Consider the following 111,212-nt stretch of genomic DNA (forward strand, 5'->3'; position numbering starts at 1 on the left):
CGGCTGCGCGAGGGCTGGAACACGACCGACACCGGGACGTACGTCCACGGGCCGTTCCCCGGGCGGATCCTCACCGTGGAGTTCGACGGGCCCCCGGCCGACCGCACGGCCCCCATCACCGCCGAGGAACTCCAGGCCGCCCTGCGGCGGGTGGCGCAGGTGCCGGAGGTGACCATCACCAAGGTGCTCAGCGCCACCCGGTTCACGGACAACGCCCGCCAGGCCGCCGACTACCGCAAGGGCCGGGTGCTGCTCGCGGGGGACGCGGCGCACGTGCACTCGCCGTTCGGCGGGCAGGGCCTGAACCTCGGCCTCGGGGACGCGATGAACCTGGGCTGGAAGCTGGCCGCTGTCGTACGCGGGCACGCGCCCGAGTCCCTGCTGGACACCTACACCGCCGAACGGCATCCGCTCGGCACCTGGGTGCTCGACTGGACCCGGGCCCAGATCGCGGTGATGCGCCCCGACCGGCATGCCCGCGCGCTGCGCCGGGTGGTGACCGACCTGGCGCTGACCACGACGGGCACGACGTACTTCGTCACGAAGATCTCCGGCGTCTGGCAGCGCTACGACCTGCCCGGCGAGCACCCGCTGACCGGCGCGAGCGCGCCCGACCTGGAGCTGTCCGACGGCAGCCGGCTCGGCGACCATCTGCACACCGGCCGCGCCCTGCTGCTCGACCTCGCCGACGACCCCGGGGTGTGCGCGCGGGCCGAGGGCTACGGCGACCGGCTGGAGGTCCGCACCCTCGCCTGCCCGACCCGGCCCGGCCTCGGGGCACTGTTCGTACGCCCGGACGGGTTCGTGGCCTGGGCCGCCGACAAGGCGGCGGAAGCCGTGGAGACGAAGGACCTGCCGGAGGTGCTGGAACGCTGGCTGGGCGCACGGGCCGACGCCGCTTGACCTTGTCCTGTTGACCCGCACCGTGCGCTGCGGCCCGGCGACGCTGCTCGGCCGGCGCGGGGACGTCACCGTCGTACGGCTGCACGCGGACGATCCCGGCGGCCTGGTCCGGCCGCTCACACGGCCGTGAAGAGGATCTTCGAGGTGCCCGGTTCGGCCTGGGCGAGCCGCACCCGCAGCCGTTCGCCGAGCGGGAGGTGGTCGCCCTCGATGCGGCCGATGACGGCCGGGGAGATCAACTGCACGGTGCCGACGGTCGGCCGGCGCTCCTCCACGTCCACCACGCAGGCCTCGAAGACCTCGCCGATCCGGTCCTTGAGCAGGGCCGCCTCCACCAGGTCGACGCACTCCCGCTCGACCGTCCCGGCGATCCGGGCGCCGTCGGCCATCCGCCGGGGCAGCGTGTCGAGCGCGGCGAGCACCCAGTCGGGCGGGGCCTGGTCCGCGACGGCGGCGAGGCAGATCTCGGCGGCGTACCGGTCGGCGAGGCGGCGCAGCGGGGCCGTGCAGTGGGTGTACGGGGCGGCGACGGCGGCGTGCGTGGTGATCGCGGGCAGGTCGCCGCCGGTGAAGACGGTGTACCCGGCGCCGCGCAGCAGGGTCGTGCACTCCTGGAGGAAGGCCGCGTCACGCGGGTCGCCCGGGTCGAGGGAGCGGATCAGGGCCGCGTACGACACATGGTGCGGCCAGTCGATGTGCAGCGCGGTCGCGGTGCGGCGCAGCCGGGCGACGGCACCGTCCGGGGCGGCGGGCAGGGTGCGCAGTACGCCGGTGCCGTGGGCGAGCATCAGCTCGGCGGCGGCCATGCCGGTGAGCAGGGAGAGCTGGGCGTTCCAGCCGTCGGCGGGCAGCGGGGCGCGGTAGCCGAGGACGTAGGTGTGGTCCCGCGCGGTGATCTCCTGCTCGGGCACGTTGAGGGAGATGCCGCCGCGCTCCGCCTCCAGCCGTTCCCGCGCCTCGCCGATCTCCCTGAGCAGTGCGACGGGTTCCTCGGCGGTCCCGGCGTCGATCTGCCGCTGCACGCCCGCGTAGTCGAGCTTGGCGCGGCTGCGGACCAGGGCGCGGCGCACGTCGACGGCGGTGGTCCGCCCGTCCGCGTCCAGGTCGATGGTCCACAGCACGGCCGGGCGGACCTGGTGCGGCAGCAGGCTCGCGGCGCCCTCGCTCAGCACGACGGGGTGCAGCGGCACCTTCTCGTCGGGGAAGTACAGGGTGTTGACGCGCCGGTGCGCCTCCGCGTCCACCGCGCCGCCGGGTGCGACGAAGGCGGGGACGTCGGCGATGGCGTACCGGACCCGGTAGCCGCCGGCCCGCCGGGACAGGTGGGTGGCCTGGTCGAGGTCGGTGGAGGCGGGCGGGTCGAGGGTGAAGAAGGGGATGTCGGTGGCGTCGTACGACGGTACGGCGGGCGCCTTCGCCGCGCGCTCCGCCTCCTCCCGGACCGGGGGCGGGAAGTCCTCCGGAATGCCGAGTTCGGTACGCAGCGCGGCGAGCGCGGCCCGCAGCGGAGCCTCGGGGGCACCGGTCACACGGATCTTGCGGCGGGGCATACAGCGAGCGTAGGTCGCGGGCAGGGGCCCGGCACGCCGTACGCTGTCGCGGAGGTCTAGGTAAGGAGTACGTGGTGCTGGTCCTGCTGCCGCCGTCCGAGGGCAAGGCGAACTCGGGCGCGGGTGCCCCGCTGAAGCTTTCCTCGCTGTCCCTGCCGGGGCTCAGCGCCGCGCGGGAGGCGGTGCTGGGCGAGTTGGTCGAGCTGTGTGCCGCAGACCCCGACCAGAACGAGAAGGCGCGCGAGGTGCTGGGCCTGAGCGAGGGGCTGCGCGGCGAGGTCGCGAAGAACGCCGGCCTGACGACGGCGGGCGCCCGCCCGGCCGGGGAGATCTACACCGGTGTCCTCTACGACGCCCTCGGCCTGGCCACGCTGGACACGGCGGCGAAGCAGCGGGCGGCGCGCTCGCTGCTGGTCTTCTCCGGGCTGTGGGGCGCGGTGCGCGTGACCGACCGCATCCCCTCCTACCGCTGCTCGATGGGCGTGAAGCTGCCGGGGCTCGGCGCGCTGGCCGCGCACTGGCGGGCGCCGATGGCGGACGTGCTGCCGGAGGCGGCCGGGCACGGCCTGGTGCTGGACCTGCGCTCAGCGGCGTACGCGGCGGCCTGGAAGCCGAAGGGCGAGGTCGCCGGGCGGACGGCGACGGTACGGGTGCTGCACGCGCCGACCCGGAAGGTGGTCAGCCACTTCAACAAGGCGACCAAGGGCCGGATCGTGCGCAGCCTGTTGTCGGAGGGCGCCGCGCCGAAGGACCCGGCCGAGCTGGTGGAGGCGCTGCGGGACCTCGGGTACGAGGTGGAGGCGCAGGCCCCGGAGAAGGCGGGCCGGGCGTGGGCGCTCGACGTACTGGTGGAGGAGATCCACTAGCCGCACCGACTCTTATTGCAACATGCGCAACGCTCATTGCGTGTGATGCAGCGGCTGGGCACGATGAGGGCATGACCTCACCGCTGCCCGCACCCTCGCCTGCCTCCGTCCACGATCTCGTCGCGCCGGCTCCCGTCGTTCCCGTGGTCGTCGTCTCCGACGTCGCCGACGCCGTGCCGCTCGCGCGGGCGCTGGTGGCGGGCGGGCTGCCCGCGATCGAGGTGACCCTGCGGACACCGGCGGCGCCGGCCGCGATCCGCGCGATAGCCGCCGAGGTGCCCTCGGCGGTGGTCGGCGCGGGCACGGTGATCACACCCGAGCAGGTCAGCGCGTGCACGGCGGCGGGGGCGCGGTTCCTGGTCAGCCCCGGCTGGACGGACGAACTGCTGGCGGCGATGCGCGGTTCGGGGCTGCCGTTCCTGCCCGGGGTGTCGACCACCTCGGAGGTCGTCGCGCTGCTGGAGCGCGGGGTGCGGGACATGAAGTTCTTCCCGGCACAGGCGGCGGGCGGCACGGCGTATCTCAGGTCGCTGGCCGGGCCGTTGCCGCAGGCCCGGTTCTGCCCGACCGGCGGGATCGGTCCGGCGAACGCGCCGGAGTATCTCGCCCTGCCCAACGTCGGCTGTGTGGGCGGGAGTTGGATGGTCCCGGCGGACGCGGTGGCCGCCGGGGACTGGGCGCGGATCGAGGAGCTGGCGCGGGCGGCGGCCGGGCTCAGGGACGCAGGTGGGACGTGTCGTTGAAGAGCCGGACGCTGGCGTTGCCGTCGGCGTAGTACGCCACCGCCGACAGGGAGGCCGCCGACAGCTCCATGCGGAACAGGGACTCGGGCGGGGCGCCGAGGGCGAGCCGGATGAACGTCTTGATCGGGGTCACATGGCTGACCAGCAGAACCGTGCGGCCCGCGTAGGCCGCGACCAGCTTCTCCTGGGCGGCGGCGATCCGGGTGGCCGTCTCGGCGAAGCTCTCGCCGCCGCCGGTGGGATGGGCCCCGGGGTCGGCGAGCCAGGCGTTCAGGTCGTCCGGGTGACGCTCGCGGACCTCGCCGAAGGTGAGGCCCTCCCAGGCGCCGAAGTCCGTCTCGCGCAGGCCGTCCTCGATCACCACGTCCAGGCCGAGGCGCTCGGCGACGATGCCGGCGGTCTCGCGGGTGCGGGCGAGGGGCGAGGCGACGACGGCCTGGACGGTCCCACGGCGGGCGAGGGCTTCGGCGGCACGGCGGGCCTGCTCGCGACCGGCCTCGGAGAGGGACGGGTTCGTGCCGCCGCTGCCCGAGAAGCGCTTCTGGGGGGTCAGCGGGGTCTCACCGTGGCGGAGCAGCACGAAGGTGGCGGGGGCGCCGAGGTCGGGGGCGGAGCTCCAGCCGGGGGCACTGGAGAGTTGCTGCTTGTCGGTGGCTCCCCCGCTGGTACTGACAGGCTGAGGCTCGCTGGGGGCTGCCGGGCGCTGCTCGCTTGAAGGTGCGCCTTTCTCCGGGACGGGAGCCGCCCCAGCGGCACGACTGCCCGCAGCTGCGCCGGATGCACCGCTGCCCGCCACACGGCCGCCCGCCCGCGCCCTCGCCGCGCCCTCGGTCGCGTCCCCGGGCGGACCCGACGGCTCCGGGACGGCCGACGGGGTGTCCAGCTCCGCCCGGGACATGGCTGGTGACCAAGTCTCGCCCTTCGTCCCCGCGTCCATCGCCTCGTTCGCCAGCCGGTCGGCGTGTTTGTTCCGTTCGCGGGGGATCCACTCGTACGTGACCCGGTCGGGCGGGAAGACCGAGCGGGCCTGGGTCGCCAGGGGCTTCATGTCGGGGTGTTTGATCTTCCAGCGGCCCGACATCTGCTCGACGACGAGCTTGGAGTCCATGCGGACATGGACCGTGGCCGTCGGGTCGAGGGCATGGGCGGCGCGCAGGCCGGCCAGCAGGCCCCAGTACTCGGCCACGTTGTTGGTGACGACGCCGAGGAACTCGGCCTCCTCCGCCAGCGTCTCCCCCGTCGCCGCGTCGCTGACCACGGCGCCGTAGCCGGCGGGTCCCGGGTTGCCCCGTGACCCGCCGTCGGCCTCGACGATGAACTCCCGCACCCGACAAGCCCCTTGTCTACAAAGGTCTGAGGTCTACAGACCCGACTCGGCCGTGCGCACCAGGATGCGGCGGCAGTTCTCGCAGCGCACCACGGTGTCCGGCGCGGCCGCGCGGACCTCGTTCAGCTCGGTGATCGCCAACTCCTGGCGGCAGCCCTGGCAGGTGCGGGCGTACAGCTTGGCCGCGCCGATGCCGCCCTGCTGCTCGCGCAGCTTGTCGTAGAGCTTGAGGAGGTCGGCCGGGACGGACGCGGCCACGACCTCGCGCTCCTTCGTGACCGTCGCGGCCTCGCCGTCGATCTCCTCGAAGGCCGCGTCCCGGCGCCCGGTCGCGTCGTCGATCTTCGACTGGACCGACCCGACCCGCTCGGTCAGCTCGGCCACCCGCTCCTGCGCGGACTCGCGGCGCTCCATGACCTCCAGGACCACGTCCTCCAGGTCGCCCTGGCGCTTGGCGAGGGAGACGATCTCCTTCTGCAGGTTCTCCAGGTCCTTCGGCGAGGTGACCGCGCCGGAGTCCAGGCGCTGCTGGTCGCGGGTGGCGCGCTGGCGCACCTGGTCCACGTCCTGCTCGGCCTTGGTCTGCTCGCGGGCGGTGTCGCTCTCCTCGGTCTGCGCGGCGACCAGCAGGTCGCGCAGCTGCGTGAGGTCCTTGTTCAGCGAGTCGATCTCGGCGTGCTCGGGCAGCGACCTCCGCTTGTGCGCGAGCTGCTGGAGACGGACGTCGAGGGCCTGGACGTCGAGGAGACGGATCTGGTCGGCGGGCGCGGCGTTCAGTTGGGGGCTCCTGTTAGCTGTTCGAGGTGGTGGACGCCGCGTGGGCGGTCCAGGGGTCGGTGACCGTCGTGGAGACGTGGACGCGCAGGTCCCAGCCGTGGCGGTCGGAGATCTCGTCGAGCTGGCTCGCGGCCAGCTCGCACCAGGGCCACTCGGTGGCCCAGTGCGCCGCGTCGAGCAGCGCGAGGGGACTCTGGGCAACGGCCTCGCTCGCCGGGTGGTGGCGCAGGTCGGCGGTGAGGAAGGCGTCGACGCCGGCCGCGCGGACCTGGTCGAAGAGGCTGTCCCCGGAGCCGCCGCTGACGGCGACCGTGCGGACGACGGCCTCGGGGTCACCGGCCACCCGGATGCCCTGCGCGGTGGCGGGCAGCCGCTCGGCGGCGCGGGCGGCCAGCTCGCGGACCGTGAGGGGGTGGTCGAGTTCGCAGATCCGGCCGAGGCCCCGGCGGCCCGCCGGGTCGGCCGGGTCCGGGACCAGGGGGCGTACGACCCGCAGGTCCAGGGCGCCGGCGAGGGCGTCGGAGACGCCCGGGTCCGCCGTGTCGGCGTTGGTGTGGGCGACGTGCAGGGCGATGTCGTTCTTGATCAGCGTGTGCACGACGCGGCCCTTGAAGTGGGTCGCCGCCACCGTCGTCGTACCGCGCAGGTAGAGCGGGTGGTGGGTGACGAGCAGGTCGGCGCCGAGCTTCACCGCCTCGTCGACGACGTCCCGCACCGGGTCGACGGCGAACAGGACGCGGGTGACCTCCTGGCCGGGGTCGCCCACGACCGTGCCGACCGCGTCCCAGGACTCGGCCCGCTCGGCGGGCCACAGGTTGTCCAGCGCGGCGATGACTTCAGACAGACGGGGCACGGGAAAAGGCTACCTGGCCGTTCGGCGCGGCCGTACCGCATGCGCACGGTCTCGTCCCGGTCAGCACAAACGCCCCGGCTTCCTCAGCTGAATCGCTTCTGCGCCACCCGTATGTGTGAAGTGGCCACCGGTCGTCCCACGCCTGTGCGTACGAAAACTAGCTTCGTCGCCGGAGGTGACCGAACGATGACGGCCTGTGCCATCGAACCCCCGTCCACCGGCGCGGAAGCCGAGGGGAGCGGCTGCGTTCTCACGGCGGACGGGACGTACGCCGCCCGGCTCGCGCCGGCCGGGGACTGCTGGTTCCCGGAGCGCTGGACGCTGGACGGCCCGGAGCCGTACGCGGTGCCGTTGCCCGGCGACCAGCCGGAGGAGCCCGGTACCGAGGTGCAGCCGCTCGCCGACGGCCGGGTGCTGATCCACCGGCTGGTCGAGCGGCGGCACGCCTTCTCGCTGCTCTATCCGACCGGCCCCGGCACCGGTGAACTGCCGCTGGGTGCGGTGGAGTGCGCCGGGCCCGGTACCCGGCTCACGCTGCTGCCGCCCGCGCCCGGGGGCACGCGCGCGTACGCCCTCGCCGTCGGTCCGCACTCCAGCACGGTCTGGCTGGTGGCGGGCGGGGCCTTCGGTCCGGAGCGGCTCGCCGAGGTGCCGGGGCGCTGTTCGGGCGGGGTGTGGCTGGACCGCGCCGGTCGGATGCTGGCCCTGGACCGGCGGCCGGCCGGCGGCCCGGTGAAGACGGTCGTGGTGGACCTGGCGCGCGCCGAGGTCTCGCCCCTGCTCCAGATCGCGGCCGACAGCGACGACCGGCTGCTGCTCGCCGACCCCGACAGCGGACTGCTGCTGCTGTCCTCCGACGCGCCCTCGCCCGGGCAGGAACGGTTGGGCTGGGGCGTGCTCGGCAGCACGCTGCCGGTGCGCTTCCCGGAGTCCCTGCGGCTGCCCGAGTGCGCGGTGACGCCGTTCGCGATCCAGCCGGGGCAGGTCCTGACGCCGGAGAACTGCGCGGTGGCGCTGCGCATCGACGGCCCGCTCGGCAGCTGGGTGGGCGCCTGGCGGCCGGCCGGGCGGCGGGTGAACCACCTCCCGGCGCCCGAGGGCTGGCTGACCGGCACCGGGCTGTGGACGCCGGGCGGGGTGCTGCGGCTGCCGTACGCCACGCGGGAGACTCCCTGCGGCGTGGCGGAGCCGACGGTGCCCTGGGGGGAGGCGGCCGCGGGAAGCGGTACGACCGCGGCCGCCGGGGAGACGGGGGGCTCGGGGGAGGCGGGTCCGGAGGGTCCGGTCCGGGACGGCACGGCCGACGGGGTGCCCGAGGCGCCACGGCGGTCGGCGGAACCAGATCCTCCGGAACCTGCGGAGCCGGTGGCTCCGGAGCCGGTGGCGGCGCGTCCGGTGCCGTTGCAGCAGGCGCCGCTCGGACGTCTTGTAACGAACTAGTGCCGGTTGGCGTGTGCGCCTGGATTCGGCCGGTGGGGTGCCGGTTAGACTCGCCGGGCTGTACGAAAGATCATGTTGACGGGGTGAATTCTTCCGATGAGCGACACCAGCATCACCGAGCAGCTGTCTGCCGACTCTCAGGACGCGGACGGTCACGGCCGGCACCGGGGCCCGGTAGCGGCCCAGGACAATGAGGCGGCTCCGCACGGCAAGCACCGCAAGCCGACCGTGGAGACCGCCGAGGCAGCTGCCTGACGGTACGTGGCACAAGGGGCGCCCGCCCGGCGGGCGCCCCTTTTCCATGGCCTCTTGCCCTACCCCCGTTTCAGCCCCAGCACCTCCGCCGCCGCGAACGTCTCCCCCGGCGGCCGGTCCGCGTAGTGCGGGGTGAGCAGCGCGTCGAGTTCGTCGTACGTGAACGTCTCCTGCTTGCTGTCGAACGTGGCCCGCACCCGCGGCCGTTCGACGATCGCGACCATGCCGCCGTGGACGACGAGCAACTGGCCGTTGATCCCTGCGGCGGCAGGTGCGGCCAGATAGCCGACGAGCGGGGCGACGTGCTCGGGGGCCAGCGGGTCCAGGCCCTCCTCCGGTCGCTGGAAGCCCGCGAAGACGTCCTCGGTCATCCGGGTCCGGGCGCGCGGGCAGATCGCGTTGGCCGTGACGCCGTACTTGGCGAGGGCCAGAGCGGTCGAGGTGGTCAGGCCGACGATGCCGCCCTTCGCGGCCGCGTAGTTGGGCTGGCCCGCGGAGCCGGCGAGGAACGCCTCCGAGGAGGTGTTCACGATCCGGCCGTAGACCCTCTCCCCCCCGGCCGTCTTGGACCGCTCCCGCCAGTGCGCGGCGGCGAAGTGCGTGGTGTTGAAGTGGCCCTTGAGGTGGACCCGGATCACCGAGTCCCACTCGTCCTCGGTCATGGAGAAGACCATGCGGTCGCGCAGGATGCCCGCGTTGTTGACGAGGATGTCGAGCTTGCCGTACGCGCCGATCGCCGACTCGACCAGTTCCGCGGCCTGCCGGAAGTCGGCGACGTCCCCGGTGTGGGCGAGCGCCGTGCCGCCGGCCGCGCGGATCTCCCGCGCCACCTCTTCGGCGGGCCCGGCCGACGCCTGCCCCGAACCGTCCCGGCCGGGCTGCCCGTAGTCGTTGACCACGACGGCCGCGCCGAGCCGGGCGAGTTCGAGGGCCTCGGCCCGGCCGAGGCCGCGCCCGGCGCCGGTGACGATCGCGGACATCCCCTCCAGTGGCTGTGTCATGGCGGGTGCCCTCAGATCTCGATGCACGTACGCAGGGCGGCCCCGGTACGCATCTGGTCCAGTGCCTCGTTGATCTCGGCCAGTGGCACCCGGTGGGTGATCAGGCCCGCCAGGTCGATCCGGCCGGCCCGCCACAGGGCGATCGCGCGCTCGTAGGAGCGCAGCACGTCCCCTCCGCCGTACATGGACGGCAGGATGCGCTTCTCGTCGAAGAACAGCTCGAACATGTTGAGCTGGAGGAAGTCGTCCATGGCGCCCGCCCCGACCACGACGAGGGTGCCGCCGCGCCGGGTGTTCTCGTAGGCGGTGCGGGCGGTGGCGGAGCGGCCGACGACCTCGAAGACGTAGTCGAAGCCCTCGCCGCCGGTGACCTGCTGCTTGGCGTCGGCCAGTCCGTCGGGCGGGACGGCCTTCGTGGCGCCGAACCCGAGGGCGGCCTCGCGGCGGGAGGCGACCGGGTCCACGGCGACGATCTCGGCCGCGCCCTTCAGCCGCGCGCCCTGCACCGCCGAGATGCCGACGCCTCCGCAGCCGATGACGGCGACCGACGAACCGGCCCGCACGTCGGCGGTGTTGAGGGCGGCGCCGAGTCCGGTGGTGACCCCGCAGCCGATCAGGGCGGCGATGTCGAAGGGCACGTCCTCGGGGAGGGGCACGGCGCAGCCCGCGTCGACCACGACCTCCTCGGCGAAGGTGCCGGTGCCCGCGAAGCCGAAGACGTCGGAGGAAGTGCCGCCGGTGCGCCGGAAGTTGGGGGTGCCGGCGTTCATGAACCCGGCCAGGCACAGCTGGGTCTGCCCGCGTTTGCAGGCGGCGCAGGCGCCGCAGGCGGGCAGCCAGCAGAGCACGACCCGGTCGCCGGGTTTCACGTTCCGTACGTTCTCGCCGACTTCGAGGATCTCGCCCGCGCCCTCGTGGCCGGGCACGAACGGCGCGGGCTGCGGCAGCACCCCGCTCATCGCGGACAGGTCCGAGTGGCACAGCCCGGTGGCGCGCACCCGGACCCTGACCTTGCCGGGCCCGAAGCCCACGGCCTCGACGTCGTCGACGACGTCGAGCTTTTCCTGGCCGATCTCGTGCAGTACGGCTGCGCGCATGTGCGGCTCTCCCCTCAACTACGGCCTGTGTCAGGAGTGTTGGACGATGGTGTCGGCGAGGACGGGCGCGTCGTCGCGCTCGACGGCGCTCACGGCCACCCGGACGGCGCTTCCCTCCCCCTGCCACATGCGGATGCGCAGGGTCTCGCCCGGGTACACGACTCCGGCGAACCGGGTGCTGTACGACCGCACCCGGCCCACGTCCCCGCCGAGCAGCGTGTCGACGACCGCCTTGAGCGTGATGCCGTAGGTGCACAGTCCGTGCAGGATGGGCCGGTCGAAGCCGGCGCGCTTGGCGAAGTCGGGGTCGGCGTGCAGCGGGTTCCAGTCGCCGCTGAGTCGGTAGAGCAGCGCCTGGTCCTCGCGGACGGCCCGTTCGACGGTGCGGTCGGGCTCTCCCAAGGGCGGGGCGAGGCGAGTGCTCGGGCCGCGGTCGCCGCCCCATCCGCCTTCTCCCCGTACGAAGATCTGGGCGTCGTTGGTCCACAGCGGACCGTCGGCGTCGGCGACCTCGGTGCGCAGGACGAGGACGGCCGCCTTGCCCTTGTCGTAGACCGCGGCGATGCGGGAGGTGGCGGTGGCGGCGCCCCGGACGGGGAGCGGGCGGTGGATGTCCAGGCGCTGCCCGCCGTGCAGCACCCTGGCGAGGTCGACCTCCACGCCCGGCATGGACAGACCGCTGATCACGCCGGGCGAGCCGGCGCCCGCGACGGTGGCGAAGCTGGGCAGGACGTGCAGCCGGGACTCCAGGGTGTAGCGCAGCTCGTCGGGATCGGTGGCGGGGAGGCCGGCGCCGATGCCGAGGTGGTAGAGCTGGACGTCCTTGTGGTCCCAGGTGATCTCGCCGGTCCGGGGTTCGGCGGCGAGGGCCACCGCTTCGTCGATAGGCATTCGGCTCCTGACGTGGGCTGCGCGGTGAAAGACCCCGGCACGGCCGTCCGCACCGTCGGCCGCACCGAGGTCGCTACGGGCCGATCTAGAACGCGTTCCAGTCCGGCGCCCCTTGTATAGCCGAGCACTCCGCACTTGTGAAGGCTCCTGACGATGTGTCAGATGTCGTCGGCAGTGACATTTGTACTGCCCGAGTCCGTACATGCGCATCTGTCGCGCCCCACGGCCGGGCCCGTAGCGTCGTGGCCATGACGCAACGGGGACGACGGGAACAACGGGGCCGGCCGGGACCGCGAGGAGGCGCCGTCTCCTTCACGGGGGCGGTCAAGACGTACGGCGAGATCCGCGCCGTGGACGGCGTCGACCTGGACATCGCGCCCGGCGAGACCGTGGCCCTGCTGGGCCGCAACGGCGCCGGCAAGTCGACCACGATCGGACTGCTGCTCGGGCTGTACGAGCCCGACGCGGGCACTGTGGAGCTGTTCGGGGCGCCGCCCGAGCGGTCGGTGCGCGCGGGCCGGGTGGGCGCGATGCTCCAGGAGGCGCGGCCGGTGCCCCGGGTCACGGTCGGCGAGCTGGTCGCGTTCGTCGCCTCCCTCCCCCACGCTCGGCTCCGCTCGCGCGGGGGGACCCCCACCCCGGCGCCGATGCCGGTGGCCCGGGCGCTGGAGCTGGCCGGCATCGCCGACCTGGCCGGGCGGCGGGTGGACCGGCTGTCCGGCGGGCAGGTGCAGCGGGTGCGGTTCGCGGTCGCGCTGGCCGGGGACCCGGCGCTGCTGGTGCTGGACGAGCCGACGGCGGCGCTCGACGTGGAGGCCCGGCGCGCCTTCTGGGCTCCATGCGCGATTACGCCCGGCTCGGCCACACCGTGCTGTTCTCCACGCACTACCTGGAGGAGGCCGACGACCACGCGGACCGGATCCTGATCATCGACCGGGGCCGGATCGTCGCCGACGGCACCGGCGAGGAACTGCGCCGCGCGGCGGGCGGCAACCTGGTCTCGCTCGACCTGGCGGGCCGCGACCCGGAGGGACTGGCCCTGCTGCCCGGGGTCCGCTCGGTGGAGGTACGGGGCGAGCGGGCGCGGCTGCGCACGGACGACTCGGACGCCACGGTGATCGCACTGGCGGAACTGGGGGCGATACGGGGGCTGGAGGTGGCGCCGGCGTCCCTGGACGACGCCTTCCTGACGCTGACCGGCCCCCGGACCGTCCCCGACTCCCACGACCTGGAGCCCCGCTGATGCTCGCCTACGTCCGTCTGGAAACCCGCCGCACGCTCCGCGACCCCGGCTTCGTCATCGGCGGCATCGCCATGCCGGTGCTGATGTACCTGCTGTTCACGAACATCGGCCAGTACGACGGGGGTTGGAAGGCGGCGTCGATGGTCGGCATGGCCGCCTACGGCGCCGTCGGTTCGGCCCTCAACACCGGAAGCGCCGTCGCCGAGGACCGCGCCGTCGGCTGGCTGCGGCAGCTGCGCGTGACCCCGATGACCCCGCGCGAGGTGGTGACCGGGCGGACCCTGACCGGCACGGTGACGGTGCTGCCCGCGATCCTCGCCGTGCTGGCGGCGGGCGGGCTGGTCAACGGGGTGCGGCTGGCCCCGTGGCAGTGGGCGGCGACCGCGCTGCTGCTGTGGCTCGGCTCGCTGCCGTTCACCCTGCTCGGCCTCGGCAACGGCTACCGGCTGACCGGGCCCGCCACGGGGGTGACGAACATGCTGTGCGGCCTGGGGCTCTCGGTGCTCGGCGGGCTGTGGTTCCCCGTCAGTCTCTTTCCCGGCTGGCTGCGTGCCGTGTCGGCGTACACCCCCACCCACCGGTTCGCCCAGCTGGGCGCCGCCGTCACGGAGGGGCGCGCGCCGGGAACCGGTGCCATCATCGTGCTGACGGCGTGGCTGGGACTTTTCGGTTCGTACGCTGTGCTGTCGTACCGCCGCGGGGCGGGCACGGTCTGACGGGGGGAACCGATATGTCGTGGAAGTCTTGGATGTCGTTGATACGGGGAATTCAATGCCGGGCACGCTCCTGGCAGGCGACGCGGCTCGAATGGAGGGCGGAGCGCGACCGCTGGAAGGCCGACCACAAGCGCTTCACCGCCGCGGCGCGCGCCGCCAGGAAGACGGGCAAGTCCCCGGCCGCCGACCACCCGGGCCCGCCGCCCACCGGCTACGCACTGCTGCCCTGGCTGCTGATGGGGATGGGCTCCTTCTCCAACCTCCTCCAGGGCAAGACCCCGAACCCGCTGATCGGCGGCCTGGGCCTGCTGCTCTTCAACTCGCTGTACGTCTACGTCACCTTCCGCTCCTTCCACCGTGAGAAGCGCGAGGCGGTCTCCACCCGCGTGGCGCTGGCGATCATGGCCCTGCTGACCACGGGCCTGGCCCTCGGCTACGGCGGCAACTGGCTGCTGTTCTTCCCCCTGCTGGGCCTTGCGACGGGGGCGACGCTGCGCGGCCCGTGGCTGGGCCGGACGGGCATCCTGCTGGCCGCGTACGCGGGCGCGATCTCCGGCGTCCACGAGGGCTCGGACGCGGTCAACATCGCCTACGCCACGTTCCTCTCCAGCATGGTGACCGCCGCGATCCTCGGCCTGTCCGAGGCGGTACGGGAACTGCGGGCCGCGCGCGAGGAGCTGGCGCGGCGCGCGGTGGAGAAGGAGCGGATGCGGTTCTCGCGGGATCTGCACGATCTGCTCGGGCACACGCTGTCGGTGATCGTGGTGAAGTCGGAGGCGGCCCGGCGGCTGGCCCCGCGCGACATGGACGCCGCGCTGGGCCAGATCGCGGACATCGAGTCGGTGGGCCGGCAGGCGCTCACCGAGATCCGCGAGGCGGTGACCGGCTACCGCGAGGGAAGCCTGGCCACCGAGCTGACCCGGGCCCGCTCGGCGCTCTCGGCGGCGAGCATCGAGCCGCGGGTCCGCCAGTCCGGGGTGCCGCTCGCCCCGCAGACCGAGGCGCTGCTCGGCTGGGTGGTGCGCGAGGCGGTGACCAACGTGGTCCGGCACAGCGACGCGAGCCGCTGCGAGATCGCCGTCGAGAGCGGCGCCGAACAGGCCCGGCTCACCGTCACCGACAACGGCACGGGCAGGCCGGTCAGCAGGCCCCAGCAGGGCATCGGCGGTACGGGTCTGACGGGGCTGACCGAGCGCCTCGCGGCGGCGGGCGGCTCCCTCACGGCCGGCCCGTCGCCGCGCGGCGGCTTCACGGTCACCGCCGAACTCCCGGTGGAGTCAGCGGAGTCGGCCGAGTCGTCGGACTTCGTGGTTACGGCGCCCAGGGCGTACTGACGGCCCAGCTCACGTCGTCGGTCCAGGACGTGCTGCTGTCGAAGGCGTTGGACCCGCCGTCGCTCGCTATGTAGAGGTTGTAGTCGTAGTGGCGCAGGTATCTCGTGGGGTAGTTGTACGAGGCGAACGAGGTGCCGGTGCCGCTCTTGCCGGTCTGCGGGCAGAAGGTGGCGTCCTGCCGGAACTGGGCGGTGCCGTCCATCGGTTGCCGGTAGAGCTTGAAGTCGGAGTGGCGCAGGAAGTCGCCGGGGTAGTTGCGCGACTCGAAGGAGACGCAGGAGCTGTCGGCGAGGCCCTTGCGCACGATCCAGGTGGCGTCGTTCTTGTCGAGGGCGGAGCTGGACGAGGTGACGGACGACAGCACGCCCGCGTTGTTCTGGTGCCGGACGTAGTCGCTGGTGCAGCAGGACGTGGTCGCGCGCAGGGAGATCTCGGAGCCGGCGTTCAGCGTGCCGGCGGCGCCGGTCGCGCCGCCGTAGCCGACGGAGACGATGTTCGACTGCACGGAGTTGTCGGCGGCGTCCGTCGGGATGCCGGAGGTCATCACGCCCTCGAAGAAGGACCCGATGGAGCCGTTGCTGTTGTCACCACCGGTGCCGAGGACGATCGCGCCCTCCTGGTGCATCGGGGAGTACCCGCTCGTGGTCGGCTCACCGCCTGAATAGGTGGTCGTGAGCCCGCCCGATTGCGCATTCCCCCATTTGAGCGCGAAATGGTCCTGCCCGTTGTTCTTGAGGAGTGCGGTCACGAACGGCAGCGCGCCGGTGCCGGTGTCGGAGGAGTTCTTGCTGTATCCGGCGTCGGACTGGAACAGCCCGTTCTCCAGGTCGGCCTGCACCCAGGGTCCGGAGCCGTAGCACGGCGAGAACCAGCACTCGGTGCCGAAGTTGATGGCGTCCATGTGCCCGTTGCCGGTGTCCTTGTTGTTGGTCTCGGCGTTGCCGTAGTCGAAGCAGCAGGAGCCGTTGACGTGGGTGCCGGAGGTCACCATGTACATCCCCTCGGCGGCGCCGTTGGTGGCGACGCCCGAGGTGGCGTCGTTGCGGTAGCCCATGCCGGCGGAGATCTCCAGGCCGTAGACCTGGTGGCCGCCGACGGTCACCGGCAGCGCGTCCGCGGGCGCCCCGACATCGGCCTTGCCGGCCCCGCCCGCGCCCTCGACCGTGAGGTCGTTGTGGCGGGCGGACTGGTCGTAGATCCGGGTGACGATGCAGGTCGTGCCCGAGCAGAAGGAGTCCTGGGCGGCGGCGTCGGCGTAGCCGCCGGCGGACAGCAGCCCGATGTTCCTCGTGGCGCCGTCCGAGGCGCGCTGCACCTGGTACAGCGAGCCGTTGTACGACGAGTACAGCGCCCGGACCATGCTGTGCGCGGCGACACAGGGGGTGCCCGCGGCGGCGTAGACGTCACAGGGCAGCGAACCCGCGGCGGCCGCCTGGGGCGCGCCGGTGCCGAGGAGCAGCGCGGCGACGGTGGCACAGACGGCGAGCGCGGAGAGGACGGCGCTTCTCAGACGCCCTGGGCGGGAGGTTCCGGGGAGCAAGGTGCACCTCAGTTCGTGTGGGGCAGCGGTGCGTTCGTAATCTCGGACAACGTTCGACCGAAATACCGAACCTATTCCACTGCTGAATTACCGGGGATTTCTTGAAATGCAGGGGCGATTGTTTGGGCGCCGCCGAAGGCCGTCAAGACCCGCCGCACCGGAACATGCGATTTCTTTAATCGGCGGCTACTGCCCGCGCCGCGAGCAACGGCTGGAAGAAACCCGTCTCTTCGGGCATCAGCCAGACGATGTCCGCGAATCCCTCGGCGGCGGCGAATCCGGCGAGCCGCTCCCGCTTGATCGCCCAGTAGCTCGCCGACCGGACCCGCACGCGCCACTCCCCCCGGCCCTGCCCCTCCCCCTCCCCCTGCGCCAGCAGCAGCTGGAAGTGCTCCAGGTCGTAGCGCTCACCGTCCTCGCGCCAGTGCCACAGCTGGAAGCTGACGGCCCGCCCGGTGCCGTCGGCGGACGCGTGCACCTGCGGGAGCGTCGAGGCCGGACGCTCCCGCCGCAGGTCGTCGTAGGCACGGGTACTGACGAGCAGCCGCCCGCCCGGACGCAGCACCCGGCGCATCTCGGCGAGCGCGGCCCGCACGTCCCGCTCGGTGAGCAGGTGGGGCAGCGCGTTGTCGGCACAGACGACCGCGTCGAACCGGCCTCCGGCGAAGGGCAGTTGCCGCATGTCGGCCACCGCGGCGGCCAGCCCCGCCCCCAGCCGCCCGGCCTCCCTCCCGGCCCGCGCGACAGCCCGGGCGCTGACGTCGGTCCCGACGACCCGGTGCCCGCGCAGGGCGAGCCCGAGCGCCTGCGTCCCGATCCCGCAGGCACAGTCCAGCACGGCCGCACGCTCCCGCCCGATCAGGGCGTCGAGCGCGGCACCCTGGCGGCGGAGGGACGCCTCCCAGTCCGCGTAGATCAGGTGGTAGTCGTCGGCCAGCTCGTCGTAGAAGCGGGACGTCGACGCGGCGTCGGGCATGGCGGCACACTACGACAGGCCCGCGACGCCGGGATGGTCCAAGCGACACCCCCTGGCGCTCGGCGGATGCGGCCGGGCCCGTGGCCGTACGCTGAGCCCATGAACGAGATGCCCCGGGACGGCAGGCCCGCCACGTGCATCCGGGTTCTGCTCGCCGAGGACCAGGGGATGATGCGCGGGGCGCTCGCGCTGCTGCTCGGGATGGAGGACGACATCGAGGTCGTCGCCCAGGTCGCCCGGGGTGACGCGATCGTCGGGGAGGCGCTGCTGCACCGGCCGGACGTGGCCCTGCTGGACATCGAACTCCCGGGCGCGAGCGGGCTGGACGCGGCGGCGGAGCTGCGCGAGCAGGCGCCCGACTGCCGCGTGCTGATCCTCACCACCTTCGGCCGGCCCGGCTACCTGCGCCGGGCCATGGAGGCCGGAGCGGCCGGGTTCCTCGTCAAGGACGGTCCCGTGGAGGACCTGGCCGCGGCCATCCGTCGGGTGCTCACCGGCGAGACCGTGGTCGACCCCGCGCTGGCCGCCGCCGCGCTCAGCGCCGGGCCGAGCCCGCTGACGGCCCGGGAGCGCGACGTGCTGAAGGCGTCGGTGGACGGCGCGACGGTCGCCGACATCGCCGGCCGGCTGCATCTGTCCGAGTCCACCGTCCGCAACTATCTGTCCTCGGCGATCGGCAAGACGGCCACCCGGAACCGGGCGGAGGCGGTACGGGAGGCCCGGCAGCAGGGATGGCTCTGACCGCCTACGCCGCCCGCAGCACCGTCACCACCGCCGCGCCGCCCAGCCCGATGTTGTGCGCGAGCCCCACCCGCGCCCCGGGCACCTGCCGCTCGTCCGCCCGGCCGCGCAACTGCCAGACCAGTTCGGCCGTCTGGGCCAGGCCGGTCGCGCCCAGCGGATGGCCCTTGGAGATCAGCCCCCCGGAGGGGTTCACCACCCAGCGGCCGCCGTACGTCGTCGCGCCCGACTCGACGAGCTTCCCGGACTCCCCCGCCTCGCACATGCCGAGCGCCTCGTACGTCAGCAGCTCGTTGACGGAGAAGCAGTCGTGCAGCTCGATCACGTCGACGTCCTCGATGCCGAGCCCGGACAGCTCGTACGCCCGGCGCGCCGCCTCGCGCGACACCGGCTGCCCGACGACGTCGATGCAGGAACCGGAGGCGAAGGACTCCTCGGTGTCCGTGGCCATGGCCTGTCCGGCGATCTCCACGAGCCCGGTGAGCCCGCGCGCGTCCGCGAACCGCCGCGACACCACCACCGCGGCCGCCGCGCCGTCCGAGGTCGGCGAGCACTGGAGTTTGGTCAGCGGCCGGTGCACCATCCGGGCGGACAGGATGTCGGCCACCTCGTACACGTCCCGGAACTGCGCGTAGGGGTTGTGGGCGGAGTGCCGGTGGTTCTTGGCGGCGACGGCGGCGAGCTGCGCCTGTGTCGTGCCGTACCGCTCCATGTGCTCGCGGGCCGCGTCGCCGAAGATCTGCGCGGTCGGCGGGGCCTGCTCCAAGCCGTGCCGGGCGGCCATGACGCCGTAGTGCCGGGCCACGGGAGACGTCGAGAAGTCTCCGCCGTCCGCCCCACCGCCCAGCGCGCCCTTCTTCATCTTCTCGAAGCCCAGGGCCAGGACGCAGTCGGCCGCGCCGCCCTCGACGAGTTGCCGGGCGAGCATCAGGGCGGTCGAGCCGGTGGCGCAGTTGTTGTTGACGTTGTAGACGGGGACGCCGGTGAGACCCAGCTCATACACGGCGCGCTGACCGGCGGTGGAGGGCTGGAAGCAGTAGCCGACGGGAACCTGTTCCACATCCGCGTAGGCGATCCCGGCGTCGGCGAGGGCCGCCTCGCCCGCTTCCCGCACCATGTCCCAGTACTGCCATGAACGGGTCTCGGGCTTCTCGAACCTGGTCATCCCGACCCCGGCGACATAGGCCTTCATGGCGCGCAAGACTAGAACGCGTTCCATCAACCCACAAGAATTGATGCACCGTCAGAATCCCATGGGTGGGTCAAGGATCCGTTAGAAGCCCGAAGCAACGGAATAGTTGCCTGTGCATACGAGGTTTACCGGGCACTTATGTTCACGGGAGGCCTCACCCAATGACCCACACGACGACCGACCAGCCGCCGCCGAAGCAGGCGAGCGGGGCCGTGGTCCCGGTGCTCGCCTTCGCGGGCATCGTCGTCGCGGTGATGCAGACGCTGCTCGTGCCGGTCATCAAGGACCTGCCGCAGCTGCTGAGCACCGCGCCCAGCAACGCCACCTGGGTCCTGACCTCGACCCTGCTCTCCGGTGCCGTCGCCACCCCGATCATGGGCCGCCTCGGCGACCTGTACGGCAAGCGCAGGATGCTGATCGTCAGCCTCGCCGTCATGGTGGTCGGCGCCCTGGTCAGCGCGCTCACCAGCCAACTGCTCACCATGATCGCCGGCCGCACGCTCCAGGGCTTCGCCATGGGCGCGATCCCGCTCGGCATCGGCCTGATGCGCGACATGCTGCCGCGCGAGAAGCTCGGCTCGGCCATGGCCCTGATGAGCTCCTCCATAGGCGTGGGCGGCGGCCTCGCGCTGCCCGCCGCCGCCCTGGTCGCTCAGCACACGAACTGGCACGCCCTCTTCTACGGCGCCGCCGGCCTCGGCGTACTCGCCATCCTCCTCACCCTCCTCACCGTGCCCGAGTCCCCGATGCGCGCCGAGGGCTCCTTCGACCTGCTCGGCGCGCTCGGTCTGTCCGCCGGTCTGGTACTGCTCCTGCTGCCCATCACCAAGGGCAGCGACTGGGGCTGGTCCTCCGGCACCACGCTCGGCCTGTTCGGCGCGTCCGTCGTCGTCCTCCTCCTGTGGGGCCTGTTCGAACTGCGCGCCAAGGCGCCCCTGGTCGACCTGCGCACCACCGCACGCCCCGCCGTGCTCTTCACCAACCTCGCGTCGATCATGGTCGGCGTCGCGTTCTACGTCGTCTCGCTCGTCCTGCCCCAGCTGCTCCAGCTGCCGAAGGCCACCGGCTACGGCCTCGGCCAGTCCATGGTCGTCGCGGGCCTGTGCGTGGCCCCGCTGGGCCTGACGATGATGTTCACCGCGCCGGTGTACGCCCGCCTGTCCGCGCGCTACGGCCCGAAGACCACCCTCATCCTCGGCCTGCTGATCATCGCGATCGGCTACGGCGGCGGCCTCGGCCTGATGGACGCGGCCTGGCAGACCATCGTCACGTCCGTCATCCTCGGCGCGGGCATCGGCCTCGCCTACTCGTCCCTGCCGGCGCTGATCGTGGGCGCCGTGCCCGCCTCGGAGACCGGCGCGGCCAACGGCCTGAACACGCTGATGCGTTCCATCGGTACGTCGGTGTCGAGCGCCGTCGTCGGCATGGTGCTGGCCAACACGGCGAAGAACGTGGGCGGGATCGCGATTCCCACCATGCACGGCTTCCGGGTCTCCTTCCTCATCGCCACGGCCGCCGTCGCCGTGGGCCTGCTGCTCGCCCTGTTCCTGCCGAAGACCAACCGGCCGGCCCCGCAGCAGCACACGCAACTGCGGGCCAGCAGCGAGGAGGACGAGGTGCTGGAGCGGGCCGAGGAGGTGCTGCGCGGCTTCCGCGGGCGCGTCCTCGACGCCACCGGCGTTCCGGTCGCCCGGGCCAAGGTCACGCTGATCGACCGGCGCGGGCGGCAGGCGGGGACGACGGTGTCCGGCTCCGACGGCACGTATGCACTGGCCGTGCCGGAGCAGGGGGCGTATGTGCTGGCGGCGAAGGCCTCGGGCCATGGGCCGCGTGCTTCGTCCGCCACGCACTCCGGTGAGGAGTTGGCTGTCGATCTGGATCTCTCGTTGCCGGGGGAGGTTGTGAACGCCTAGGAGCTCGGGGGGATCTGTTCGGTTCGCGGCTGCGGCATCGTCGCGGTTGATCGCGCCCACGCGGCGGAGCCGCAAATCGTTACAGCCCCGCGCCCCTTGATTCCCGCACCCCCTGTCACACAGTGGCCGGGGGTGCGGCAGCATGGGCGGTCATACGGATGTACGAAACGGAAGGCACCCATGTCCGCCACGCCTGCACCCACCCCCGCCCCCGAGATCCTCGCCGCGTTCGATGCGGCCAAGGGGTTCATGCCCGTGGACGAGGGGCTGGCGTTGTATGCCGCGGCCGTGGCGGCCGGGCGGGCGGGGCTGCCGTTGCTGGAGGTCGGGACGTACTGCGGGCGGTCCACCGTGCTGCTCGCCGACGCGGCCCGCTCGGCCGGGGTCGCCGCGCTGACCGTCGACCATCACCGGGGCAGTGAGGAGCAGCAGCCCGGCTGGGACTACCACGACCCGGAGACCGTCGACCCCGAGATCGGGCTGATGGACACGCTGCCGGCCTTCCGCCGCACGCTGTTCCGGGCCGGGCTGGAGGAGCACGTGGTCGCCCTGGTCGGCCGTTCCCCGCAGATCGCGGCGGTCTGGAACTCACCGCTCGGCCTCGTCTTCATCGACGGGGGCCATACGGACGAACACGCGAGCGCCGACTACGAGGGCTGGGCGCCGCACGTCGCCGAGGGCGGCCTGCTCGTCATCCACGACGTCTTCCCGGAGCCCGAGGACGAGTTCACCGGGCAGGCGCCGTACCGCGTGTACCTGCGGGCTCTCGCGTCCGGGGCGTTCGAGGAGATCTCCGTCACCGGTTCGCTCCGTGTCCTGCGGCGAACGCGCGCGGGGATCTGAGGCCCCGGTTAGAGTCGCAGACGTGTCGTACACAGGCCCGGAATTCGAAACCCCGCAGCCGCGTCGGCCCCGGCGCGGTCCCCTGACCGTGGCGCTCGCCGCACTGGTGCCCGGTGCGCTGCTCGGCTGGGTGGTGTACGAGGCCGTGGGAGGCGGCGGCTCGGACCACGCCGCTTCCGCCGCGTCGGCCTCCGGCGCCTCCGCCGCACCCTCGTCCCACTCGTCCCCCTCGACCGACTCCGCCGCGCCGCCCGGCTCCGGCGGCGCGTCCGCCGGTGACGGCAAGGACACGGCCGGCGGGTCCGGTCCGCTCGCGGGGAAGGTCGTCGTCATCGACCCCGGGCACAACCAGGGCAACTTCGAGCACGCCACCGAGATCAACCAGCAGGTCGACATCGGGACGAACCGGAAGGAATGCGACACCACCGGGACGTCCACCGACGCCGGCTACACCGAGGCCCGCTTCACCCTCGACGTCGCCCACCGGCTGCGCGCCCTGCTGGAGAAGCAGGGCGCCACGGTGAAGATGACCCGCGACGGGGACAGCCCCGCCTGGGGACCCTGCGTGGACCAGCGGGCCCGGTTCGGGAACACCGCCCGTGCCGACGCGGCGATCTCCATCCACGCCGACGGTGCCGCCCAGGGCGACCGCGGCTTCCACGTGATCCTGCCGGGGTCCGTGCACGCCGGTGCCGCCGACACCCGGAAGATCGTCGGCCCCTCCCGCGACCTGGGCACCCGCATCGCGGGCGACTTCCTGCGCGACACCGGCGAGCCGCCGTCCAACTACGTCGGCAAGGGCACCGGCCTCGTCACGCGCACGGACCTGGGTGGTCTCAATCTGTCAACAGTTCCCAAGGTGTTCATCGAGTGCGGCAACATGCGCGATAGCAAGGACTCGGCACTGCTGACCAGCGGAGCCTGGCGGCAGAAGGCGGCGCAAGGGATGTCTGACGGAATCGTGAGTTTCCTGCGCGAGTCGTGACCGGCGGGCGGATACGGCCGGACGGCCGGATCTTGCGGACGGTAGTGTCTACCGACGACGAGAGACGACCTACGAAGGACCTGAAGTGAATATCCGCTCCCTCACTAGAGGCGACGGCGTGGTGATCGGAGCAGCGGTGGTGCTGTTGATCGCGTCGTTCCTCGACAACTACTCCGTCAACGGAGTGCCGGACAGCGTTTCCATGCCCAGCCTGTGGGCAAGCGGACCGGTTCTGCTCAGCGTCGTGTTCGCGGGGATCATCGGCGCCGCGCTCGTCGTCGTCAACCGCTGCCTGCCTCAGCCGCCCAAGGTCGTGGGCCTGGACCTCGGCCAGTTCGGCGCCGCCTTCGCGGTGTTCGCCGCGTGGAGCGCCCTCGGCAACGTCATCGACCCGGCCGGCGGCCTGAACAACGTCGGCAGTTCCAACGACGGTCCGAGCGCCGGCACCGGCCTGATCATCGCTCTCATCGCCACGCTGGTCATGGCGGGCGCCGCCATCGCCACCCCCCTCGTGCCCGCCCTCCAGGCCGCCCTGGTCCCGGCGCCGAAGCCGGTCGCCCCGCAGCCCTACGGTGCCCAGCCGCCGAGCGGTTACGGCTACCCGGGCGCCCCGGCCCCGCAGCAGCCGTACGGTGCGCAGCCGCAGCCCGGTCAGCCGTTCGGGCAGCAGCAGCCGCCCGCCGCGGCCCAGCCGCAGGCTGCCGCTCCGGCGGCGGCGCAGCCGGCCCCGGCGGACTTCTCGCCGTTCTGGTTCGCCGTGCCGGTGACCCGGCCGCTGTTCGGTGAGGACGGCGCGCCGACCCCGATCGCCGAACTGGCGCCGGGCACCTGGTATTTGGCCGTCGAGCAGCGCGGTGCCACGCTCGTCGCGCAGACCCAGGACGGCCGTCGCGGCGTCCTCCAGGACACCTCCGGCATCCAGCGCGGCTGAGCCCCGCGCGCCAGGACGTACGGCCCCTCGCCCTTCCGGGCGGGGGGCCGTTGTCGTACTCTCGGCTTCCGGCAGGGAAACTGACGGACTGTCAGAAGATAGGTGGCGGCGCATGCGGCTCGGCCTCGCACTCGGGTACTGGGGACGCGGTCCGGACGCCGGGCACGTGCCGCTGGCCGTCGAGGCGGAGCGGCTCGGGTACGACTCGGTGTGGACCGCGGAGTCGTGGGGATCCGATGCCTTCACACCGCTTGCCTGGATCGCGGCGCGGACCTCGACGATCAGGCTGGGTACGGGAGTTGCCCAGATGGCCGCCCGCACACCGGCCGCCACCGCCATGCACGCCCTCACCCTGGACCACCTCTCCGGCGGGCGGATGATGCTCGGGCTCGGACTGTCGGGGCCGCAGGTGGTGGAGGGGTGGTACGGCCGTCCGTTCCCGGCCTCGCCGCTGACCGCGACCCGGGAGTACGTGGACGTCGTACGGCAAGTCCTGCGCAGGGAAGGGCCGGTGGCGGTGGACGGGCGGTTCCATCCCCTGCCGTACCGGGGCCCGGACGGCACCGGGCTCGGCCGGCCGCTGAAGTCCATCACGCATCCGCTCCGGTCCGACCTGCCCGTCCTGCTCGGTGCCGAGGGGCCGAGGAACGTCGCCCAGACGATCCGGATCGCCGACGGGTGGCTGCCGCTGTACTGGGCGCCGAGCCGGCCCGAGGCGTACGGGGAGGCGGTGCGGAAGCTGCCCGAGGGGTTCATGGTGGCGCCGCTGACCCAGGTGCGGGTCTGCGACGACGTGGCCGAGGGGCTGCTGCCCGTCAAGGCCATGCTCGGCTTCTACATCGGCGGGATGGGCCACGCGGCCCGTAACTTCCACGCCGACCTGATGGCCCGCATGGGATACGAGGAGCAGGCCCGGCGGATCCAGGAGCTGTTCCTGGCCGGGCGGCGCGAGGAGGCCGTACGCGCCGTGCCGGACGCCTTCGCCGACGAGATCTCGCTGGTCGGCCCGCGTGAGCGGATCGCCGAGCGGCTGGCGGCGTGGCGGGCGGGCCCGGTGACGGACCTGCTGGCCGTGTCACCGGACCCGCACACGCTCAGGGTGCTGGCGGAGCTGAACTCCTGACCGCCTCCTAGCCCTTGCTGAGCTGCGCGGCCGAGGGCACCTTGTTCTGGACCGGGGCACCGGCACTCGCGCCCGCGCCCTTGACCTTGTTGATCGTGTCGTTGAAGGAGCTGACCGCGCCGGTGTCACCGTTCTTGAGCTTGGCCGGCAGGTTCTTCAGCGCGTCGATGCCCGAGGAGAGCGGCGCGAGCGCCTTGGCGAGCGCCGGGTCGCCCTGGGCGTTGCGCTTGGCGGCCTGGAGGCGGTTGTAGGTGAAGGTACCGGCCAGTGCGGCCTTCACCAGGGCCGACTTGCGCCCGTGGGCGCCCTTCTTGAACTTGCCCGCCTTCCAGGGCTTCACGATCCACTGGTAGGTCGCGCCGGCCGCGAGGCCCGCGTTCGCCACGAACCTGGTCTTGGCGAACTTCTGGCGCTCCGCCGAGGTGGTCGGGCTGGGTTTGGCGGCGGGGACGGCCCGGACCGCCGAGGTGTCCTTCGTGTCCTTCGTGCTGGTCATCTCGCCGGTGCCGCAGGCCGCGGTACCGGCCAGCAGGGCGGTGGAGAGCGTGAGCGCCACGACGTGGCGTCGGATCGGTACGCGCACGGGGTCCTCCGGACGTCTTCCCCGAGTCTTCTGGTTCCCCTGGCAGGGTGGCGCGGCTGGCCGGAGTACGCCACTCGGGGGGCTTCCGGTTGCGATTTCCTGCGGGTGCCGGGCTCAGGTGCAGCAGTCCGGGTCCAGGCCCCTCGGCAGCTGCTCGCCCCCGAACACCGCGCACGTCGCCTCGTGGCCGCCCAGGGCCGCCACCGCGAGCAGCAGGGAGCCCGCCGTCCAGCTGGTCAGCTCGCGCGGCCAGATCGCGTCGTCGTCGAAGACGTAACCGGTCCAGTACAGGCCGCTGTCGGGGTCGCGCAGGTGCTGGATGGACTGGAGGACGGTCAGGGCGCGGTCCGACTCCCCCACCGCCCACAGGGCGAGGGCGAGCTCGCAGGACTCGCCGCCAGTCACCCACGGGTTGGGGACCACGCAGCGCACGCCGGTGTCCGGTACGACGAAGCGGTCCCAGGACCCGGCGATGCGGGCCCGGGCCTCCTCGCCGGTGAGGGCGCCGCCGAGGACCGGGTAGTACCAGTCCATCGAGTAGCGGTCCTTGTCGAGGAAGCGCTCCGGGTGGCGGCGGATCGCGTGGCGCAGCGCGCCGACCGCCAACTCCCAGTCCGGCTGCGGCTCTTCACGCTGCTCGGCGATCGCGAGGGCGCAGCGCAGCGCCTGGTGGATGGAGGAGCTGCCGGTGAGCAGCGCGTCCGTGGCGGGCGTGCCGTCGCCGTCCTGCCGCCAGCCGATCTGGCCGCCGGGCCGCTGGAGCCGCAGGACCCATTCCACCGCCGCGTAGACGCTGGGCCACATGCGGTCCAGGAAGGTGTCGTCGCCGGTGGAGAGGTAGTGGTGCCAGACGCCGACGGCTATGTAGGCGACGAAGTTCGACTCGCGGCCGCGGTCGGTGACGTCGTCGTGGGCGCCGTCGGCGTAGGCGGCGTACCAGGAGCCGTCCTCGTTCTGGTGCCGGGCCAGCCAGGTGTACGCCCGCTCGGCGGCCGCGTGCTCGCCGGCCGCGTCCAGGGCCATCGCGGCCTCGGTGTGGTCCCAGGGGTCCAGGTGATGCCCGCGGAACCACGGGATCGCGCCGTCCTCCCGCTGTACGGCGAGGATGCCGCGGACGGTCGCGGCAGCCTGCTCGGCGGTGAGGACCCCGGGCAGGACGAGGTGTTCTGTCCGGGGGGTGGTCACTTGGCGGCCACCCCTTCCGTCCCGTCCGCGATGCACGGCAGGTGCGGCTTGGTGGCGTAGACCACGAAGCTCTTGCCGATCACCGGGTTGAGCGCCTGCTCGGCGACCCGGGTGGCCAGCGGCTTCTTCATGATGTCCCAGACCAGCAGCTTGTGGTACGCCCGCACCGGCAGCGCCTTGTCGTTGTCGACGCCGAACGCGCACTTCAGCCACCAGTACGGCGAGTGCAGCGCGTGCGCGTGATGGCTGCCGTACGGCCTGAGGCCGGCCTCGCGGACCTTCGCCGTCAGTTCGTCGGCCTTGTAGATGCGGATGTGGCCGCCCTCGACCTCGTGGTAGGCGTCGGACAGCGCCCAGCAGACCTTCTCGGGGCCGTAGCGGGGCACGGTGATGGCGATGCGGCCGCCCGGCCTGAGGACGCGGACCATCTCGGCGAGCACGCCCTTGTCGTCGGGGATGTGCTCCATCACCTCGGAGATGATGACGACGTCGAAGGACTCGTCGGGGAAGGGGAGGGCGAGGGCGTCGCCCTCCATGGCGGTGGCGGTGGCCCCCTCGGGCGCCTCGCCGGCCTCCTTCATCGCCGCGAACCACTTGGCGACCTCGCGGATCTCCTCGCCGTTCTGGTCCAGGGCCACGACCTGGGCGCCGCGCCGGTAGCACTCGAAGGCGTGCCGGCCGGCCCCGCAGCCGAGGTCCAGGACACGGTCGCCCGGGGCGAGCGGGAACCGGGAGAAGTCGACGGTCAGCACGTGGCCCTGCTTTCGGTGTAGACGCCTGTTGCTGCGGCCGCGGGGCGGCCCTCGGGGAGCGGCTGGGGGTGCGGGCCGCCCGCGCTGTCGATGGCCTCGCGGTAGCGGGTGACGGTCCCCTCGGCGGCCCGGGCCCAGGTGAAGCGGGCGAGCACCCGCTCCCGGCCGGCCCGGCCGAGCCGGGCGCGCAGCTCCGGGTCGCCGAGCAGCCGTACGAGCCCGGCGGCGAGCGCGCCCGCGTCGCCGGTCGGCACGGCCAGACAGGTCTCGCCGTCGCGGCCGGCGACCTCGGGGATCGCGCCGCCGGTCGTGGCGAGCAGCGGGGTGCCGGTGGCCATGGCCTCGGCGGCGGGCAGCGAGAAGCCCTCGTAGAGCGAGGGCACGCAGGCGACCTCGGCGGAGCGGATCAGGTCGACGAGTTCGGCGTCGGAGATGCCCTTGACGAACTCGACGGCCCCGGCGAGGCCGTAGCGCTCGATGGCCGCCGCCACCGGCCCCTCCTCGGGGCGCTTGCCGACGACGACGAGGTGGGCGGCCGGGTGCTCGGTGCGCGCCTTGGCGAGCGCCTCCACGAGGAAGACCAGGCCCTTCAGCGGCACGTCGGCGCTGGAGGTGGTGACGATCCGGCCCGGTACCTCGGGCACGGCCGGATTCGGCGAGAACAGGTCGGTGTCGGCACCGATGTGGACCACGTGGATGCGGTCGTCGCGCACGCCGAGGTGGTCCACGATCTCCTGGCGGGAGGTGCCGGAGACGGTGAGGACGGAGGGCAGCCGGCGCGCGACGCGCTTCTGCATCCGGGTGAAGGCGTACCAGCGCCGGACCGAGTAGCGGCGCTGCCAGCCCTCGGCCGCGTCCAGCTCCAGCTGCCGGTCGACGGTGATGGGGTGGTGGATGGTGGTGACGAGGGGCGCGCCGATGTCGCCCAACAGGCCGTATCCCAGGGTCTGGTTGTCGTGGACGACGTCGAACTCGCCGCGCCGGGCCAGCAGATGGCGCCGGGCGCGCAGGGAGAACGTCAGCGGCTCGGGGAACCCGCCGGTCCACATGGTCGCGACCTCGAGACCGTCGATCCAGTCCCGGTACTCGCCCCGGCCGGGGGTGCGGAAGGGGTCGGGCTGGCGGTACAGGTCGAGGCTCGGCAGCTCGGTGAGGGTGAGTCCGGGGTACCCCTCGTCGAGGACCGGGTACGGCTGCGAGCCGATCACCTCGACACGGTGTCCGAGGCGGGCCAGCTCGCGCGAGAGATGCCGCACGTAGACACCCTGGCCGCCACAGAACGGGTTCCCTTTATAGGTGAGGAGCGCAATGTCGAGCGGTCGCTCGCCGTCGGCCGCAGGATCCTCCCGGACACCCGCGGCACGGGCCTCAGCGGTCACTCCGTGCCCCCTTCTGCCTGCGCTGTCCCGCGAGACTACGCCGGGACGCTAATCTAGAACAAGTTTCAGACTTGATCGTTCAAGAGCCTCTGAATCTACCGGCAGGTAAGGGAGCTGTGAGCGGTGGATCAGGTGATTCACGCCACGGCGGACCGCTCTGCCATGCTGTTTGATCACGTGCCCTACAGACGCCCTCACCGACTGTCACGGAGCGGGACCCATGCCTGCGGAATCCAAGCCGGAAGCCAGTACGGTCCGGCCCTCGTCGTCGGCCTTGTCGGCCTTGTCGTCCTCGGCTCCGCTCACCGAGCGGCAGGAGGCCCGCCGGCGCAGGATCCTGCACGCCAGCGCCCAGCTGGCCAGCCGGGGCGGGTTCGACGCCGTCCAGATGCGCGAGGTCGCCGAGTCCTCCCAGGTCGCCCTCGGCACCCTGTACCGCTACTTCCCCTCCAAGGTGCACCTGCTGGTCGCCACCATGCAGGACCAGCTGGAGCACATGCACGGCACGCTGCGCAAGAAGCCCCCGGCGGGCGACACGGCCGCCGAGCGCGTCGCGGAGACCCTGATGCGCGCCTTCCGCGCCCTGCAGCGCGAGCCGCACCTGGCCGACGCGATGGTCCGGGCCCTCACCTTCGCCGACCGCAGCGTCTCCCCCGAGGTCGACCAGGTCTCCCGCCAGACGACGGTGATCATCCTGGACGCGATGGGCCTGGAGCACCCCACCCCCGAGCAGCTCTCGGCGGTGCGCGTCATCGAGCACACCTGGCACTCGGCGCTCATCACCTGGCTCTCGGGCCGCGCCTCCATCGCCCAAGTGAAGATCGACATCGAGACGGTGTGCCGCCTGATCGACCTGACGGAGCCGGGCGCGCACCGGTGACCGCGGTCGCCGGCGACCGTCGTCGCGGGTGCGCGCCGCTCCTCACTCCTCCGGCGGAAACACCGCCTCCCCGCCCTCCGCCAGCGTGATCAGGATCGCCTCCACCGGGCAGCCCTCGGCCGCCTCCAGGATGTGTTCGGCGGCGTCGCTGTCCGGAGCCACCGGGTGGGACTGGCGGGCGGAGTCGAGGCGGAAGGCGTCGGGGGCGTGGTGGAGGCACTGGGCCGAGCCGATGCACAGCGAGCGGTCGACCTCGACGTGCCAGCGGTCGCCCATGTTCACGCCCCCGCCGGCAGGTGGATCATCTTGTGTTCGAGGTACGCGCCGTAGCCCTCCGGGCCGAACTCCCGTCCCAGACCGGAGTTCTTGTAGCCGCCGAACGGGCCGAGCATGTCCAGGCTGAAGGTGTTGACCGAGTAGGTGCCGGTGCGGACCCGCCGGGCGACCTCGATGCCGTGCTCGGCGTCGGCCGTCCACACGCTGCCGGACAGGCCGTAGTCGGAGTCGTTGGCGATCTCCACCGCTTCGGACTCGTCGCCGTACGGGAGGAGGCAGATGACCGGGCCGAAGATCTCCTCGCGGGCGATCCGCATGGAGTTGTGGACGTCGCCGAAGAGGGTCGGCTCGACGTACCAGCCGCGCTCCAGGCCCGCCGGGCGGCCGCCGCCGGTGAGGATCTTGGCGCCCTCCTCCTGGCCGATCCGGATGTAGTCGAGGTTGCGCTGCTGCTGGCGGCGGGCGACCAGCGGACCGACCTGGGTCGCCGGGTCCAGCGGGTCGCCGACCCGGAGCGCGCTCGCCGCGGCCGCGAAGGCGTCGGCGTACTCGTCGTAGCGGGTGCGCGGGACGAGGATGCGGGTCTGGGCGACGCACGCCTGCCCGTTGTTCATCCAGGCGGCCGGGACGATGCCGGCGACCGCCGTCGCCACGTCCGCGTCGGGCAGTACGACCGCCGCCGACTTTCCGCCCAACTCCAGTGTGACCCGGGTCAGATGGCGGGCGGCGACCTCCATCACGCGCTTGCCGGCCGCGACCGAGCCGGTGAAGGAGACCTTGTCGATGCCGGGGTGCCCGACCAGGTACTCGCTGACCTCCCGGTCGGCGGGGAGGATCGAGAGCACACCCTCGGGGAGGCCGGCGTCCCGGGCGATCTCGGCCAGCACGTACGCGTCCAGCGGCGACTCCGGGGACGGCTTCAGTACGACCGTGCAGCCGGCCAGCAGCGCGGGCGCGAGCTTGGCGGCGGCCACGAACTGCGGGACGTTCCACGGGACCACGGCCGCGACCACCCCGACCGGCTCCCGCCGGACGAGGATCGGCCCGAGGACGCCGTCGCGCCGCTCCTCGTACGTGTACCCCTGCGCGACCCTGATCGCCGCGTCCCACACCATCATCGCGCCGAGCGCCTGGGCGAGGACGCTCCAGGAGTACGGCGAGCCGTTCTCCGAGGAGATGACCCGGGCGATCTCCTCGTGCCGGGCGGCGATGCCGTCCTTGATGCGGGTGACGACCTCGATCCGTTCCTCCTGGGTCGCCCGCGGCCAGGGCCCCTCGTCGAAGGCCCGGCGCGCCACGGCCACCGCCCGGTCGACGTCCGCCCGCGCGGCGTGCGGCACCCGGCCGATGACCTCCTCGGTGTGCGGCGAGATCACCTCGATGACGTCCCTGCCCGCGGGGTCGGTCAACTCCCCGCCGATGAACAGCTGTCCGTGTTCGATGAGCTCGGTCATGACCGCCGCCACCTTTCTGACACTGTTTCAGAACTGATATCAGTTCTAGTTACAGTGGGCAATGGCGGTGGGGCGGAGGACAGATGGCGACGACGTTCGATCACGGCGGGGGCGTACGGTCCGTGGCGGTGCCGATCCCGGACAACCCCCTCGGCCACACTCTCGTCCACGTGGTGGAGACCGACCGGGGGCCGGTGCTGGTCGACACCGGCTGGGACGATCCCGGCTCCTGGGACACCCTCGTGGCGGGGCTCGCGGCGTGCCGTACGACGGTGGGCGAGGTCTACGGCGTCGTCGTCACCCACCATCACCCGGACCACCACGGGCTGTCCGCGCGGGTGCGCGAGGCCTCCGGCGCCTGGGTGGCGCTGCACCCGGCCGACGCGGCGATCGTGCGCAGGACGCGGGAGACGCGGCCCGAGCGGTGGTACACGTACATGGCGGCCAAGCTGACGGCGGCCGGGGCGCCCGAGGAGCATGTGGCTCCCCTGCGCACCCCGCGCCCCCGCTCCCTGCCCGGCCTCTCCCCCGCCCTCCCGGACCGGGAGATCGTCCCGGGCGAACTCCTCGACCTGCCGGGCCGCCGACTGCGCGCGATCTGGACGCCGGGGCACACGCCCGGGCATGTGTGCCTGCACCTGGAGGAGGAGCATCCGGCCCGACTCGCCGGTCACGGGCGGCTGTTCAGCGGCGATCACCTGCTGCCGGGGATCACCCCGCACATCGGCCTGTACGAGGACCCCGACGACACGACCGTCACCGACCCCCTCGGCGACTACCTCGACTCCCTGGAGCGGATCGGCCGGCTCGTCCCCGCCGAGGTCCTCCCCGCGCACCAGCACGCCTTCACCGACGCGCCGGGCCGGGTACGGGAGTTGCTCGCCCACCACGAGGAACGGCTGGCCGGCCTGCTCGCCCTGCTCGCCGAGCCGCTCACTCCCTGGCAGGTGGCCGAGCGGATGGAGTGGAACCGCCCGTGGGGGCAGATCCCGTACGGATCGAGGAACATCGCCGTCTCGGAGGCGGAGGCCCATCTGCGCCGGCTCGTGAAGCAGGGGCGGGCGGAGGCGGTGACGGGGAGCGAGCCGGTGGCGTACGTGGCGGTGTGAGCGGCAATCGGCTCGCCTCGAGCGCAGCTGCCCTGTAGGACAGCCTCATGGATCCCCTGGAGCTTCTGCTCGCCGAGCGCGCCTGCGAGCGCCTGATCACCGACTTCGTCCACCGCCTCGACCTCGGCGAACCGGCCGGCGTGGCCGGGCTGTTCACCGAGGACGGCGTCTGGGAATGGCCCCCGCCGGGGGACGGACGGCGGGTGGCGGGGCGGCAGGCGCTGGGCGAGTACTTCGCCTCCCGCCCCGCCGACCGGCTCTCGCGCCGGTTCATGTCCAACGTCCTCGTCACCGTGACCGGGCCGGACACCGCCACCGCCGTCTCGTACTTCGCGACCTACCGCGTCGACGGGCACGACGGCGGCACGGTGCCCGCCGGACCGCCCGTCCAGATCGGGACCTACGAGGACTCGTTCCGCCGGGCCGACAGCCGCTGGCTGCTGGACCACAGGGTGCTGCGGCTGCCCTTCGGAGGGCCGACTCCCCGGGCCGAGAAGGCTAGTTGAGACCTGCCGCGGTGCGTTCCGAGTCGGTCAGGGGTGGGCCGGGGAGGGGGCCCTTGCGGGGGCCGAGGGCGATGTTCCAGAGCATGTCGGGGGCGAGCAGCCGGGATGCCGGGGCCTTCAGGCTCATCACGTCCAGGAGGCCGTGCAGGGCGCGCGGGTTCTCCGCGCCCGCGGCCACGGCCCGGTCGACGTACCGGCTGAGCAGACGCTCCACGAGGGTGGGCGGCTCGGGCGTGGCGCCGGGGTAGGAGGCGTCCTGGCCGACCGCGAGGTTCCAGGCGTTGCCGACCGGGCGGGCGACCGCGCGCTGGACGCGGCGGGCGGTGCCGGGGGCCGTGGGGCCGTACCGGTCGAGGACCCGGCCGAGGGCGAGCGCGCTCTGCGCGGCGACGGACAGTCCGTGGCCGTAGACCGGGTTGTACCCGGCGACGGCGTCGCCGAGGACGGCGAAGCCCTCCGGCCAGGTCGGGGCGTTCTCGTAGTAGCGGCGGCGGTTGGCGGTGCTGCGGGTGGTCACCGGGTCGGTCAGCGGCTTCGCCCGCGCGAGGAGGCGGCCGATGACCGGGTCCGTCAGGCCGGTGAGCGCGAAGTGCTCGAACGCCTCCGGGTCGGCGGTGGGCTGCCCGCCCCGGGTGCCGGAGAGGGTGACCAGCCAGCGATCCCCCTCGATCGGTACGACGACCCCGCCGCGGCCGGGTGCCCGGCGCGGGTCGGCCTGGACGTTGACCACCGGGTAGCGGCGGCCGAGGGTGCCGTCGGGGGCGGCGTACAGCCGGCTGGCGTAGGCGACGCCCGCGTCCACCACGCGCTCCTCGACGGGGCCGTGGCCCAGTCGCCCGAGCCATGCGGAGGCCTGCGAGCCGCGGCCGCTCGCGTCGATCACCAGGTCGGCCGCCAGCGTGCTCTCCCGGCCGTCGGGACCGGTGGGCACGCGGACGCCGGTGACACGGTCGCGCCGCCCGGCCAGGCCCGCCGCGCGGGTGCCGTCGAGCAGGGTGATCCCGGGGCGGGCGAGGACGTGGGCCCGGATCACCGCGTCCAGCAGGTCCCGGCTGCACACGATCATGTGGTGCCGGGAGTCGGTGAAGCGCCGGAACCACTGCCCGGAGGGCGCCTTGCTGACCAGGTCGCTCATCACGCCGATGAGTCCGGCGCCCTGGCCGGTCACCTCCCCGGTGATGCCCGGCAGCAGCTCCTCCAGGGCGCTCACCCCGCCGGACCACAGCAGATGGGCGTGGCGGGCCTGGGGCAGGCCCTTGCGGGGCTCGGCGCCCGCCGGCAGCCGGTCGGCCTCCACGACGGTCACCTCGTGGAAGCGGGTGGCGAGTACGGACGCGGCGAGCATGCCGGTCGTACTGCCGCCGATGACGACCGCTCTGCGGCGGGCGGTGCGTATGTCAGCGGCTGTGTCAGGCATGTGCGGTGAGACCTTCCGTGGCGGCCGCCTGCCGGCGGAACCTTTCGATGACCGGCGCGTGGAGTCGCAGCGCGTGCGCGATGGACTCCAGCTCGCTGTCGGACAGGACCGCCGCGGCACCGGGCCGGCTCGCGTCGTCCGCCTGGCCGTCGTCGTCGGCCCGGCCCGGCCCGGCCGCCCGATCCGCCGCGTCCGGCCGAGCCGACTCGACCGCCCGCCCCGCCGCGTCCGAGCGGGCCGCAGGATCCGGCCGGCCCGCGTGGTCCGCGTGTTCCTCGGGGGCCGCGGCGGGCGGTTCGGCCCTGTCGGCAGGGGCGTGCAGCACGTCGGCCGCGACCAGGATGTCCACCGCGCCGGCGATGCCCCGCGCCTCGGCGTCCGGGTGGCCGGCGGACAGGGCCGCCGTACGGGCCCGTTCGCGGCGGGTACGGCTGAGGTGCGGGGCCAGTTTGAGCAGGCCGTCGTTGATGGCGGCCCGGCGCAGTTCGAGGCGGAGGGCGGCGCCGCTGACCCGGCCTGTCGCCGGGGCCGCCGGCGCGGCGACCGTCAGCATGGTCTGCCACAGCGGCCGCAGCAGCCGGTGCGTGCGCACCAGCCGGCGGCGCTCCTCGACCACCGGGCCGGCCTGCCCGGCGATGAACCCCGTGGCGACCAGCAGCGCCTCGGCGATGGCGAACGGCGGGGCGACGTACGTCGACAGCCAGTCCCAGTCACGGCCGCTCCAACGGGCGCTGACGGCGGCGAGCTTGGCGACGTCGAAGACGAGCCCGAGGGCGTAGGCGACCTGGAGGAAGATGACGGCCCGGCGCAGCCAGGTGTCCTCGACCTCCTTGTACCAGGCCCACAGCATGCCGGCCGCGACCAGCGCGGACACCAGGTGCGCGACCAGGTACAGCATCCCGAACTCGCGCATCCAGGGCGTGTTGGCGTAGTAGGTGTCGAGGTCGCGCAGCCGCTCCACGTGGTGGTCGCCGAGCGAGAACGTCGTCCACAGGCCCGCGATGATGGCCGTGTACGCCATCCACACCAGCCGGGTGCGCCGGCGGCGGACGGCGGAGGGGGGTTCGCGCCAGGTGATGATGAGCCACAGGCAGGCGCCGCAGTAGGCGGTGAGGAGCGAATACACCCACACGCCCGCGAAGTTGGGGATGCCGGTGAACGCGTTGAGGCGGTGCAGGTTGGCCGGCGGCAGCGAGGCGAAGACGATCGCGCCGATGCCGAGCAGCAGCGCGGTGGCCCGCAGGATGGGGTCCTGCCAGGCGCGGCGCAGCAGCGGGAGCTTGATGACGAACGCCACGGCGAGCAGGGCGCCGGGGACCGCGTAGGCGGCGACGGTGCCGGAGACGTCCCAGCGCATCAGGGTCCGCCGATGTTGCCCAGGGAGGACGACAGGCGGCCGGTGAGGGTGTCCTGCGTGGTGCGGCCGGCGGCCGCGCCGGGCCCGACGACCTTGGGGAACTTCGCGGCGAGGCGCAGCCCGCACTCCTCGGCCTCCCACTCGGCCGCGGCGGCGGCAGCCGCGGCGGCCGGGGAGCGGGTGGCCATGGCGACGACCTGCCCCCAGGGCACGTCGTCCCGGGACAGCAGGCGGCGCGCGGCGGCGGGCGGTCCGGCCGGGTAGTGCACGTCGAGGGTGCCGTAGTGGATGTGGCCGATCTCGTGCCCGGCGATGACGAACTTGTGCGGGTCGGGGGCGCGGTTCTCGACCGCGACGATGTACTGCTCGTCCATCGCCAGCGTGATCCCGGAGACGTCCAGTCCGGGCGGGAAGGCGACGAACTTCAGCCGGACGGGGCGGTCCAGCTGCGGGCTGAGCGTGGCGCACAGCGCGTGCAGGAAGTCCTCGGCGCCGGTCGGCGCGGTGAGGGTACGGGCCGTGTCGCGCACCAGCCGGTCGAGGAACCGCTTCGGTGACCTGGAGGGCTTCACCGGCTCGCGTCCCCCGCGGGTTCCGAGGACGCCCGCTCCGAGGAGATGATCATCTCGGCGAGGTCGGCGAGCGTGGCGAGCTGGCGGGCGTTCATCTGCGGGGCCCGCGCGGCGAGCCGGACCAGGCCGCTCTCGCGCAGCCGCAGCAGCGGGTCCGCCTCGGCCTCCAGCCCCTGGAGCACCGGCTGCAACGCCTCGTGCAGCGCCTCCGGTTCGTCGGCCGTGAAGAAGCCGGCCGGCAGCCCGAAGAACCGGCGCAGCCGGTCGGTGTGCTCCAGGCTCGGCAGCCCGCTCTTGCGCCACTCGCTCAGCCACTGCCGGCTGGTGCCGGCGATCCTGGCCAGCTCGTCCAGCGAGTACCGCTTGCCGTCGGGCCGGCGCCGGGTCTCGCGGATGAAGTCCAGCCGCTGGCGCACGCGTTGGGCGAGACCGGCCTCGGGCGCCCGGCCGCCGCCGAGCAGCTCCACGACGGTGCCGACGGGGATGCCGGTGCGATGGGAGAGGTCGGCCACGTCGACGGCCTCCGGAAGCCGGCCGGACCGGCCGGTCAACTCCCCGATTCTGGCCAGCACTTCGGCCAGCGAGGTGTAGGCGTCACTCACCGAGGCCCCCCTGAGCATGTGTCGTCCGTCCCTCGACCGGGCGACGGGACGAGAGGTGAGGCTACCCGGTCGTCCGTGCGCCGACCAGAGCTGACAAGACTCCCTGCCCAATGAGGCAGCAATAGTTGACAGTTGAGCGTGCGGTGGGTGAGGATCACGACACAGAGAGCAAGATTTCGACCCGCCCCGGGTGCCGCACACGGGGGAAGCGGCACCCGGGGTGTTCCGCTGCCCGCCCGACCGTCCCGCCTTGCCGTCCCGCCTTGCCGCTGTCCTGCTTCTCCCGCAAAGGTGATGCGCCGATGCCGCAGCCCGTCCTCCTGCTCGGGGCCGGCCCCGTCGCGTACGGGATCCCGCTGGAGCGGATCGCGCAGGCCCGCCCCGTGATCCTGGTCGACAGCGCCGTACCCCGCTGGGCGCGGCCCTTCCTGTCCGGCCATCTCCCGGCCGACCCCGCGCACGAGGCACAGACGGCCGGGGCGATCGCGCGGTACGCGGACGGGCAGCCGGTCGCGGGCGTGCTGACCTGGACCCGGGCGCATCTGCGCACCGCCGCGCGGATCACCGGGTATCTGGGGCTGCCGGGCCTGTCGTACGAGACGGCCGGGGCCTGCACCGACCCCGTGGCGTCGAAGGCACTGCTCGCCCGGCACCGCCTGGCCCCGGACGAGCCCGCTGACCTCGACGGCCCGCTGGTGTCCGCGGAGACGGTCGTCCTGGACGACGAGGTCCGCATCGCCGCGCTCACCCGGACGACACCGGGGGCGTCGGGGGGCCTGCCGCTGCGGCACTCGGTGCACGCGCACGACGGCCTGCTGCACAACCGCTTCCTGCGGCAGACGGTCGAGCGGGCGGTCCGGGCGCTGGGGCTCACGCACACCGTGGCGCACGTGGGGCTGCGGCTGACCGGCCGGGGCCCGCGGGTGACCGGGGTCGCGCCGTTCCTCCCGGGCGACCTGATTCCCTGGCTGGTGGAGCGGGCGACAGGGGTCGATCTGGCACGGGTGGCGCTGGCGATGGCGTGCGGGACGGTGGTGGACGCCACGCCGAGCCGCCAGCGGGCCGCCGCGATCCGCTTCGCGGAGTCGGCGGACGGGCGGTCCTACTGGATGGTGGAGGGCGAGGACACGGAGGAGTGCGATCGGGCGTTGGGAGCCGCGTAGGTGCGTCGCGGTCGTTCGCGCCCACGCGGCGGAGCCGCAGATCGACACAGCCCCGCGCCCCTCAGGGAAGTGACCCGACCCGTCGTACCAAGTCCTCGGCGTTCTGCAGTAGTTGCACTTCTGCGTGTGTCATCGTCGGGTTGGCCGCCCGCCGGCTGAGCGCCTCCGCCAAAGCCTCCTCCGTCAGTTCCGGCGGGTCGGCGAGGAGGGCCTCCAGCATCGTGCGGGCCCCGGGCGCGAGGGGGGTGTCCGACACGGCCACCTGGGCCAGGATCACCGAGGACATGGACCAGTCCAGGGCCGGAGCGCCGTCCTCGGTGTTGGACCAGTCGATGACCCGTGGACCGGCCGGGGTCAGCATCACGTTGTCGGGATGCAGGTCGAGGTGGAGGACGCGGGAGCCGGGGACGGCCGGATCGCGGCCCGGCACGGCGTGCAGGCGGCGCAGCAGGGAGGCGATCAGGGCGCCCGCCTCCGCCGCGGCCACCCGGCCCTCGGTGAGCGCGGTCAGCAGGGTCGGGCCCGAGAGGCGTTCCATGACGAGGTCGGTGGGCGAGGTGGCGGGGCGGACCCGGGGCACCGGGTAGCCGTGCCGGCGCACATACGTCATCGTGGCGGACTCGGTGGGCGCGGTGCCCCAGCCGGAGCGGTCCCGGCGCAGCACCCACGCCTCGTCGATCTCGTACACGTCCGCCGAGCGGCCCGAGCCGAGCAGTTTCCCCGTCGTCATGTCCGTGACCCTAGTCACCGCCGCCCTGTGCCCACGGCCACCCCCCGGCGCGCGCGGGCCTGCCGGTAAGGTGGCGGGGTCGTCATCACACCCGTACAGGGGGAAGCCGGTGCAATTCCGGCGCTGAACCCGCAACTGTGAGCCGTTCGTCACCGGACGGTGAGCCGGACTGCCCCGGACGGGACGTTGACCGGCTCACGTGCGTCGGCGACCCGCCGCGCACGGCACCGTCGAGGTCTACGGAGCCGAGCCGCCCGGGGTGTTCCCGCGCGCTGCCCGGCTCCCCGCAGGAGAGGCAGTCGCCGACCATGAACGTCCGCCGCAGCGCAGCGGCTCTCGCCGCCGTAGGCGTGCTGGCCGCCGCCGCGCCCGCCACGGCCGCCGGGGCGTCCCCGGCCCCGTCGCCGTCTGCGAAACTCACGCTCCCGGCCGGGCTGTACGGCACGGCCGACCCGACCTACGACGGCGTGTGGCGCCAGTCGCTGACGCTGGTCGCGCAGCGCACGCTCGGCTACCGGCCCGCCGCGCCGGCCGTCGACTGGCTCGTCGGCCAGCAGTGCGCGAACGGCGCGTTCGCCGCGTTCCGCGCCGCCCCGGACAGGGCGTGCGACAGCAAGGTCGTGGTGGACACCAACAGCACGGCCGCCGCCGTCCAGGCCCTGAAGGCGACCGGCGGGCACGACGACGCGGTCGGCAGGGCGGTCGCCTGGCTGAAGTCCGTGCAGAACACCGACGGCGGCTGGGGCTTCGCCCCGGGCGGCGCCAGCGACACCAACTCCACGTCCGTCGTCATCGGCGCCCTGGCCGCGACCGGCGCGGACCCGGCGAAGACCACGAGGGCGGGCAGGTCCCCCTACGACCTTCTCGCCGCCATGTCCGTGCCCTGCAAGCAGTCCGGCGGTGGCGGCCTCGCCTTCCAGCCGGACAAGAAGGGCGCCCTGGCGGCCAACGCGGACGCGACGGCGGCGGGCGTACTCGGCGCCCTCGGCAAGGGGTTCGTCACGACGGCCGGCAAGGCGCCCGGCAGCAGCGCGTGCGTCACCGGCGCACACCTCACCCCGGCGCAGATCGCGGACAACGCGGCTGCGAACCTCGCGTCGGCCGTCGCGAAGACCGGCCACCTGACGTCCGCGCTGCCCGGCGCCACGGACCAGCCGGACTACGGCAACACGGCGGACACGGTCGTCGCGCTCGCCGCCGCCGGGCGAACCGAGCAGGCCTCGCGGTCGTACACCTGGCTGGAGCACAACGCCACGCGCTGGGCCGAGCAGAGCGGCCCGGCGGCGTACGCCCAGCTGATCCTCGCCGCGCACGCGGTGGGCGCGCAGCCGGGCGACTTCGGCGGCACCAGCCTGGTCCGCTCGCTCGACGCGCAGGGCCCGGCGCCGAGCATGGACGCCGCCGGGCACGCGTCCAAGAGCCCCGAGAAGTCCACGAAGTCCGACGGCGGCTCGCCGTTCGGGCTCTGGTGGTTCGTCGGTGTCTGCCTCGTCGCGGGCATCGGCGTCGGCTTCCTGCTCAGCGGCCGGAAGAAGCAGCAGCCGTGACCGGGGTCCGCCGTGCGGCGACCCTGGCGCTGGCCGCGTTCGTCGTCCTCGCCGCCGCGGTGACCCAGGCGCAGGCCGCCGGTTACCGCTACTGGTCCTTCTGGGAGCGCACCGGCGACCGGTGGACGTACGCCACGCAGGGCCCGGCGAGCGCCCGTCCCGACGACGGCGCGGTGGCGGGTTTCCGCTTCGCGGTCAGCGCGGACGCGGCCGACGCGAGCCGGCCGCGCGGCACGGCGGACTTCCGGACGATCTGCGCGGCCACGCCGGCCAAGGCCGGCATGAAGCGGGTGGCGCTGGTCCTCGACTTCGGCACCCCTGCGGACGCGCCGGCCGGTGAGACCCCGCCGGCCGGCCGTACGGCCTGCGCCCGGGTGTCCGGCGACGCGACGACCGCCGACGCCCTGGCCGCCGTCGCGCCTCCGCTGCGCTACGACACCAACGCCCTGCTGTGCGCGATCGCCGGGTATCCGCACCGGGGGTGCGGCGAGCAGGTGTCGGACACGCGCACACCGCGCCGCGGCACGGGGCACGGCGCTGAGCGGAGCCCCTCGGACGGGCCCGCGCTGGGCCTGCCGATCGGCGTGGGCGCGGTCGTCGTGCTGGCGGGCGCGGCCGTGTGGCAGGCGCGACGGCGACGGAATGACTAGCACCGGGCACCGGGGCGCCGTTCACCCCGGTGCCTGGTGGCTGTGGGCCCTGAGCCTCGGGACCGCCGCCACCCGCACCACCAATCCCCTCCTCCTCGCCCTCCTCATATCCGCGTCGGCGTACGTCGTCGCGACACACCGCGCCCCCACCCCCCTCGCGCGCTCCTACGCCGCCTTCGCCAGACTCGCCCTCGCCGTCCTCCTCGTCCGCCTGCTCTTCGCGGTGGCGCTCGGCTCCCCGATCCCCGGCACCCACACCCTGTTCACGCTCCCCGAAGTCCCGCTCCCCCACTGGGCGCAGGGCATCCGGCTGGGCGGGAAGGTGACCGCCGAGGCGCTGGTCTTCGCGGCGTACGACGGCCTGAAGCTGGCGACGCTGCTGATCTGCGTCGGCGCGGCGAACGCCCTCGCCGCGCCGGGCCGCCTCCTCAAGTCCCTGCCCGGCGCGCTGTACGAGACCGGCGTGGCCGTCGTCGTCGCCCTCACCTTCGCGCCGCACCTCGTCGCCGACGTCCAGCGGCTGCGCGCCGCCCGTCGGCTGCGCGGCCGCCCGGACCGGGGCCTGCGCGGCCTGCTCCAGGTCGGACTGCCGGTCCTGGAGGGCGCGTTGGAACGCTCGGTCGCGCTGGCGGCCGCCATGGAGGCCCGGGGGTACGGCCGCGCCGCCGAGGTCCCCGCCCGGGTCCGCCGTACGACGGCCGCGCTCACCCTCGGCGGCCTGCTCGGCGTGTGCGCGGGGACGTACGGGCTGCTCACCGCGGAGGGCGGCACCTACGGGCTGCCGGTGCTGCTCGCCGGGGTCGCCGCCGCGCTCGCGGGGCTGAGGCTGGGCGGCCGGCGCTCGCTGCGCACCCGGTACCGCCCGGACCCGTGGGACGCGCGCGCCTGGCTGGTGGCCGGCTCGGGCGCCGCCGTCGCCGCGCTCCTCACCCTCGCCGCCGACCGCGACCCGGAGGCGCTGCACCCGGGGGTCGTCCCCCTGGTCGCCCCGGCCCTGCCCCTGTGGCCCGCCGCGGCGGTCCTCCTCTCCCTCCTGCCCGCCCTCGCCGTACCCAAGGACCCCGAGGAGCCGTCGTGATCCGCTTCGAGGACGTCGCCGTGGTGTATGACGGCGCGGCCGAACCCTGCGTCCAGGGCGTCGGCTTCGAGGTGCCGGAGGGTGAACTGGTGCTGCTCGTCGGCCCGTCCGGGGTCGGCAAGTCCACCGTGCTCGGCGCGGTGAGCGGGCTGGTGCCGCACTTCACCGGCGGCACCCTGCGCGGCCGTGTCACCGTCGCCGGCCGCGACACCCGCACCCACAAGCCGCGCGAACTCGCCGACGTGGTCGGCACGGTGGGCCAGGATCCGCTCGCCCACTTCGTCACGGACACCGTGGAGGACGAACTCGCCTACGGGATGGAGTCGTTGGGCCTCGCCCCCGAGGTGATGCGGCGCCGGGTCGAGGAGACCCTCGACCTGCTGGGCCTCGCCGGGCTCCGCGACCGCCCGATCGCCACCCTCTCGGGCGGCCAGCGCCAGCGCGTCGCGATCGGCTCGGTCCTCACCCCGCACCCCCGGGTCCTGGTCCTGGACGAGCCGACCTCCGCCCTGGACCCGGCCGCGGCGGAGGAGGTGCTGGCGGTGCTCCAGCGTCTGGTGTACGACCTCGGCACGACGATCCTGATGGCCGAACACCGCCTGGAACGCGTCGTCCACTACGCGGACCGGGTCGTCCTGCTCCCGGCCCCCGGCGAGGCCGCGATCGTCGGCACCCCGGCCGAGGTCATGGCGGTCTCCCCGGTGTACCCGCCGGTGGTCGCCCTGGGCCGGCTGGCCGGCTGGACCCCCCTTCCCCTGACGGTCCGTGACGCCCGCCGCAGAGCGGGTGACCTGCGGGAGCGCCTGGCGGCCGGGGCCGCGAACAGCGATACCGCCGTGGCCGCGGAGCTCCCGCGGCGGCAGCCGCACCTCGGCCGCGGTCCCGCGCCCCGCCGCTCCCTCTTCCGCCGCCGGTCCTCGACCACTCCCCAGCCCCTTCCCCGGACGGTCGCCGAGATCCAGACCCTCTCCGTCCGCCGCGACCGCGTCACCGCCCTGCGCCACGTCGACCTCACCGTCGCCCCCGGCGAGACCGTCGCCCTCATGGGCCGCAACGGCGCCGGGAAGTCCACCCTGCTGGGCTCCCTCGTCGGGCTCCTGGCCCCCACCACGGGCAGCGTGACCGTCTGCGGGGTCACCCCCCATCGCACCGCACCGCCCGACCTCGTACGCCGCGTCGGCCTGGTCCCGCAGGAGCCGCGTGACCTGCTGTACGCCGACACGGTCGGCGACGAGTGCGCGGCGGCGGACCGGGACGCCCGGGCCGAGCCGGGGACCTGCCGGGCGCTGGTGTCGGAGCTGCTGCCGGGCATCACGGACGACACGCACCCGCGCGACCTGTCCGAGGGGCAGTGCCTGGCGCTCGCGCTGGCCGTCGTGCTGACCGGCCGGCCGCCCCTGCTGCTGCTCGACGAGCCGACGCGCGGTCTGGACTACGCGGCCAAGGCCCGGCTGGTGACCGTGTTGCGCGGGCTCGCCGCCGAGGGGCACGCGATCGTGCTGGCCACGCACGACGTGGAGCTGGCGGCGGAGATCGCGCACCGGGTGGTGCTGCTCGCCGAGGGGGAGGTGATCGCCGACGGGCCGACCGCCCAGATCGTCGTCTCGTCGCCGTCCTTCGCCCCGCAGGTGACGAAGATCCTCGCCCCGCAGCGGTGGCTGACGGTGTCCGAGGTGCGCGAGGCCCTGGCATGAGCGCCCCGCCCGCGAGGACCCGCCTGCACGCCGTCCGCGTCCGCCCCCGCTCCCTCGCCGCGCTCGTGCTGGTCGGCGCGGTGGGCGTCGTCGCCTTCGGCTGGCCCTTCCTCGCCCCGCCCGCCTCGCAGCTGAGCGCCCACGCCCAGGACGCCCCCTGGCTCTTCGCGGGCCTGCTCGTCCTGCTGGTCGCGGTCGTGGCGGCGACGATCTCGGAGTCGGACCTCGGGCCGAAGGCCGTGGCCATGCTGGGCGTGCTGGCCGCGACCGGGGCGGCGCTGCGCCCGATCGGCGCGGGGACGGCCGGGATCGAGCCGATGTTCTTCCTCATGGTGCTCAGCGGCCGGGTCCTCGGTCCCGGTTTCGGGTTCACCCTGGGCTCGGTGACGATGTTCGCGTCGGCCCTGCTCACCGGCGGGGTCGGGCCATGGCTGCCGTTCCAGATGCTGTCGATGGGGTGGTTCACGATGGGGGCCGGGCTGCTGCCGGGGGCGGTGCGCCTGCGGGGCAGGGGGGAGCTGTTCCTCCTCGCCGGCTACGGCTTCCTCGCCTCCCTGGCCTACGGCACCGTCATGAATCTCGCCGGCTGGCCCTTCCTCTCCACCGCGGCCTCGGACATCTCCTTCGACGCGCACGCCTCCGTCCCCGCCAACCTGGCCCGTTTCATGGCGTACTGCCTGGCCACCTCGCTCGGCTGGGACCTGGGCCGGGCCGTGTGCACGGTGGTGCTGACCCTGTTCCTCGGCCCGGCGGTGCTGCGCGCGCTGCGCCGGGCCACCCGGCGGGCCGCCTTCGAGACCGCGGTCACATTCGACGCCCGGGATCCCTCACCAGACGAGTACGGCACCTCACCCAGCGGCACCGCGGCGGTGAAGCACCCCACATGACCCGGATCACCTACGATCCGGGGCCGTAGGACCAAATGTCCGTCAAAACCCTTGCGACACCCCTCCCGACCTGCGCATTGAGGGCCACGTCACAGAGCGGATGTTTCACCTCGATCCGGCCACCACTAGTAAAAGGGGTCATTGCGGGCGGGGTCGGGGCCTGTTTCTCTGGACGACGTCGCCAGGCGCCACGAGCCCACCCGGGCCGCGGCGCCGACGTACGCAGACGGACGCGGCCGACGCGAGAGCGGCGGTGCACGGCCTGCCGGCGGCCCCCTGTCCCCGACGCAAGAGGTTCTCCGTGACCGTCTCCTTCATCCGCCGCATCGCTTCCCCGAAGAAGGCCCTCACGACCGCCGCCGTGGCCGCCGCCACCGCCGGTCTGGCTCTGACCGCGGCGCCCGCCCAGGCCGCCACGCCCGCCACGGCCTCCTCCGCCCAGGCGATCGCGCACAAGATGATCCCGGACGCCGCGCAGTTCAACGCGTTCAGCAAGATCGTCTCGCACGAGAGCGGCTGGAACCCGTCCGCGACCAACGCCTCGTCCGGCGCCTACGGCCTGGTCCAGGCCCTGCCCGGTTCGAAGATGGCCTCCGCGGGCGGCGACTGGAAGACCAACCCGGCCACACAGATCAAGTGGGGCCTGGACTACATGAACTCCCGCTACGGCAGCCCGGTCAAGGCCTGGAGCTTCTGGCAGGCGAACGGCTGGTACTGAGCCGGCCCGCACCGCACCACCGCCGAAGGCGGCGGCCCCGACCAGGGGCCGCCGCCTTCGGCGTTCTCCCGCCCCGGCGTGGTCCACTGGGGCGATGAGTCCAGCGGAGGAAGCACCCGCACCGAAGACCCACGACCCCGAGGCGCGCGGAATGCGGCTCGTGCTCGTGCTGCTGACGCTGACCGTGGTCAGCGGGCTCATCGACGCCGTCAGTTATCTGGGGCTGGGCCACGTCTTCACGGCGAACATGACCGGCAACGTCGTCGTCCTCGGCTTCGCGGCGGCCGGGGCGCCCGGCTTCTCCGTCCCGCACACGGCCACCTCGCTGGGCTGCTTCCTGCTGGGCGCGGTGACCGGCGGCCGGCTGGCGGCCCGCGTCGGCAGGGGCCGGCGCCGCCGCTGGACCCGGCTGACTCTCGTCGGCGAGGCGGCCCTGGTCGGCGTGTCCGCGGCGGTCGCGTTCGCCTGGCCGCATTCCACCGGCACCGTCTACGCCCTGATCGCCCTGACCGGGTACGCCATGGGCCTGCGCAACGCCACGGTCCGCAAGCTGGGCGTCGCCGACCTGACCACCACGGTGCTGACGATGACCCTGACCGGCCTCGCCTCCGAGTCCCGGCTCGGCGACGGCACCGGCCACCGCTCCCCGCGCCGTACGGCCTCGGTGATCGCCATGCTCGCCGGGGCCTGCCTGGGCGCGTGGCTGGTCCTCCACCACGGCCTCGGCCTCCCGCTCGCGATCGCGGCGGCCGCCTCGGCCGTGCTGGCGGTGGTGGCATCCGGCCGGGAGTGAGCCGTGGGCAGCGGAGTGAGCGGGCGCGAACGACGGTGGATCAGCCGGTGGTGACCTGGAGTTCCTTGACCCCGTTGATCCAGGCCGAGCGCAGCCGCCGGGGCTCGTCGGCCAGCCGCAGGCCGGGCATGGCGTCGGCGACGGCGTTGAAGATCAGGTCGATCTCCAGGACGGCGAGGGACTTGCCGAGGCAGAAGTGGGGACCGCCGCCGCCGAAGCCCAGATGCGGGTTGGGGTCGCGGGTGATGTCGAAGGCGTCGGGGTCGGCGAAGACCTCGGGGTCGCGGTTGGCCGAGGCGTAGAAGAGCCCGACCCGGTCCCCCTCCTTGATCAGCACCCCGCCCAGCTCGGTGTCCTGGGTGGCCGTCCGCTGGAAGGCGTTGACGGGGGTCGCCCAGCGCACGATCTCCTCGGCGGTCGTCCCCGGCCGCTCCCGCCGGAACAGGTCCCACTGCTCGGGATGGGTCAGGAACGCGTGCATCCCATGAGTGATCGCGTTCCGGGTCGTCTCGTTGCCGGCCACGGCCAGCATCAGCACGAAGAAGCCGAACTCGTCGGAGTTCAGGTTGCCTTCGTCCTCCGCCGCCACCAGGGTCGTCACGATGTCGTGGGCCGGGCACTGCTTGCGCTCGGCGGCCATGTTCATGGCGTAGGCGATGATCTCGGCGGCCGACTGGGCGCCGACCTCCTCCGTGATGGCGTACTCGGGGTCGTCGTAGGCGATCATCTTGTTGGACCAGTCGAAGATCTTGGACCGGTCCTCCTGGGGTACGCCGATCAGCTCGGCGATGGCCTGGAGCGGCAGTTCGCAGGCGACCTCGGTGACGAAGTCGAAGGGCCCGGAGCGGGCGCGGGCGGCCGAGACGATGGACTCGGCGCGGGCCCGCAGCCGCTCCTCCAGGGCGCGGATGGAACGTGGCGTGAAGCCCCGCTGCACGATCTGCCTCACGCGCGTATGTTCCGGAGGATCCATGTTGAGCAGGATGAGGCGTTGTGCGTCGATCGCGTCGCGCTGGATGTGCTCGTTGAAGCGGATGATCGCGGTGTTGAGGGTGGAGGAGAAGAGTTCGGGGTGCGTGGAGACGTACCTGACGTCCGCGTGCCGGGTCACGGCCCAGTAGCCGGCGTCGGCGAAGCCCGCGACGCCGTGCGGCTGCGGGATCCAGCGGACCGGCTCGGTGCGGCGCAGCTCGGCGAACTCCGGGAGGGGCACGCGGTGGTGGAGCAGATCGGGGTCGGTGAGGTCCAACCCGGCGGGCAGCGCGGGACAGGGCATCGGTGGCTCCCGTCGTCAAGTCCTGACGGTCCATCAGTGAATGCTGAATGCCGTGACCGTAGTAACGGGTTCTACAACTCACAAGAGCCATGACACCCCCAATCCGCCCCCATCCGCTGCAAGACCCTTGCGGTGATGGACATCACGTCAGCAAACTGCCCTGAGAACTAGAACGCGTACTAGTTCCGCATGTTCCGGAGGAGAGCCCGCAGAGCCCTCGGAGAGCCCTCGGAGAGGACCCGCACCCATGGCCGCCGAACCCGTGATCGTCGAAGCCGTCCGCACCCCGATCGGCAAGCGCGGCGGCGCGCTCGCCAACCTGCACCCCGCCTATCTCCTGGGCGAGACCTACCGTGAACTCCTCGGCCGGACCGGCATCCCCGCCGACGCGGTCGAGCAGATCGTCGGCGGCACGGTCACCCACGCCGGCGAACAGTCCATGAACCCCGCGCGCACGGCCTGGCTGACCATGGGCCTGCCCTACGAGACGGCCGCGACGACCGTCGACTGCCAGTGCGGCTCCTCGCAGCAGGCCTCCCACATGGTGGCCAACATGGTCGCCGGCGGTGTGATCGACGTGGGCATCAGCTGCGGCGTGGAGGCCATGTCCCGGGTCCCGCTGGGCTCCGGCTCCAAGCACGGCCCGGGGAAGCCGTTCCCGGACGAATGGAACGTCGACCTCCCGAACCAGTTCGAGGCGGCGGAGCGGATCGCCCGGCACCGGGGGTTGACGCGGGAGGACGTCGACGCGCTGGGGCTGAGGTCCCAGGAGCGGGCGGCTCTGGCGTGGGCCGAGGAGCGCTTCAAGCGCGAGACGTTCGCCGTGCAGGTGCCGACGACCGAGGAGGAGCAGTACGCCGGTCAGGGCATGTGGCGCCTGGTCGACAAGGACGAGGGCCTGCGGGACACGTCGTTGGAGGCACTGGCGAGGTTGAAGCCGGTGATGCCGACGGCGGTCCACACGGCGGGCAACTCGTCGCAGATCTCGGACGGGGCGGCGGCGATCATGTGGGCGTCGAAGCGGATGGCTCGCGCCCTGAAACTGAGGCCGAGGGCACGGATCGTCGCCCAGGCACTGGTCGGCGCCGACCCGCACTTCCACCTCGACGGCCCGATCGACGCGACGCGCGCGGTGCTGGGCAAGGCGGGGATGACGTTGAAGGACATCGACCTGGTCGAGATCAACGAGGCCTTCGCGTCAGTGGTGTTGAGCTGGGCCCAGGTCTTCGAGCAGGACCTGGAGAAGGTCAACGTGAACGGCGGCGGGATCGCGCTGGGGCACCCGGTGGGCGCGACGGGGGCCCGTCTCATCACCACCGCCCTGCACGAACTGGAGCGCACGGACAAGGAGTTCGCGCTCATCACGATGTGCGCGGGCGGCGGCTTGGCGACCGGGACGATCATTCAGCGGCTGTAGCCGACGCCGACGCCCAGGTGGTGAAGGCAGCGGGGTCGAGGAGTGACCGTCGGCTCCAGCACGTGGAAGAAGCGAGCGAGCGGCGCAACGGTCACGTGCTGCCGACGGGCACCCTCTGTGCCTCCTGGGCGTCTGCCACCGCCGTGACCGTCTTCGGTCTCGGCCCCTGGAGCAGGTACGACAGCCCGAAGCCGGCGCCGACGACCGCCGCGCCGCCGACCGCGTCCAGCACCCAGTGGTTGCCGGTCGCGACGATGGCCGAGACGGTGAGGAGGGGGTGCAGCAGGCCGAGGGCCTTCATCCACCACTTCGGGGCGACGATCGCGATGACCACGCCGCACCACAGGGCCCAGCCGAAGTGCAGCGAGGGCATCGCCGCGTACTGGTTGGTGAGCGCGGTCAGCGCGCCGTAGTTCGGCTTGGAGAAGTCCTGCGCGCCGTGGACGGTGTCGATGATGCCGAGGTGCGGCATCAGGCGCGGCGGAGCCAGCGGGAAGAACCAGAAGCCGATCAGGGCGAGGAAGGTGGCGAAGCCGAGGGAGGCGCGGGCCCAGCGGTAGTCGACCGGGCGGCGCCAGTAGAGGATGCCGAGGACCGTCAGCGGGAGGACGAAGTGGAAGGACTCGTAGTAGAAGCTGAAGAACTCCCGCAGCCACTCGATCTTCGCCACGGTGTGGTTGACCCAGTGCTCGATGTCGATGTGCAGGAACCGCTCGATGCCGAGCACGATGTGCCCGTGGTGCTCGGCGCGTGCCCGGCCGCCGGAGACGGTGCCGCCGGTCGCGGCGAGGCGGACCTGGGAGTAGGCGGCGTAGACGACCCGGATGAGGAGCAGTTCCAGCAGGAGGTTCGGGCGGGTCAGGACGCGGCGCAGGAAGGGGAGGAGGGGGACGCGTCGAAAGCGGGCCGGGACCGGCGGGGCGTACTCCGTGCGGATCGGGGACCGGTAGTGGGGGGAGGTGCGGGAGAGGAAGGGGACGGCCGTCGCGGCGGCCAGGGCCGCGAGCAGCACCAGGTTGTCGCGCAGCGGGTACAGCGTCGGCGTGTTCGGCAGCATCATCGTCGCCGGAAGCGTCGTGACGAGGACGACGGCCACCGGCCAGACGTAGCGGTCGGAGGCCTTCTTGCCGACCCGGCCGACCACCGCGAGCAGCACCCACAGCAGCTGGTACTGCCAGGCGGTGGGCGAGACGGCGACGACGGCGCAGCCGGTGATGCCGACGGAGAGCAGCAGCTGCCCGTCGGCGGCGTAGCGCACGGCGCGGCGCATGGCGACGGCCGCGACGGCGGAGGCCAGCAGCAGGAAGACGGCGATCTCCGGCCACCCGGACACACCGAGCCGCAGCAGCGCGCCGTGCAGCGACTGGTTGCCGAGGGCGTCGGCCTTGCCGCCGAGGCCCGCCCCGGCCATGTGGTGCACCCAGTACGCGTACGAGTCGTGGGGCAGCGCGGCCCAGGCGAGCGCGGTCAGGGCGGCGAAGGTGCCGGCCGTGCCGAGCGCGGCCCGGCGGCGGCCGGTGAACCACACCAGCGGGGCGAACAGCAGCAGGGTCGGCTGGAACGCGGCGGCGAGCCCTATGCACAGACCGCTGGCCCGCTCCCCGCGGACCGCGAACAGACCGAGCAGGACGAGCAGCACCGGCAGGATGCTGGCCTGGCCGAGCCACAGGGCGTTGCGGACCGGCAGCGACAGCATCAGCAGGCTGATCGCGACCGGCGCGGCCAGCAGCGAGGTGCGGCGGCTGACCGGCTGGGGCAGCGCGCGGGCGACGACCAGGCCGAGGACGACGACGAGCAGCAGCGTGCCGAAGGTCCAGCCCCAGCCGAGCGCGGCCTCGGCGGAGCGGGTCAGCGGCTTGAGCACCAGCCCGCCGAAGGGGGTGCCGGTGAAGCGGGTCGAGTCGTAGATCGAGCCGTCCACGTGCAGGACGCCGTGCGGGCCGACCCAGGTCTCCAGGTCGGTCAGCCGCTCCCCCCTCGGGGTGCTGAGCACGGCGGCCACCTGCCGTACGGCGAGGATCGCCGCCACCGCCCACAGCCCCAGCCGGGCCGCGCGCAGCCGCGCTTCGGGGGAAGCCTGCCCGAAGGTGTCCGCCGGTCGTCCGCTGTGCTCCACGTTCGCCACGCCTCGTCGGCCTCCCGCCCCGTATTTCTCAGAACCCTATGAGATTCCCACCGCCTCTGGACAGAGACGCGGCAACCCCCTCTTCACCTGACGTCCGCCCGGCTTTCTTCCGTCTTTCGTCCGGATGACGATAGAGCGCACCCTGTGCGGTTGCGGGGCCGGGGCGCGAGAAGGGTCACAACGGGAGCTGCGCGGAGCGCGGCCGAAGCGCGCGGACCTGCCTGGACAGCCCCCCTTTGACCGCGCTGTGCGGTCACTCGGCTACGTCACGCGAGGGGCCGAAAGTCTCCTATGGTCACCTTTTGTCCCGTCCCCGTCGAAAGGTAGGCGAGCCCCGTTTTGGCCGTCGCCCCAGCCGTCACCCCGCATCCGAAGACCCAGCGGGCCGCACAGGCCCCCACCGACGTCACCGTCGTCGACCCCGCGCTCGTCAGGCGTGCCGTGAAGGCGGCGGCGCTCGGCAACGCGATGGAGTGGTTCGACTTCGGCGTCTACAGCTACATCGCGGTCACCCTGGGCAAGGTCTTCTTCCCCTCCGGCAGCCCGACCGCGCAGTTGCTGTCGACGTTCGGCGCCTTCGCCGCGGCGTTCCTGGTCCGTCCGCTGGGCGGCATGGTCTTCGGTCCGCTGGGCGACCGGGTGGGCCGCCAGAAGGTCCTCGCCGTCACGATGATCATGATGGCGGCGGGCACGTTCGCCATCGGCCTGATCCCGTCGTACGGGTCGATCGGCGTGGGCGCGCCGCTGCTGTTGCTGGCCGCCCGTCTGGTGCAGGGCTTCTCGACGGGCGGCGAGTACGCGGGCGCGTCGACCTTCATCGCCGAGTACGCGCCCGACAAGCGGCGTGGCTTCTTCGGCAGCTGGCTGGAGTTCGGCACGCTGGCGGGCTACATCGGCGGCGCGGGCCTGGTGACGCTGATGACGGCACTGCTGTCGTCCGCCGACCTGCTGTCCTGGGGCTGGCGCATCCCGTTCCTGATCGCGGGTCCGATGGGCGTCATCGGCCTGTACCTGCGGATGCGGCTGGAGGAGACCCCGGCGTTCGCGGCCGAGGTCGAGAAGGCGGAGGCGCAGCGCCCGAAGGTGCCGCTGCGCGAGATGGTCGCGGGCCAGTGGAGGGCCCTGCTGCTGTGCGTGGGTCTGGTGCTGGTCTTCAACGTCACCGACTACATGCTGTTGTCGTACATGCCGAGCTATCTGACGAGCGAGCTGAAGTACGACGAGACGCACGGGCTGCTGGTCGTGCTGGGCGTGATGGCCCTGATGATGATCGTCCAGCCGTTCGCGGGCGCGCTGAGCGACCGAGTGGGCCGCCGCCCGGTGATCGCGGCCGGTTGTGCGGGCTTCCTGCTCCTCTCCGTCCCCGCCCTGCTGCTGATCCGCCAGGGCAGCCTGCTCGCCGTCGCACTGGGCATGGGCGCCCTGGGCCTGCTCCTGGTCTGCTTCACGGCGGCCATGCCGGCCGCGCTGCCCGCGCTCTTCCCGACCCGGGTGCGCTACGGCTCCCTGTCGATCGGCTTCAACGTGTCGGTGTCCCTGTTCGGCGGCACGACTCCGCTGGTGGTGACCGCGCTGATCGGGGCGACGGGGAACATGATGATGCCCGCGTACTACATGATGGCCGCGGCCGTCGTGGGCGGGTTCGCGGTGTGGCGGATGTCGGAGTCGGCGGGCCGGCCGCTTCCGGGATCGGCGCCGGCGGTGGCGGGCCGGGAAGCGCCGACGATCTCCCGCTCGGCGCCTCTGTGCTGAGACGATGACCCCGCAGGGGAAGCGCAGACACTCGGGAAAGGCAGCAGAGCATGACCGGCTCGCAGCTCTGGGACGACGTCGACGACTACTTCATCAGCCAGCTCGCGCCCGACGACGAGGCGCTTCAGGCGGCCTTGCGGGAGAACGAGGCGGCCGGGCTGCCGGACATCGCCGTCACGGCCGCGCAGGCCAAGTTCCTCCAGCTCCTCGCGCAGTTGCAGGGCGCGCGCACCGTGCTGGAGATCGGCACGCTCGGCGGGTACAGCACGATCTGGCTGGCCCGGGCGCTGCCCGAGGACGGCCGGCTGGTCTCCCTGGAGTACAGCGCCAGGCACGCCGAGGTCGCCGTGCGGAACATCGCCCGGGCGGGCCTGGACCGGGTCGCGGAGGTGCGGGTCGGCCCGGCCCTGGAGTCGCTGCCCAAGCTGGCCGACGAGAACCCGCCCCCGTTCGACCTGGTCTTCATCGACGCCGACAAGGCCAACAACGCGCACTACGTGGAGTGGGCGCTGAAGCTCACCCGTGCGGGCAGCGTGATCGTGATCGACAACGTGGTGCGCGGCGGCCGGGTCGCCGACCCGGACAGCACCGATCCGGACGTGCTCGGCACCCGCGCCGCGATCGACCTGATCGCCACCCACCCCAGGCTGAGCGGTACGGCGGTCCAGACGGTCGGACGCAAGGGCTACGACGGGTTCGCGCTGGCCCGGGTGCTCGCCTGAGCCGCGCCCGGTGCCCGGCTCATGCCTCGTGGTAGAAGCCGACGTTGACGCTGCGCGGCGCGGTGCGGTCCTGGACGACGATCTCGCCGGACCCGCCGTGCGGCAGCCGTACCGTCGCGCCGTAGCCGAGGGGCTGGCTGAACTCCCCCGACATCAGGCGCACTTCGGCGGACGGCTCGGCCTGTGAGCCGCGCAGCCAGGTCAGTTGCCAGCCGCCGTCCGGGGCACACACGAATTCCAGGTGCACGCGGGAGACGAACAGCCAGTCGTCGGGCGTGACCAGCGTGCACACCGCCGCGTCCCGGCCGACCCGGAGCGCGGCACCCGGCTCGCTCGGCGCCTCGGCCATCGTCATACCGGCCGTGGCGCCGGAGTCGGCCTCGGAGACGGTGGCCATGGTGAGTTCGAGCACGTGCGTTCCCCCTGTGGTGTCCGTGCACGTCCGTGCACCATCCGTGCACGTCCACGCGACGAGGCCGGATCGGCCTGCCGCCGCATGATAGAACGCCCCGCCGGGGCGCGTCCGGCACAATGGAGTCATGACCGAGCGAAAGCCACCGGGTGTGCCGTTCGACTCGTTTGTCGACAAGCAGATCCGTGACGCGCAGGGGCGCGGCGCGTTCGAGCGACTGCCGGGGGCGGGCGAGCCGCTGCCGAGCGAGGTCGACTCCACGTACGACGAACTGTGGTGGATCAAGCGGAAGTTGGCGCGTGAGGGCTTGTCCGTCCTGCCGCCCGCGCTCGCCCTCCGCAAGGAGGCCGAGGACGCCCTCGACGCGGCCTACGCGGCCCCTTCGGAGCGGATCGCCCGGAAGATCGTCGAGGACGTCAACGTCAAGATCAAGGACATGATGTTCAAGCCCCCGCCCGGCCCCCCGCTGGGCAGGAAGCAGTACGACGTCGAGGAGGTCGTACGGGAGTGGCACCGGCGGAGAGCGGGCCGCCAGGGGGTGCGGTTCCGCTAGTCCGCGAAGCGGCGCAGGCCGGTGACCGACCAGACGGTCGCGATCCGTCCGTCCGTCACCTCCAGCAGGTCGATCCCGCTCTTTCGGAGACCGTCCGCCCCGGTCACGTGCCAGCAGCAGGCGACCCGGCCCAGCCCGGTGTCGACCAGCGGCGTGCCGTCCACGGCGTACACCAGGTCGGGCCGCTGCGCACGGAAGCCGGAGATCAGACCGACGATCCCGGCCGGGCCGTGGACCGCGTCGGTCGCCGCGCCCCGCTCGGGTTCGTTGGCGAAACGGATCCGGAAACCGGGCGCGAGGAAGGCCTCCGGGTCGCTGAAGTCGCCGTTCCACAGGGCGGTCCAGCGCTCGAAGAGGGCGATGCCGGTGGCGGGGGTGGGGGCGGCGGTCCGCCGCGTCGTTGTCGTCATGGGCATCAGCCTCCGCCCCGTCCGCGACACCCCCCTGTCGGTGATTGCCGTCACATCCGTCAGAGCACGGTGGCCGCGTCGAGGGGGACGACGTCCGAGCCGAGGGTGTCGAGGGCGGTGAGGTCCACGGCGCGGTGCGGGGCTCGCTCGTCCAGCGCCGTCGCGGCACGCACCCGGTCCAGCCGGAACCCGCGCGGCGCGTTCCGCAGCCGGCACCAGCCGGCCAGGTACCAGTGCTCCGTGCCGCCGAGGAACCCGAGCGGTTCGACGTCCCGCGCGGTGCGCCGGCCTGCCGCGTCGGCGTAGTCCAGCCGCAGCACCCGGCCCGCCGTCAGCGCCTCCCGCAGGGCGCGGGGCACCACCGGCCCGGCGGGAGGCGCCGGCCGGGTCGCCGGCACCAACAGCCGTACCCGCTCGGCCAGTTCGCCCGCCGCGCGACGCTCCCGCTCCGGCATGACGGCCAGCACCTTGTGCAGCGCGCTGCGCGCGTCCACCGCGAACGGCGTGCCGTCCAGGGCGTGCAGTGCGACGGCCAGGGCGGTCGCCTCGGCCGGGGTGATGGTCAGCGGGGGCAGTGTGCGCTCCCGGTCCAGGACGTAGCCGCCGGTGCGGCCCGGTTCGGCGTGGATCGGCAGCCCGGACTGCTGCAGCGCGGCCAGGTCCCGCTCGATCGTACGGACACTGACCTCGAAGTGCCGGGCGAGCGCGCGGGCACTGCGGGGACGCGGGGCGGCGGCACGCAGCTCCTCGACGAGGGCGTAGAGACGGTCGGTGCGGTTCACGGCAGACAGTGTGCGGTCCCCGTGCGGGAAAACCGGGCGGCGGGTGCGGCCGGCACCGCCCACAATGACCGGCATGACGTGGACCATCGCCCCCGAACCGTACGACTCGCCCGTCGCCGCCGCCCTGTGGCGGGCGTACTACACCGAGGTCAGCGACCGCTGGTACCTGCTGCACGCGGGGCACCGCACCGACCCCGGCGAGCTGGAGCGGGAGATCGCGGCCGAGGCGGGGGCCGAACTCGCGGCGCCCACCGGCCAGTTGCTGGTCGGCTGGTGCGCGGGCGAGGCGGGCGGTTCGGCGGGGGTACGGCTGATCGACGCGGACACGGCCGAACTCACCCGGGTGTTCGTGCGCGAGCCACTGCGTGGCAGAGGCGGCGCCCCGCTGCTCGTGGCCGCCGCCGAGGACGCCGCCCGCGCCCTCGGGGCCCGGCGGATCGTCCTCGACACCCGCGACGACCTGGTCGAGGCCCGCGCCCTGTACGCCCGCCTCGGCTACGCCGAGACCGCCCCGCACAACGACGACGCGTACGCCGAGCACTGGTTCCGCAAGGAGCTGGCCGTCAGCTGAACCCGGCCGCCGGCCGGCCCTGCGGTTGTTCGCGGGGCTGTTCGCGCGCGGAGCCGCACAGCTCGCCGGTGAGTTCCCTCACCAGCTCCGTCAGGTCGGTCGAGCGGTCCGGCTGCCACCAGTCGCCGAGGAGTTCGGCCAGGGACTCCTCGCGGGCCGCGGCCAGCCGGTCGGCGACCTGACGGCCGGTGTCGGTCAGGTACAGCTCCAGCCCCTCGCGCCCGGCGAGGCGCCGTTCCTCGACCTGGCGGGCGGCGGCGAGGACGACCTCCAGCGGGACGGGGCCGTGCTCGGCGAGCACGCAGGGTTCGACCGAGCCGTACCTGCGCGTGCGCAGCAGCAGCCAGCTCGCGGCGGGCAGCAGGTCGTAGCCGGCCCGTGCGGTGATCTTCTCGTAGATCTCCCGGCGGCCCTCGCGGGTACCGAGCACGGACAGGGCGCGGCAGCACTCGTCGTAGGAGGAACGCTCGACCGGGTTGGGCGCGAGGGTCTCGGAGACGTCCGGTGCGGTGACCGAGCCGCGCAGCGGATCCTCCTTCAGGAACCACGCCAGCAGGAAGCCGAGCAGGGCGACCGGGGCGGCGTAGAGGAAGACGTCCGTGATGGCGGAGGCGTACGCGTGCAGCGCGCCGGGGCGCAGTGCCGGTGGCAGTGCGGCGATGCCCCGCGGGTCGGACTTCAGGGCGTTCGCACTGGTGCCGGGTGGCAGCGGGACTCCCCGGAAGGCGGCGGTGAGTTTGTCGCCGAGGCGGCTCGCGAAGATCGTGCCGAAGATGGCCACGCCGAAGGAGGCGCCGATGGAGCGGAAGAAGGTAGCGCCGGAGGTGGCCACGCCCAGGTCCTCGTACGAGACCGCGTTCTGCACGATGAGGATCAGCACCTGCATGACCAGGCCGAGGCCGAGACCGAAGACGAAGAAGTAGACGCTCATCACGGCGGTCGAGCTGTGCTCGGTGAGCCGGTGCAGCAGGAGCAGGCCGAGGGCGGTGACGGCGGTGCCGGTGACCGGGAACACCTTCCAGCGCCCGGTGCGGCTGACGATCTGTCCGGACACGGTCGAGGACAGCAGCAGGCCGAGCACCATCGGCAGCATGTACACCCCGGACACGGTCGGCGAGACGCCGTGCACGACCTGGAGGAAGGTCGGCAGATAGGTCATCGCGCCGAACATGGCGAAGCCGACGATGAAGCTGATCACGGCGGCGAGCGTGAAGGTGCGGATGCCGAACAGCTTGAGCGGCAGCACGGGTTCGGCGGCCCGGCGCTCGACGGCCACGAAGGCCACGGCCAGCACCACGCCCAGCGCGGCGAGCCCGATGATCTGCGCCGAGGCCCAGGGCCAGGTCGTACCGCCGAGGGAGGCGACGAGGACCAGGCAGGTGGCGACGGCGGCGATCAGGAAGGTGCCGGCGTAGTCGATGACGTGGCGTTCGCCGCGGCGCGGCAGGCGCAGCGCGGTGGCGATCGCGGCGAGCGCGACGACACCCACGGGGAGGTTGACGTAGAACACCCAGCGCCAGCTCAGATGCTCGGTGAGCAGCCCGCCGAGCAGCGGCCCGAGCACGCTGGTCGCGCCGAAGACGGCCCCGAACAGCCCCTGGTAGCGGCCGCGTTCGCGCGGCGGTACGAGGTCGCCGACGATCGCCATCGACAGCACCATCAGCCCGCCGCCGCCGAGGCCCTGGAGCGCGCGGAACCCGATCAGCTCGCCCATGTTCTGCGCCATGCCGCACAGCGCCGAGCCGATGAGAAAGATCACGATTGCCGTCTGGAACAACCGTTTCCGGCCGTACTGGTCGCCGAGCTTGCCCCACAGCGGGGTCGCGGCGGTCGAGGCCAGCAGATAGGCGGTGACCACCCAGGACAGGTGCTCCAGGCCGCCGAGATCGCTCACGATCGTCGGCAGCGCGGTCGAGACGATGGTCTGGTCGAGCGCGGCGAGCAGCAGTCCGAGCAGCAGGGCGCCGATCGGGACGAACACATTGCCGGGGACGTGTTCGCCGCCCTTCACGTCCATCGTCGTGCCGTGCGTGTCGAGGGTCATGGAGACCTCCCGGAAGGCTCGGAATGCACCTTCTCCATCGTCGTCGGTGTGACCGGTTATGGCCTGTCGAGTCCCGCGTTTCAGACGGCGGATGCGGACAAGCTCCGCATAGTCTCGGAAGCTCGCAAGGGGAGGACGAACACATGAGTGATTCCGCGAGTCCCGGGGGTCCGGAGGGTCCCGGGAGTCCCGAGGGCCGTACGTGCCCGCGGTGCGGGGCGCCGAGGGGCCTGGACCTGAGCCCGTCGTGCGACTGCACCGAGCGGGCGGCCGAGGCCCTGCGGGAGACGCGGACGGCCGAGGCGGCAGCGGCGGAGGACTTCGACCCGTTGCGCATCCGCCCGTACGTCGAGGTGGACGAGCCCGCGCAGACCGGCGCGGTGCCTCCGGTCGAGGCCACGCTGCCGCTGCGCCCGTTACCGGGGCCGAGCACGACGGACCTGCGGATGTTCGAGGAGGGCGGGGCGGACGGCTCGGCCGCGGGGCGGCTCGCGCCGGGCGGGGCGCCACGGCGGCGGGCCCGGCGCACCGTCCTGCTGTCGGCCGCCGGCGCGGGCGTGGCGGTCGTGGCGGCGGCCGGCTTCGCGAGCGGGCTGTTCTCGTACGACACCCCGTCGTCCCGGGACCGTGCCGGCGCCCAGGAGGTCAGGGAGAGCGTCCCGGACGTGAGCACGCCGGCCTCGTCGTCCCCGCCGCCGGCGGATTCCCCGCCCGTGTCCCGCTCGCTGGTGCGTCCGTCCTCGGCCCCGCCGGCCCCGGCCCGATCGGCCACGCCGTCCGCGTCGCCGACCTCCAGGACCCCGTCCCCCACGGCGTCCCGCTCGCCCTCCCCCTCCGTGACGGCCTCCGTGAGCGCGCAGACCACGCCCGCCGCCGCACCGGTGCTACGCCTTGGCGACAGGGGCCCGCAGGTCGCCGAACTCCAGGAGCGGCTGGGCCGGTTGAACCTGTACGACGACGGGGTCGACGGCGTCTTCACCCGTCCCGTGGAGGACGCGGTGCACACCTACCAGCTGGCCCGGGGCATCACCGGCGACCCCTACGGGGAGTACGGCCCGGCGACCCGGCAGCGCCTGGAGTCGGAGACGTCACAGCCGCAGCAGTCGTCGCAGCCGTGAGGGCGGGCCGGGGGGCGTCGTCGGGACCAGGCCGGCCGTGGCGGTGGGGGGACGGCGCCTGCGGGCCGACCCCGAGCGGGGCCCGGCGCCTGCGGCCGCGAGGCGCAGGAGGGAGTCGACGACCGGCGACAGCGCGGCCGGGGCGCCGCCGGGGAAGGGCGGGCCAGACCCCACGAGCCGGGATGTTCCAAGCGGCACCCTCTGGGGCCCGTCGGCTCCGGCCCGCCCGCGTCAGCCGATGTGCAGTCGGACGGTCCCGTCGGCGCCCGCCGCGACGCGTACGTGCGTGAGGTCGGGCACGGCCACGTCGGGCTCGTGCAGACCGGCCCGGGGGCCGATGCCCACCACGGTCATCCCCGCGGCCCGCCCCGCCGCGATCCCGGCCCCGGAGTCCTCGAAGACCACGCAGTCGGCCGCGGCCACGCCCAGTTCGGCGGCGCCCTTCAGGAAACCCTCGGGGTCGGGCTTGCTCGCGCCCACCGACTCGGCGGTGATCCGGACCTGCGGCAGCGGCAGCCCGGCGGCGTCCATGCGCGCGGTGGACAGCGCGACGTCCGCGGAGGTCACCAGGGCGTGCGGCAGACCGCGCAGGGCGGCCAGGAAGGCGCTCGCGCCGGGGATCTCGACCACGCCGTCCGTGTCGGCGGTCTCCTCGGCGAGCATGCGCGCGTTGTCGGCGAGGTTCTGCTCGACGGGCCGGTCGGGCAGCAGGACGGCCATGGAGGCGTGCCCCTGGCGGCCGTGGACGACCTTCATCACCTCGTCACCGGCCAGCCCGTGCCGCTCGGCCCAGCGCCGCCAGATGCGCTCGACCACGGCGTCCGAGTTGACGAGGGTGCCGTCCATGTCGAGCAGGAGGGCGCGGGCGGTGAGGACGGTGGGCGTGGCGGTGGCCGTCATCGGCAGCTCCAGGAACGAAGAGGATCCCCGTGGGGGAAGGGACCGGGAGGGACAAGCCCCGAAGGGACAAAGGAGCCCCGTCCGCCGGTCAGGGAAAACGGACGGGAGCCACTTTGTTCCTCCACGGTACAAAATAGCTCCCGATCCCGCCAGCGGCTCCGTCCAGGGTTCACCCGCCGTTCAGCTCAGCCGGCGATCGCCTCGTACAGGCTCCACACACCCAGCCCGAGCATCAGCAGCGCCGCGATCTGCGTGATCAGCCGCAGCGGCACCTTCTTCATCAGGGCCTTTCCGCCGACGATGCCGAGTCCGGCGACGGCCCACAGGCCGAGCGTCGCACCGAGGCCGACGGAGATCGGGTCGTTGTAACGGGCGGCGAGGTTGGCGGTCATGATCTGGGTCAGGTCGCCGAACTCGGCGACGAGGATGAGCATGAAGCCCGTGCCCGCGACCTTCCAGAAGGACTGGTCGGCCGGCTTCCTGATCTCCTCTTCGTCCTCGTGCTTCTGGAGCAGCAGCATGGCCGCGCCGCCGAGGAAGAGGACACCGGTGATCGCGTGCACGATCTGCTGCGGCAGCAGGGTCAGCACACTGCCGGCCGCGACGGCCAGCACGACGTGCAGCAGGAAGGCGGCGGCCACGCCCGCGAAGACGTGGCTCGCCCGGTAGCGGGTGCCGAGGACCAGACCGGCGAGCGCGGTCTTGTCCGGCAGTTCGGCGAGGAAGATGACGCCGAAGACGAGCGCCGTCACGGTGATGCTGATCAAGGTCCCTCAATCGGTCGGGCCGCCCCGCCGAGAGTGTGGTATGTCACGCGATGACACCTCGGCACGGCAGCACACTCGGCGCCCGTGTCACGGGACACGGGCGTGCACTGCTTGCCGAAGGTCTCGCTGGCGGACCCCGACACGACTCGGCGGTCCGCCTCCGGGCGCCGGCTCAGGCTCGCTGAGCAGTATGTCGACGTTCCGGCGAAGAGCTACTCCCCTTCTGCGCGACCCATCGTACGGGATGTGACAGTTCGGCCGTGAACCAGCCGAAGCCCTGCTGTGTCATGAACGCGTCACCAATTTCTTACCGAACGCTCACCTCGCGGCAACGCCACCTCGCGAGCATTTCCCCGCCCGCGCCCCAACACCCCTACCTCGCAAGGGAGTTCACATGGCCCGCGCCGCGAAGATCTACGCGCGTCGACGACTGAGCATACTCGTGGCTCTTACCGGCCTCACAGCCTCCGCCGCCCTGTTCGACTCGCCCGCCGCCTCCGCCGCCCTCCCCGCCCCGGTCAGCGGCGCCACCGCCCGCGGCTACCTCTCCCAGCTCACCGTCGCCACCGAGGACCGCACCGGCTACGACCGCGACCTGTTCCCGACCTGGATCACCGTCTCCGGCACCTGCAACACCCGTGAGTGGATCCTCAAGCGGGACGGTACGAACGTCGTCACCGACTCCGCCTGCACCGCGACCAGCGGCAGCTGGTACTCCCCGTACGACGGCGCGACCTGGACCGCCGCCTCCGACCTCGACATCGACCATCTCGTCCCGCTGGCCGAGGCCTGGGACTCCGGCGCGAGCAAGTGGACCACCGCCCAGCGGCAGGCCTTCGCCAACGACGTCACCCGCCCGCAGCTCCTCGCCGTCACCGACAACGTGAACCGGTCCAAGGGCGACCAGGACCCGTCGACCTGGGTCCCGTCCCGGTCCGCCTACCTCTGCACCTACGTCCGCGCCTGGGTGCAGGTGAAGTACTACTACGACCTCTCGGTCGACACCGCCGAGAAGAACGCCCTGACCAAGGACCTGGCGAACTGCTGACGTCCGCGACCGCCGGCGGACGGTGAGCGGCCGATGCGCGCCGCAGACGCACGCTGCCGGCATGCCGGACCTCGGCCCTCGTACCGGACGTACGCGGGCCGGGACCCGGTGCTGCGCGTGGGCACACCTCGCGGCCGGAGGCCGGAGGGAGTTCGGCGACAGGGGCCGGGTCAGGCGGCCGGGCGGCGGCGCATCACGTAGCCCGCGACCGCGCCCGCGCCGAACAGGGCCGCCACCGAGACACCCGTGGCGAGCCAGGTCGCGCCGAGCCACTGGGCGCCGTAGTAGCCGAGGGCGACGCTGTACACCGCCCAGGACAGACCCGCCAGCGCCGACCACGGGACGAAGTCGCGGGCGCGGCGATGGGCGGCGCCGGCGCAGAAGGAGACGACCGAACGCCCGGCGGGGGCGAAGCGGGCCAGCACGACGAGGGCGCCGCCGCCCCGGGCCAGCGCGTCGCCGAGCCGTTCCTGCGCGCTGGTCAGCCGGCGGGAGCGGGCTATGGCCCGGTCCAGCCGCTCCCCGCCCCGCCAGGCCAGACGGTAGGCCACGAGATCGCCGAGGACCGAGGCGGTCGCCGCACAGATGACCAGGACGAGCAGGTCCGGCACGCCGTGCGGGACCTGGCCGGTGGCCGCGCCGGAGCCCGCCGCCGCGGCCGTGCCCGCCGCGATGACGAGCACACCGCTCGGCAGCACCGGCACGAACACGTCGAGCAGTACGGACAGGGCCACCACCGCGTAGATCCACGGCCCGTCGGCCAGTGACCCCACACTCTCGAACACCACGACTCCCGTTGCTCCCCCGTTGACAGCCGTACAGCGTACGCCGGGGGTGTGACAGCCGGGGCCAGGGGGGCCGATGGGGCGATTCCGGACGTCGGTTCACTCTTCTGGCGCCCCCCGTGCGGCGGAGCGGTCCCGGGTCCCGTAGCAACGTAGAGAGGCCTGTCCTCGGACAGAAGGCATACGTAGTAACGAAACGGCGCATTAGCGCAGGAAAAGGTGCACTCATGGTGGCAGCCGTATACACGGGCGCCCTCGCCGCAGCCCTGTTCGCGACCGGAACCGCAAGCACGCCCGGCTTCACGCTGGACGCCTCCGGCGTGTTCAGCCCGCCGACCGCGACCGTCGCGTCGAAGGCCGTGACGTACGATCAGAAACTCGTCCCGGCAGGCGCCTTGATCAACGTCCGGCAACAGACCGGGCCGGGCGGCGCCACGACGGTCGAGCTGCGGGTGGCGGGCCTCAAGGCCGGCCACCAGTACGGGGCCCACATCCACCAGAAGGCCTGCGGGGCCAAGCCCGACGCCGCCGGCAAGCACTACCAGGACAAGGCCGGCACGGACGCCGCCCACGTCAACAACAAGAACGAGGCCTGGCTGGACTTCAAGGCCGACGCGAACGGCATCGGCCATGCGACCGCGCGGCACGGCTGGGCCTTCCGCAAGGGGCAGGCCGGCTCGGTGGTGATCCACAGCGAGCCCGGTACGAAGGGAGCCCGGGCCGCCTGCTTCACCGTGCCGTTCGGCGGCACGTCGTGAGCGACGGCCGGTGGACGTCGTCGGCGACGGTGACGTGACAGCGGCAGCGGCAGCGACAGCGACAGCCTGACGGTACAGGGCGGCGCCCTCCCCCCTCGTGGCGGGAAGGGCGCCGTCCCGTGCGCCGGGCGCGCGGGGCACTCAGGCGCGCGTCAGGCGGCCATCGGGGCCCGCTCGGCGACCGGCTCGCCGTCCGCGGCCGCGCCCTTGCCGAAGAGCCGGTCGAGGCCGAAGGCGCCCGAGCCGGTGAAGACCAGCAGGAAGAACGCCCAGCAGAACAGGACGGACAGCTCGCCGCCGTTCTGGATGGGCCACAGCGCGGCCTGCTGGTGGACGTCGAAGTAGGCGTACGCCATCGAGCCCGAGGCGATCAGCGCGGCACCACGGGTGCCGAGGCCGAGGAACACCAGGGCGCCGGCGGCCAGTTGGATCACGGCCGCGTACCAGCCGGGCCAGGTGCCGGACGGGATCGTGCCGCCATGGGTGCCCACGGCGCCGCCGAGCACGCCGAAGAGGGAGGCGGCGCCGTGCACGGCGAAGAGCAGGCCGACGACGACGCGGAAGAGCCCGATGACGTACGGCTGGGCGGAGTTGAGGCGTGCGGACATGTGGGGGTTCTCCTCTTCGGTGCCGGCCGGGGGCATGGCCGGTCATGGGGGTGTACCGAACGGGAGATCCAGGTTAGGCGAACCTTATTGGTACTTGCAAGTTCAAACATTAGGGGTCCGCCCTCTCACCTCCAGCCCGTCGAGCAGTTCCGCCGTCGCCTCCGCCACCGCGGCCACCGCCCGTTCGAAGACCTCACGGTTGTGGGCGGCGGGGGCGCGGAAGCCGGAGACCTTGCGTACGTACTGCAGCGCGGCGGCGTGGATGTCGTCGTCCGTGGCCTCGCCGGGCAGGACGGGCGGGCGCAGCGTCTTGATGCTTCGGCACATGCCCCAAGTCTCCCGCTCGCCGCCCGCCCCTGCGATGATCACGACGGAGGCGGCCACCGATCCCCGGGGCCGACCATCGAAAGGAACAGCGTCATGGCCACCGAGCACACCGAGCGGAGTGGATCCGTCGAGCACAGCGGGCCCGCCGGGACGAGCGGGAGCGGCGGGGGCGGCCCGCGGAGCACCGTGGCCGTCCTCGGCCCCGGCGGCACGGGCGGGCTGCTCGCCGCCCTGCTCTCCCGCGCCGGCCACCGCGTCGTCTGCCTCGCGCAGGACGGCACGGCCGACACCCTGCGCCGCACCGGAATCGCCGTCCGCAGCGCGCAGTTCGGCGCGTTCACCGCGTCCGTCGAGGCGGACACCGAACTGCGCGAACCGGTGGACGCCTGCCTGATCGCCGTCAAGCACACCGCGCTCGACGCCGCCCTGACCCGCATCCCGCCGGCCGCGCTGGGCGACGCCCTGGTCGTCCCGCTGCTGAACGGCGTCGAGCACCCCGCCGCGCTGCGCGGCCGGTACCGCCCCGACCGGGTCGCGCCGGCGGTGATCCGCGTGGAGTCCACCCGCGTCTCCCCCGGCGTGATCGAGCACGGCAGCCCGTTCACGGAGATCGACCTGGCCGGGGACGGTGTGCCGCGCGCCCGGCTGGACGCCCTCGCCACCGTGCTCGCCGACGCCGGTACGGCCGCCCGCGTGGTCGAGGACGAAACGGCGGCACTGTGGGCCAAGATGGCGTTCCTGGCCCCGTTCGCCCTCCTCACCACGCGATACGGCCTCCCGCTCGGCGAGGTCCGCACCCGGCACCGCGAGGAGTTGGAGTCCCTCGTCGCCGAGACGGCCGCGGTCAGCCGCGCCTGCGGCGCCCCCGCCGACCCGGCGAGCGCCCTCGCCCGCTACGACGCCTTCCCGCCCGCGGCCAAGTCGTCCATGCAGCGTGACGCCGAGGCGGGCCGACCGCTGGAACTGGACGCCATCGGCGGGGCGCTGCTGCGCGCGGCCGGCCGGCACGGCGTGCCTGTACCGGTGACGTCCCGCCTGGTGGAGGAGTTGCGGACCGCCGGCCACTGACCCGCTGCCGGGCGACGTCCACCGACCCGGGACGGCGGGCCGGCCCGTCGCCCCGCATCCCCCCGGCCACCCGTTCGGCTGAACCTCCCACGGACCCCACGAACGAGCTCGCACCTCAAAATCGAACAGGCGTAGCATTGCCGCGTGGCTACGCCCTACGAATTCCCCAGTGACCTCCTGGCCGGTCAGGAGGAGCTGCATCAGGTCAGGGCCGAGCTGTCGGCCCTGCTCAAGCGGTTGCCCTGGTCGGTGGCGCCGATGGACGGATTCAGTGACGACACCGGCTGGCGCAAGGTGGAGCGGCCCGCGTCCCCCGGCTGGACCGAGGACGAGCAGGCCGAGGTGGAGAAGCTGCGCCGGCGCGAGCACGAGCTGGCCGTGTTCGTCAGCACGCACCGCTTCTGGGCCGAGGTCGCGGCGCCGGACCGGGTGGAGACACGCACCCGGCTGAAGCACGCCCCCGAGCGGACAGAGGAGTAGACAGGAGGAGCCCCCGGCCGTGCGGCCGGGGGCTCCTCGTCGGTGGGCGCGGACGGTTTCGAACCGCCGACATCCTGCTTGTAAGGCAGGCGCTCTACCCCTGAGCTACGCACCCCGAACACCCGGACGAGTGCCCAGGTCGAGTCGACAGCCTACCTTGCCGGGACCCGTGTACCGCAAACCCGTTGCGGCGGGCGATCAGGGTGTCGCCCGGTGATGCGGTCAGGGTTTTCCGGGGGTTATCCCCAGCCCGGGTCCGGGAGGTTCCCTGATTCCCGGTCCCAGCGTGATCACTTACGGTCGTGGCAGAGACCGACAAGTCCGGCCGCCGTACCCGGCGGACCGGTTCAGGGGGAGATGTCGCATGGCCCGTTCCGTTGCCGTCCGCACCGCCGTCATGGCCGTGGTCACCGGGGTGCTCGTCGCAGGACTGAGCGCGTGCGGCGCCTCCGCCGGGAACGACAGACACCCCGACCACACGTCCTTCGCGCTGCACGGCCGCACCCTCACCGTCGACTCCGACGACGCGGCACTGGACATCGTCGCCGCACAGGGCGCCAAGGCGGGCACGGTCCAGGTCACCCGCTGGTTCCAGGGGAAGGTCATCGTCGGCGGCAGCCCCAGGGTGAGCTGGTCGTTCCAGGACGACCGGCTCGAGCTGCGCCTGCACTGCTCCGGATTCATCGCGGACTGCTCGGCCAAGTACCGCATCGAGGTGCCGCGCGGGATCGCCCTGACGGTGACCGACGGCAACGGAGACGTGCACGCGCAGGGCTTCGCGAACCCGGTCGGCATCCACAGCAGCAACGGCGGGGTGCGTGTCACCGACTCCAGCGGACCGCTCGAACTGCACTCGAGCAACGGCACGGTCAGCGCCGAGGCCTCCTCCCGGCAGGTCCGGGCCCAGACGAGCAACGGCGCGGTGCACCTCGACCTGAGCGCCATACCCGACAGCGTGGACGCCCGCAGCAGCAACGGCGCCGTGACGATCACCGTGCCCCACGCCGACTACCGCGTCCGGACCAGCTCCAGCAACGGCAGGGTCACGGTGTCCGTGCCGCGCTCCGACAGCAGCGCGCACACGGTGACGGCCGGCACCTCCAACGGCGGGATAACGGTCCGTACGGCGAACTGACGGCCCGCCGTACGGCAACTGACCGGCCCGTGTGTTCGTCTTCCACGGGTGGGAGAATGACTCCACCCAGGGCGGACCACAGCACGGGAGAGGGATGTGACGGCGAGGAGAGGGCCCACGGCTCTCAGATCCACGGCTCTGCGCGACACCCTCACTCTCATCGGCCTGCCGGTGCTGGCCGCGCTCGCGCTGCCCGCCGCGTTCGCCGGCGGCGGCACCCGGCGCTGGTTCGGCGGCCGGGCGGAGGGCCAGCGGGCCGAGGCACAGGCGGCGAAGGACGCGGCGGCGGCCGCGTTCTACGAACTCGACACCGCCCAGCGGGACCTGCGGATCTCCGTCGAGACCATCACGGCGGTGGACGACACCCCGGCCGCCCGGCGCGCCGCGAGCGACTTCGCGGCGCTCGGCGGCCGGATCGACGAGGTCAGCCAACGCTACATCCAGGCGGTCGACGCCCACGATCTCGACCGGGACGACCTGGAGGCCTCCGCCGCGTCCCGCGCGCGCTCGGAGCTGACCGCCGCCAAGGACGAGCTGCTGCGCGTCAAGCAGGAGCTGGACCGGTTCGGCAGCTCGCTCGCGCCGCTGCTGGGCAAGGCCGAGACCCAGCTGGCCCGGGTGGCTCCCGCCGTGGAGCGGGCCCGGCAGGCGCTGCTGGGCGCGAGCAACGCGCTGGACGCCGTGCGGGCGCGGGCCCTGCGGGCCGACGACCTCGCGGGCCGGCTCGCCGCGCTGTCCCCGGAGCTGACGAAGCTGAACCAGGGGGCCGGGCAGCACGGCGTGCAGCAGACGCTGGAGCGCGCCGAGCGGGTGCAGCGGGAGGCCGGGGCGATCCGGGCCGAGGCCGAGCGGCTGCCGGAGCTGGCGGCCGAGATCGACCACCGGCTGGTCTCGCTGCGCACGCGCGCGCAGGCGCTGACCACGCGGGCCGGGCAGGTGGACCCGGTCCTCAGCGAGCTGCGGCGACGGTTCGCCGCGGCCTGCTGGCAGGATCTCCAGCACGTGCCCGAGCAGGCCGCGGAGAACGTACGGCAGGCCGAGCTGAAGCTGCGCGAGGCGCAGTCGGCCCGGGAGGCCCAGCGCTGGCCGGACGCCACGTCGCTGCTGTCGACGGTCCGGGCGCTGCTGAACACCACCGACGAGGCCGTGTCGGCCGCCGGTGACCGGCTGACCAGGCTGAACGCCGTGCAGAAGGATCCGCAGGCCGAGATCGAGCGCACCCGGTTCGCGATCCGGGACGCGCAGCGGCTGGCGATGAGCGGGCGGTCGACGCCGGATCCGCGTCATGCGCGGCCGCTGGACGAGGCGGTGGGACGGCTGGAGAGGGCCGCGGCGTCGCTGGAGGGGCGGCACCCGGACTACTGGCACTTCCTGACCGAGACGGACGCCGTGCGGCAGGCCGCGGCCGGGGTGGTCGCGCGGATTCGTGAGGAGCGCGGCGGGCACTGAGCGGCGGGCACTGCTGTTGCCCCACCCGGTGAGGTGGGCGGATATTGGGTGGACGGATGGCCTCCGCTATACGCCCGAGGGAGGCGGACATGGCCACACACGCAGCGCACCCGCAACAGCGGCAGCGGATCCGGTTCGATCAGCATCTGCCCGTCGACCACCGGCTGAACACGGTCTACCGGATCGGCGCGGGCCTAATCGGCGCGTTCCTCGTCGCCTTCGGCATCCTGGGTCTGTTCCACAACATCGGCTTCTTCAGCACCGGCGGTGCCGAGGTCGTCGGGCTGAACACCAACGACACGCTGAGCGTGCTGTCGATCGCCGTCGGGGCGATCCTGCTGGCCGGCATGGTGATCGGCGGGAACGTGGCGTCCACGCTGAACATGGTGTTCGGGGTGCTGTTCCTGCTGGCCGGCTTCCTGTTCCTCGGCCTGCTGGACACACCGCAGAACTTCCTGGCGTTCAAGATCCAGAACGTGTTCTTCAGCTTCGTCGTGGGCCTGCTGCTGATGACCTTCGGCATGTACGGCAGGGTCGGCTCGACCCTGCCGCACGACAACCCGTACTGGCGGGCCCGCCATCCCTCGACGGACGGGCCCGAGCAGCGGGCGGACGATCAGGTGCGGTAGGCGTAGAAGTACGCGCCCGGGTACGACGCGGCGAGGCTCGCCACCGACCGGTTGTAGGTGTTCGTCGAGTGGTACGTCACGTACGGCACGCCGTAGCGGTCGCGGTAGGTGACGATCATCGAGTGGTCCTTGGACCCGTCCCGGTTGAAGTCCATCTGGATCACGTCGCCGAGGTCCGCCTGGTAGACGTCGGCGAGCGGCGTGACGCGCTTGGAGGACAGGGCGAACCAGGAGAACTCGTTGACGCCGACGAACGAGTCGGACTGGATCTCGGAGTTGCCGAACCACTTGTGGAAGTCCGTGCCGTCGCCGGGGACGTGCTTCCAGCCGCCCGCCTTCAGGGACTGGCTGACGAAGTTGGTGCAGTCACCGCCGTCGGCCTCGCCGTTGAAGTCCGGGTAGTCCGGGTTGTAGTGGCTCCAGTACTTCTGCGCGTACGCCACCATGGCCTGGTAGTCGTAGGTGCCGCCGGTGAGCTTCTTCGGGTTGGCCGGTGCGGGCCAGGTGGTGGCGGCGCGGGGCGCGTCCGGCGGACCGTCGTCGGCGGGCGTGGTCTTCGCCTTGGCGACCGACGGCGTGACGACCTGGTTCACGGCGAGGTAGCCGTCGTCGGTGTCCTTGATGCCGCTCAGCTGCCAGTCGCCGTGGCGGTCGGCCTTGAAGGTCAGCTCGTGGTGCGCCTGGAAGCCGGTGGTCTTCGGTCCGTTGGCCGACGGCTTCTCGTAGGTCAGGGTCGTGGTCTCGGTGACGGCGACCTTGGCGCTGCGGCCGTGCACCTCGGTCGCGTCGAGCGTGACCTGCGTGCTGCCGGCGCGGTACTTCTCGCCGAGCTTGGCCAGCAGACTCCTGCGGGCGGTCAGCGTCCGCACGGCGGACGACTCCTGGTGGCTCTGCCCACCGGACAGGCGCACGGAGCCGGAGAAGCCCGCCGTGTGCCGCGTGCCCTTGCTGCCGACGCCGTCCACGAGGGCCTGGGTGCGGTCGGTGAAGACCGCGTCGGCCAGCTTCTGGAAGGTCGCCTTGGTGGCCGCGTTCACCGTCGGGTCGTCCACGACGGCGGCGCCCGCGGTCCAGTTGGGCAGCAGGGCCACGCCGGCGACCAGCGAGGCGGCCGCGGCGCCCACTATGGTGGCGCGGCGGCGCTTACGGCTCAGTTTTCTCGATCTCAATGATGTTCCCCTCTATGCCGGTAGGCCTACCGAGCGGTACGCATCCTTACACGGATCGTGTGACTGGTGTGAAGAGAGCTGCACAAGCGGAACTACTGTTACTCGCTTGTCACTTGAGGACGTTCACCGCACGACCGTCGACCAGTCCGGCGACTGGGCCGGGTCGAGGGCGCGCAGCGCCGCGAGGGTCTGCGGCTTCTGGACGTCGAGCCAGTCGGCGAGCTCCTTGAAGGACACGCACTTGACGCCCTTCTTGGTGCAGATCTTCGGGACGATCTGGTCGACGGCCTTCATGTAGATGCCGCCGTTCCAGTTCTCGAAGTGGTTGCCGATGAACAGCGGTGCGCGGCTGCCGTAGTACACGCGGTTGAAGCCGTCCATGTAGGACTGGACGGTCTGCTGCTCCCACTGCGGGTACTTGGCCGGGTCGCCGTGCACCTCGCCGTTGGACTGGTTGTAGAGGAAGTTGAAGTCCATCGACAGGCCCTGGAAGTCCTTGCCCGCGTACGGGAGCATTTCGAGCGGGAAGTCCCAGACGCCGTTCTTCTTCGTCGGCCAGATCTGGAAGTCGCCCGGCGAGCTGGCGTCGTAGCGCCAGCCGTAGCCGTACTTCTGCAGGGCCTTCAGCAGGTTCGGCTGGCCCTCCAGGCAGGGCGCGCGGCCGCCGGCGACCTCCTGCTTGAAGTCGAAGGGCAGGGCGGGGATGTCCTTGAAGCCGGTGTTGGTCTTCCAGTTCTCCACGAACGAGTAGAACTGGTCGATCTCGCTCTTCCACTGCTCGACGCTCCAGTCGCCGCCGCCCTTGGCGCCGCAGAAGTGGCCGTTGAAGTGCGTGCCGATCTCGTTGCCCTCCCCGTAGGCGAGGCGCAGCTGCTCCAGCGTGGTGCGGATGTGCTCGTCGGTGGCGTAGTCGATCGCGGCGTCACCGGGACTGTGCATCGGGCCCTGGTACAGCGACTTCTTGCTCTTGGGCAGCAGGTAGATGCCGGTGAGGAAGAAGGTCATGTGGGCGTCGTACTCCTTGGCCATCTCCCGGTAGTGCGAGAAGAGATGGTCGTCGCCCTCCAGCGCGCCGTCCCAGGAGAAGACCACGAACTGCGGCGGCTTCTCGCCGGGTTTGAGCGGCACCGGCTTGAGCGTGCCCTTCTGCGGGCCGGTGTAGGAGGTGGAGCCGTCTCCGAGGATCTTGGTCTTGCCGTCCCAGGAGGGGGTCGGGCTGGGCTTGGCGCCGGTCTTCGGCTGGGGCCCGGAGGCGGCCGCCGGGGCGGTGCGGTCCGTGCGGGTCAGGGCCAGGTACCCGGCCACGAGCGAGGCGACGACGAGAAAGGCGGCCAGTGTCAGGATCTGCGGCCGGCGTATGAGGGCCGGTGCGGGTGCCTGCTTGCGGCGCGGCGACTTCTTGCGGGGCATGCGCGGCTCAATCTGCGAGGAGGACGGCGGGTGCGGGTGCGGGCCCGGGGGTCAGCCCAGGCCCATGGCTGCCGACCAGAGTCGGTACGGCACGCTGTCGGCGGACGTTCCGGCCAGCCCCTGGAGTGGCAGCGGCTCCAGGGACTTGGCCAGGTCCATCCGGTAGACGACCACCGCCGTGGAGACGGAGTCGTCGCTGCCGGCGTACCAGGCTGCGGTGTCGTTGGCGGTGGTGCCGGCCTTCCCGGCCAGGTGCGGCTGCAGCGCGGCCGTGGACGGGTGGGCGGCGCGGAAGGAGTCGGTGAGCGCGTCGGTGACGTCCTGGGCCACCTCGGTGCCGACCGCGCGCTGTGGCTGCGGTGTGTTCAGGGAGACCGGCGCGCCGTTGCGGGTGATCCGGCGCACCGAGTACGGCTCGGTGTGGGTGCCGGCCGCGGCGAACGTGGCGTAGCCGCTCGCCATCCGGATCGCGCTCGGCGTGGAGTTGCCGAGCGACAGCGCGGGCACCTGCGGGCCGATGGTGTCGGACAGCAGCCCGGCGGCCTCGGCGGTCCGGCGCACCGTGTCCAGACCGGTGTCCATGCCGAGTTGCATGAACGGGGTGTTCACCGACCGGGCGAGCGCCTGGCGCAGGGTGATCTTCCCGTACGACGTGTTGCCGTCGTTGTGCGCGGTGACCTTCTTTCCGCTGCGGTCCCAGTAGGGCCCCTCGGGGGTCGTGACGGGGATGTTGTCGTCGCCGTCGTAGACGCTGTCCGGGGTGACGGGGGTGGCGGGCCCGCCGCGCGTCTTGTGGACACCGTGCTCCAGCCCGGCGGCGTAGACGAACGGCAGGAAGGCCGAACCGGCCGGGACGGTGGCCGCGTTGGACTCGTTGTAGCCCTGCGTACGGTGGTCCGGGCCGCCGTACACGGCGAGGATCCGCCCGTCGGCGGTGACGGAGGCGGCGCCGTAGTGGGCGTCCTTCGCCGGGCCCGGGTCGTTCCGCTTCGCCTGCTTGCGGGCCTTGGTGACGGCGTCGGTGAGCGCCTGCTCCCGTTTGCGGTCGAAGGTCGTGTAGATCTGGTAGCCGCCCAGGTCGAACTGCTGGTCGGTCAGGCGGCCGGCCTTCTTGGCGTACTGCGAGGCCAGTTCGACCAGGTAGTCGCTCTGCGCACCGGTGTTGTAGAGCGGGTTGGTCTTCAGCGGCTCGGGAAACGTCGTGTACGTGGCGCGCTGCTGCGGGGTCAGCCGGTGGATCTTGACCATGCGGTCCAGGATCCACTTCCAGCGCTCCAGGGCCCGCTGGTGGTTGGCCGCGCTGAGCGTCGGGTCGTACAGACCGGCGCCCTTGAGCAGTCCGGCGAGCATGGCCGCCTCGGAGACGTTGAGCTTGCTGACGTCCTTGCCGTAGTACGCCTGGGCGGCGCGCTGGATGCCGTAGCTGCCGCGGCCGAACCAGCTGGTGTTGAGGTAGCCCTCCAGGATCTGGTCCTTGCTCATCTTGTTGTCGAGCTTGAGGGCGATCATCGCCTCGGTGAACTTGCGGCTGATCGTCCGGTTCTGGTTCAGATAGACGTTTTTGACGTACTGCTGGGTGATGGTGGACCCGCCCGCGGTGTCCCCCTCGCCCACTGTCTGCCACAGGCCGCGGGTGATGCCCCGCACGGATATGCCGGGGTCGGAGTAGAAGGTCTCGTTCTCCGCCGCCAGCACCGCCCAGCGGACGTCCTGGGGGATGTCCTTGAGCGGCATCGCCTGCCGCTGCACCCAGCCCGTACGGGCCATGGGGGTGCCGTCGGACCAGAAGAAGACGTTGTCCTGCTGGGTGGCGTACGAGTTCAGGTTGCTCGGAATGTCCGTCATCGCGTACGCCGTGACGAGGAAGGCGCCGAGCAGGCCGAACGACGTGAGGACACCGCCGATCCACTGCCGCCACGAGGGCATCCAGCGGCGCCAGCCGGTCCGGCCGGGGCGCGGGTAGACGGGCTTGAGCCGGCGGGCGTAGGGCGCGAGCCGGCGGGCGTACGGCGCCAGGGGCGCGAGCAGCGCGAGCAGTCGCCGGGCGGTCGCCTCCGCGCGCTGGCGCGCCGAGAGGCGGGCGCTGCGCCGGCGCTCGGCCCGGCCGCCCCCGGTCGGCTCCGGCGACTCCGGCGGTGCGGGCACCCGCAACTGCATGGTCTCGTCCGCCGGGGCGGCATTGACCCTTATGTGCAGGGTTGCCTCACTGTCGGGCAACTCCACACCATCATCTCCCCCTTGGGGACGATCCTGTCCCCGCGACGCGTCAGTCACGACGGCGTCTCCCCTCCGCACTCGCTCGTGCTCGCGCGGTGAGCTGAGCGTTCTCGCAACGGCGCAAACAAGCTATCAGCGTATTTTCGAAACCCTCACACATGTGTCTGTGAAGAAGCCGGTTCGATATGGATCACACCTGGATCACAAGAGCCCGAACCGGGCCCCGGCGGCTACCCTGGGCCCATGCCTCGCTATGAGTACCGCTGCCGGACCTGCGGCGACACGTTCGAACTGAGCCGACCGATGGCGGAGTCGGCCGCACCCGCCTCGTGCCCGGGCGGCCATGACGACACGGTGAAGTTGCTGTCCACCGTGGCGGTCGGGGGTACGGCGGCGCCCGCCCCCGCGGCCGGTGGCGGCGGGGGCGGCTGCTGCGGCGGAGGGTGCTGCGGCTAAGTCTGCCGGGCGGACTTCAAGAATTCCCTGAGAATTCGCTCCCCCGCGAGGACCCCCCGCTCCGGCAGCGCGGTGATCCCCGGTGCCGTCCACCCCGTGTCGGCCAGCTCGCCGTGGCCGGGACGCCAGCCCCGGTCGGCGGCGAGCAGGAGGTCTGCGTCCAGCAGGGAGTCACCGGCGGACAGCGTGAGGTCCGCGCCCGTGCGGCGGGCCACCTCGCGGACCGCGGCGCTCTTGGTGAGCGGCTGCGGGACGGCGTAGAGCTTGCGGCCCTGGAGCGAGACCGTCCAGCCCCGCCCCTCCGCCCAGGCCGCCAGCTCCTTCACCCACTCCTCGGGCAGCAGCTCGCGCTCCACCACCAGGTAGGTGAACAGCTCCTCGGCGACCCGGTGCTTGCGCAGCCACGCCGGGTCGGCCGTCCGCGCCAGATGATCGTGCACCTCCGCCAGCGGCGCGCACTCGTCCGCGAGGCGCGCCTGCACGCGCGCGTGCCAGTCGGCGTCGGTGACCCCGTCGACCAGCAGATGGCCGCCGTTGGCACAGATCGCGTACGTGGGGGGCGGTCCCGGCAGATTGATCCGCTGGTACTGCTTGCGGGTCCGCGTGGTCGTCGGCACGAAGACGGCCGCGTCCCCGAGGTCGGTCAGCAGCTGGGCGGCCGTCTCCGTCAGATACGACAGCGGCCTCGCCTCGTGCACCTCCACGCACAGCAGCCGGGGCGCCCGGGCGTCCGGCATGGTCAGCGCGAGGGCCGCCGAGGAGTAGATCAGCGTACGGTCGAGGTCGCTCGCCACCAGCACCGGCATCAGACGTTCACCGCCCTGCCGTCGGCGCCCGTGGCGCCGCGGGTGTACCTGGGGTGGATCAGCCCGACGCAGGTGTACGGCAGCTCGCCGACCTCCTCGACGGGTACGCCCCGCTGCTCGGCGAGCAGGCGTACGTGGTCGAGGTCGGCGCCCGCGCCCGCACGGGCCAGGATCTTCCAGGGCACCCGGCGCAGCAGCACCCGGGTGGTCTCGCCGACGCCGGGCTTGACGAGGTTGACGTCGTGGATGCCGTACTCCTCGCTGATCCGCTCGACGGCCCGCCAGCCCGCCCAGGTCGGGGTGCGGTCCTCGGCCATCAGTTCCTTGGCGGCGGTCCCGGCCGCGTCGGCGACCTCCGGGAAGCGGGCGGCGACGGCGTCGAGGAAGGCCACGGAGACGTCGGAGCCGGCGAGTTCACGGTAGAACTTGGCGCCGTGGAAGTCGTCCGGACCCACCAGGTCGGCGCGCAGCACCGTACGGGAGATCAGGCCGGAGACCGTGGAGTTGAGGCAGGCCGAGGGGATGAGGAAGTCCTCCCGGGTGCCGTAGGTGCGCACGCAGGAGCCCGGGTCGGCGAGGACGGCGATCTCCGGGTCGAAGCCGCCGGCGCCTTCCGCCCGCTCGAACTCCTCGACGGCCAGGGCGAGTTCCCGGGTGATCGCGCCCTTGCCGGTCCAGCCGTCCACGAAGACGACGTCCCGCGGGTCGTGGTGCGCGGCCAGCCAGCGCAGCGCGGTGGCGTCGATGCCCCGGCCGCGCACGATGGAGACGGCGTAGTGCGGCAGGTCGAGCCCGTGCCGGAACCGCGCCCAGCGGCGCATGAGGACGCCGACCGGGGTGCCGGCCCGCGCCAGCGACACCAGCACCGGCCGCGGCGACCTCTGGGCGAGCACCGTCTCCGTCACCACCCCGACGGCCTGCGCGATCCGGGCGGCGGAGGCGTCGAGGGCGGCCTGGAACAGCTCCTGGTACTGCTCGCTGGGCTGGTACTCCACCGGCAGCGACTCGGCGTAGTGCGCCCCGCCGCTCTGGATGGCCTCCTCCCGCTCCTCCGTCGGCGCCTCCAGGGTCACGTCGGAGAGGTCCTGGAGGAGCCAGCCGACGTCGTCGGGCGCGTACGAGGAGAATGCGGGGCCGCGGAGGGGCTCGGGCAGCATGGCCGGCCTTTCGGGAGCGTGCTGGGGCTCGGGGACGTAGGACGGGACGACCGCGAGCAGGACGTGCGGGACGTGCGCCGCGAGCTGGGCCGCCAGCCCGTCGGGCGCATGCAGGGCCGGGGTGTCGGCGACGGAGTCGACCACGGCGACGACGGCGTCGAACCCCGCGCCGGCGACGTTGTAGGCGTACCGCTCGCCGGGCCCGTCGGCCGGGTCGTCGTGGGCGGGGAAGACCAGGCGGGTGCGGATGGCGTAGCCGGGGTCGTCCAGCGCGAGCACGGGCGACCGGGTGGTGGTGGAGAACCGCACCTCGGCCTCCGTGATCCGCTCCAGCTCCCGGGCGAGCCGCAGCGGGGCGTACATCAGCTCCTCGAAGCCGAGGACGAGGACGCGGCGGGCGGCGGGCAGGGCGTCGGCGAGCCGGGCGGCCATCCCGGGAAGGGCGGCTTCGAGGCGGGCGCGATGGGCGGGGGTGAACCCGTGCCGCCCGCCGTCGGGGAGGCGGTGCGGCCAGTGGAGTTCTATTCGGCCGTACGGGGGCGTCCGGTCGGCCGCGGCGGGCGCGCACCCGGCGTCCTCGTGGCGGGAAACCAGCTGCCGCCCCTTCTCCAGGACGTCCGGCGGCAGCCGCACCGTCCCGGACGCGGCGGCGACCAGGTCCACCCGCGCCCCTATCTCCGTGGCGAACCGTTTCATCCGGTCGACGTCCTGCGCCGACCGCATGTCGACCAGCGCGACCACCACATACCGCTCCCGCGGATACCGGTCATGCAGATCACGCACCGTGTTCAGCACGGTGTTGCCGGTCGAGAACTCGTCGTCGACCAGCACCAGCGGACCGTCACCGGCCAGCAGCGCGGGATCCTCCGGCAGCAGCAGATGCGAGGTGGCGTGCGAGTGCGACTCCTCGAAGCCGCCCGCGCGGGCGACCCCGGCGACCGGCCGCCGCGTGGAGTGCAGGTACGGCGCCGTACCGAGCCCGTCGGCGACGGCGTGGCCCAGCCCGGTCGCCGTCTCCGCGTACCCGAGGACGACCGCTCGGGCCGCCTGCGCCCCGCCGAGCAGACCGGCCACCCGGCGGCCCAGCCGGACCCCGTGCCCGTAGACCACGGAGGGCGACTGCGGCACGTGCTTGCCGAGGACGTTCGACACCAGCAGATGGGCCCGCTTGGGGTTGCGCCGCAGCGCGAGCCCCAGCAGGGACCGCAGCCCGTCGTCCCCCACGAGCTCGACCCCGAGCCGCTGCGCGACCCAACCGCCGGACCAGACCCCGTCGTTCACTGCGTTCCTCATACGTCCCTTATCCCGGCGGCGAGCAGCTCCACGAAGCCGACGTCCTCGTGGGCCACGCCGAACGCCTCGGCGCGCAGCAGGGTCCGCTCGGCCCAGGCGCGATGCGGCTTCACTTCGTTCATCTTGTTCGTGTAGGCCGACCTGAGGACTCCTCCGCCGCCGCGTTCCGGCCTCAGGATGTCCTGGGCGTCGCTGTACTCCTCGTGGCTGACCACGGACAGCGCGTGCACGGGCAGCACATGGGAGGGGTGGATGCAGGTCTTGCCGAGCAGGCCGTTGGCGTGGTCGAGGGAGATCTCCCGCAGCAGTCCGTCCATGGCGTGCTCGATCAGCTTCTCGCGCAGCTCGACGGCCTGCACCTCCAGGAAGGGGCTCTGCCGCAGCTGGGGCTTGAACATGCGCTCGGAGAGGCGGAAGTACTCCCACACGGGCCCGGTCACGGTGAATCCGGTGCCGTCGGCCCGGCCCAGCATGTTCACGACGTCGGCGATCACCGAGGCGACGATCTGCACGTCGTAGGCGGTCATGTCGGGGGCGCGGCGCAGGCCGTAGGAGGAGCAGAAGTCGGTGACGCCGAGGCGCAGCGCGAGCACCCGGTCGCGGAACTTGTCGACCGCGCGGAAGACGCCCTCCAGGGTGTCCACCCGGGACTCGCGGTAGAGCAGCTCGGGGGATTCCAGGACGGGCATGGCGAACAGCCGGCGGCCGCTCTCGGCCTCGGCGGCCGTCAGGGCCTCCAGGAACGGGATGCCGCGCTCCTCGGTGAACTTGGGCAGCACGAATCCGGACAGCAGCCGGACGGACGCGCCGAGCCGTCGTACGAGGTCGGGTATCTGCTCGGGGGCGCGCACCCGGATGAAGAGCAGCGGCGGCTCGCAGCCGGGCCGGGCGGCGAGGTCGGCGAACTGGCGGACGAGGTTCTCCTCGCCGGCCACGACGTCCGCGTCGTCGATGGAGTCCTCCAGGCACAGCACCATCGAGATCACGCCGTTCCCGGCCTGTTTGACGATGTCGTCGGCGAGCCGCGGCCGGGTGGCCGGGCTGTACAGGGTGGCGCCGAGGGCTGCGGCGAGCAGCCGGGCCGGGGAGTCGGCGGTGAACGCGGCCGGCTCCCGGTGGAAAAGGCGCTGCCGCACCTCGGGGGCGATGTGCCCGAAATGACGCATAGGACTCCCCCATGGGCGCGAGCCCGAGTCTGTGGGTTCGGTAAAAGGTGGCTGGTAATAGTACGTAGGGACCCATGTCCTGGGTTCCCTGCGGTCATGAACTTCCGGTAACCCGCTTGTGTCGGCGGCCGTCCGCGGCCCTGCCCCGCTTGCCCCCCGCATTGTCGTGACCAGGACCGAGAGGGCAGGATGACCGCATGACGCACGCCATGCTGAAGGGGTCGAACGTCCCGCTGGAGGCCACCACGGTCCGCGCCGTGCTGCGCTGGACGCCCGGGCAGGGGGTCCCGGACGTGGACGCCTCGGCCCTGCTGCTGGGCCCCGACGGCCGCGTGCGCTCGGACGAGGACTTCGTCTTCTACAACCAGCCCCGGCACCCGTCCGGAAAGGTGTGGCGGCTCGGCAAGAAGCGGGTCACCGAGGGGCTGACGGACACGATCCAGTCAGACCTTTCCGGTGTCGAGCCGAGCGTCGGGCGGATCGTGCTCGTCGCCTCCGCGGACGGCGTCACGTTCGACCAGGTGCCGGCGCTGTGCATCCTGCTGTACGACGCGGGCGCCGACGGGGAGCCGCTGGCCACCTTCGAGATCAAGCCGGAGACCGGCGCGGAGACGGCGATGATCTGCGGTGAGCTGTACCGGCGCGGGGAGGGCTGGAAGTTCCGCGCGCTGGGCGAGGGGTACCAGGACGGGCTGAAGGGCCTCGCGACGGACTTCGGCATCTCGGTGGACGAGTCGGAGGGGGCCGAGCCGGAGCCGGAGCTCACGGCCTCCCAGCCGCTGCCGCCCGAGCAGCCGACCTCGGTCGTGCCGCAGCAGCCGCCCGCGTACGGCTATCCGCAGCCGACGTCGGCCGCGCCGGCGTACGGCTACCCCCAGCCGCAGCCCGTGCCGGTGCCCGCCGGGCCGCTGGACCCGAACTTCCGGCTGCCGCCGCAGGGGCCCCAGTTCATCGGGCGGTGAGGGGACCCGCCCTCACCGGTCCGCCGTCTTGTAGCCCCGGCCCCACTGCAGACCCCACCCGTACAGCCGGTCCAGCTCGCCCTGGAAGCCGTACACGAACTTCACCTCGCGGCGCACGAGCAGTTCGTCCTTCACGTTCTCGATCATCACGACGGCGCACGAGCGCGCCTGCGGATGGCGCTCGTCGAGGCCGATCTCTATGCGCGGGCCGTTGCTGGGGTAGAGCGTGACGATGGCGTGGGTACGGTCGAAGGCCGGGGTCTGGTCGTAGATGTAGACGAAGACCAGCAGGCGTTTGATCTGGTCGCGGTGGTCGAGGTTGACGTACATCGTCTCGCCCGACGCCGAGCCGAACCGGTCGTCGCCGCTGAGTTTGATGTACGGCGGGGCGTTGACGTCGCCGAGGAGGTTGCCGAGCGGCTGGACGACGCCCTTCGTGCCGTCGGCCAGCTCGTACAGGCAGCCGAGGTCGAGGTCGACGTTGACCATGCTCTGGCCGTGCCCGAGCACCTCCGGCGGTTTGAGCGCCCTGAAGGGGTGCCGGAAGAGGCCGGCACGCGGGGCGGTGTCGAAGTCGTCGGACGTGCGCATCCGCCAGGTCAGGTTGACCCGCAGGTTGCCCGTGGCCGCGCCCTGTTTGGTGAGGGACACCGTGTGGTGCCGGACGGACATCTGGATGGAGCCGGTCGCGGCCTCACCCGAGTCGAAGTTGGCGGCGCTGGCGCCCCGCAGTCCGTCGAAGAAACCCATTCCCGCCCCCAGGTCACGTGGCTGTACACCGGTACGTCGTCGCCCCCGCACGCCGACGGGGCGGCCGGCCCGCGCCGGCCGCCCCGTTCAGAGCGTTCCTCACCCGCGGGGGCGTCACACCCCTGAGGACACCTCGGCCGGGGCGTCACTGCCCTCGCCGGCTGCCTCGAGCGCGCGGTTGCGGCGGACGGAGGACCAGAAGGACAGGGCGATCAGGACGACACCGACGAGACCGGTGATGACCTCGTTGATCTCGTGCTGGATGGTGACCATGAGGATCACGGCCAGGGCGCCGATGGCGTAGTGGGCGCCGTGCTCCAGGTAGACGTAGTCGTCGAGGGTGCCCTGGCGGACCAGGTAGACCGTGAGCGAGCGGACGTACATCGCGCCGATGCCGAGGCCGAGGGCCATCATCACGATGTCGTTGGTGATGGCGAAGGCGCCGATCACACCGTCGAAGGAGAAGGACGCGTCCAGGACCTCCAGGTAGAGGAACATGAAGAACGCGGCCTGGCCGGCCAGCAGCACCGCCGACTTCTTCTTGCCGGTGCGGGCGGCCTCTTCCTCCTCCTCGTGCTCGCGCTCCTCCTCTTCCTCCAGCCGGTCCTCGAAGTAGCCGGACAGACCGCCGACGATCATGTACGTGATCAGGCCGGCGATGCCGGAGATCAGGACCGTCTGGGCCTTGTCGACGTGGGCGCCGCCGTGCTGGTGGGCGTGCGTGGCGAAGGTGAAGGAGGTGATCAGCAGGACGATCAGGGCGATGCAGACCGACAGCATGTCGACCTTGCCGAGCTTGGCCAGGGGCCGCTCGATCCATTGCAGCCACTGGATGTCCCGGTCCTCGAAGATGAAGTCGAGGAAGATCATCAGCAGGAACATCCCGCCGAAGGCGGCGATCGCCGGGTGGGCGTCGGTGACCAGCTGCTGGTACTGGTCCTTGTCCGTGAGCGCCAGGTGGACGGCGTCGTAGGGGTTGAGCTTCGCCGTGATGGCCACGATGACGACGGGGAAGACCAGCCGCATGCCGAACACGGCGATCAGGACGCCGACCGTGAGGAAGATCTTCTGCCAGAAGGCGTTCATCTTCTTCAGGATTCCGGCGTTGACCACGGCGTTGTCGAAGGACAGGGAGATCTCGAGAACAGCGAGGATCGCCACGACCCCGAAGGCCTCCCAGCCTCCGTAGAAGACTGCGGCGACGAGGCCGAGCGCGGTGACCGCGAACGACCAGCCGAAGGTTTTCAGAAGCACTGGCTACCCAATCATCTTTGGGGGCACCGCCCAGACGAAGTCTGGGGGCGGGTCTCCCCCGCGCCGTACTCGGCTTTGCGAAACGTTGACCCGAGTCTAGAGGTGCACCCTACCGGCGGTACCAACCGCTACGAAACGTTCACCCCGAAGTCGAGGGCGATGCCGCGCAGTCCGGACGCGTAGCCCTGGCCGACGGCGCGGAACTTCCATTCGCCCTGGTAGCGGTAGAGCTCGCCGAAGATCATGGCGGTCTCGGTGGAGGCGTCCTCGCTCAGGTCGTAGCGCGCCAGCTCCTGGCCGTCGGCCTGGTTGACCACGCGGATGAACGCGTTGGAGACCTGGCCGAAGGTCTGACCGCGCTCGTCCGCCATGTGGATCGAGACGGGGAAGGCGATCTTCTCGCACTGCGGCGGGACCTTGGCGAGGTCGACCAGAATCGATTCGTCGTCGCCCTCGCCCTCACCGGTGAGGTTGTCACCGGTGTGCTCGACGGAGCCGTCGGGGCTCTTGAGCTGGTTGTAGAAGACGAACCACTCGTCGCCCAGCACCCGGTTGCCGGCGCCGCACAGCAGCGCGCTGGCGTCCAGGTCGAAGGGGGCGCCGGTGGTGGACCGCGCGTCCCAGCCGAGCCCGATCATGACGTTCGTGAGGTTGGGTGCGGCTTTGGAGAGGGAGACGTTGCCTCCCTTGGCGAGCGTGACGCCCATGATGGTGGTCCTCCCCTAGTGGTGCTTCTCTGGTTGTCCTGCGCGTCCGGCGCCGCCCCTAAACGGTGCGGCGCCGGACGGTTGCGGGGTCGGACGCCGGTCGTCAGACGTTGACGCCGAAGTCCTGGGCGATGCCGCGCAGCCCGGACGCGTAGCCCTGGCCGATGGCGCGGAACTTCCACTCCGCGCCGTTCCGGTACAGCTCGCCGAAGACCATCGCGGTCTCGGTGGAGGCGTCCTCGCTCAGGTCGTAGCGGGCGATCTCCTGGCCGCCGGCCTGGTTCAGCACCCGGATGTAGGCGTTGCGGACCTGGCCGAAGGACTGCTGGCGGTTCTCCGCGTCGTAGATCGACACCGGAAAGACGATCTTCTCGATGTCGGCCGGGACGCCGGCCAGGTTGACCTTGATGGCCTCGTCGTCGCCCTCGCCCTCACCGGTGAGGTTGTCACCGGTGTGCTCGACGGAGCCGTCGGGGCTCTTGAGGTTGTTGAAGAAGACGAAGTGCTGGTCGCTCGCGACCTTGCCGGCGTTGTTCAGCAGCAGCGCGCTGGCGTCGAGGTCGAAGTCGCTGCCGGTCGTGGTGCGGGCGTCCCAGCCCAGACCGACGAGGACCGCGGTCAGGCCCGGGGCCTCCTTCGTCAGCGATACGTTGCCGCCCTTGCTGAGGCTGACTCCCACGAGTCCTCCATGTGGTGTCCAGGGGCGGGGAGCCCCGTCGTGCTTCGGATACGGGATCAACGTGCCGATCCTAGTGACGGGTTCCCGCCCCCCGCAGACCCTGGACCCGACGACGCACAGGTGTCGGCCCACGGTCGGCCTACAGGGTGTCGAGCGCCTTCACGTACTCGTCCAGGTCACGCGCGTCCGGCAGACCGTTGACCACGGTCCAGCGCACGACGCCCTCCTTGTCGATGATGAAGGTGCCCCGCACGGCGCAACCCTTGTCCTCGTCGAAGACGCCGTACGCGCGCGAGACGTTGCCGTGCGGCCAGAAGTCGCTCAGCAGCGGGTACTCCAGGCTCTCCTGCTCGGCGAAGACACGCAGGGTGTGGATGGAGTCGTTGGAGACGGCGAGCACCTGGGTGTCGCGGTCGGCGAACTTCGGCAGGTTGTCGCGCAGCTCGCACAGCTCGCCGGTGCACACACCGGTGAAGGCGAAGGGGTAGAAGAGCAGGACGACCTTCTTCTCGCCGCGGAAGTCCGAGAGCTTCACGGTGGCGCCGTGGTTGTCCTTGAGCTCGAAATCAGGGGCCTTGTCGCCGACCTGGATCGCCATCGGGATGTTTCCCTTTCGGTGGGCTGTTCGGAGGAGAACAGCCTACGGCGACGGGGGCGGCGGTCACCCGGAGGGACCGCCGCCCCCGCCTCGTTCACCTGCGGGAGACCGTCAGCGCTTGGCGCCCTTCGGGGACAGCAGCTTGGTGCCGTTCCAGTCCTTGCCCGCGCTGATGCTCTTGGTCTGCGACAGGCCGGCCGTCTGCGTCGCCTCGTTGATGTCGCTGGGTTCGACGTACCCGTCCCGGCCGGTCTTCGGCGTCAGCAGGACGATGTGGCCGTCCTCTTCGAGGAACCCGATGGCATCGACCAGCGCGTCCGTCAGGTCGCCGTCCTCGTCACGGAACCACAGCAACACGGCATCGGCCACGTCGTCGTAGTCCTCGTCCACCAGCTCGGTGCCGGTGACCTGCTCGATGGACTCACGGAGTTCCTGGTCGACGTCTTCGTCGTAGCCGATCTCCTGGACCACCTGGTCGGGCTGGAACCCCAGCCTGACGGCCAGGCTCGTCTCCGCGTGGTCCGCGGTCGCGCTCACGGTCTGCCTCCTGATCATGTCTTTGGGAACAACTCAGCCACGCGCGTGCGCGTGATGCTTGGCCGTAGTCCACACGTGCGGGGCGGATCGCGCAAGTACCCGGCCCTCCGGACCGCCGAAACGGTGACGATCCCGACCTTGTCACCGCAACTTCTGGCACCACGCCCCGATCCAGAGTGACCCAAATCACACGCATTTGCCTGTTTTGCGGGTCCCCTCTCCCGGCACTCCCCTCTCGGCTCTCCTCGGCTTCCCTCGACTTCGCTCGACGGAAATCACTGGCGGAGATGACGTACGCGGCCCCGAGGTAGACGATGGGGAACGGTGTAGGCAGGTGCGGACAAGCAGAGAACAGCAGAAAACAGCAGAAAAACGGCCCTCTGACAGGTAAGGAACAGCGTGGCTTCCGGATCCGATCGCAACCCGATCATCATTGGCGGCCTTCCGAGTCAGGTTCCTGACTTCGATCCCGAAGAGACCCAGGAGTGGCTCGACTCCCTCGACGCCGCCGTGGACGAGCGCGGCCGGGAGCGGGCCCGCTATCTCATGCTCCGCCTGATCGAGCGGGCCCGCGAGAAGCGCGTGGCCGTACCCGAGATGCGCAGCACGGACTACGTCAACACGATCCCGACCAAGAGCGAGCCGTTCTTCCCGGGCAACGAGGAGATCGAGCGCAGGATCCTCAACGCGACCCGGTGGAACGCGGCCGTGATGGTCTCGCGCGCCCAGCGCCCCGGCATCGGCGTCGGCGGCCACATCGCCACCTTCGCCTCGTCCGCCTCGCTGTACGACGTCGGCTTCAACCACTTCTTCCGCGGCAAGGACGACGGCAAGGGCGGCGACCAGGTCTTCTTCCAGGGCCACGCCTCCCCCGGCATCTACGCGCGCGCGTACCTGCTCGACCGGCTCACCGAGGAGCAGCTCGACGGCTTCCGCCAGGAGAAGTCGAAGTACCCGAACGGCCTGTCCAGCTACCCGCACCCGCGCTCGATGCCGGACTTCTGGGAGTTCCCGACGGTCTCCATGGGCCTCGGCCCGCTCGGCGCGATCTTCCAGGCCCGGATGAACCGCTACATGGAGGCGCGCGGCATCGCCGACACCTCCGGCTCCCATGTGTGGGCGTTCCTCGGCGACGGCGAGATGGACGAGCCGGAGTCGCTCGGCCAGCTGTCCATCGCGGCCCGCGAGGGCCTGGACAACCTGACCTTCGTGGTCAACTGCAACCTGCAGCGGCTGGACGGCCCGGTACGCGGCAACGGCAAGATCATCCAGGAGCTGGAGTCGATCTTCCGGGGCGCCGGCTGGAACGTGATCAAGCTGATCTGGGACCGCACCTGGGACCCGCTGCTCGCGCAGGACCGGGACGGCATCCTCGTCAACAAGATGAACAACACCCCGGACGGCCAGTTCCAGACGTACGCCACGGAGTCGGGCGCCTACATCCGGGACCACTTCTTCGGCGACGACCACCGGCTGCGCGCCATGGTCGAGAACATGACCGACGACCAGATCCTGCACCTGGGCCGCGGCGGTCACGACCACCGCAAGATCTACGCGGCGTTCACGGCGGCCAAGGAGCACAAGGGCCAGCCGACGGTCATCCTGGCCAAGACGATCAAGGGCTGGACGCTGGGACCCAACTTCGAGGGCCGCAACGCCACGCACCAGATGAAGAAGCTGACGGTCGACGACCTCAAACGCTTCCGCGACCGGCTGCACCTGCCGATCACCGACCAGCAGCTGGAGTCGGGCCCGCCGCCGTACTACCACCCGGGCCGGGACACCGACGAGATCCAGTACATGCACGACATGCGCAAGCAGTGCGGCGGGTACGTCCCGACGCGCGTCGTGCGCTCCCAGCCGCTGCCGCTGCCGGACGACAAGACGTACGCGACGGTGAAGAAGGGCACGGGACAGCAGTCCATCGCGACGACGATGGCGTTCGTCCGGCTCCTCAAGGACCTCATGCGGGACAAGGAGATCGGCCGGCGCTTCGTGCTGATCGCGCCGGACGAGTACCGCACGTTCGGCATGGATTCCTTCTTCCCGAGCGCGAAGATCTACAACCCGCTGGGCCAGCAGTACGAGTCGGTGGACCGCGAACTGCTGCTCGCCTACAAGGAGTCGCCGACCGGCCAGATGCTGCACGACGGCATCTCCGAGGCGGGCTGCACGGCGTCCCTGATCGCGGCGGGCTCGGCCTACGCCACGCACGGCGAGCCGCTGATCCCGGTGTACGTCTTCTACTCGATGTTCGGTTTCCAGCGCACGGGCGACCAGTTCTGGCAGATGGCCGACCAGCTGGCGCGCGGTTTCGTGCTGGGCGCGACCGCCGGCCGTACGACCCTGACCGGTGAGGGCCTCCAGCACGCCGACGGCCACTCGCAGTTGCTCGCCTCGACCAACCCGGCGTGCGTGGCCTACGACCCGGCGTACGCGTACGAGATCGCGCACATCGTGCAGGACGGCCTGCGCCGGATGTACGGCGGCGACGCCGAACACCCGCACGGCGAGGACGTCTTCTACTACCTGACCGTCTACAACGAGCCCATCCGGCACCCGGCCGAGCCGACGGACGTGGACGTCGAGGGCATCCTCAAGGGCGTCCACCGGATCGGTCCGGGCACGGCGGGTTCGATCCCGGCGCAGATCATGGCGTCGGGCGTGGCGGTGCCGTGGGCGCTGGAGGCGCAGCGGATCCTCGCCGAGGACTGGAACGTACGCGCCGACGTCTGGTCGGCCACCTCCTGGAACGAGCTGCGCCGCGAGGCGGTGGCGTGCGAGGAGCACAACCTGCTCCACCCGGAGGAGGAGCAGCGCGTACCGTACGTGACACGCAAACTCGGCGGCGCCGAGGGGCCGTTCGTGGCCGTGTCCGACTGGATGCGCTCGGTTCCGGACCAGATCGCGCGGTGGGTGCCGGGCACGTACCAGTCGCTGGGCGCGGACGGCTTCGGCTTCGCCGACACCCGGGGCGCGGCGCGGCGGTTCTTCCACATCGACGCGCAGTCGATCGTGGTGGCGGTCCTGACCGAGCTGGCCCGGGAGGGCAAGGTCGACCGGTCCGTGCTGAAGCAGGCCGTCGACCGGTACCAATTGCTGGATGTCACCGCCGCGCATCCGGGTGCGGCGGGCGGCGACGCGTAACGCTGCGCTTCGCTTCGGCCGACGGCGACCGGGGAGGGCCTGCGGGCTCGTGGTCGGGTGCGGGTGACTGCGTGGCCGGTCGCGCGGTTCCCCGCGCCCCTCGGGGAGTTGCGGCTCCGTCGGCCAAGCGCGCACTGCCCCCTCCGCAGCGCGCGCCGTGGCCCGGCCGTCCTCCCATGCCCTGCGGAGGACTTGACCCACTGTGACCTGCGGCGCGCGCCCGGTGCGAGGGATCTTGAGCGGCGTCACCCTGATAGGTGAACTCCGCCCGGATCGGCGTCAGATGTGACCCACGCCCGCGCCCGCCTCGGCGTTCGCGCCCCGCTTGGTGAGCAGCGCGACGAGGACGGCGACCGCCGCCACGCCCGCCGCGACCAGGGAGGCGAGGCTCATCCCGGAGATGAACGTGTGGTGCGCGACCTCGGTGATCTTCGCGGCGACCGGCTCCGGCGTGCCCTTGGGCAGCGGCGCCACACCGACCTGGACCGCCTCGGAGGCCTGGCCCAGCTGGGCCGGGGTCAGCTTCGGCAGCCCCGCCCCCGTCCAGTTGCCCGCCAGATCGCTGTCCACCTTGGAGGCCATCACGGCGCCGAGCACGGCCGTACCGAGGCTGCCGCCGATCTGCATGGCCGCCTGCTGGAGGCCGCCCGCGACACCGGACAGCTCCATGGGGGCGTTGCCGACGATGACCTCGGTGGCGCCGACCATGACCGGCGCGAGGCCGAGGCCGAGCAGCGCGAACCAGATCGACATGACAGCGCTGCCGGTGTCGGCCTTGAGCGTCGACATGCCGTACATCGCGACGGCGGTCGCGGCCATGCCGCCGGCCAGCGGGATGCGCGGGCCGAGCTTGGTGATCGCGGCGCCGGCCAGCGGCGAGCCGACGATCATCATGCCGGTGAGCGGCAGCAGGTGCAGACCGGCCTTGATCGGGGTCAGCCCGTGCACGTTCTGGAGGTAGAACGTCACGAAGAACAGGCCGCCCATGAAGGCGATGGCCATCAGGACCATCAGGACCACACCCGCCGAGAGCGGGACCGAGCGGAACAGCCCGAGGGGGATCAGCGGTTCGGCGACCTTCGTCTCCCAGACCGAGAAGAGCACGAAGAGCAGGACCGAGGCGGCGACGAACGCCCAGGTCCTCCCGTCGCCCCAGCCCCACGACGGGGCCTTGATGAGCGCCCAGACCAGGCAGAACATGGCGCCGGAGAGCAGTGCGATGCCAAGGACGTCGAAGGAGCGCGGGACGTTCTCTGCGCGGTGGTCGAGCAGGATCAGCAGGCCGAGGACCAGGGCGACGGCGCCGACCGGCACGTTGATGAAGAACACGGACTGCCAGCTGACGCGCTCGACGAGGACGCCGCCGAGGATCGGGCCGCCCGCGGTGGAGGCGCCGATCACCATGCCCCAGATGCCGATCGCCATGTTGAGCTTCTCGGCCGGGAAGGTGGCCCGCAGCAGGCCGAGCGCGGCCGGCATCAGCAGGGCGCCGAACAGGCCCTGGAAGACGCGGAAGGTGACGACGACGGCGATGCTGTCGGACAGCCCGATGGCGCCGGAGGCGGCGGCGAAGCCGGTCACGCCGATCAGGAAGGTCTGGCGGTGCCCGAAGCGGTCGCCGAGCTTGCCCGCGGTGATCAGGGAGACCGCGAGGGCGAGGAAGTATCCGTTGGTGATCCACTGGACGTCGGCGAAGCTCGCGTCGAGGTCCTTCTGGATCGCGGGGTTCGCGATGGCCACGATGGTGCCGTCGAGGGCCACCATCATGACCCCTACGGCGACCGTGATGAGGGTGAACCACGGATGGCCGCGCAGCCCTGTGGAAGGGGGCGCCTCGAGCGGGGCCGCCGGCGCCCCGTCCCCCGCCCCCGAGGCGTCGAGAGTGGTCTGACTAGTCATACGTTCGAGGCTAGTGACAGCCACTGACAGTTGACAAACAATTTCACATGTCAGTAACTGACACGTGTGAAAACTCTGCGCGAACGCAAGAAACAGCGCACCCGGGAGTCGCTGCTGCGAGCCGCCCTCGAACTGTTCACCACCCAGGGGTACGAGCACACCACCGTCGACGAGATCGCCGAGGCCGCCGACGTCTCGCAGCGCACCTTCTTCCGGTACTTCGCCGGCAAGGAGGACGCGGCGTTCGCGGTGCAGGACATGACCGAACAGCACTTCCTGGCGTGCGTACGGACGCGGCCCGCGCACGAGTCCCCGATGGAGGCGCTGCGCCAGGCGGTGCTGGAGGGCTGGGACGCGATCCGCGAGACGGTCGAGTCGGCGGTGCCGGTCGAGCTGTATCTGCGCATGTACCGCACGATCGAGTCGACGCCGGCGCTGCTCGCCGCGCATCTGCGCCGCTCGGCCGCGACCGAGGAGACGATCGCGCGGCTGCTGGCCGAGCGCGAGGGCGTCGACCCTGACACCGACCCCCGGCCGAGGCTGGCGGTGGCCGTGTTCGGCGGCGTGATAAGGGTCACCGAGCGGCAGTGGTGCACGGGCGAGGACTTCAGCCTGGAGTCGATCCGTCAACTCACCGCGTCCCACCTCGATCTGGTGGGTCCGGCGCTCACCGGCAACTGGCGTGCGAGCGGGGCCGGTAGGCCGGACTGACAGGGCGTTCGATCTTCGACGAAACGTGATACCTGTCACTCGGTTACCGCGAGACCGTCTCGTTCTCCTAGTGTGTCCTCCCAGTGACTTCCTTCGACACCTCCCCGCAACTGAACGTCTGGCGCGCACTCCTGGCGCTGGCCGTGGTGTTCGTGATGCTCGCGACCACCGGCTGGACCGCCCTGCGCAGCCACCGGGAGTCGACGGCCCTTCAGGCCTCGCTCTCCGCGTGGGGGCACGGCCGGCTGCACGGCCACCACCTGCCGGACCCCGAGACCGACCCGGCGCGGCTCACCCGTTTCTTCGCGTCGCTCTCCCCCGCGGACCAGAGCCGCCTCGCCCACCGCTATCCGCTCGCGGTCGGCAACATCAACGGCGCCCCGGTCACCTTGCGCTACAGCGCCAACCGCATCGCGATGGAGCAGGCCCGCAAGGTCGAGCAGGAGCGCATGCACGACAGCCGGCTCAGCGCGGCCGGGCACCAGGACGCGGGCCGGCGCATGCACCGCTACGACTCCCTGCTCACGCCCGGCCGGCAGATCCTCTCCTTCGACCCCGAGGGCACGGGCCGGATCGCCGAGGTGTTCGGAAACCTGGACGCGGCCCGGCGGATCTCGGTCGTCGTCCCCGGCGTCGACACCGACCTGCTCACGTTCCAGAAGACCAACCGCCCGTACACCGCCCCGGTCGGCATGGCCGAGGCGCTGTACGCGCAGGAGCGCGAGGCGAGCCCCGGCACCCGTACGGCCGTGATCGCCTGGGCCGACTACACCGCGCCCGACGGGCTCGGCGTGGACGCGGCCACCGGTCTGCGCGCGGCGGAGGGGGCCCTGCGGCTGAACGCCCTGCTGGACGCCCTGCCCGGCACGGCGCCGGTGACGACGATCTGCCACAGCTACGGCTCGGTGCTCTGCGGCGTCGCCGCGCACGACATGCCCCGCCGGGTGTCCGACATAGCGGTGGCCGCGAGCCCCGGCATGCGGGTCTCCGAGGCCTCGCATCTGCGCACCGGCGCCCGGGTGTGGGCGATGCGGGACGCCACCGACTGGATCCAGGACGTGCCGTACCTGGAGCTGGGCGGGCTCGGGCACGGTGCCGACCCGGTGTCCTCGGCGTTCGGCGCGCGCGTGCTGTCGGCCCGGGACGCCCAGGGCCACGCCGGCTACTTCCAGCCGGGCACGGACAGCCTGCGCAACCTCGCCGCCGTCGGCGTCGGCGCGTACGACGCGGTGACGTGTGCCCGGGACAACGACGCGTGCCGGGCCGGTGCGCCCGGCACGGCTACGGCCGGACGCGCGTAGAAACAGCAGGAAGTGCGGTCTGCGCGGGTGGCGACGGAGGAGGACGTGCCGCATACGATGAGCCGCATGGGTGACGTACTGGCGGGATTTCATGCCGTCTGGGAGTTCGAGTCCGACTCCGTGCTCATCCGTTACGAACGGGGGATTCGGACACCGAAGCTGTTCCAGGCGCTCGGCGAGCGGCGTATCCCGCTGTCGGCTGTCGAGGACGTGAGCCTCGCCCCGGGCAAGCGCGGCACCGTCGTCCTGCGGCTGCTGCCGCGCGCCGGCGCCGATCCGCTGCTGGAGGCGGCCGACGGGCAGCTCAAGGACGGCTCCGATCCGTACCGGCTGGTGCTGCCGGCCGAGCGGGAGATGCTCGCCGAGTACTACGTGGACGAGCTGAAGGGGCTGCTGACCGGGTCCGGGCCGGTCGACCGTCACCTGGTGGCCGCGCCCGAGGTGCCGCTGCACTTCAAGGCCTACGACGGGAAGGCCTCCTTCGACGGGACCGCCGTGCAGTTCCGCTGGTCCTGGACGGGCGCGTCCTCGGCGAAGTGGAAGGCGGGCGACCAGAGCTTCGCGGTCGCCGACCTCAGCGGGGTGCAGTGGCGCTCGCCGGAGGTCTTCGAGGGTCATCTGCGGCTGATCAGGCGCTCGGCAGACTCGGCGGCGGCGCCGCAGGCCGACCAGGACCCGGCGGCCGTGGTCTTCGGGCTGGGGTACGGCCCGGTGCACGAGTCGCTGCCGTTCGCCGCGGCCGTCCTGGCGGCCGTACGCACGAGGGGGCCGGTACCGGTGGTACCGGCCCCGGCGCGGCGGGACCCCGCCGACATCGCCGAGCGGATCCGGCATCTCGGGGAGCTGCACCAGGCCGGACTGGTCACCGACGAGGAATTCTCCTCCAAGAAGGCCGAGTTGCTGGCCGAGCTGTAGCGGTTCGGGGGATCCGGGTCAGGGGCTCGGGATCACTTCCCCGCCGCGTAGAAGCTGATCTTGTGGTCCAGGACGGACAGGGTGTCGTGCAGTTCCGCGATACGGGTCAGGACGTCCCTGCGGGTCGACTCCAGCAGTTCCTGGCGCTCGGCGTACGTGCTCTCGCCCTCCCGCACCAGCTCCGCGTACCGCACCATGTCCGCCACCGGCATGCCCGTCAGCCGCAGCTTGGTCACGAAGTCCAGCCAGTCCAGGTCGCGGTTGCTGTAGCGGCGCTGGCCGGTGTGGGAGCGGTCGACGTGCGGCATCAGCCCGATCCGCTCGTACCAGCGCAGGGTGTGCGCGGTCAGGCCGGTGAACGCGACGACCTCGCTGATCGTGTAGCGGTCCTGGCCGTCGGGGCGGGGATGGCGTCGGGGTGGGGCGGAGCAGATGTCTGCGGGGGCCGTGCGCGCGGTGTCCGCCGGCTTGGTCTGCATCACCGTCATGGCCCCACGCTATGACCTTCGAGTGCACTCCAGGCAAGCGGAACCCGGTAAGAAATACGAGGGACGTACGCCGGGGCGGTTGGTTAGCGTGCGCCGCATGAGTCTTGTACGCCGGGCCCTGCCCGAGGACGCCGTGGAAGTGCTGCGGCTGCGCCAGGTCATGCTGGACGCGCTGCCGATCGCGGGACCTGACGGATCGACCGACTGGCACACGGCGTCCCTGCCGACACTGCGCGCGCGGCTGGCCGAGGACGACGGGGACTTCGCGGCCTTCGTCGTGGACCACCCCGACCGGCCGGGGTCGCTGGCCGCGCTGGTGGCCGGGACGCTGGAGTACCGCATCGGCAAGGCCGGCAACCCGCACGGCCGCGTCGGGTACGTCTTCAGCGTGGCGACCGACCCGGACGCCCGGCGGCGCGGGTACGCGCGCGCGTGCATGGAGGAGTTGCTGGCCTGGTTCCGCGCGCGGGGCGCCGGGCACGTGCTGCTCAACGCCTCCCCGGAGGCCGAACCGCTGTACGCCTCCCTCGGCTTCACCCGTGACCCCGACCCGTCGATGCGGCTGCGGCTGTGAGCCGCATAGGCTCGCCCCCATGTCGTTCCCCATGTCGCTGAAGAGCCTCGCGTCGATCGAGAACTGGCCCGTACCCACCGCGGCGGCGGGTGTCGTACGGGCCGACGGGACCGTCCTCGGCACGCACGGACCCGTCGAGCACCGCTTTCCGCTCGCCTCGGTCACCAAGCCGCTGGCGGCGTACGCGGCGCTCGTGGCGTACGAGGAGGGCGCGATCGAGCTGGACGAGCCGGCCGGTCCGCCCGGTGCGACCGTGCGGCACCTGCTCGCGCACACCTCCGGGCTGGCCTTCGACGAGCACCGGGTGACGGCGCCGGCCGGGGAGCGGCGGCTGTACTCCAACGCCGGCTTCGAGCAGCTCGGCGACCACATCGCCGAGGCCACGGACATTCCGTTCGCCGAGTATCTGCGGCAGGCGGTGCTGGAGCCGCTGGGGATGACGTCGACGTCGCTGGCGGGCTCTCCCGCCAAGGACGGGGTGTCCACGGTCGCGGACCTGCTGCGGTTCGCGGCGGAGGTGCAGGCGCCCCGGCTGCTGGATCCGCGGACGGTAGCGCAGGCGATGACGGTGCAGTACCCGGGGACGAAGGGCGTCCTGCCGGGCTACGGCCACCAGAACCCGAACGACTGGGGGCTGGGCTTCGAGATCCGCGACGCCAAGTCACCGCACTGGACGGGGAGTTCGTCGTCCCCGCGGACCTTCGGCCACTTCGGTCAGGCGGGTACGTTCCTGTGGGTCGACCCGGACGCGGGCGTGGCGGGGGTCGCCCTGGCGGACCGCGCGTTCGGGCCCTGGGCGATCGAGGCGTGGCCGGTGTTCACGGACGCGGTGCTGGCGGAAGTGCGCGGCTGAACCGGCCGTCACCCCGCCATCTCCCACATCAGCAGCTCCGCCTCCGTGGCCCCCAGCGCCGCCAGGTCCTTCGCCCCGGTGATCCGGGCCGAGTCGCCCGCCGCCAGCTCCTCCTGCGCCAGCCGGACCGTGCCCCGGATCACATGGACGTAGACGTACGCCCCGTCCGGGACCGCCGTCCGCTCCCCCGGGGCCAGGCGGCGGACGTGGAGCATGGCGCCGGCCGCCGGGAGGGCGTAGGGCGTGGAGTCGGCGATGCCCGGGACGATGGCGTACGACGGGTCGCCGCCCGGCTCCGTCGGCGCCAGCCACATCTGGAGGAAGACCAGCGGGACCGCGCCGTCGTTGCGTTCCACGTGGCGGACGCCCGCCGCGGCGCCGAGGTGCTGCACGTCGCCGGGGCGGACCGTCGTCTCGTGGCCCGCGGAGTCGCGGTGGGTCAGCTCGCCCTCGATCACCCAGGTGACGATCTCGGTGTGGCTGTGCGGGTGTTCGTCGAAGCCGGCGCCGGGCGCGAGGTGCTCCTCGTTGCAGGCGATCACGGCGCCGAAGCGCAGGTTGCCGGGGTCGTAGTGCGGACCGAAGGAGAAGGCGTGCCAGGTGTCGATCCCGGCCTCCGGGTCCCCTCCGCGATAGCGCTCGGCGGCGCGCCGTACCTCGATCACGGGCACCACGGTAGCCCCGCCGCACCTCCCCCTCTCCCCTGCCTCCCACCCTGCGGCGCACGGGGTCGTCCGGATAAGGCAGTCTTGTCCCCGTGCCCGAACCCGAATCCCGCAGCAGCGATCCCCACGCGGATTCCCGCGCCGATCACCGCGCACACGACGTCCACCAGCACTCCGCGACCCTGAAGCGGCTGGAGAAGTCCTCCGGATCACTCGCCGCGCAGGCCATCGCGCGGATGGACGAGACGCTGCCGTGGTACCGGGCGATGCCACCGGAGAACCGTTCCTGGATCGGGCTCGTGGCCCAGGCGGGCATCGCCGCGTTCACCGAGTGGTTCCGGCACCCGGACGCCCCGCAGGCGATCTCCACCGACGTCTTCGGGACCGCGCCGCGCGAGCTGACCCGGGCCATCACGCTGCGCCAGACCGTGGAGATGGTGCGGACCACCATCGAGGTCATGGAGAGCGCCATCGACGAGGTGGCCGCTCCCGGCGACGAGCGAGTGCTGCGCGAGGCTCTGCTCGTGTACGCCCGCGAGATCGCCTTCGCCACCGCCCAGGTGTACGCCCAGGCCGCCGAGGCACGCGGTGCCTGGGACGCGCGGCTGGAGTCGCTGGTCGTGAACGCCGTGCTCAGCGGGGAGGCCGACGAGGGGGCCGTCAGCCGGGCGGCCGCGCTCGGCTGGAACTCGCCCGAGCATGTGTGCGTGGTCCTCGGGACCGCGCCCGACGGGGACAGCGAGCTGACCGTGGAGGCCATCCGGCGGGCCGCCCGGCACGCCAAGCTCCAGGTGCTCACCGGGGTCCTCGGGGACCGGCTCGTCGTCATCGCGGGCGGGAGCGACAATCCGCTCGCCGTCGCCAAGTCGCTGATCGGCCCGTTCGCCGCCGGTCCGGTCGTCGCCGGGCCCGTCGTACCGGACCTGCTGGCCGCCACCCGGTCCGCGCAGGCCGCCGCCGCCGGGCTGAAGGCCTGTTCCGCCTGGCAGGACGCGCCGCGGCCGGTGCTGGCGGACGATCTCCTGCCGGAGCGCGCCATCGCGGGCGATCCGGGCGCCCGCGAGCAGCTGGTGGAGGAGATCTACAGACCGTTGGAGGAAGCGGGCTCGGCGCTCCTGGAAACGTTGAGTGTCTACCTGGAGCAGGCGAGCAGTCTGGAGGGCGCGGCCCGCATGCTCTTCGTTCACCCGAACACCGTGCGCTACCGGCTTCGACGTGTGACTGACGTCACCGGCTGGTCACCCTCGGATGTACGATCCGCCTTCACGCTGCGGATCGCGCTCATCCTGGGGCGTCTGGTCGACGGCGAACCTCAGACATAGGGTTTTGTCGGGGGTCCACAAAACGCCCCCGTGTTCTTCGTCCCTGTCCCCACGGGCGGCTCCGGCCGTCCCCAAGAGAGAGTGTGAGAGTGCTCGTACTCGTCGCTCCCGGCCAGGGCGCCCAGACGCCCGGCTTCCTGACCCCCTGGCTCGAACTGCCCGGCGCCAAGGACCGCGTCGCCGCCTGGTCGGACGCCATCGACCTGGACCTGGTCCACTACGGCACCGCGGCCGACGCCGACGCCATCCGTGACACGGCCGTGGCCCAGCCGCTGCTGGTCGCCGCCGGCCTGCTGTCCGCCGCGGCACTCGGTGACATCGCCGACGTCGCGCCGGGCGCGGTCGCGGGCCACAGCGTCGGTGAGATCACCGCGGCCGCCTTCGCCGGGATCCTGGGCGACACCGACGCGCTGCGTCTGGTCCGCCGGCGGGGTCTGGCGATGGCCGACGCCGCCGCGATCACCGAGACCGGCATGGCGGCGCTGCTCGGCGGCGACCCCGAGGTGACCGTCCCGCACCTGGAGAAGCTGGGCCTGACCCCGGCGAACATCAACGGCGCGGGCCAGATCGTCGCGGCGGGCACGCTGGCGGAGCTGGCCGCGCTGGCCGAGGACAAGCCCGAGGGCGTCCGCAAGGTCGTCGCGCTGAAGGTCGCCGGCGCCTTCCACACCCGTCACATGGCCCCGGCCGTCGAGACGCTGGAGAAGGCCATCGCGGAGCTGACGCCCGCCGACCCGCAGGTCACCTACGTCTCCAACAGGGACGGCAAGGCCGTCGCGACCGGCGCCGAGGTCCTGGAGCGGCTGGCCGGCCAGGTCGCCAACCCCGTGCGCTGGGACCTGTGCATGGAGACCTTCAAGGAGCTGGGCGTCACCGCGGTGCTGGAGGTGTGCCCGGGCGGCACGCTGACCGGCCTGGCCAAGCGCGCCCTGCCCGGCGTCAAGACGCTCGCCCTGAAGACCCCCGACGATCTCGAAGCGGCCCGCGCGCTCATCGCAGAGCACGCCGGCGCCGGCGCCTAAGGAGCCGTAGATGGCGAAGATCAAGCCCAGCAAGGGCGCCCCGTATGCGCGCATCCTCGGCGTCGGCGGCTACCGCCCGACCCGGGTGGTGCCCAACGAGGTGATCCTGGAGAAGATCGACTCGTCCGACGAGTGGATCCGCTCGCGCTCCGGCATCGAGACGCGGCACTGGGCCGGTCCCGAGGAGACCGTGGCCGCGATGTCGATCGAGGCCGCCGGCAAGGCGATCGCGGACGCCGGTATCTCCGCCGAGCAGATCGGTGCCGTGGTCGTCTCGACCGTCTCGCACTTCAAGCAGACCCCGGCCGTCGCCACCGAGATCGCCGACAAGCTGGGCACGGACAAGGCCGCCGCCTTCGACATCTCGGCCGGCTGCGCGGGCTTCGGCTACGGCCTCACCCTCGCCAAGGGCATGATCGTGGAGGGCTCCGCCGAGTACGTGCTCGTCATCGGCGTGGAGCGGCTCAGCGACCTGACCGACCTGGAGGACCGGGCCACGGCCTTCCTGTTCGGCGACGGCGCCGGCGCGGTCGTGGTCGGCCCCTCGAAGGAGCCGGCCATCGGTCCGACGGTGTGGGGCTCCGAGGGCGACAAGTCGGAGACCATCAAGCAGACCGTGGCCTGGGACCGCTTCCGGATCGGCGACGTCTCCGAGCTGCCGCTGGACAGCGAGGGCAACGTCAAGTTCCCCGCGATCACGCAGGAGGGCCAGGCGGTGTTCCGCTGGGCCGTGTTCGAGATGGCGAAGGTCGCCCAGCAGGCGCTGGACGCGGCCGGGATCGCCCCGGACGACCTGGACGTCTTCATCCCGCACCAGGCCAACGAGCGGATCATCGACTCGATGGTGAAGACCCTCAAACTGCCGGAGCACGTCACGGTCGCCCGTGACGTCCGCACCACCGGCAACACCTCGGCCGCCTCGATCCCGCTCGCGATGGAGCGGCTCCTGGCGACCGGGGAGGCGAAGAGCGGCGACACCGCGCTTCTCATCGGCTTCGGGGCGGGTCTCGTCTTCGCCGCCACGGTCGTTACCCTCCCCTAGGCACTCCGTGCCGGATCACCCGGTCCGGCAGGGGGACAACTGCCACAAACCGTCTGAACACCGAAGAAGGAGCGCCAACATGGCCGCCACTCAGGAAGAGATCGTCGCCGGTCTCGCCGACATCGTGAACGAGATCGCCGGCATCCCGGTTGAGGACGTCCAGCTGGACAAGTCCTTCACCGACGACCTGGACGTCGACTCGCTGTCCATGGTCGAGGTCGTCGTCGCCGCCGAGGAGCGCTTCGACGTGAAGATCCCCGACGAGGACGTCAAGAACCTCAAGACCGTCGGCGACGCGACCGACTACATCCTCAAGCACCAGGCCTGAGCCACCCCTCAGTCCCGCTGCTAGGCCCCGCCACCCGGCGGTGTTTCGCCGTAGAATCCCCATCCGCTTGGAGAAAGAATTCCCGTGAGCCCGACCAATCGCACCGTGGTCGTCACCGGTATCGGCGCAACCACACCGCTGGGTGGCACCGCGGCGTCGTTCTGGGACGCCCTCGTCGCCGGCACGTCCGGCGTCAGCCTGCTGGAGCAGGAGTGGGCGGCCGAGCTGCCGGTCAAGATCGCCGCGCAGATCGCCGTCGAGCCGGGCGAGATCATCCCCCGGCCGCAGGCCCGCAAGCTGGACCGGTCCGCGCAGTTCGCGCTGATCGCGGCACAGGAGGCCTGGAAGGACGCCGGTTTCACCGCCAAGGCCGGTGAGGACGCGTCCGTGAACCCCGACCGTCTCGGTGCGGTCATCGCCTCCGGCATCGGCGGCGTGACGACGCTCCTGGACCAGTACGACATCCTCAAGGAGAAGGGCGTACGCCGCGTCTCCCCGCACACCGTGCCGATGCTGATGCCCAACTCCCCGGCGGCCAACGTCGGTATCGAGCTGGGTGCCCGCGCCGGTGTGCACACCCCGGTCTCGGCCTGCGCCTCGGGCGCGGAGGCCATCGGGTACGCGATCGAGATGATCCGCACCGGGCGCGCGGACGTGGTCGTGGCCGGTGGTACCGAGGCCGCCATCCACCCGCTGCCCATCGCCGCGTTCGGCAACATGATGGCGATGAGCAAGAACAACGACGACCCGCAGGGCGCCTCGCGTCCCTACGACGCCGACCGCAACGGCTTCGTGCTCGGCGAGGGCGCCGGTGCGATCGTCCTGGAGTCCGAGGAGCACGCGAAGGCCCGCGGCGCCCGGATCTACGTCGAGGCGGTCGGCCAGGGCATCTCCGCCGACGCCCACCACATCACGCAGCCCGAGCCGTCCGGCGACGGCATCGCGCACGCGCTGCAGAACCTGCTGGACAACACCGACCTGAAGCCGGCCGAGATCGTGCACGTGAACGCGCACGCCACCTCGACGCCGCAGGGCGACGTGGCCGAGATCAAGGCGCTGCGCAAGGTGTTCGGCGACGACGTCGACCACATGGCGATCTCCGCGACCAAGTCGATGACCGGTCACCTGCTCGGTGGCGCGGGCGGCATCGAGACCGTCGCGTCGATCCTGGCGCTCGTGAACCGCACGGCGCCGCCGACGATCAACCTCGACAACCTCGACCCCGAGGTCAACGCGGACATCGTCCGCGGCGAGGCCCGCCCGCTGCCCGAGGGCCGTATCGCCGTGCTGAACGACTCGTTCGGCTTCGGCGGCCACAACGTGGTGCTGGCCTTCAGGACCGTCTGAGTCACCTCGACGAAGGGCCCCTGCCGACGACCGGCAGGGGCCCTTTCGCGTCCCCGGGCAGGAGCGGGCGACCGCTCACACCACCTGGTGCAGCCAGCGCACCGGCGCGCCCTCGCCCGCGTACCGGAACGGCTCCAGTTCGTCGTCCCACGGCTTGCCCAGCAGCCTGGACAGTTCGGCCTCCAGGTCGGTCTCGCCGCGCTGGCTGCGCTGGAGGGCGGCGCGCAGCCGGTCCTCGGGGATGAGGATGTCGCCGTGGATGCCGGTGACGGCGTGGAAGATGCCGAGGTCGGGGGTGCAGCTGTAGCGCTCGCCCTCGGCGGTGGGGCAGGGCTCGGCGGTGACCTCGAAGCGGAGCAGGTGCCAGCCGCGCAGGGCCGAGGCGAGCTTGGACGCCGTACCGGCCTCGCCCTGCCAGGAGAACTCCGAGCGCCAGGTGCCGGGGGCCGCGGGCTGCCGGATCCAGTCGAGGTTGACGCGCGTGCCGAGTACCCCGGCGACGGCCCACTCGACGTGCGGGCACAGCGCGCGCGGCGCGGAGTGCACGTACAGAACTCCACGTGTCGTCACCGGAACCTCCGGACAGAGCGGGACATCTTGCGGACTGGCTGGCGGCAGTGGGGCGACGGCCGCGTTGATGGCGAGGCTACCCTGCGGCGGCGCAAGGAGTGTGACGTACCGTCGCTCCCGGTGCCAGGAAACCCCCGCCATTCACCCAGGGGGACGCTTGTACGGGGGTGCGCCGTTCCAGGACGCCCGGCCCGGGAACCCTCGCACGTTGTGAGGGGAGGAAGCACCTACGACGACCGGAGTGGCACCGGGCGCCGACGACGAGGGGATCAGCAGGGGATGGGCAAGCCGAGCAGCCGTACGCGAGCCGCTCTCGCCGTCGTGGCGGTGACCGCGCTGGGAGTCGCCGGATGCGACGCCGGCGGCGGCAGAGCGCCCGCGCCGGACGGCACCAGGGCGCGCGCCGCCAGGTCCGCCCCGGAGTGGAACAGCAGCCCGGACTCGGTCGCCGCGGTCGGCGACTCCATCACCCGCGGCTTCGACGCGTGCGCGGTGCTGTCGGACTGCCCCGAGGTGTCGTGGGCGACGGGCAGCGACACGCAGGTGGACAGCCTGGCGGTGCGGCTGCTCGGCGCGGCGGGCGCGGCCCGGCACAGCTGGAACTACGCGGTGACCGGCGCCCGGATGGCGGACCTGCCGGGGCAGATGACCCAGGCGGCGGCGCACAGCCCCGGGTTGGTCACGGTGATGGCGGGCGCGAACGACGCCTGCCGCGACTCGGCGTCGGCGATGACCCCGGTGGCCGAGTTCCGCGCGGACTTCGAGGACGCGCTGCGCACGCTGCGCAAGGAGGCGCCGAAGACACAGGTGTACGTGGCGAGTGTGCCGAACCTGAAGCGGCTGTGGGCCGAGGGCCGGACCAATCCGCTGGGCAAGGAGGTGTGGAAGCTCGGCATCTGCCCGTCGATGCTGTCCGACGCGGACGACCTGACGAAGGGGGCCGGCCTGCGCCGGGACCAGGTGCAGCAGCGGGTGGTGGAGTACAACAAGGTGCTGAAGGACGTGTGCGCCCGGGACCGCCGCTGCCGCTTCGACGGGGGCGCGGTCTACGCCTACGACTTCGACACCGACCAGCTCAGCCACTGGGACTGGTTCCACCCCGGCCGGGACGGCCAGGCCCGGCTGGCCGAGATCGCCTACCGCACGGTGACGGCGAAACAGCCCTGACCTAGGGTTCCTGCATGAACGAACTTTTCGGCACACTTTCCGACGGCACAGATGTCCATCGCTGGACCCTGGAGCGTGCCGGGACGCGCGTCGAGGTCCTGACGTACGGCGGCATCGTGCGCTCGCTGGAGGTGCCGGACCGCGAGGGCCTGCGGGCGAACGTCGTCCTCGGCTTCGGCTCCCTGGACGGCTATCTCGCCCACCCTGAGCCGTACTTCGGCGCCCTGGTCGGCCGGTACGCCAACCGGATCGCGGGCGCCCGCTTCCCGCTGGACGGCGCGCTCTACGCCCTGGAGCAGAACGACGGCACCAACTCCCTGCACGGCGGCGCCCGCGGTTTCGACCGGCGGGTGTGGGACGCCGAGCCGGTCGAGCACGGCCTGCGGCTGAGCCGGGTCAGCCCGCACGGCGAGGAGGGCTTCCCGGGCCGGCTGGCGGTGTCGGTCACGTACACGCTGGACGCGTCCGGCGCCCTGCACCTCGCCTACGAGGCGACGACGGACGCGCCGACGGTCCTCAACCTCACGAGCCACGGCTACGTCAACCTGGCAGGCCGGGACGCCGGCCACGCGGGCGGCCACGAACTGCGCATCGCCGCCTCCCGCTTCACCCCGGTCGACGCGGACCTGATCCCGACGGGTGCCCTGGAAGACGTGACGGGCACCCGCTTCGACTTCCGCGAGGCCCGCAAGAGCGGCTCGGGCTACGACCACAACTTCGTCCTGGACAAGGGCCTGACCGCTACCGCGGAGGAGGTCGCCGAACTGCACGACCCCGCCTCCGGCCGCACCCTGACCCTCTCGACGACCGAACCGGGCCTCCAGCTCTACACCGCCGACCACCTGCCCGAGCCGTTCGCCCCGGGGGCCGGGATCGCCCTGGAGACCCAGCACTTCCCGGACTCCCCGAACCACCCGGAGTTCCCGAGCACGGTGCTGCGGCCGGGCGAGGTGTTCCGGTCGGAGACGGTGTACGCCTTCTCCGTCCGCTAGGACGGGCCTAGGGCGGGCCCTGGACACGGTCGTGTCAGACCGGTTCGCCCCTCATCCGCTTCGTCGCCCTGCCCAGCAGGGACATGGCGCCGCCGCAGATGAGCAGGGCCACCGCACCGCCCCCGATCTGCGGGACGTCGTGGCCCTTGATGCCCTCGACCGTCACGGTCGTGGCCAGCGCGAAGAGGATCGAGTACAGGCTCCGGCCGACCCTGGCACCGGCCGGAATCACCTGGATCAGCTGCGGGATGGTGCTCGCGGCCGCCAGCGCCATCCCGAAGGGCAGCGCGGCGGCGGTCACCAGCGCGCCGAAGCCGAAGGAGTTGCCGTACGCGCCCCAGCCGACGCCCTTGTAGAGCAGATAGCCGGCGGCGGCGAGGGACAGCAGCGCCAGCACGCCGTTGAGATAGGCGGCCCGGGTCGCGGCCTTGCGGGCGCCGGGCAGGTGCGCGGCCGGGGAGCGCCAGGCGTCCGCCGTGACGAGCCGCAGCTGCCGCTTGAGGGCCTGCATCTGCAGCAGCGAGTAGACGCCGAAGGCCAGCAGGCCCAGTCCGACGAGCGCGGCGACGAATCCGAGGGGCTGCCGTGTGATGCCGTAGTGGACGCCGCCGAAGGTGAGCGGCAGGCCGAGGATCATGCCGTAGGCCATCGGCTTGGACTTCGCCTGGATCTTCTCCGTGAGCTCGCGCTGGGCGGGCGTGAGGTGGGGATCCAGCCGCATGCGCCCCTCCCCGGCCTCGTGGCCGTGCGCCGGGGCCGGCTGCTGCGGCGGGTAGGGCTGCTGGGGCGGGTACGGCTGCTGCGGGGCGTAGGGCTGCTGGTACTGCGGCTGCTGCGGGTACGGGTACTGCGGCTGCTGATACTGCTGCGGCTGTCCGTACGGCCCGGCGAGCGGCTGTTGCGCGTACGGCCCCGCCGGCGGTTGCTGGCCGTAGGGCCCCGGTTGCTGCTGGCCTGGATACACGTCGTCTCTCCCCCGTACCCGGTGTGTCCGGTGCTTCTCGCGGGCCGGGAGTCTGCCACACCCGCCCGCACGCTACGAGCCCCGGTCCAGGGGTCAGGTCCCGGACCGGGGCTGCATGTGGGGGACTTGTCCCGGATCAGACGTTAATCGGCGCGGCGAGCCGGCGGTCCACGATCGAGCGTCCGGCGGTGATCTCGTACGAACCCTTCACAAACGCCCACGCCTTCGCCTTCTCGTCCCACACCTCGAAGGCACGGCGCGGGAGCGTGAGCGTCACCTCGGTGCTCTCGCCGGGCCCGGCCAGGGCGGAGGCGAAGCCGGCGAGCACGCGGGCCGGGCGCTCGGGGCCGGGCCCGGCCGGGGCGACGTAGACCTGGACGACCTCGCGGCCGGGCCGCCCGCCGGTGTTGCGCAGCCCGACGCGGACCGTGACGGTGCCGTCGGCCCGTGGGGCGGCCGCCAGCGACTCGTAGGCCCAGTCGGTGTAGCCGAGGCCGTGCCCGAAGGGGTACGCCGGGGTGCGGCCGGCCCGCTCCCAGGCGCGGTAGCCGATGAACAGGCCCTCGGTGTAAGGCAGTTGACCGTCGGCCGGGACGACCCGGGTGACCGGGGCGTCGGCGAGGGAGCCCCAGGTGGTGGGGAGCCGGCCGCCGGGCTCGTGGGCACCGGTGAGGACGTCGGCCAGGGCGGCGCCGCCCTCCTGGCCGGGGAACCAGGTCAGCAGGACGGCGGCCACGTCCTCGCGCCAGGGCAGCTCCACCGGGGAGCCGGAGTTGACGACCACGACGGTGTTCGGGTTGGCGGCGGCGACCGCGCGGACCAGGTCGTCCTGGCGGCCGGGCAGGCGCAGGTCGGTGCGGTCGAAGCCCTCGGACTCGACACGGTCGGTGGTGGCGACCATGACGACGGCGGTGTCGGCGCCGCGCGCCGTCCGGGCGGCCTCGGCGATCAGCTCGTCGGCGTCGCGCTGCGGCTCGGCGTGCGCGAGGGCGAAGGTGACGACGCGCATCGGGAGGTCGTCGGGGAGCTGGACGACGTGGGTGAGGGAGACCTCGACCGGCTCGCCCGCGGTGAGTTCGGCCTCGGCGCGGGGTACCGGGGCGGCGAAGAAGGCCCCGAAGGGGTCGTCCTCGCCGGGACGCTGGACGTCGTCGAAGTACGTCGTGCCGTCGACGGTGAGCGTGAAGGCGCCCATGCCCTTGATGCCGAAGGCGTGCGGGCCGGACTCGCGGGGCGTGAAGGTGCCGGTCAGTTCGACGGTGTGGAGGTTCTCGTGCGTGACGCCCTCGGGGAGGTCGGTCCCCATCCACTGGATCAGCCCGCCCGGGGCGGACCGGGCGCCGATGACGGTGCCGGCACCGTCCCTGCACACGGCCCGGAGCGTGAACCCCGGCCCGGCGACGGCGAGTTCGGTGGCCGGGTCGGCGCCGACCGCGTAGCTGAGCGTGCCCTCGGGGAGGGCGGCGGTGAGGCCGTCGAGCGGGGAGACGATCCGGGCCGGGAAGACGGTGGCGGAACCGCCGCCGAGGACGCGGGCGTCGCGGGCGGCGGCACCGATGAGGGCCACGGTGCCGCCCTCCTGCAGCGGCAGGGCGCCGCGCTCGTTGCGCACGAGGACGAAGGAGCGGCGGGCGATCTCGCGGGCCAGTTCACCGCCGTCGACGCTCGTAGGCGGTTCGGCGACGACGGATTCGGCGCCGTCGAGGATCCCGACGCGGGCGGCGAGCCGCAGCACGCGCCGTACAGCGGCGTCGACGCCGGCCTCGGCGACCCGGCCCTCCCGGACGGCGCGGGCGAGGGCGGCGCCGTAGACGGTGCGGGGGCCCGGCATGGCGACGTCGAGACCGCCCTCGATGTCGCCGACGGTGTCCCGGGCGGCCATCCAGTCGGAGACGTTGATGCCGTCGAAGCCCCATTCGCCGCGCAGGACTTCGTTGACCAGGTGGTGGTGCTCGGTCATGGTCGTGCCGTTGACCGCGTTGTAGGCGGTCATGACGCCCCAGGGGCGGGCGCCGGTGACGATCGCCTCGAAGGGGGCCAGGTACAGCTCGCGCAGGGCGCGTTCGGGGACCAGGTTGTCCACGGTGAAGCGGTCGGTCTCGGCGTCGTTGGCGACGAAGTGCTTGACGGTGGTGCCGACGCCGCCGGACTGGACGCCGGTGACGTATCCGGTGCCGATCGCGCCGGTCAGGCAGGGGTCCTCGCTGTAGGCCTCGAAGTGGCGGCCGCCGAGCGGGGAGCGGTGGAGGTTGACGGTGGGGGCGAGCAGCACGTGGACGCCCTTGCGGCGTGCCTCCTGGGCGAGCAGCACGCCTGCGCGGCGGGCGAGGGCGGGGTCCCAGGTGGCGGCGAGCGCGGTCGGGGAGGGCAGGGCGACGGAGGGGTCGTCGGCGCTCCAGCGCACGCCGCGCACGCCGATGGGTCCGTCGGACATGACGAGCGAGCGCAGGCCGATCTCGGGGAGGGCGGGCAGGGTCCACACGTCCTGCCCGGCCAGCAGCCGCGCCTTGGCGTCGAGGCCGAGGCGCCGCAGCGCGGCGTCCACGACCGCTTCGCGCGCCGCGTCCGCGCCCGCTCCGTCCGCGCGTGCCCCGTCGGTGCGTGCCTTGTCCGTCTCCGTCACGGCGGTGCCTCCTCGTCGAGTCCCGGTGTGCCTCCCGGTGCCCTCCTCATCCTGCATCCGTTGCCTGTAGAGCGGTAGGTTTCGTTATCCTGCCGTTATTTTGAGCCCGCTCGCATGCCGTACGGTGACGGCATGAACGCGAGGGTCAGGAGCGAGGAGCGGCGCGCGGAGATCGTCGGGGCGGCACTGGAGGTCATCGCCGAGCGCGGTTACCGGGGGGCGAGCGTGGCCGCGGTGGCCGAGCGGGTGGGGCTGACCCAGCAGGGGCTGCTGCACTACTTCCCCACCAAGGACGCTCTGCTGGTGGCGGTGCTCCAGGAGCGGGACCGGTGGGACGCGGTGCCGGACAGCCGGTGGCGGATGGATCTGCTGGCCTCCCTGGTCGAGTACAACGCGATGCGCCCGGCGATCATCCAGACCTTCTCGGCGCTGCTCGGCGAGAGCGTGACGGAGGAACATCCGGCACGGGCGTTCTTCACCGAGCGGTACGCGCGCGTGCGGGCGTCCATGGCGACGGTGCTGCGCGCCGAGTACGGCGACCTCCTGCCGAACGGCCTCACCCCGGAGCGCACCGCGCCGCTGCTGGTCGCCGTGATGGACGGGTTGCAGTTCCAGTGGCTGCTGGACCCGGAGTCGGTGGACATGCCGGGCGCGTTCCGGGACTTCCTGCGGCTGCTGGGCGAGCCTGCGGACTGAGGAACCGGGATGGCCCCCGCCCCGGGAGGCCGGCAGGGCACCGCCGTCGGCCTGTTCGACACGGGCCGGCGCGGGTGACGTTCACCGGTGGCCCTCCCGTGTCCGGGCGACCGCCTGGGCGAGGTCGGCGGGGGAGGCGCGGGGTCGCCGGCGAAGAGCGCACCGCCCGCGAACGCCCGGCCGGCCGCCAGTCGCGGATCAGGAGGTGACGTCCTGCGAGCGCGACCGCCCGTCGGCCGCGGAGCCCCCGGTGCCCTCCGTCCCGTCCTCCTCGGCCTCCTCCCCCAGGAGCTCCCGGGCCAGCAGCGTCGCCCCCGCCACCGCGCCCGGCATCAGGAAGACCGCGACGAAGGGGACCAGGAAGGCCAGGCCGAGCGGGGTGCCGAAGCCCCAGACCAGGGTCTTGCGGGAGCGCAGCAGGGCGAGCCGGGCACGCAGTTCCACGCCACGGCGCTGGAGGGCCACGGCGGCCAGTTCCTCGGTGAGGAAGAAGCCGGTGACGAAGAAGCCGAGCACGGGCACCACGGTCTGGCCGACGAACGGCAGGAGGCCCAGGGCGAAGAGCAGGACGCCCCAGAGCCCGGCCCGCACCAGCACGCGCAGGCTGTCGCGGCCCGAGATCCACAGCTCGCGCCAGAGCGGGAGGTCCGAGCGCGGGGCGGTGCCGTCGGGCGAGACGTCCGCGTCGACCTTCTCCGACAGGCTCTCGTAGAAGGGCTGGCCGACCAGCAGGGACACGGCCGTGAAGGTGAGCACGGCCAGCAGCAGGCCGAGCGCGAACAGGACGGCGGTGAGCAAGCCGCGGAACAGGCCCTGCCAGGGGCTGGACCAGTGGTCCGCGAACGGCGTCGCCCAGGTGACCGCGTCCTCGCCCCACACGGCGAGCGCGACCAGCGCCGCCGCGTACAGGACCAGAGTGATCAGCCCGGGCAGCAGCCCGAAGCCGTACTGCCTGCCGTGCCGGCCGACCCAGCGCTGGCCCTTGAGCAGACAGCCGAAGCCCACCCCGAGATCACGCATGGCCGAAACCCTACCCGCGGGATCCCGCCCCGGGCATCAGTCGCCCAGCATCCGCCGCAGCAGATCGCGCAGCGAGCGGCGCTCGTCCTCGGAGAGGCCGGCGAGGGGTTCGCGGGCGAAGCGCAGGCCCTCGCGCAGGTCCCTGGCCATGCGCAGCCCCTCGTCGGTGGCGGCGGCCAGCTTCACCCGGCGGTCGGCGGGGTCGGGGCGCCGCTCGACCAGCCCCCGGGACTCCAGGCGGTCCACGATCCCGGTCACGTTGGACGGCTCGCACTTCAGCTTCTGCGCGAGTTTGCGCATCGGCAACGGCTCCAGCGAGAGCAGGCTGAGCAGCCGGGCCTGCGGGCCTGTCAGCGTGTGCTCGCCCGCCGCCTTCTCGTAGTCCGCGTAGAAGCGGGCCACGACGTCGCCGATCAGCTCGACGACCTCCAGGGTCAGGGCGTCGGGGCGGCGGGTCCGCGAAGGACCGGACGGGGCAGACGGGGTGGACGACGGAGTGGACATGCGCTCCAGGATACTCCGTTACTTGACATCATGAAATATTCAGGAGCATGGTTGTTTCAGGTACTGAAGTATTTGCAGCAATCAGTAGCCCCGTCAGCCTCCCGAAGAAAGGCCCGTCATGATCAACCGCGAGTGGCACCTGCTCAGCCGTCCCGTCGGCTGGCCGAAGCCCGAGGACTTCGCCCTGGTCGAGACCGAGGTCCCGACTCCGCGCGAGGGCCAGGTACTGGTGCGGAACACGTACCTCTCCGTGGACCCGTACATGCGCGGCCGGATGAGTGCCGCGAAGTCGTACGCCGCCCCGTTCGAGCTGGGCAAGGTCATGCAGGGCGGCGCGGTCGGCGAGGTGATCGAGTCCAAGGCCGAGGGCATCGAGGTCGGCGACCACGTCCTGCACTTCTTCGGCTGGCGCGAGTACGCGGCCGTGGACGCGAAGAACGCCGTCAAGGTGGGCCCGACGGCCGTACCGGCCGTGAAGGTGGAGACGCAGGACGTGCCGCTGTCGGCGTACCTCGGTGTGCTCGGCATGACCGGCCTGACCGCCTACGCGGGCCTGCTGCGCACCGCCTCCTTCAAGGAGGGCGACATCGTCTTCGTCTCCGGCGCCGCGGGTGCCGTGGGCAGCGAGGTCGGCCAGCTCGCCAAGCTGCTCGGCGCCTCGCGCGTGATCGGCTCGGCCGGCTCCGACGGGAAGGTGAAGCTGCTGGTCGAGGAGTACGGCTTCGACGCGGCGTTCAACTACAAGAACGGCCCGGTCGCCGAGCAGCTGCGCGAGGCCGCGCCCGACGGCATCGACGTCTACTTCGACAACGTCGGCGGCGACCACCTGGAGGCGGCCATCGGCTCGCTCCGCGAGGGCGGCCGGATCGCGGTCTGCGGCATGATCTCGGTCTACAACAACACCGAGCCCGCGCCCGGCCCGAAGAACCTCGCCCGGCTGATCCAGACCCGGGGCCGCATCGAGGGCTTCCTGGTCGGCGACCACTACGACCTGCAGCCCGAGTTCGTCCAGAAGGTCGCGCCGTGGGTCGCCTCGGGCGAGCTGAAGTACCGCGAGACGGTCGTCGAGGGCATCGAGAACAACCTGGAGGCGTTCCTCGGGGTCCTGCGCGGCGACAACATCGGCAAGATGATCGTCAAGCTCTGAGGTCCGGCGGACCCCGGCAGCCCTTCCCTGTCGATTTCGGCATGCGGTAACTTCTTTCCGAAATCTGCCGTCGATCGTGGGCGCGAGTCGCGGCGGACCGAGGAGGAAGACAACCGCATGCCCATCACGCAGAACGACGTCCGCTACACCGCCGTCGCCACCGCCGAGAACGGTCGCGACGGCCGGGTCGCGACCGACGACGGCAGGCTCGACGTCGTCGTGAACCCGCCCAAGGAGATGGGCGGCAGCGGGGCCGGGACCAACCCGGAGCAGCTGTTCGCCGCCGGTTACAGCGCCTGCTTCCAGGGCGCGCTGGCCGTGGTCGCCCGGCAGGAGGGCGCCGACGTCTCCGGCTCGACCGTCACCGCGAAGGTCGGCATCGGCAAGAACGACGACGGGTTCGGGATCATCGTGGAGATCTCCGCGAACATCCCGAACGTGTCCGCCGAGGCGGCCCGGGACCTGGTCGAGAAGGCGCACCAGGTGTGCCCGTACTCGAAGGCGACCCGGGGCGACGTCACCGTGACGCTGGTCTGACCACCGTCGTTCTCACGACGGCAGCCGCATCCCTGGACGTGGGGTGCGGCTGCCGTGTCGCTCACCGGGCCAGTGCCGCGCCGTGCACCGCTCTCACGAAGCCCTCGTTCTCCGGGGCCGCGCCGCCCGGGAAGGCCGTCCTGCGCCGCGTGTAGCCGTACGCCAGACCGCTGCGGGGGTCGGCGAAGGCCTGGGAGCCGCCCGCGCCGCTGTGCCCGAAGGTGCCCGCGCCCAGGACCGGGTGCCACATGTCGGCCGTCGCCTGGAAGCCGAGCCCGTACGCCTTGTGGGCGCGGGCCACCAGGTCGTACCCGACGGAGTGGACCTGGCCCACCTCGGCGATCGTGTCCGGCTTCAGCAGCGGCGGGCGGTCCGCCAGCTCGCTGATCGCCGCCGCGTACATCGTCGCGAGCCCGCGCGCGGAGGCGACCCCGCCCGCCGACGCCGGCCCCTTGGCCCGTACGAGGCGGGAGTTGACGTAGTCCTCCAGCGTCCCCGGATCCGGCACG

At 72.4% G+C, this 111,212-nt stretch carries 109 protein-coding genes, 1 tRNA gene, 1 pseudogene and 1 riboswitch (2 of these 112 running past the window's edge); of the genes and pseudogenes, 56 read left to right on the top strand and 55 right to left on the bottom strand.

Annotated elements, in window-relative coordinates; all coding sequences use genetic code 11:
- Positions 1-903, top strand: partial view of an FAD-dependent oxidoreductase gene (locus BIV23_RS21680; protein WP_071382575.1) — the 3' portion only. The gene continues 645 nt to the left of window position 1, outside the view; 903 of the gene's 1,548 nt are visible here — the last part of the coding sequence; its start codon lies off the left edge, out of view; the stop codon is at positions 901-903.
- Between the two features lie 116 nt (positions 904-1,019).
- On the opposite strand, the gene BIV23_RS21685 is transcribed toward BIV23_RS21680, so the two are convergent.
- Entirely contained in the window at positions 1,020-2,453 is a 1,434-nt protein-coding gene (locus BIV23_RS21685) for an RNB domain-containing ribonuclease (protein ID WP_071382576.1), read from the bottom strand.
- A gap of 74 nt (positions 2,454-2,527) precedes the next feature.
- On the opposite strand from BIV23_RS21685, the gene yaaA reads away from it, so the two are divergent.
- Positions 2,528-3,319: a peroxide stress protein YaaA gene (gene yaaA, locus BIV23_RS21690; protein WP_071382577.1), complete on the top strand. Its 792-nt coding sequence runs from the start codon at positions 2,528-2,530 to the stop codon at positions 3,317-3,319.
- A 71-nt stretch (positions 3,320-3,390) separates the two neighbouring features.
- Positions 3,391-4,062, top strand: a complete 672-nt coding sequence (gene eda / locus BIV23_RS21695) for a bifunctional 4-hydroxy-2-oxoglutarate aldolase/2-dehydro-3-deoxy-phosphogluconate aldolase (protein ID WP_071382578.1) — start codon at positions 3,391-3,393, stop codon at positions 4,060-4,062.
- Here the strand turns inward: eda and BIV23_RS21700 are convergent.
- Genes BIV23_RS21700 through BIV23_RS21710 form a run of 3 tightly spaced genes read right to left on the bottom strand, consistent with a single transcriptional unit; the run spans position 4,034 to position 7,019 of the window.
- A complete protein-coding gene (locus tag BIV23_RS21700; protein WP_071382579.1) occupies positions 4,034-5,389 on the bottom strand; it encodes a bifunctional RNase H/acid phosphatase in 1,356 nt (451 codons plus the stop codon). The genes eda and BIV23_RS21700 overlap by 29 nt on opposite strands.
- 33 nt (positions 5,390-5,422) lie before the next feature.
- Positions 5,423-6,166, bottom strand: a complete 744-nt coding sequence (locus tag BIV23_RS21705) for a CT398-like coiled coil hairpin domain-containing protein (protein WP_079173291.1) — start codon at positions 6,164-6,166, stop codon at positions 5,423-5,425.
- Between the two features lie 13 nt (positions 6,167-6,179).
- Complete coding sequence (locus BIV23_RS21710) at positions 6,180-7,019, bottom strand: Nif3-like dinuclear metal center hexameric protein (protein ID WP_071382580.1); 840 nt, start codon at positions 7,017-7,019, stop codon at positions 6,180-6,182.
- A gap of 186 nt (positions 7,020-7,205) precedes the next feature.
- On the opposite strand from BIV23_RS21710, the gene BIV23_RS21715 reads away from it, so the two are divergent.
- Both BIV23_RS21715 and BIV23_RS50435 read left to right on the top strand, forming a co-directional pair.
- Positions 7,206-8,459 carry a hypothetical protein gene (locus BIV23_RS21715; RefSeq protein WP_071382581.1) on the top strand — a complete coding sequence of 418 codons (1,254 nt, stop codon included), beginning with the start codon at positions 7,206-7,208 and terminating at the stop codon, positions 8,457-8,459.
- 96 nt (positions 8,460-8,555) lie between these two features.
- Positions 8,556-8,714: a hypothetical protein gene (locus BIV23_RS50435; protein ID WP_177239987.1), complete on the top strand. Its 159-nt coding sequence runs from the start codon at positions 8,556-8,558 to the stop codon at positions 8,712-8,714.
- A gap of 59 nt (positions 8,715-8,773) precedes the next feature.
- Here BIV23_RS50435 and BIV23_RS21720 read toward each other — a convergent pair whose 3' ends face one another.
- Genes BIV23_RS21720 through BIV23_RS21730 form a run of 3 tightly spaced genes read right to left on the bottom strand, consistent with a single transcriptional unit; the run spans position 8,774 to position 11,703 of the window.
- Positions 8,774-9,715, bottom strand: a complete 942-nt coding sequence (locus tag BIV23_RS21720; protein ID WP_071382582.1) for a 3-oxoacyl-ACP reductase — start codon at positions 9,713-9,715, stop codon at positions 8,774-8,776.
- 11 nt (positions 9,716-9,726) lie between these two features.
- The gene (locus BIV23_RS21725; RefSeq protein ID WP_071382583.1) at positions 9,727-10,812 is read right to left on the bottom strand and encodes a Zn-dependent alcohol dehydrogenase; all 1,086 of its coding nucleotides are present in this window, start codon (positions 10,810-10,812) and stop codon (positions 9,727-9,729) included.
- 30 nt (positions 10,813-10,842) lie between these two features.
- A complete protein-coding gene (locus tag BIV23_RS21730; protein WP_071382584.1) occupies positions 10,843-11,703 on the bottom strand; it encodes a MaoC/PaaZ C-terminal domain-containing protein in 861 nt (286 codons plus the stop codon).
- Between the two features lie 248 nt (positions 11,704-11,951).
- On the opposite strand from BIV23_RS21730, the pseudogene BIV23_RS21735 reads away from it, so the two are divergent.
- The 3 genes and pseudogenes from BIV23_RS21735 to BIV23_RS21745 all read left to right on the top strand — a co-directional run bounded on the left by BIV23_RS21735 (position 11,952) and on the right by BIV23_RS21745 (position 14,996).
- Positions 11,952-12,946: pseudogene (locus tag BIV23_RS21735) on the top strand (ABC transporter ATP-binding protein).
- Entirely contained in the window at positions 12,946-13,662 is a 717-nt protein-coding gene (locus tag BIV23_RS21740; RefSeq protein WP_071382585.1) for an ABC transporter permease, read from the top strand. Before BIV23_RS21735 ends, BIV23_RS21740 begins: the two are co-directional and overlap by 1 nt.
- 32 nt (positions 13,663-13,694) lie before the next feature.
- Positions 13,695-14,996, top strand: a complete 1,302-nt coding sequence (locus BIV23_RS21745; RefSeq protein ID WP_071382586.1) for a sensor histidine kinase — start codon at positions 13,695-13,697, stop codon at positions 14,994-14,996.
- Here BIV23_RS21745 and BIV23_RS21750 read toward each other — a convergent pair.
- Positions 14,974-16,536, bottom strand: a complete 1,563-nt coding sequence (locus BIV23_RS21750; RefSeq protein ID WP_107471222.1) for an alpha-L-arabinofuranosidase B — start codon at positions 16,534-16,536, stop codon at positions 14,974-14,976. The two genes, BIV23_RS21745 and BIV23_RS21750, sit on opposite strands and share 23 nt — an antisense overlap.
- A gap of 175 nt (positions 16,537-16,711) precedes the next feature.
- Positions 16,712-17,512: a class I SAM-dependent methyltransferase gene (locus BIV23_RS21755; protein ID WP_071382588.1), complete on the bottom strand. Its 801-nt coding sequence runs from the start codon at positions 17,510-17,512 to the stop codon at positions 16,712-16,714.
- 99 nt (positions 17,513-17,611) lie between these two features.
- On the opposite strand from BIV23_RS21755, the gene BIV23_RS21760 reads away from it, so the two are divergent.
- Positions 17,612-18,253 (top strand): response regulator transcription factor, encoded by a 642-nt coding sequence (locus tag BIV23_RS21760; protein WP_177239988.1) that lies wholly within the window; start codon positions 17,612-17,614, stop codon positions 18,251-18,253.
- Positions 18,254-18,257: 4 nt separating this feature from the next.
- Here BIV23_RS21760 and BIV23_RS21765 read toward each other — a convergent pair whose 3' ends face one another.
- Positions 18,258-19,445, bottom strand: a complete 1,188-nt coding sequence (locus BIV23_RS21765) for a lipid-transfer protein (protein WP_071382589.1) — start codon at positions 19,443-19,445, stop codon at positions 18,258-18,260.
- Positions 19,446-19,606: 161 nt separating this feature from the next.
- Between BIV23_RS21765 and BIV23_RS21770 the strand changes: the two genes are divergently transcribed.
- The 5 genes from BIV23_RS21770 to BIV23_RS21790 all read left to right on the top strand — a co-directional run bounded on the left by BIV23_RS21770 (position 19,607) and on the right by BIV23_RS21790 (position 25,240).
- Complete coding sequence (locus BIV23_RS21770) at positions 19,607-21,358, top strand: MFS transporter (RefSeq protein ID WP_071382590.1); 1,752 nt, start codon at positions 19,607-19,609, stop codon at positions 21,356-21,358.
- Between the two features lie 180 nt (positions 21,359-21,538).
- Positions 21,539-22,201 (top strand): class I SAM-dependent methyltransferase, encoded by a 663-nt coding sequence (locus BIV23_RS21775; RefSeq protein ID WP_071382591.1) that lies wholly within the window; start codon positions 21,539-21,541, stop codon positions 22,199-22,201.
- Between the two features lie 22 nt (positions 22,202-22,223).
- Complete coding sequence (locus BIV23_RS21780; RefSeq protein WP_177239989.1) at positions 22,224-23,186, top strand: N-acetylmuramoyl-L-alanine amidase; 963 nt, start codon at positions 22,224-22,226, stop codon at positions 23,184-23,186.
- 85 nt (positions 23,187-23,271) lie between these two features.
- Positions 23,272-24,117, top strand: a complete 846-nt coding sequence (locus BIV23_RS21785) for a DUF5336 domain-containing protein (protein ID WP_071382593.1) — start codon at positions 23,272-23,274, stop codon at positions 24,115-24,117.
- Positions 24,118-24,229: 112 nt separating this feature from the next.
- A complete protein-coding gene (locus tag BIV23_RS21790; protein ID WP_071382594.1) occupies positions 24,230-25,240 on the top strand; it encodes an LLM class F420-dependent oxidoreductase in 1,011 nt (336 codons plus the stop codon).
- A gap of 7 nt (positions 25,241-25,247) precedes the next feature.
- On the opposite strand, the gene BIV23_RS21795 is transcribed toward BIV23_RS21790, so the two are convergent.
- From BIV23_RS21795 to BIV23_RS21810, 4 genes are all read right to left on the bottom strand, one after another.
- The gene (locus BIV23_RS21795; protein ID WP_071382595.1) at positions 25,248-25,823 is read right to left on the bottom strand and encodes a hypothetical protein; all 576 of its coding nucleotides are present in this window, start codon (positions 25,821-25,823) and stop codon (positions 25,248-25,250) included.
- A gap of 114 nt (positions 25,824-25,937) precedes the next feature.
- A complete protein-coding gene (locus tag BIV23_RS21800; protein ID WP_071382596.1) occupies positions 25,938-27,008 on the bottom strand; it encodes a prenyltransferase/squalene oxidase repeat-containing protein in 1,071 nt (356 codons plus the stop codon).
- Positions 27,005-27,760, bottom strand: a complete 756-nt coding sequence (locus BIV23_RS21805; protein ID WP_071382597.1) for a class I SAM-dependent methyltransferase — start codon at positions 27,758-27,760, stop codon at positions 27,005-27,007. Before BIV23_RS21805 ends, BIV23_RS21800 begins: the two co-directional genes overlap by 4 nt.
- Entirely contained in the window at positions 27,754-29,139 is a 1,386-nt protein-coding gene (locus BIV23_RS21810) for a glycosyltransferase family 4 protein (RefSeq protein WP_071382598.1), read from the bottom strand. Before BIV23_RS21810 ends, BIV23_RS21805 begins: the two co-directional genes overlap by 7 nt.
- 220 nt (positions 29,140-29,359) lie before the next feature.
- On the opposite strand from BIV23_RS21810, the gene BIV23_RS21815 reads away from it, so the two are divergent.
- The gene (locus BIV23_RS21815) at positions 29,360-30,019 is read left to right on the top strand and encodes a TetR family transcriptional regulator (RefSeq protein WP_071382599.1); all 660 of its coding nucleotides are present in this window, start codon (positions 29,360-29,362) and stop codon (positions 30,017-30,019) included.
- Positions 30,020-30,061: 42 nt separating this feature from the next.
- Here BIV23_RS21815 and BIV23_RS21820 read toward each other — a convergent pair whose 3' ends face one another.
- Together BIV23_RS21820 and BIV23_RS21825 are read right to left on the bottom strand one after the other, a co-directional pair.
- Positions 30,062-30,295 carry a ferredoxin gene (locus tag BIV23_RS21820; protein WP_071382600.1) on the bottom strand — a complete coding sequence of 78 codons (234 nt, stop codon included), beginning with the start codon at positions 30,293-30,295 and terminating at the stop codon, positions 30,062-30,064.
- Between the two features lie 2 nt (positions 30,296-30,297).
- On the bottom strand, positions 30,298-31,749 hold the full coding sequence (locus tag BIV23_RS21825) for an aldehyde dehydrogenase (protein ID WP_071382601.1): 1,452 nt from the start codon (positions 31,747-31,749) through the stop codon (positions 30,298-30,300).
- 83 nt (positions 31,750-31,832) lie between these two features.
- On the opposite strand from BIV23_RS21825, the gene BIV23_RS21830 reads away from it, so the two are divergent.
- Both BIV23_RS21830 and BIV23_RS21835 read left to right on the top strand, forming a co-directional pair.
- Positions 31,833-32,858, top strand: a complete 1,026-nt coding sequence (locus BIV23_RS21830) for a Strvi_7410 family MBL fold metallo-hydrolase (protein WP_071382602.1) — start codon at positions 31,833-31,835, stop codon at positions 32,856-32,858.
- A gap of 47 nt (positions 32,859-32,905) precedes the next feature.
- A complete protein-coding gene (locus BIV23_RS21835; protein ID WP_071382603.1) occupies positions 32,906-33,364 on the top strand; it encodes a nuclear transport factor 2 family protein in 459 nt (152 codons plus the stop codon).
- Here the strand turns inward: BIV23_RS21835 and BIV23_RS21840 are convergent.
- From BIV23_RS21840 to BIV23_RS21855, 4 genes are read right to left on the bottom strand one after another with little or no spacing between them, the layout of a single operon-like run.
- Positions 33,357-34,781, bottom strand: coding sequence for an FAD-dependent oxidoreductase (locus BIV23_RS21840; protein WP_071382604.1), 1,425 nt, complete (start codon positions 34,779-34,781; stop codon positions 33,357-33,359). The genes BIV23_RS21835 and BIV23_RS21840 overlap by 8 nt on opposite strands.
- Positions 34,774-36,138 carry an MAB_1171c family putative transporter gene (locus BIV23_RS21845; protein WP_245790595.1) on the bottom strand — a complete coding sequence of 455 codons (1,365 nt, stop codon included), beginning with the start codon at positions 36,136-36,138 and terminating at the stop codon, positions 34,774-34,776. The genes BIV23_RS21840 and BIV23_RS21845 overlap by 8 nt, the downstream gene beginning before the upstream one ends.
- Entirely contained in the window at positions 36,138-36,710 is a 573-nt protein-coding gene (locus tag BIV23_RS21850; protein ID WP_245790596.1) for a hypothetical protein, read from the bottom strand. Before BIV23_RS21850 ends, BIV23_RS21845 begins: the two co-directional genes overlap by 1 nt.
- Positions 36,707-37,312 (bottom strand): helix-turn-helix transcriptional regulator, encoded by a 606-nt coding sequence (locus tag BIV23_RS21855; RefSeq protein WP_071382681.1) that lies wholly within the window; start codon positions 37,310-37,312, stop codon positions 36,707-36,709. The genes BIV23_RS21850 and BIV23_RS21855 overlap by 4 nt, the downstream gene beginning before the upstream one ends.
- Positions 37,313-37,614: 302 nt before the next feature.
- Between BIV23_RS21855 and BIV23_RS21860 the strand changes: the two genes are divergently transcribed.
- On the top strand, positions 37,615-38,475 hold the full coding sequence (locus tag BIV23_RS21860) for an ATP-grasp domain-containing protein (protein ID WP_071382605.1): 861 nt from the start codon (positions 37,615-37,617) through the stop codon (positions 38,473-38,475).
- Between the two features lie 61 nt (positions 38,476-38,536).
- On the opposite strand, the gene BIV23_RS21865 is transcribed toward BIV23_RS21860, so the two are convergent.
- On the bottom strand, positions 38,537-39,205 hold the full coding sequence (locus BIV23_RS21865) for a phosphotransferase family protein (protein WP_071382606.1): 669 nt from the start codon (positions 39,203-39,205) through the stop codon (positions 38,537-38,539).
- A 69-nt stretch (positions 39,206-39,274) separates the two neighbouring features.
- Positions 39,275-39,422, top strand: a riboswitch (cobalamin riboswitch).
- Between the two features lie 91 nt (positions 39,423-39,513).
- Here BIV23_RS21865 and BIV23_RS21870 point away from each other — a divergent pair.
- The 7 genes from BIV23_RS21870 (at position 39,514) to BIV23_RS21900 (ending at position 46,572) form a co-directional block, all read left to right on the top strand.
- A complete protein-coding gene (locus tag BIV23_RS21870; protein ID WP_071382607.1) occupies positions 39,514-40,752 on the top strand; it encodes an SCO2321 family membrane protein in 1,239 nt (412 codons plus the stop codon).
- Positions 40,749-41,402, top strand: coding sequence for an SCO2322 family protein (locus tag BIV23_RS21875; RefSeq protein ID WP_071382608.1), 654 nt, complete (start codon positions 40,749-40,751; stop codon positions 41,400-41,402). The genes BIV23_RS21870 and BIV23_RS21875 overlap by 4 nt, the downstream gene beginning before the upstream one ends.
- On the top strand, positions 41,395-42,480 hold the full coding sequence (locus tag BIV23_RS21880) for a CbiQ family ECF transporter T component (protein ID WP_177239990.1): 1,086 nt from the start codon (positions 41,395-41,397) through the stop codon (positions 42,478-42,480). Before BIV23_RS21875 ends, BIV23_RS21880 begins: the two co-directional genes overlap by 8 nt.
- Positions 42,477-44,174 carry an ABC transporter ATP-binding protein gene (locus tag BIV23_RS21885; protein WP_071382609.1) on the top strand — a complete coding sequence of 566 codons (1,698 nt, stop codon included), beginning with the start codon at positions 42,477-42,479 and terminating at the stop codon, positions 44,172-44,174. Before BIV23_RS21880 ends, BIV23_RS21885 begins: the two co-directional genes overlap by 4 nt.
- Positions 44,171-45,061: an ECF transporter S component gene (locus tag BIV23_RS21890; RefSeq protein WP_071382610.1), complete on the top strand. Its 891-nt coding sequence runs from the start codon at positions 44,171-44,173 to the stop codon at positions 45,059-45,061. Before BIV23_RS21885 ends, BIV23_RS21890 begins: the two co-directional genes overlap by 4 nt.
- Positions 45,062-45,362: 301 nt before the next feature.
- Positions 45,363-45,779 carry an aggregation-promoting factor C-terminal-like domain-containing protein gene (locus BIV23_RS21895; RefSeq protein ID WP_071382683.1) on the top strand — a complete coding sequence of 139 codons (417 nt, stop codon included), beginning with the start codon at positions 45,363-45,365 and terminating at the stop codon, positions 45,777-45,779.
- A 94-nt stretch (positions 45,780-45,873) separates the two neighbouring features.
- The gene (locus BIV23_RS21900) at positions 45,874-46,572 is read left to right on the top strand and encodes a YoaK family protein (protein WP_071382611.1); all 699 of its coding nucleotides are present in this window, start codon (positions 45,874-45,876) and stop codon (positions 46,570-46,572) included.
- Between the two features lie 40 nt (positions 46,573-46,612).
- Here the strand turns inward: BIV23_RS21900 and BIV23_RS21905 are convergent, their stop codons facing one another.
- Positions 46,613-47,848, bottom strand: a complete 1,236-nt coding sequence (locus BIV23_RS21905; protein WP_071382612.1) for a cytochrome P450 — start codon at positions 47,846-47,848, stop codon at positions 46,613-46,615.
- Positions 47,849-48,095: 247 nt separating this feature from the next.
- Here BIV23_RS21905 and BIV23_RS21910 point away from each other — a divergent pair, with 247 nt between their 5' ends.
- The gene (locus BIV23_RS21910) at positions 48,096-49,265 is read left to right on the top strand and encodes a steroid 3-ketoacyl-CoA thiolase (protein ID WP_071382613.1); all 1,170 of its coding nucleotides are present in this window, start codon (positions 48,096-48,098) and stop codon (positions 49,263-49,265) included.
- A 91-nt stretch (positions 49,266-49,356) separates the two neighbouring features.
- Here the strand turns inward: BIV23_RS21910 and BIV23_RS21915 are convergent, their stop codons facing one another.
- Positions 49,357-51,390: a bifunctional glycosyltransferase 87/phosphatase PAP2 family protein gene (locus tag BIV23_RS21915; protein ID WP_071382614.1), complete on the bottom strand. Its 2,034-nt coding sequence runs from the start codon at positions 51,388-51,390 to the stop codon at positions 49,357-49,359.
- Positions 51,391-51,729: 339 nt separating this feature from the next.
- Between BIV23_RS21915 and proP the strand changes: the two genes are divergently transcribed.
- Both proP and BIV23_RS21925 read left to right on the top strand, forming a co-directional pair.
- Entirely contained in the window at positions 51,730-53,142 is a 1,413-nt protein-coding gene (gene proP, locus BIV23_RS21920; RefSeq protein ID WP_071382615.1) for a glycine betaine/L-proline transporter ProP, read from the top strand.
- 50 nt (positions 53,143-53,192) lie between these two features.
- Positions 53,193-53,864: an O-methyltransferase gene (locus tag BIV23_RS21925; protein WP_071370355.1), complete on the top strand. Its 672-nt coding sequence runs from the start codon at positions 53,193-53,195 to the stop codon at positions 53,862-53,864.
- 19 nt (positions 53,865-53,883) lie between these two features.
- Here the strand turns inward: BIV23_RS21925 and BIV23_RS21930 are convergent, their stop codons facing one another.
- On the bottom strand, positions 53,884-54,276 hold the full coding sequence (locus tag BIV23_RS21930; protein ID WP_071382616.1) for an FHA domain-containing protein: 393 nt from the start codon (positions 54,274-54,276) through the stop codon (positions 53,884-53,886).
- 127 nt (positions 54,277-54,403) lie between these two features.
- Here BIV23_RS21930 and BIV23_RS21935 point away from each other — a divergent pair, with 127 nt between their 5' ends.
- Positions 54,404-54,829, top strand: a complete 426-nt coding sequence (locus BIV23_RS21935) for a DnaJ family domain-containing protein (protein ID WP_071382617.1) — start codon at positions 54,404-54,406, stop codon at positions 54,827-54,829.
- Here the strand turns inward: BIV23_RS21935 and BIV23_RS21940 are convergent.
- Positions 54,826-55,239: a nuclear transport factor 2 family protein gene (locus tag BIV23_RS21940; protein ID WP_071382618.1), complete on the bottom strand. Its 414-nt coding sequence runs from the start codon at positions 55,237-55,239 to the stop codon at positions 54,826-54,828. The two genes, BIV23_RS21935 and BIV23_RS21940, sit on opposite strands and share 4 nt — an antisense overlap.
- Positions 55,240-55,298: 59 nt before the next feature.
- Positions 55,299-56,021, bottom strand: coding sequence for a helix-turn-helix transcriptional regulator (locus tag BIV23_RS21945; protein WP_071382684.1), 723 nt, complete (start codon positions 56,019-56,021; stop codon positions 55,299-55,301).
- A gap of 64 nt (positions 56,022-56,085) precedes the next feature.
- Between BIV23_RS21945 and BIV23_RS21950 the strand changes: the two genes are divergently transcribed.
- Positions 56,086-56,592 carry a GNAT family N-acetyltransferase gene (locus BIV23_RS21950; RefSeq protein WP_071382619.1) on the top strand — a complete coding sequence of 169 codons (507 nt, stop codon included), beginning with the start codon at positions 56,086-56,088 and terminating at the stop codon, positions 56,590-56,592.
- Here BIV23_RS21950 and BIV23_RS21955 read toward each other — a convergent pair.
- A complete protein-coding gene (locus BIV23_RS21955; RefSeq protein ID WP_071382620.1) occupies positions 56,585-58,636 on the bottom strand; it encodes an MDR family MFS transporter in 2,052 nt (683 codons plus the stop codon). The two genes, BIV23_RS21950 and BIV23_RS21955, sit on opposite strands and share 8 nt — an antisense overlap.
- Positions 58,637-58,779: 143 nt before the next feature.
- Between BIV23_RS21955 and BIV23_RS21960 the strand changes: the two genes are divergently transcribed.
- The gene (locus BIV23_RS21960) at positions 58,780-59,754 is read left to right on the top strand and encodes a peptidoglycan-binding domain-containing protein (protein WP_071382621.1); all 975 of its coding nucleotides are present in this window, start codon (positions 58,780-58,782) and stop codon (positions 59,752-59,754) included.
- On the opposite strand, the gene BIV23_RS49680 is transcribed toward BIV23_RS21960, so the two are convergent.
- From BIV23_RS49680 to BIV23_RS21970, 3 genes are all read right to left on the bottom strand, one after another.
- Entirely contained in the window at positions 59,725-59,928 is a 204-nt protein-coding gene (locus tag BIV23_RS49680; RefSeq protein ID WP_143079097.1) for a hypothetical protein, read from the bottom strand. The genes BIV23_RS21960 and BIV23_RS49680 overlap by 30 nt on opposite strands.
- 57 nt (positions 59,929-59,985) lie before the next feature.
- Complete coding sequence (locus BIV23_RS21965; RefSeq protein ID WP_071382622.1) at positions 59,986-60,654, bottom strand: HAD-IA family hydrolase; 669 nt, start codon at positions 60,652-60,654, stop codon at positions 59,986-59,988.
- 185 nt (positions 60,655-60,839) lie between these two features.
- Positions 60,840-61,421: a TMEM165/GDT1 family protein gene (locus tag BIV23_RS21970; RefSeq protein ID WP_071382623.1), complete on the bottom strand. Its 582-nt coding sequence runs from the start codon at positions 61,419-61,421 to the stop codon at positions 60,840-60,842.
- Between the two features lie 394 nt (positions 61,422-61,815).
- On the opposite strand from BIV23_RS21970, the gene BIV23_RS21975 reads away from it, so the two are divergent.
- Complete coding sequence (locus BIV23_RS21975; RefSeq protein WP_071382624.1) at positions 61,816-62,469, top strand: HNH endonuclease family protein; 654 nt, start codon at positions 61,816-61,818, stop codon at positions 62,467-62,469.
- Positions 62,470-62,639: 170 nt separating this feature from the next.
- Here BIV23_RS21975 and BIV23_RS21980 read toward each other — a convergent pair whose 3' ends face one another.
- Positions 62,640-63,254, bottom strand: coding sequence for a DedA family protein (locus BIV23_RS21980; RefSeq protein WP_071382685.1), 615 nt, complete (start codon positions 63,252-63,254; stop codon positions 62,640-62,642).
- Between the two features lie 227 nt (positions 63,255-63,481).
- Between BIV23_RS21980 and BIV23_RS21985 the strand changes: the two genes are divergently transcribed.
- Positions 63,482-64,012 (top strand): superoxide dismutase family protein, encoded by a 531-nt coding sequence (locus BIV23_RS21985; protein WP_071382625.1) that lies wholly within the window; start codon positions 63,482-63,484, stop codon positions 64,010-64,012.
- A 152-nt stretch (positions 64,013-64,164) separates the two neighbouring features.
- Here BIV23_RS21985 and BIV23_RS21990 read toward each other — a convergent pair whose 3' ends face one another.
- Entirely contained in the window at positions 64,165-64,620 is a 456-nt protein-coding gene (locus BIV23_RS21990; RefSeq protein WP_071382686.1) for a DoxX family protein, read from the bottom strand.
- 102 nt (positions 64,621-64,722) lie between these two features.
- Positions 64,723-64,947 (bottom strand): DUF2277 domain-containing protein, encoded by a 225-nt coding sequence (locus BIV23_RS21995; RefSeq protein ID WP_071382687.1) that lies wholly within the window; start codon positions 64,945-64,947, stop codon positions 64,723-64,725.
- 93 nt (positions 64,948-65,040) lie between these two features.
- Here BIV23_RS21995 and BIV23_RS22000 point away from each other — a divergent pair, with 93 nt between their 5' ends.
- On the top strand, positions 65,041-66,015 hold the full coding sequence (locus BIV23_RS22000) for a ketopantoate reductase family protein (protein WP_079173285.1): 975 nt from the start codon (positions 65,041-65,043) through the stop codon (positions 66,013-66,015).
- A gap of 144 nt (positions 66,016-66,159) precedes the next feature.
- Positions 66,160-66,495: a hypothetical protein gene (locus BIV23_RS22005; protein WP_071382626.1), complete on the top strand. Its 336-nt coding sequence runs from the start codon at positions 66,160-66,162 to the stop codon at positions 66,493-66,495.
- A gap of 43 nt (positions 66,496-66,538) precedes the next feature.
- Here the strand turns inward: BIV23_RS22005 and BIV23_RS22010 are convergent.
- A tRNA-Val gene (locus BIV23_RS22010) sits at positions 66,539-66,610 on the bottom strand.
- Positions 66,611-66,859: 249 nt separating this feature from the next.
- Between BIV23_RS22010 and BIV23_RS22015 the strand changes: the two genes are divergently transcribed.
- The 3 genes from BIV23_RS22015 to BIV23_RS22025 all read left to right on the top strand — a co-directional run bounded on the left by BIV23_RS22015 (position 66,860) and on the right by BIV23_RS22025 (position 69,708).
- On the top strand, positions 66,860-67,630 hold the full coding sequence (locus BIV23_RS22015) for a DUF4097 family beta strand repeat-containing protein (RefSeq protein WP_071382627.1): 771 nt from the start codon (positions 66,860-66,862) through the stop codon (positions 67,628-67,630).
- Between the two features lie 96 nt (positions 67,631-67,726).
- Positions 67,727-69,079, top strand: a complete 1,353-nt coding sequence (locus BIV23_RS22020) for a coiled-coil domain-containing protein (RefSeq protein ID WP_071382628.1) — start codon at positions 67,727-67,729, stop codon at positions 69,077-69,079.
- Between the two features lie 89 nt (positions 69,080-69,168).
- On the top strand, positions 69,169-69,708 hold the full coding sequence (locus BIV23_RS22025) for a DUF4383 domain-containing protein (RefSeq protein WP_071382629.1): 540 nt from the start codon (positions 69,169-69,171) through the stop codon (positions 69,706-69,708).
- On the opposite strand, the gene BIV23_RS22030 is transcribed toward BIV23_RS22025, so the two are convergent.
- The 3 genes from BIV23_RS22030 to BIV23_RS22040 form a co-directional block, all read right to left on the bottom strand.
- Positions 69,696-70,811 carry an amidase domain-containing protein gene (locus BIV23_RS22030; protein ID WP_177239994.1) on the bottom strand — a complete coding sequence of 372 codons (1,116 nt, stop codon included), beginning with the start codon at positions 70,809-70,811 and terminating at the stop codon, positions 69,696-69,698. The two genes, BIV23_RS22025 and BIV23_RS22030, sit on opposite strands and share 13 nt — an antisense overlap.
- Before the next feature lie 189 nt (positions 70,812-71,000).
- Positions 71,001-72,287: a polysaccharide deacetylase family protein gene (locus BIV23_RS22035; RefSeq protein ID WP_071382630.1), complete on the bottom strand. Its 1,287-nt coding sequence runs from the start codon at positions 72,285-72,287 to the stop codon at positions 71,001-71,003.
- A 51-nt stretch (positions 72,288-72,338) separates the two neighbouring features.
- On the bottom strand, positions 72,339-74,444 hold the full coding sequence (locus tag BIV23_RS22040; protein ID WP_079173286.1) for a transglycosylase domain-containing protein: 2,106 nt from the start codon (positions 74,442-74,444) through the stop codon (positions 72,339-72,341).
- Positions 74,445-74,747: 303 nt separating this feature from the next.
- Here BIV23_RS22040 and BIV23_RS46515 point away from each other — a divergent pair, with 303 nt between their 5' ends.
- The gene (locus tag BIV23_RS46515; protein ID WP_079173287.1) at positions 74,748-74,960 is read left to right on the top strand and encodes an FmdB family zinc ribbon protein; all 213 of its coding nucleotides are present in this window, start codon (positions 74,748-74,750) and stop codon (positions 74,958-74,960) included.
- Here BIV23_RS46515 and BIV23_RS22045 read toward each other — a convergent pair.
- From BIV23_RS22045 to BIV23_RS22055, 3 genes are read right to left on the bottom strand one after another with little or no spacing between them, the layout of a single operon-like run.
- The gene (locus tag BIV23_RS22045) at positions 74,957-75,766 is read right to left on the bottom strand and encodes an HAD family hydrolase (protein ID WP_071382631.1); all 810 of its coding nucleotides are present in this window, start codon (positions 75,764-75,766) and stop codon (positions 74,957-74,959) included. The genes BIV23_RS46515 and BIV23_RS22045 overlap by 4 nt on opposite strands.
- Positions 75,766-78,216: a phosphoribosyltransferase gene (locus tag BIV23_RS22050; RefSeq protein WP_071382632.1), complete on the bottom strand. Its 2,451-nt coding sequence runs from the start codon at positions 78,214-78,216 to the stop codon at positions 75,766-75,768. The genes BIV23_RS22045 and BIV23_RS22050 overlap by 1 nt, the downstream gene beginning before the upstream one ends.
- Positions 78,213-79,382 (bottom strand): HpcH/HpaI aldolase/citrate lyase family protein, encoded by a 1,170-nt coding sequence (locus BIV23_RS22055; protein ID WP_071382633.1) that lies wholly within the window; start codon positions 79,380-79,382, stop codon positions 78,213-78,215. Before BIV23_RS22055 ends, BIV23_RS22050 begins: the two co-directional genes overlap by 4 nt.
- A 197-nt stretch (positions 79,383-79,579) precedes the next feature.
- On the opposite strand from BIV23_RS22055, the gene BIV23_RS22060 reads away from it, so the two are divergent.
- On the top strand, positions 79,580-80,344 hold the full coding sequence (locus BIV23_RS22060) for a TerD family protein (protein ID WP_071382634.1): 765 nt from the start codon (positions 79,580-79,582) through the stop codon (positions 80,342-80,344).
- A 12-nt stretch (positions 80,345-80,356) separates the two neighbouring features.
- On the opposite strand, the gene BIV23_RS22065 is transcribed toward BIV23_RS22060, so the two are convergent.
- From BIV23_RS22065 to BIV23_RS22090, 6 genes are all read right to left on the bottom strand, one after another.
- Complete coding sequence (locus BIV23_RS22065; RefSeq protein WP_071382635.1) at positions 80,357-81,094, bottom strand: TerD family protein; 738 nt, start codon at positions 81,092-81,094, stop codon at positions 80,357-80,359.
- 114 nt (positions 81,095-81,208) lie between these two features.
- Positions 81,209-82,348 (bottom strand): DUF475 domain-containing protein, encoded by a 1,140-nt coding sequence (locus tag BIV23_RS22070; protein WP_071382636.1) that lies wholly within the window; start codon positions 82,346-82,348, stop codon positions 81,209-81,211.
- A gap of 128 nt (positions 82,349-82,476) precedes the next feature.
- Positions 82,477-83,055 (bottom strand): TerD family protein, encoded by a 579-nt coding sequence (locus BIV23_RS22075; RefSeq protein WP_071370379.1) that lies wholly within the window; start codon positions 83,053-83,055, stop codon positions 82,477-82,479.
- A gap of 103 nt (positions 83,056-83,158) precedes the next feature.
- A complete protein-coding gene (locus BIV23_RS22080; protein WP_071370380.1) occupies positions 83,159-83,734 on the bottom strand; it encodes a TerD family protein in 576 nt (191 codons plus the stop codon).
- A gap of 139 nt (positions 83,735-83,873) precedes the next feature.
- Positions 83,874-84,332 (bottom strand): peroxiredoxin, encoded by a 459-nt coding sequence (locus BIV23_RS22085; protein ID WP_071382637.1) that lies wholly within the window; start codon positions 84,330-84,332, stop codon positions 83,874-83,876.
- A 111-nt stretch (positions 84,333-84,443) separates the two neighbouring features.
- The gene (locus BIV23_RS22090; RefSeq protein WP_071382638.1) at positions 84,444-84,869 is read right to left on the bottom strand and encodes a DUF3052 domain-containing protein; all 426 of its coding nucleotides are present in this window, start codon (positions 84,867-84,869) and stop codon (positions 84,444-84,446) included.
- 399 nt (positions 84,870-85,268) lie between these two features.
- Between BIV23_RS22090 and aceE the strand changes: the two genes are divergently transcribed.
- Positions 85,269-88,016 carry a pyruvate dehydrogenase (acetyl-transferring), homodimeric type gene (aceE, locus tag BIV23_RS22095; RefSeq protein WP_071382639.1) on the top strand — a complete coding sequence of 916 codons (2,748 nt, stop codon included), beginning with the start codon at positions 85,269-85,271 and terminating at the stop codon, positions 88,014-88,016.
- 279 nt (positions 88,017-88,295) lie between these two features.
- On the opposite strand, the gene BIV23_RS22100 is transcribed toward aceE, so the two are convergent.
- A complete protein-coding gene (locus tag BIV23_RS22100; RefSeq protein ID WP_071382640.1) occupies positions 88,296-89,915 on the bottom strand; it encodes an MFS transporter in 1,620 nt (539 codons plus the stop codon).
- 66 nt (positions 89,916-89,981) lie between these two features.
- Between BIV23_RS22100 and BIV23_RS22105 the strand changes: the two genes are divergently transcribed.
- The 3 genes from BIV23_RS22105 to BIV23_RS22115 all read left to right on the top strand — a co-directional run bounded on the left by BIV23_RS22105 (position 89,982) and on the right by BIV23_RS22115 (position 92,842).
- A complete protein-coding gene (locus BIV23_RS22105) occupies positions 89,982-90,626 on the top strand; it encodes a TetR family transcriptional regulator (RefSeq protein ID WP_071382641.1) in 645 nt (214 codons plus the stop codon).
- Between the two features lie 83 nt (positions 90,627-90,709).
- Complete coding sequence (locus BIV23_RS22110) at positions 90,710-91,927, top strand: alpha/beta hydrolase (protein WP_071382642.1); 1,218 nt, start codon at positions 90,710-90,712, stop codon at positions 91,925-91,927.
- Positions 91,928-91,993: 66 nt separating this feature from the next.
- Positions 91,994-92,842: a DUF4429 domain-containing protein gene (locus tag BIV23_RS22115; RefSeq protein WP_071382691.1), complete on the top strand. Its 849-nt coding sequence runs from the start codon at positions 91,994-91,996 to the stop codon at positions 92,840-92,842.
- Positions 92,843-92,874: 32 nt separating this feature from the next.
- On the opposite strand, the gene BIV23_RS22120 is transcribed toward BIV23_RS22115, so the two are convergent.
- Positions 92,875-93,330, bottom strand: a complete 456-nt coding sequence (locus BIV23_RS22120; protein ID WP_071382643.1) for a MerR family transcriptional regulator — start codon at positions 93,328-93,330, stop codon at positions 92,875-92,877.
- Between the two features lie 97 nt (positions 93,331-93,427).
- Here BIV23_RS22120 and BIV23_RS22125 point away from each other — a divergent pair, with 97 nt between their 5' ends.
- Both BIV23_RS22125 and BIV23_RS22130 read left to right on the top strand, forming a co-directional pair.
- Positions 93,428-93,904, top strand: coding sequence for a GNAT family N-acetyltransferase (locus BIV23_RS22125; protein WP_071382644.1), 477 nt, complete (start codon positions 93,428-93,430; stop codon positions 93,902-93,904).
- A 31-nt stretch (positions 93,905-93,935) separates the two neighbouring features.
- On the top strand, positions 93,936-94,757 hold the full coding sequence (locus tag BIV23_RS22130) for a serine hydrolase domain-containing protein (RefSeq protein ID WP_071382645.1): 822 nt from the start codon (positions 93,936-93,938) through the stop codon (positions 94,755-94,757).
- 8 nt (positions 94,758-94,765) lie between these two features.
- Here BIV23_RS22130 and BIV23_RS22135 read toward each other — a convergent pair whose 3' ends face one another.
- Positions 94,766-95,422: a pirin family protein gene (locus BIV23_RS22135; protein WP_071382692.1), complete on the bottom strand. Its 657-nt coding sequence runs from the start codon at positions 95,420-95,422 to the stop codon at positions 94,766-94,768.
- Positions 95,423-95,514: 92 nt separating this feature from the next.
- Here BIV23_RS22135 and BIV23_RS22140 point away from each other — a divergent pair, with 92 nt between their 5' ends.
- The 5 genes from BIV23_RS22140 (at position 95,515) to fabF (ending at position 100,483) form a co-directional block, all read left to right on the top strand.
- The gene (locus tag BIV23_RS22140) at positions 95,515-96,744 is read left to right on the top strand and encodes a PucR family transcriptional regulator (protein WP_071382646.1); all 1,230 of its coding nucleotides are present in this window, start codon (positions 95,515-95,517) and stop codon (positions 96,742-96,744) included.
- Between the two features lie 89 nt (positions 96,745-96,833).
- On the top strand, positions 96,834-97,766 hold the full coding sequence (locus tag BIV23_RS22145) for an ACP S-malonyltransferase (protein WP_071382647.1): 933 nt from the start codon (positions 96,834-96,836) through the stop codon (positions 97,764-97,766).
- Positions 97,767-97,776: 10 nt separating this feature from the next.
- Entirely contained in the window at positions 97,777-98,808 is a 1,032-nt protein-coding gene (locus BIV23_RS22150) for a ketoacyl-ACP synthase III (protein ID WP_071382648.1), read from the top strand.
- Between the two features lie 79 nt (positions 98,809-98,887).
- Positions 98,888-99,136, top strand: a complete 249-nt coding sequence (locus BIV23_RS22155; RefSeq protein ID WP_015660680.1) for an acyl carrier protein — start codon at positions 98,888-98,890, stop codon at positions 99,134-99,136.
- An 84-nt stretch (positions 99,137-99,220) separates the two neighbouring features.
- Positions 99,221-100,483 carry a beta-ketoacyl-ACP synthase II gene (gene fabF / locus BIV23_RS22160; RefSeq protein ID WP_071382649.1) on the top strand — a complete coding sequence of 421 codons (1,263 nt, stop codon included), beginning with the start codon at positions 99,221-99,223 and terminating at the stop codon, positions 100,481-100,483.
- 75 nt (positions 100,484-100,558) lie between these two features.
- Here the strand turns inward: fabF and BIV23_RS22165 are convergent, their stop codons facing one another.
- Positions 100,559-101,053 carry a DUF3145 domain-containing protein gene (locus BIV23_RS22165; protein WP_071382650.1) on the bottom strand — a complete coding sequence of 165 codons (495 nt, stop codon included), beginning with the start codon at positions 101,051-101,053 and terminating at the stop codon, positions 100,559-100,561.
- Positions 101,054-101,332: 279 nt separating this feature from the next.
- Between BIV23_RS22165 and BIV23_RS22170 the strand changes: the two genes are divergently transcribed.
- Both BIV23_RS22170 and BIV23_RS22175 read left to right on the top strand, forming a co-directional pair.
- Positions 101,333-102,220, top strand: coding sequence for an SGNH/GDSL hydrolase family protein (locus BIV23_RS22170; protein ID WP_071382651.1), 888 nt, complete (start codon positions 101,333-101,335; stop codon positions 102,218-102,220).
- 14 nt (positions 102,221-102,234) lie between these two features.
- Positions 102,235-103,212, top strand: coding sequence for an aldose epimerase family protein (locus BIV23_RS22175; protein WP_071382652.1), 978 nt, complete (start codon positions 102,235-102,237; stop codon positions 103,210-103,212).
- Between the two features lie 34 nt (positions 103,213-103,246).
- Here the strand turns inward: BIV23_RS22175 and BIV23_RS50440 are convergent, their stop codons facing one another.
- Together BIV23_RS50440 and BIV23_RS22185 are read right to left on the bottom strand one after the other, a co-directional pair.
- The gene (locus tag BIV23_RS50440; protein WP_071382653.1) at positions 103,247-104,176 is read right to left on the bottom strand and encodes a hypothetical protein; all 930 of its coding nucleotides are present in this window, start codon (positions 104,174-104,176) and stop codon (positions 103,247-103,249) included.
- A gap of 136 nt (positions 104,177-104,312) precedes the next feature.
- Positions 104,313-106,799, bottom strand: coding sequence for a beta-glucosidase family protein (locus BIV23_RS22185; protein ID WP_071382654.1), 2,487 nt, complete (start codon positions 106,797-106,799; stop codon positions 104,313-104,315).
- A gap of 114 nt (positions 106,800-106,913) precedes the next feature.
- On the opposite strand from BIV23_RS22185, the gene BIV23_RS22190 reads away from it, so the two are divergent.
- On the top strand, positions 106,914-107,495 hold the full coding sequence (locus tag BIV23_RS22190; RefSeq protein ID WP_071382655.1) for a TetR/AcrR family transcriptional regulator: 582 nt from the start codon (positions 106,914-106,916) through the stop codon (positions 107,493-107,495).
- 198 nt (positions 107,496-107,693) lie between these two features.
- Here BIV23_RS22190 and BIV23_RS22195 read toward each other — a convergent pair whose 3' ends face one another.
- Together BIV23_RS22195 and BIV23_RS22200 are read right to left on the bottom strand one after the other, a co-directional pair.
- Positions 107,694-108,515 carry an EI24 domain-containing protein gene (locus BIV23_RS22195; protein ID WP_071382656.1) on the bottom strand — a complete coding sequence of 274 codons (822 nt, stop codon included), beginning with the start codon at positions 108,513-108,515 and terminating at the stop codon, positions 107,694-107,696.
- Between the two features lie 36 nt (positions 108,516-108,551).
- Entirely contained in the window at positions 108,552-109,019 is a 468-nt protein-coding gene (locus tag BIV23_RS22200) for a MarR family winged helix-turn-helix transcriptional regulator (RefSeq protein WP_071382657.1), read from the bottom strand.
- Between the two features lie 118 nt (positions 109,020-109,137).
- Between BIV23_RS22200 and BIV23_RS22205 the strand changes: the two genes are divergently transcribed.
- Both BIV23_RS22205 and BIV23_RS22210 read left to right on the top strand, forming a co-directional pair.
- Complete coding sequence (locus BIV23_RS22205) at positions 109,138-110,166, top strand: NADP-dependent oxidoreductase (RefSeq protein WP_071382658.1); 1,029 nt, start codon at positions 109,138-109,140, stop codon at positions 110,164-110,166.
- A 117-nt stretch (positions 110,167-110,283) separates the two neighbouring features.
- Entirely contained in the window at positions 110,284-110,703 is a 420-nt protein-coding gene (locus BIV23_RS22210; protein ID WP_071382659.1) for an organic hydroperoxide resistance protein, read from the top strand.
- Between the two features lie 61 nt (positions 110,704-110,764).
- Here the strand turns inward: BIV23_RS22210 and BIV23_RS22215 are convergent, their stop codons facing one another.
- On the bottom strand, positions 110,765-111,212 hold the 3' portion of the coding sequence (locus BIV23_RS22215) for a serine hydrolase domain-containing protein (RefSeq protein ID WP_071382660.1). Its footprint extends 704 nt past the window's final position; only the last 448 of its 1,152 coding nucleotides appear in the window; its start codon lies off the right edge, out of view; the stop codon is at positions 110,765-110,767.

This window comes from Streptomyces monashensis (genome assembly GCF_001866665.1).
GTDB classification, from domain to species: Bacteria; Actinomycetota; Actinomycetes; order Streptomycetales; family Streptomycetaceae; genus Streptomyces; species Streptomyces monashensis.

Excerpts from the sequence above, each read along its gene's own strand:
- BIV23_RS22190 (WP_071382655.1), top strand. The coding sequence starts at position 106,914 with ATGCCGTACGGTGACGGCATGAACGCGAGGGTCAGGAGCGAGGAGCGG.
- BIV23_RS22150 (WP_071382648.1), top strand. The coding sequence starts at position 97,777 with ATGGCGAAGATCAAGCCCAGCAAGGGCGCCCCGTATGCGCGCATCCTC.
- BIV23_RS22060 (WP_071382634.1), top strand. The coding sequence starts at position 79,580 with ATGACGCACGCCATGCTGAAGGGGTCGAACGTCCCGCTGGAGGCCACC.
- BIV23_RS22055 (WP_071382633.1), bottom strand. The coding sequence starts at position 79,382 with ATGCGTCATTTCGGGCACATCGCCCCCGAGGTGCGGCAGCGCCTTTTC.
- BIV23_RS22200 (WP_071382657.1), bottom strand. The coding sequence starts at position 109,019 with ATGTCCACTCCGTCGTCCACCCCGTCTGCCCCGTCCGGTCCTTCGCGG.
- BIV23_RS21825 (WP_071382601.1), bottom strand. The coding sequence starts at position 31,749 with ATGACCGAGCTCATCGAACACGGACAGCTGTTCATCGGCGGGGAGTTG.
- BIV23_RS21840 (WP_071382604.1), bottom strand. The coding sequence starts at position 34,781 with ATGCCTGACACAGCCGCTGACATACGCACCGCCCGCCGCAGAGCGGTC.
- BIV23_RS21835 (WP_071382603.1), top strand. The coding sequence starts at position 32,906 with ATGGATCCCCTGGAGCTTCTGCTCGCCGAGCGCGCCTGCGAGCGCCTG.
- BIV23_RS21890 (WP_071382610.1), top strand. The coding sequence starts at position 44,171 with ATGAGCGCCCCGCCCGCGAGGACCCGCCTGCACGCCGTCCGCGTCCGC.
- BIV23_RS22085 (WP_071382637.1), bottom strand. The coding sequence starts at position 84,332 with ATGGCGATCCAGGTCGGCGACAAGGCCCCTGATTTCGAGCTCAAGGAC.
- BIV23_RS21960 (WP_071382621.1), top strand. The coding sequence starts at position 58,780 with ATGAGTGATTCCGCGAGTCCCGGGGGTCCGGAGGGTCCCGGGAGTCCC.
- BIV23_RS21975 (WP_071382624.1), top strand. The coding sequence starts at position 61,816 with ATGGCCCGCGCCGCGAAGATCTACGCGCGTCGACGACTGAGCATACTC.
- BIV23_RS21905 (WP_071382612.1), bottom strand. The coding sequence starts at position 47,848 with ATGCCCTGTCCCGCGCTGCCCGCCGGGTTGGACCTCACCGACCCCGAT.
- BIV23_RS21725 (WP_071382583.1), bottom strand. The coding sequence starts at position 10,812 with ATGCGCGCAGCCGTACTGCACGAGATCGGCCAGGAAAAGCTCGACGTC.
- BIV23_RS21820 (WP_071382600.1), bottom strand. The coding sequence starts at position 30,295 with ATGGGCGACCGCTGGCACGTCGAGGTCGACCGCTCGCTGTGCATCGGC.
- BIV23_RS22125 (WP_071382644.1), top strand. The coding sequence starts at position 93,428 with ATGAGTCTTGTACGCCGGGCCCTGCCCGAGGACGCCGTGGAAGTGCTG.
- BIV23_RS21910 (WP_071382613.1), top strand. The coding sequence starts at position 48,096 with ATGGCCGCCGAACCCGTGATCGTCGAAGCCGTCCGCACCCCGATCGGC.
- BIV23_RS21775 (WP_071382591.1), top strand. The coding sequence starts at position 21,539 with ATGTCCGCCACGCCTGCACCCACCCCCGCCCCCGAGATCCTCGCCGCG.
- BIV23_RS21900 (WP_071382611.1), top strand. The coding sequence starts at position 45,874 with ATGAGTCCAGCGGAGGAAGCACCCGCACCGAAGACCCACGACCCCGAG.
- BIV23_RS21995 (WP_071382687.1), bottom strand. The coding sequence starts at position 64,947 with ATGTGCCGAAGCATCAAGACGCTGCGCCCGCCCGTCCTGCCCGGCGAG.
- BIV23_RS22155 (WP_015660680.1), top strand. The coding sequence starts at position 98,888 with ATGGCCGCCACTCAGGAAGAGATCGTCGCCGGTCTCGCCGACATCGTG.
- BIV23_RS21830 (WP_071382602.1), top strand. The coding sequence starts at position 31,833 with ATGGCGACGACGTTCGATCACGGCGGGGGCGTACGGTCCGTGGCGGTG.
- BIV23_RS21940 (WP_071382618.1), bottom strand. The coding sequence starts at position 55,239 with ATGACGACAACGACGCGGCGGACCGCCGCCCCCACCCCCGCCACCGGC.
- BIV23_RS21745 (WP_071382586.1), top strand. The coding sequence starts at position 13,695 with ATGTCGTTGATACGGGGAATTCAATGCCGGGCACGCTCCTGGCAGGCG.
- BIV23_RS22205 (WP_071382658.1), top strand. The coding sequence starts at position 109,138 with ATGATCAACCGCGAGTGGCACCTGCTCAGCCGTCCCGTCGGCTGGCCG.
- BIV23_RS21925 (WP_071370355.1), top strand. The coding sequence starts at position 53,193 with ATGACCGGCTCGCAGCTCTGGGACGACGTCGACGACTACTTCATCAGC.
- BIV23_RS22050 (WP_071382632.1), bottom strand. The coding sequence starts at position 78,216 with ATGAGGAACGCAGTGAACGACGGGGTCTGGTCCGGCGGTTGGGTCGCG.
- BIV23_RS21845 (WP_245790595.1), bottom strand. The coding sequence starts at position 36,138 with ATGCGCTGGGACGTCTCCGGCACCGTCGCCGCCTACGCGGTCCCCGGC.
- BIV23_RS22065 (WP_071382635.1), bottom strand. The coding sequence starts at position 81,094 with ATGGGTTTCTTCGACGGACTGCGGGGCGCCAGCGCCGCCAACTTCGAC.
- BIV23_RS22100 (WP_071382640.1), bottom strand. The coding sequence starts at position 89,915 with ATGACTAGTCAGACCACTCTCGACGCCTCGGGGGCGGGGGACGGGGCG.
- BIV23_RS22075 (WP_071370379.1), bottom strand. The coding sequence starts at position 83,055 with ATGGGCGTCACGCTCGCCAAGGGAGGCAACGTCTCCCTCTCCAAAGCC.
- BIV23_RS22170 (WP_071382651.1), top strand. The coding sequence starts at position 101,333 with ATGGGCAAGCCGAGCAGCCGTACGCGAGCCGCTCTCGCCGTCGTGGCG.
- BIV23_RS22015 (WP_071382627.1), top strand. The coding sequence starts at position 66,860 with ATGGCCCGTTCCGTTGCCGTCCGCACCGCCGTCATGGCCGTGGTCACC.
- BIV23_RS21990 (WP_071382686.1), bottom strand. The coding sequence starts at position 64,620 with ATGTCCGCACGCCTCAACTCCGCCCAGCCGTACGTCATCGGGCTCTTC.
- BIV23_RS21880 (WP_177239990.1), top strand. The coding sequence starts at position 41,395 with ATGACTAGCACCGGGCACCGGGGCGCCGTTCACCCCGGTGCCTGGTGG.
- BIV23_RS21720 (WP_071382582.1), bottom strand. The coding sequence starts at position 9,715 with ATGACACAGCCACTGGAGGGGATGTCCGCGATCGTCACCGGCGCCGGG.
- BIV23_RS21865 (WP_071382606.1), bottom strand. The coding sequence starts at position 39,205 with ATGACGACGGGGAAACTGCTCGGCTCGGGCCGCTCGGCGGACGTGTAC.
- BIV23_RS21790 (WP_071382594.1), top strand. The coding sequence starts at position 24,230 with ATGCGGCTCGGCCTCGCACTCGGGTACTGGGGACGCGGTCCGGACGCC.
- BIV23_RS21935 (WP_071382617.1), top strand. The coding sequence starts at position 54,404 with ATGACCGAGCGAAAGCCACCGGGTGTGCCGTTCGACTCGTTTGTCGAC.
- BIV23_RS22045 (WP_071382631.1), bottom strand. The coding sequence starts at position 75,766 with ATGCCGGTGCTGGTGGCGAGCGACCTCGACCGTACGCTGATCTACTCC.
- BIV23_RS50435 (WP_177239987.1), top strand. The coding sequence starts at position 8,556 with ATGAGCGACACCAGCATCACCGAGCAGCTGTCTGCCGACTCTCAGGAC.
- BIV23_RS22025 (WP_071382629.1), top strand. The coding sequence starts at position 69,169 with ATGGCCACACACGCAGCGCACCCGCAACAGCGGCAGCGGATCCGGTTC.
- BIV23_RS21765 (WP_071382589.1), bottom strand. The coding sequence starts at position 19,445 with ATGAAGGCCTATGTCGCCGGGGTCGGGATGACCAGGTTCGAGAAGCCC.
- BIV23_RS22195 (WP_071382656.1), bottom strand. The coding sequence starts at position 108,515 with ATGCGTGATCTCGGGGTGGGCTTCGGCTGTCTGCTCAAGGGCCAGCGC.
- BIV23_RS46515 (WP_079173287.1), top strand. The coding sequence starts at position 74,748 with ATGCCTCGCTATGAGTACCGCTGCCGGACCTGCGGCGACACGTTCGAA.
- BIV23_RS21985 (WP_071382625.1), top strand. The coding sequence starts at position 63,482 with ATGGTGGCAGCCGTATACACGGGCGCCCTCGCCGCAGCCCTGTTCGCG.
- BIV23_RS21815 (WP_071382599.1), top strand. The coding sequence starts at position 29,360 with ATGCCTGCGGAATCCAAGCCGGAAGCCAGTACGGTCCGGCCCTCGTCG.
- BIV23_RS22035 (WP_071382630.1), bottom strand. The coding sequence starts at position 72,287 with ATGCCCCGCAAGAAGTCGCCGCGCCGCAAGCAGGCACCCGCACCGGCC.
- BIV23_RS21870 (WP_071382607.1), top strand. The coding sequence starts at position 39,514 with ATGAACGTCCGCCGCAGCGCAGCGGCTCTCGCCGCCGTAGGCGTGCTG.
- BIV23_RS21685 (WP_071382576.1), bottom strand. The coding sequence starts at position 2,453 with ATGCCCCGCCGCAAGATCCGTGTGACCGGTGCCCCCGAGGCTCCGCTG.
- BIV23_RS21715 (WP_071382581.1), top strand. The coding sequence starts at position 7,206 with ATGACGGCCTGTGCCATCGAACCCCCGTCCACCGGCGCGGAAGCCGAG.
- BIV23_RS22040 (WP_079173286.1), bottom strand. The coding sequence starts at position 74,444 with ATGCAGTTGCGGGTGCCCGCACCGCCGGAGTCGCCGGAGCCGACCGGG.
- BIV23_RS22115 (WP_071382691.1), top strand. The coding sequence starts at position 91,994 with ATGGGTGACGTACTGGCGGGATTTCATGCCGTCTGGGAGTTCGAGTCC.
- BIV23_RS22130 (WP_071382645.1), top strand. The coding sequence starts at position 93,936 with ATGTCGCTGAAGAGCCTCGCGTCGATCGAGAACTGGCCCGTACCCACC.
- BIV23_RS21860 (WP_071382605.1), top strand. The coding sequence starts at position 37,615 with ATGCCGCAGCCCGTCCTCCTGCTCGGGGCCGGCCCCGTCGCGTACGGG.
- BIV23_RS21955 (WP_071382620.1), bottom strand. The coding sequence starts at position 58,636 with ATGACCCTCGACACGCACGGCACGACGATGGACGTGAAGGGCGGCGAA.
- BIV23_RS21770 (WP_071382590.1), top strand. The coding sequence starts at position 19,607 with ATGACCCACACGACGACCGACCAGCCGCCGCCGAAGCAGGCGAGCGGG.
- BIV23_RS21950 (WP_071382619.1), top strand. The coding sequence starts at position 56,086 with ATGACCGGCATGACGTGGACCATCGCCCCCGAACCGTACGACTCGCCC.
- BIV23_RS21760 (WP_177239988.1), top strand. The coding sequence starts at position 17,612 with ATGAACGAGATGCCCCGGGACGGCAGGCCCGCCACGTGCATCCGGGTT.
- BIV23_RS22000 (WP_079173285.1), top strand. The coding sequence starts at position 65,041 with ATGGCCACCGAGCACACCGAGCGGAGTGGATCCGTCGAGCACAGCGGG.
- BIV23_RS22120 (WP_071382643.1), bottom strand. The coding sequence starts at position 93,330 with ATGACGGTGATGCAGACCAAGCCGGCGGACACCGCGCGCACGGCCCCC.
- eda (WP_071382578.1), top strand. The coding sequence starts at position 3,391 with ATGACCTCACCGCTGCCCGCACCCTCGCCTGCCTCCGTCCACGATCTC.
- BIV23_RS22210 (WP_071382659.1), top strand. The coding sequence starts at position 110,284 with ATGCCCATCACGCAGAACGACGTCCGCTACACCGCCGTCGCCACCGCC.
- BIV23_RS21730 (WP_071382584.1), bottom strand. The coding sequence starts at position 11,703 with ATGCCTATCGACGAAGCGGTGGCCCTCGCCGCCGAACCCCGGACCGGC.
- BIV23_RS21965 (WP_071382622.1), bottom strand. The coding sequence starts at position 60,654 with ATGACGGCCACCGCCACGCCCACCGTCCTCACCGCCCGCGCCCTCCTG.
- BIV23_RS21740 (WP_071382585.1), top strand. The coding sequence starts at position 12,946 with ATGCTCGCCTACGTCCGTCTGGAAACCCGCCGCACGCTCCGCGACCCC.
- BIV23_RS22175 (WP_071382652.1), top strand. The coding sequence starts at position 102,235 with ATGAACGAACTTTTCGGCACACTTTCCGACGGCACAGATGTCCATCGC.
- BIV23_RS21755 (WP_071382588.1), bottom strand. The coding sequence starts at position 17,512 with ATGCCCGACGCCGCGTCGACGTCCCGCTTCTACGACGAGCTGGCCGAC.